Raw genomic sequence first — 114,788 nt, 5'->3', positions numbered from 1 at the left:
GCGGGATCAGGAAGATGGACAGGCTGGAGAGGCTGACAACGGTAACGGTCAACGGATCGACTTTAACCGAGCCTGTGGGCGAGCTGCCGAGGAAGCCCAATGAGAGGGCGAGGGCGGCGAGCAGGACGGAGGCGGCGAGTACCCAGCGGTTGCGCAGGCTGTCGCGGACTTCTTTGCCGGTAATAATCCAAACGGGGTTCATACGTCTTCCCTTTTTAAGAATTGTGCGTACATATCGTCAAGTGTCGGGGTATGGATATCGATATAGGCAAGGTTGCCCAAATCGCCCAATTCGCTCAAAAGTCCCATACGCTCTTCGGCTTTACATTGCGCTTTATACGACAGGCCGTCTGAAAGCGGCTGCCAACGCTCGCTCAACTGACGCGCTTCTTTCAATCGGACATTGACGGTCAACGGCAAACCACTTTGGACATGCAGCTCATCCATGCTGCCATCGGCAACTTTCACGCCGTTTTTCATGACGATAATGCGGTCGGCGTGGCCATCGAGTTCGGCAAGCGCGTGCGTGCTGAGCAATACGGTTGCACCGCGGCCATTCAGTTCGCGCACGACTTCATAAAACATTTGGCGTGAAGCCGGGTCAAGGCCAGTGGTCGGTTCGTCAAACAATAAGACTTTAGGCTCGCCCAACAAGGCTTGTGCCAAAGCGAGACGCTGGCGCATACCTTTGGAGTAAGTGCCGACACGGCGGCGTGCCGCTTGAGAAATACCGACGCGTTCCAACAACTCACGGTTTTTACTCAAGGGCTGTTTTTTCAGCTTGGCATAGAAATCCATGGTTTCAATGCCGGTCAATGAAGGATGAAGCGCGACGGTTTCAGGCAGGTAGCCGATTTGGCTGCGAAGCAGTGCGCCTGTCTTGCTGCCGGTACGCTCGCCCAGCAACATGACTTCGCCTTCGGTCGGTGTAATCAGGCCGAGTATCAGCTTCATGATGGTGGATTTGCCTGCACCGTTATGCCCTGCCATGCCGACGCTTTCGCCTGCTTTGAGGACTAAATCGACTTGGTTGACGGCTTTTTGACTGCCGAATTGTTTGGTCACGTTTCTTAATTCGACGTGGTTGGTCATGAATAATTCCTTTGTGCCGTTTCAGACGGCCTCATTCAAAAGGCCGTCTGAAAACATGTTTAATTCAAAGATCCGTTTTCGGCATTACTCCAATTGGATTGGCGCGTATTGGCTTCGTGCAACAGCTCATCCTTCATGGCTTCGTATTTGGTACTTGTTTTGTTGCTGATCGGTTTCATCAATGGCTTACTGTCGATGACGCCGCCCGGCAAAATAGCGGGGAACTGTGATTGCGCCCATTTGACAATACTGACGGCAGGACTGTTCATCAGCAAACGGGACACGGGAGCGCGCCAAATGATTTGATCGATGATGCCGTTCGGTCGATAGGCGTTGTCGCCAAAACCATCGCCATCAAGATCGAATGCGCTGTTGTCGCTCCAATAATTGCCTCGTCCGCCCTCTCCCCAATCAAGGAAACGGGTGCTGACGTATTTGACTTGGCTTTCGTTGTTGATAAACGAATTATTGAACAGGCTTGTGCCTTCAATGGCCGCGGTAAAGTGAATACCGATTTGACAGTTTTCAAAATGGTTGTCAAAAATTTTATTGAAGTTGGCGTTATAGGCGAATACGCATTTACCGGCTTTGTTGATAATATTGTCGTTAATATCGGAATAGTTGACGTAATTGAGCATGATACCTTGGTCACGGCTGCCCACGGCGATATTGCCATACACTTTAAGACGCTCTGAGAACATCAACACATAGCCCATATTGTTGCCAACGGAGATGTTGTTGCTAACCTCGCTGTCGTTGGTGTACATATAATGTACTGCAAAACGCAAATCGCTGAAACGATTGCCTTTATAGGTATTGTTTGTACTGGTATTGGAGAAAATACCGTCACGGCCTTTGGAAATATCGTTGTCGACTACTTGCGCACCCGGCGCATTCCAAACCGTTACGCCATTACCGCGCTCATTCACGCGCAATGTAGCTTCCCCGACAATCTTATTTTCGCGCACCATCGATTCTGCCGCTCCATGGATGTACACGCCGACAGAGTTGTCCAAGACATTATTGTGTTCAATCAATGCACGCGGAGCCGTTTCCTCAAGATAAATCCCTGCATCCATGGCCGGCAGGCTCAAGCCTGAATTGGAAACAGTCAGATTACGCAGGGTCACGTCAGGTGCATGAACGGCAATGGTACGCCCGCTCCTGTCGCCAATAATCTTGGCGGAGCGGTCGGCCGGGCCTTCAATGGTAATCGGTTTGTCGATATAAAGTTTGGTCTTGTATGTACCGGAGGCAAGCTTGAGCGTATCGCCGGCTTGGGCGCGCGCTAAAGCATCATTGAGATTGTCTTGTGCGGATACGTTGATGACTGCGGCAAAGGCCGTCTGAACCATACTGCCCAACAGCAATACGAATGCGGCACGTTGCCATTTGGAACGATGGGATGGTGTATGCGTCATAATCATATCTCAATTTCAGACGGCCTGTTTCCTACATGATAAACATATGCAGAAACAGGTATTTTGATGTTATAGCAAAGCTGTCTGATGATGGTTTATATTTCATTGACATATTGACTGACAAACAGCTTTGCTATAAAGGCCGTCTGAAAGAATGTCTTTTCAGACGGCCTAAAGGATTAAATCATCAAACCAAAATTATTTTGGTTTAACAATCATTTGGCCTGACATTTCCATGTGCAATGCGTGGCAGAACCATTGGCAGTAGTACCAGTGTACGCCTGGACGGACTGCTTTGAAGGTTACAGAAGATGTCGCTTGCGGGCTAATCTCCATAGCGATACCGTAGCCTTCCAAAGTGAAGCCGTGAGTCAAGTCCTCAATAGTCTCAACGTTGGTCACGTATACGGTCACTTCGTCGCCTTGGTTCACTTCAAATTGAGGGATACTGAATGCAGGCGCAACGGCAGTCATGTACACGCGTACTTTGTTGCCTTCGCGTACGACTTTAGCGGCTTTTTCCAACTCAACGCCGTCTTTTTGCGCTTGTTCCAAAGCATCTTTCCAAAACCATGGGTCTTTGCGGTCCCAAGTTTTGCTTGGGTTCACTTTGGAAGCGGAAACCAGACAGAAGTCGTGCGGTTCTGCAAAAGTCGGGTTGTCGTGAACCAGACGCATTTCATCGCCGGAGATGTCGATCAATTGGTCACACTCAGGTTTCAGAGGACCTGCGTTCAGGAAGCGGTCTTTGGAGAATTTGTTCAAAGACACCAACCATTTACCGTCGGCTTCTTTGGTTTCGCCCATGGTAGTGTGGTTGTGACCAGGTTGATAGTGAACGTCCAGTTTTTGTTTGATCGGATCGATTTTCTCGCCTTTGTAGGCTTTAATCGCATCGTCGATGTTCCATTTCACCATTTGGCTGTCGATAAACAATGTTGTATAAGCATTGCCGCGACCGTCAAATGCAGTGTGTAAAGGGCCAAGACCCAGTTGAGGCTCAGCTACGACAACATCGCGCTCTTTGATTTTGCCTGCAAACAAATCGTCCAGTTTGCTGACATCCAATACGGTAACGGTTGGAGACAGTTTACCGTTGAGCATGATGTATTTGCCGTCAGGGCTTGCGTTACAGCCGTGAGGAGAGTTAGGCACAGGGATGTAGCGGGTGTATGGAGAGTTGGCTTCTGCACGGCCGTCCAACATTTTCACGCCGTTAACTTCTTTGAAGTCGCCTTTTTTGATGCCTTCTTCGATAGCAGCCAGGTTAAATACTACACACCAGTCTTGCTCGTTAGAAGAAGCACCTTGTACAGTCAGAGCGCGCTCAGAGTTATAGCAGGTAGAGAAAGAGTATTTACCTTGGTAGTCGGCATCGCCGTTGTCCAAGTTACCGTCTACCAAAACTTGCCATGCGATCTCCATGGTTTCGCCGTCAATTGCGGTATAAACGGCATTCCAAGTTTTAGGATCATCCCATTTGCCTACGCCGTCAACAGGAACGATATGCTCGCCGTTGGCAAAAACGTAACCGGTTTTCGGATAACGTTGCGGACGCAGGCCGTGGATACCTGAAGCATTAGGAATATCAATGATTTTATCGGTTTTCATCACATCCAAGCGGATACGGCAAACACGGGTGTTTGCTTTATCGTTGGCGTAAGCATAACGGCCATCGTAAGTTTGGTCGGTGAAAGACAAGTGTGGGTGGTGCAAGTCGCCGTTAGGGTAGCAACGCAAACCGCTGTCTTGTAAGAATTTACGGGTTTCTTCGGTAATATTTCCGTTAAGGACTTTCAAGCTCTCATTGGTACGACCCCAACCGGTAGCGCTGTCCATATTGAATACAGGGATACGCATCAGTTCGCGCATAGACGGCAAACCGATCAAGCGCATTTCGCCTGATTGACCGCCTGAGAGGAAACCGTAGTATTGGTCAAGTTCACCTGGACCCACTTCGGAAGTCATTTTGCCCGGCTCGGCAGAATGAGCAGCTGCTTTTTCAGCAGGAGCTGCGCCAGAAGCGGCAGCTTTGTCACCCTCACCGTTAGAGCAACCGGCCAAGCCCAACAAACCGGCACCGGCAATACCTGCACCGGAAGCAGCGGCAGTACCTAAGAATGAACGACGGCTTAAGCCGTTTTGTTCTAATTTTTCGTCTGACATACGACACTCCTTGGATAAAATCCGGCGGCCGATTTTTTTCAGACGGCCTACCGATGAAAAAATTTCTAAGTCGGGCTGCCGATACAGCCCTCTTTTTTTTATAAATAACTACTTATCAACACTAATTGCCGATTCTTTTTTAACAAACTGAACAACTTGTTCTTGAGCATTTTTCGTTGCTGCCGCATCGTGCTGCTCAGATTTTGCCGCCGCTTGTTTTTGTTTTTTCTTATTCGTTGCCACTACTTGAGGACAACGTGTATCGTGGTGATACATTACCTGGCAATGCAGGCATTGGATACATTCGTTCGGATGAATATCGCCTTCTGGTGCAATGGCCTGAACCGGACATTCATGTGTACAAATCTGACAAGGGTTGCCACACATTTTATAGCGGCGCAGCCAGTCAAACACACGGAAGCGACCCGGCAATGCGATACCCGCACCCAAAGGACACAGATAACGACAGAAGAAACGTTCGATAAACAAACCGGCAATCAGCAAAGCTGCAGCAAACAATACAAACCACCATTCGCGCATAAACTTCAGAATAATTGCGGTTTTGAAAGGTTCAACTTCTGCAAATTTTTCAGCAGTACCCAAATCGTACAGGGAAATAGCCAGCAAACCGAAGAAGATAACGTATTTAATGGCTGTCAGGCGCGTATGCAACAAATGTGGCACAGTAATTTGTTTTACGCCCAGTTTTTTAGCAACGCGATTGGTCAACTCCTGCAATGAACCGAAAGGACACAGCCAGCCGCAGAACGTACCCCTGTTCCACAACAGCATGGTCGCCGCTGTAAAGAGCCACAGAATGAACACCAGCGGATCCATCAGGAAAAATTCCCAGTGGAACTCAGTCAAAATTGCGGAGAACAAGGTCAGCGTATTGACAACCGATAATTGTGCTTGCGCATACCAACCAATATAAACCAAGGTAAATGTCAAGAAGCATAGGCGGAAACGGTCATACCATTTTTCGTAACGTACAATCCAGTCTTGGAATAGGAATACCAACAGGAGAATTGTCAAAGCAATACCGACAACAATAATTTGGCCTTGTTTAGCTTTCCAAACCTGTTTCCAAAGTTGGTTGGAAACACCATCATCACCGGCAGTCGCATCTTCGGCAATACCCGTACTTTCAGAAGCTGAAGCTACAGCCGCAACTTGCTCAACCGGCGCGCTGATTTCAACAGGTGGTGCTTTTGGATCATCGACATAGTAGCCTTTTGGCAATTCGTAATCCAAATCTGCAGTTACGAAAGCTTTATCGTTAACGCTCAACACACGTTGAATCATCAGTTGTAAACGCCATGGCTCGGCAGCATCAAATTCCACACCTTCAGGGATAGTAAACCAAGAAACCTCTTTAAATGCAGGCGCACCTTCCGCTGCCAAAGCAACCACACGCTCATGTTGTGCATCGGTAAAACGGAAGCTGGTATCGCCCTGAATCATTTCGATACGGTCAAAGATACCGCCACGCACATAGCCTGAGCCCTTCCAAGAGTATCGGCCTTCACCGGCAACCATAATTGCCTGTTGACCTGGTTGCAAACGTTTTTGCAGATTATTCCAACCTGCCTCACCTAAAAGGCTTTTACCGATAGAAGGTTGGCTGACCAAAGCGACATATAAATCAACGAATGTATCGTTACCATCACCCTGCTCTGCATGATCTGCAACACCGGCTTTACCGCCTTTTTCAAATAATTTGTTGATATCATCAACAGAAATATGCAGATGACCAACAGCTTTTTGTTCTAACAACGCATTCCAAGACTGAATGTCTTGTTTATCAGGATTCACAGCACGACGGGGACGGGTTTGAACCGCAGGCTCATTTGCAGCCTGCTCACCAGAAGCGGTAGCAGCACCGGCTTGAGTCGCTTTATCAGTACCCAAATGATATTGATGAATAACCGATTTGACAGAACGCTGAATACTGTCGTTAATCACCATCAACGTTACAGTCGCACCACTGATGATATCCGCGGGAGCCACGCCAGGCTGCGGAGGATTTTTAATAAAATTTAAGCCAATATATTTATCAATGAATTTATCGACTCGGGATTGCGGAATACCGATCAGCATAATTGGTTCATGGTGCTCAACCAATTTTGCTCCCGCAATAGTGCCATCATTGGCCAATGCGATCATCGTATCAATCGGCTTACTCGAATAACCGCGCGTATTAACCACGTCAGTCGTGATATAAACCAGACCAAGCTGCTCTTCGCCTTTATATACACGAGCAACCAAAGGCTTACCTTCAGGTTTGCCGTAGCGATCAGCACCAGGAAAAATTTCAGAAGGCTGAATTTTTGCCAAGAAATCAGGCAAGCGCTCCGCGTAAGCAGGCAGGCTTACTATCATCATAGAAAACACAGCAAAAAGCACAAGGATTCGTTTCCAAATGCCACTTAAGCACTTCATTTCAAGACAGGACATGGCTATTCCCGATATATCGATACTCTAAACACTAATATTATATGAATCATCTATCGGCAATAATTTGATTAAAATCAAATTTACAAATCTTAAAACCAAATTCTACATGCTAATAATACTTTAGAACTATAAAAATAAATCTTTTATTAGTAGACATGAAATATAGGAAAATCAACTTAATCCAATGACCATCTTTATATCGTTAACTTATTTATAATAATACTCAAAACAATTCCTGAAATTTCATTTAGCATATATTGAATAAAATATAACCTGACTTGAATTTTCATAGGCCGTCTGAAAACGAATATCGAAGATACTTTAACCTGCCCCTGCAATGACAAAATACATTTCTTGCAAAAACAAAAAGAGCCTGTATAAAACAGGCTCTTTTTCAGACTAATCTTAAGTCAGATTAGAATTTGTGACGCAGGCCAACAGTACCAGCAGTTTTCTCGTATTTATTGTCGCCTTTACCTTCTTTCAACCAACCGGCAGACAGCAAGGCAGAAGTGCGTTTAGAGAAGTCGTAGTCGGCACCAACGATAACTTGGTTGTAAACGCTGTTCTCTTGTTTCACGCCTTCTTCTTTAGCTTTGAAACCGTGAGCGTAAGAAACACGAGGAGTTACGTTACCGAAGCGGTAAGCCGCAGTTGCACCAACTTCAACACGTTCGTTTTTCTTAGCATTTGCGACATCTTTTTTGAAGCCTTCGTATTGACCTACAACAGCAACCATCAGGTTGTCAGCATCGTAACCAGCAGTCAGACGGTGTGCTTGGTGATCTTTGTAAGTACCAGCAGTCAAGGTAGTGTTGCCGTTGAATGTATCCAAGTAGCCAGCATCCAAGACAGCATGTTTAGCGAAAGAACCAGCGTAGCGACCGAAGAAGCCAGAGTTTTCGTAGTTCAGACCCAAATCGTAAGATTCACGGCTTTTCACAGCGTGATCGTATTTATCGCTAGGATTAGCATTGTCGCGAGGTTGGTATTGTACGCTTGCGCTGAAACCACCAAACACAGGAGTATCGTAACGTACAGATACTTTGCGACCATCTACACGTTTGATTTTACCAAGTTGCAGAGTGTCTGCGTTAGCATCACTAGACTCCCAAGGGTCGAAGCTGTCGCTGCTTTCGTTCAGAGCAGTATCCAAGTTACCGACACGAACTTTACCGAAACCACCTTCCAAACCCAAGAAAGATTCACGGTTTGCGAAACCAGAGTCACCACCGGCGATAGAAGTTCTTTGTTCAACTTGCCAGATAGCATTCAGGTTGCTACCCAAGTGTTCGTGGCCTTTGAAACCGATACGAGAGCCGAAGTCAGCAATCTCAGTAGCAGTTTTAGAAGAAGTCTTACCCTCTTTTACTTTAGAAACTTCCACGCCAGCTTTGATTTGACCGTACAGAGTTACATCAGCCATAGCTGCAACAGGCAAAGCCGCCAGAGTCAGGGCAATCAGGGATTTTTTCATTGCTGTATTCCTTTTCTATTGTGAAGAAATAACTTAAGCAGACCGGATAATCCGCTTAGGCTTACTTTATCGCTGGAATCAGCGATTCCATGACTGTCACTATAATTGTTCCTCTCTAAAAAAACAAACTTTATTCAACTCCCCCCACTACCGCAGAAACCAAATAAAGGTAGAGACAACCCCAAAAGTAGAAATTTATTATTTAAAATCAATGATCAATTTATTCAAAACCAACTGTGCATTTTTACAACACTTTATTAATTTACACATCAATCACGCTATTTTGTTGCTTTTATACCAACAATCCGCAGTTAGGCCGTCTGAAAATCATTACCTAGAACGCTCATCCACTCGGGCAAAGATAGCTGCGTCACTCCAAACTCATCAGGATAGTCAACACCTGTTAAATACAGACCATCAGACATAAAAGTTGGCGGAGCCTTCAATCTACTTTTGGCATGAAAGACCGACTCAAACTCATCCACACTGATTCTGCCACTACCCACATACACCAAAGCACCCATAATATTGCGCACCATATGATGCAAGAATGCATTTCCATGCAAATCAAGGCACAGATAGCGAGAAGTTCCACTAATCTTTGTACTATATAGTGTCTTTATAGGAGACTTCGCCTGACATTCAGCCGCTCGAAAGCTAGAAAAGTCATGTTCTCCCTCCAATAAGGCAGCAGCCTGCCTCATCAGATTCAAATCTAATTTCAAATGTGTCCACCCTACTCTGCCAACCAATAATGGAGAACGAACCGGTGAAGACTCCAATAAATAACGATAATGGCGACCATAAGCATCAAATCGGGCATGAAAATGAGATGCAACTTTTTGCGCAAGTAACACAGCAACACCATCAGGCAAATGCGCATTGACACCCCGCACCCATGCTTGCTCAGGACGACTTACTGATGTATCAAAATGCACTACCTGGGCAGTTGCATGCACACCTGTATCCGTCCTTCCCGCAACAATAGTATTAATTTGCTCCCCTGCTATTGAAGACAAGGCCTGCTCTAAGGCCGTCTGAACAGTTGGCAAATCTCCAGCCTGTTTTTGCCAACCATAAAAACGGCTACCGTCATAAGAGAGGGTCAAAGCCCAACGCTGCATCAGATGCCCTGTTGTATTTGCTTGTTCAGTCATTTCTTATACTTCTTGTAAATTGATATTGTTGCCTACACTCAGGTAACCAATATTAAAAAGGCGTGATCAACACACGCCTCTCATGTATTTCAGACGGCCTTTATCTTCAACCATCATATAAAGCTGAAATCTTACCCAACCAATCATAGACTCAGACAAAATCTTGCTTTTTAATTTACCATAAAAAAGATGCCGTCTGAAACGGCATCTTCATTTGACTGGCACTTATGCGCCAAGTTCTTTCATCAATTTTTGGGCTTTATGCAGAATATCGCCTTCAGCCTCTTCAATCAGCCCTTGCAATGTTTCTCGAGCCGCTTCAGGATCACCGATTTCGATATACATCTTAGCCAAATCATATTTGGCTTCAAGCGGTGCAGTCATGCCGACTGATTCTGAAACAAAGCCTCTTTCACTATTGCTTTTATCGGCAGCCACTGAAACATCTTCAGCTCCCCATTCCAATGCACCTTCTTCAATCACAAACTCAGAAGCAGCTTCTTCTTTCTCTACTTCTTCTTTGATTTCTTGAATTTGCAAGTCTTGATCTTGCTTGACATCGAATGGCAGCACATGGCTGTCTGAAACTTCAGGGGTTTCTACCGTAAACTCGAGTGGCTCTTCATTTCTTGACTCGGAGACTTTTTTCTCTGCCGCCAAATCAAACTCAGCAAATGTATTTACCTGCTCTTCTTTACGTTCCGGCATAACAACCGATACCGGTTGATACGGATTTTCTGGTTCAGGCTCGTACACGCTTTCTGTTGATTCGATACTATCCCAATCAGCATGGCGGCGTTGCTCTGTCTCAACATCATGCGTTACTGCACCTGAAAGAATACCTGCCTGACTATTGTCAATCTTACCCAAATCAAGTTTGACATCATCGATATTGGAAGATTCTTCTACTTCATTGATAACCACATCATCTTCGAAATCATCTTCGATAAACAGACCGTCTTGAGTTTTTTCAGACGGCGTTACTTTAGTTGCAGCAACCGCAGCAGCTGAAGCAGCAACATTTTTCTGTACAACCTTCTCTTCATCCTTACGGCTTACAGGTGCTTCTTCCAGCTCGTCATTACGTTTACCGGCAGCTTTCAACAACAACCAAGCAGCAATAAGGGCTGCACCGCCTGCCAATAACCATTTCCATAAATTGCCGTCTGATTCGCTTTCTGTTTGCTCCGCGACAGAATCCGTGGTTGCAACAGGCTCAGAAGCCACTACATTCTCTTGAGCATCAGAAGCCATAGCTTCTTGACCATCAGATGCAGGAACAGTCGATGCAGCATTTTCATTGACAGCTGCAGATGCTGCTTGTTCTGTTTGTTCAGCCGAAGCTTGTTTCACTTCTTCCTGTTGCTGTGTATTTACGCCAGCATCTTTAACCTGGGCTTCAGTTTGAGCCTCAGGCTGAACAACAGGTTTTTCTGTTTTAGTTTCTGTTGCATTGGCGGTTTCATTGCCTTTCTCTGCCGCTGTATTGGTTTTAACAGGAGCAGAAGCAGCCAAGCGTTGCAATTCGCTACGGTTTGGAATATTCAGCACTTTACCTGCCAACATACGGTTGGCATTATTATCAATAAACACATCCGGATTGGCATTTACCAAAGCCTGAATGGTTTGATCCAGGGTCATACCTTGCGGACGGATGCTGGACGCGATGGCAATCAGGGTTTCACCCGTACGCACCAAATGCTGTCTGCCTGAACGTGCAGCCGTGTCGTTTTTAGCAGAGGCCGTCTGAACTTGTTTTTTCTCAGCCTTGCGCTGTACACCCTTACGCGCTTGAGCTGCCTGATTACCTGCTGCTTTATTGTTTTTAGTTGCAGGCTGTTGGGCATTGCGTGTCGGCTCGGAAGATTGAGATTCAGTGGCCGGACGGATACGAACAGATGCAGCATCTTTAGAATCATATCCGGCCGGATCGATAATAGCGGTGTACTCACGCGATTGCGCGCCAACACCTACTTGGAAAACCAAAACAGGATCTTTGATGGCTTTAGAAGAGCGGATGGTAACGACTGCCTTATCGCCTGATTTGCGTACCGCTGCGCGCAAATTGCCATTTGAAATAGTGGCCTTACCGCCATTAAGCAGAGCCTGAGCTTCCTCGCCAGTTACAGTGATACTGCCTGTAAAAGGCTCACCCAAATGAGATTGAACATTCAAGCCGCCCAAACCTGCAGAGGCACTGAGCGATGTCATTAAAGCGATAGAAGCTGTAATTAATTTAATATTGTGATGTTTTTTCAAAACTGATCCCCTGTTCGGAAATTATGGTACTAACCAATGTGCACGCATTTAACCATATATTTACTAGATATTACGTCATGATATATTTTTAACCCATTCCTGCCAAGCAATAGAGGCTATTCAGCCTAAAATTCCTTAGCAAATCTATTACTTTTGCATGCTTGTGTTTCTTTTTTACAAATTTCACCAACCCAAAACAAATATTTCATATAAATATGTGCGATATTAAAGTCATGGTAAAACGTGCAAAAAAACACATCTCCCTGTATGATTAGCATTTACTCAATTAGTTTCATCATTAATATATGAAAATTTTGAGCGACTTATTCGCCGTATTCTTATTTTTCATCACATACATCATCACCAAAGACATGATTGCCGCAACAACTGTTGCGGTTATCGTCGGTATTGCCCAAGCTGCGCTGACCTTTTGGAAACACCGTAAGCTGGACACCATGCAATGGGTCAGCCTGATTTTGATTGTCTTTTTTGGCGGTGCAACGATTCTGCTGAAAGACAACCGCTTTATCATGTGGAAACCAACCGTTCTGTTTTGGATCGGCGCGATCGTCATGCTGTTCAGCCACCTGGCCGGTAAAAACGGGCTTAAAGCCGTCATGGGCAAAGAAATGCAGCTCCCTGATTTTGTATGGACACGCCTGACTTATGCATGGATTGGCTTCCTAATTTTTATGGGTGCGGCCAACCTCTTTGTCTTTACGTATTTTCCAGACCAATGGGTCAATTACAAACTGTTCGGCACATTGGGCTTCACAATCATTTTTTCCATCGCACAGGGTATGTATCTGATGCGTTTCCAGTCTAAGGAGGATCAATAATGGAATATTTCATGCTTTTGGCCACTGATGCCGAAGATGTCCACGAAGCACGCATGGCAGCACGCCCTGCTCATTTGGCACGCTTGGAAGAATTGAAAGCGCAAGGCCGTCTGCTGACTGCCGGCCCCAATCCTCTACCAGATAATCCGGAACGTGTTTCCGGCAGCCTGATTGTGGCTCAATTTGAATCTTTGGACGCTGCACAAGAATGGGCAGAACAAGACCCTTACGTTGATGCCGGCGTATACGCAGAAGTATTGATTAAACCCTTTAAAGCCGTGTTCAAATGAGCAATATTCGTCAAATTATTGAGGAACGCCTGCGAACGCTTGAGCCTGAGTTCTTCGATTTTGAAGATGAAAGCCATCTGCATGCCGGCCATGCCGGTAATAAAGGCGGCGGGCATTACGCCATAGTGGTGGTCAGCAACGCATTTGAAAACATTGGCCGCCTCCAGCGACAACGTATGATTAAGCAGCTTTTGCAGGACTTGTTTTCAGACGGCCTGATTCATGCACTCAGTATCAAAGCGGCCACACCGGACGAATACTTCCATTAAGATTACTGCCAAACTTTGATTTCCAATCATTAATTTAAAAGAGAAATACGATGAAAAAAACCTACTTTGCTTCAGCCTTGATGCTTGCTCTGACTTCCGGCACCCTGTTTGCCCAAACTTTGGTGACCGTCAACGGTCAAGCCATTGACAGCAGCGTTATCGATGACCAAGTTGCTTCCGTACGCGCCAGCAACCCGAACGTTCAAGACACTCCTGAATTGCGTCAAATGCTGACTGAACGCCAAATTATCAGCACTGTTGTTACCCAAGAAGCCAAAAAATTAAAACTGGATCAAAGCGCTGAATTCAAAACAGCATTGGAGCAAGCGCGTGCCGATGCCGCCAAGCAAGGTGCAGATAAAAAAGCCACCTTCAAAACCGAATGGGCAGCTTTCGAAAATGATTTGCTAGGCCAAGCTTTCGCGGCGCATATCGTCCGTCAATATCCTGTTCAAGAAAAAGATGTCAAAGCCGCTTACAACGACTTCAGCAACTTCTACAAAGGTACTCAGGAAGTCCAACTGGGCGAAATCGTGACCGACAGCAGCAGCAATGCCCAAAAAGCCATTGCCGATTTGGATGCGAAAAAAAGCTTTGTTTCGGTATTGAACCAATACTCAATTGACGAAGCGGCCAAAAAAGCCGGCGGCATCCCTAAAGCTTATATTCCGCTTAAAGATTTGCAAGAATCAGCGCCTCCGCTTTACGCTGCTGTCAAAGACCTGAAAAAAGGTGCACACACTAAAACGCCACTGCAAAACGGTAATTTGTACGCCGTTTTCTATGTCAATGACCGTCGTAACGTTACCGTACCTTCTTATGAAGCATCGAAAAACGAGATTGGCAGCGACTTACAGGCAGCCCGTGTTGATGCGGCCATTCAATCATTGCTGAAAAAAGCCAGCATCAAAGTCAACAAATAATATAACGTGCCCGCCGTGATAACGGCGGGCAATAAGGAACTCACATGAACATCAAGCCCAAAACTGCCGTTTTGGCTATCCTCGCCCTATCGACCGTCGGCTTGGCAACCGCCAAAGCACCTGAAATCGATCCTGCACGTATCGACAGCATGGTCGCCGAAGTATTAAGACAGGCCGATCAACATCCCAACCAGACTGCCAAACCCGATGGTCAGGCAATCCGCAAAGATGTGGTTACACGTTTGCAGACTTTGGAAGTTTTGAAAAATGAAGCCATCAAGGCTGGTTTGGATAAAGATGCAGAAGTACAGAATCAGTTTAAAAATGTGGAAGCTGAGTTTTATGCCAACCAATACGCTGCTTATCTAGAACGTCAAACCGCGGTTGACGATGCCGAATTGCGCCGTTTCTACGACCAGCAAACACGCATCATCAAGCTGCAACAAGTCAGCTTTGCTTCAGCCGAAGAAGTCCGCGCAGCGCAAGAACTGCTGCTCAAAGGCTTGTCATTTGAAGAGCTGATGAAACGCTATCCCAACCCCGAACAAGAGTTCGACGGCTTCATCTCTCCGCAGCAGCTTTCGCCTCAACTGGCTACCGCTTTTGCCGACATGAACCGAGGTGATGTAACGCATGAGCCGATTCAGATGGGAAACCGTTTTCATCTGTTTAAACTCAGCGCCGTAGAGCGTAATCCTAATGCCGAACCTTTCGAACTGGTACGCAATCAGATTGCCCAAGCTGTCAAACGACAAAAAGTCGAGAATCAGATCGAACGTATCTTGAAAGAAAACGGCATTAATCCGTAAATTAATTCAATGGTTTCAGGCCGTCTGAAACTATATTTGAACTCAGAGGGCGTATCTTACGCCCTTTTTTACAACTCCTTTTATTCACACAAGATTATGCGCGCTGTTATCCAAAAAGTTACCCAAGCCAAAGTTGACGTTTTGTCCGAAAACTCCTGCGAAACCTGTGGCGAAATCAACAACGGATTTATGATATTGCTCGGCGTTACCCACACCGATACAGAAGCAGACGCCAAATACATTGCGGATAAAACCGCCAACCTGCGTATCTTTGAAGACGAAAACGGCAAATTAAATTTATCGCTCAAAGATGTCGGCGGCTCGATATTACTGGTTTCCCAGTTTACCCTTTACGCCGATGCGCGTAGCGGCCGCCGCCCTTCTTTCTCCAATGCTGCGCCTGCAGAACAAGCGGATAAGCTTTATCAATACACCGCACAACTTCTACGCGAACATGGATTGACTGTCGAAACCGGCAGATTCCAAACCCATATGCAGGTTTCCCTTTGCAATGACGGGCCGGTTACCTTATTGCTTGACTCGCAAAAAACATTCTAAACCCCATCAAAAAAGGCCGTCTGAAATATTTCAGACGGCCTTTCCATTTCTGATCATTACTAAATCAAGCCTTGCGCTTTCACCCAGTTCACAATATCTGCCTCAACGGCTTCAGGCGAACCCGGATTGTCGATTTTGACGCCGTACTCATCAACACCCAGCTCTTCCAAAATCTCCAGCTGCGAATCCAGCATTCCGGCTTTCATATAATGCCCCTGACGCAACAGCATACGCTCGAGATTAATTGCTTGAGGCGGAGTCAGATGGATAAAAGCCACCTTCCCTTCTGCACCACGCAGAATATCGCGGTATTGGCGTTTGAGTGCGGAACAAGTAACGATGGAATATTTTTGCCTGCTCCGTCATCCAGTCACGCAAATTGCCCAGACAGACGCATGAGGGACTGTTACGCATTACTGCTTCGATTTCGGCAAAATTCTCGATCGAAATTTTTAGTCACATCAAAAGAATCTGGGGTGATAGCGTTTTTATACGACTCCTGAACATCCATCATACTTTTTCTTAAAAACTCTGAAAGTGCCATGATACAAAGGCCGTCTGAAAAATTCTTCAGACGGCCTTAATTCTTAAACTTCTGCCGGTGGTTGCGGTGTATCTTCATCTTCCTGCTGCGTTTTCACTTTGGCAAAACGACTAAACCAAATGCCTGCTTCGTAGAGCAGAATCAGCGGAACAGCAAGCAGGGTTTGAGAAATTACGTCAGGCGGCGTGATGATTGCTGCCACGACAAACGCACCGACAATCACATACGGACGCGCATTCTTAAGCTGTGCAGTCGAAACAATGCCCATTTTTGCAAGCAACACCACAACGACGGGCACTTCAAACGTCGTACCGAATGCGACAAACATGCCCAAAATAAAGGACAGGTATTTGTCGATATCGGTCGCCATATTGACGCCGACAGGGGTTACACCGGCCAAGAATTTGAAAATCACGGGAAATACCAAAAAATAGGCAAACGCCATCCCAACGAAGAAGAGCGTCACGCTGGACAACACTAGCGGCGTAATCAAGCGTTTTTCGTTTTGGTATAAGGCAGGGGCAACAAACGCCCAAACTTGATACAGCGTGTGCGGCAACGACAGTAGAAATGCCGCCATCAGAGTAACCTTGACCGGCACAAAAAACGGCGCGATCACATCGGTTGCAATCATGCTGGTATCTTTAGGCAGATTGGCCATTAATGGTTCGGCAACAAAGGTATAGAGCTGCTGGGCAAACGGCATCATGCCCAAAAAGCAGACGACGATACCGATGACGATCCACATCATGCGGCGGCGCAGCTCGAGAAGATGCTCGATAAGCGGTTGGACGGGTTGTTCGTGTTGAGGTTCGGACACCGGTTGACTCACTTTTTACTTACGGACGCGCAGTTTGGGCTTGGCGTGGAATTTCGGGCGCATATCGCGTTTGCGGCTCATCGCCTGCTTACGCAAAGAAGTCGTATGCGGCGGAGGAACATCGGCAACAGGGGATTCGACATAGCTGACTTCTACCGCAGGAGCAGGTGAAACCGAAGCCGTCAAATACTCACGCCAAGCGCGGTCTTGCTCGGATTCGGCATTTTCAGCCTCGACAAGCTCTTGGGTTTGCACTGCCCCACCCTGCTCAGAAGCTTGGATTGCACTTTCGTTCTCAGCGCTGTTTGAAGCCAGATCAGGCAAAGGATTGCCAAACTCATCCACACCGAAATCGGCAGGCGTTTTCTGTTCGGGCAGGCGTTCCCACGGCTTGAGGCCGTCTGAAATATCGCTCAGATTTTTTTGTGCATCGTTGCCCAAGTCTTTGATACCGTCGCGAAACTCAGATGCGGCGGTTTCAAATTCCTGCTTCACCTTGCGCAATTCGTCCAACTCAGCCTGAGTGTTGAGTTCCTGCTTGACGTTATTGACGAATCCTTGCAATTTGCCGACCAAACGCCCGGCCGTGCGCGCGGCTTGCGGCAGACGTTCGGGGCCAAGCACTATCAGGGCGACAACGCCGACCAGCAGCAATTCGCCCAAACCGAAATCAAACATGGATTATGCTTTGTCTTCGTCTTTTTTGTGTTCGATGACTTCATCTTTTTTGGCATCTTTGCCGTCTGTACCTTCGTTCAGGCCTTGTTTGAAGTCATGTACCGCACCGCCGAGGTCTTTGCCGACGTTGCGCAATTTTTTGGTACCGAATACCAAAACGACGATAATCAGTACGATAATCCAGTGCCAGAGAGAGAAGCTACCCATGATAAATCCTTGAATTTGTTAAAAATAGATAATAGTTATGTAGGCATACCCATGATATGGATATGCAGGTGGAAGACTTCTTGTCCGCCACCTTTGCCTGTGTTGATCAGGGTTTTGAAACCGTCGGTCAAACCAGCCTCATGGGCGATTTGAGGAACTTTCAACATCATTTTGCCCAACAGGGTTTGATGTTCGGCAGTGGCGTGTGCCAGTGAATCGAAGTGCACTTTCGGAATCAGCAGCAGATGCACCGGCGTAGCAGGACGGATGTCTTTGAAACAAAGCATCTCGTCGTCTTCGTAAACGGTTTGTGCCGGAATATCTTTGGTTGCGATTTTGCAGAAAATACAATTATCCATAATGGCTCCAATGGCTGTCTAAAAACGGGCATAACGGGGTTCAACCAAAAAAGGGAAATCGTTTTTGCCCCAAGAGACGGATTCCGAAACAGGTCAAATACGGGATTGTAATATAAATTCAAGATTCTTTGCGAGAAGCTTTTTCCACTAATCCCGACAAACCTTGACGGCGCGCAAGCTCGTTGACCACATCTTCGGCGCGCAAGCCGTGATGCGCCAATAAAACCATGGTGTGAAACCACAAATCCGCCACTTCGTAAACCAAATGTTCGCCACCGCCATCTTTAGAGGCCATCAAGGTTTCACCTGCTTCCTCGATGACTTTTTTCAGAATCTTGTCTTCGCCTTTATGCAGCAGTTGGGCAACATAAGAGGCATCAGGATCGCCGCCTTTGCGCGAATCGATGACGTTTTGAATTTGAGTAAGGATAGTATCGGTCATGGTCGGTTTCTCTTATTTTCTTTCAGACGGCCTTAAGGATGTTTATGTCCGTAAATCGCCTCTTCATCTTTCAACACAGCATCGACTGTCTGCCATGCGCCCTCTTGCCAAACTTTGTAAAAACAGCTTTCGCGCCCAGTATGACAGGCAATGCCGCCGTTTTGTTCAATCAGCATGACCACCGCGTCGCCATCGCAATCCAGGCGCAATTCATGTACTTTTTGCGTATGTCCGGACTCTTCGCCCTTCATCCATTGTTTTTGGCGGGAACGGCTGTAATAGTGGGCAAAACCGGTTTCTACGGTTTTTTGCAGGGCCTCGGCGTTCATCCAAGCAACCATCAGCACACGGCGTGTCTGCCAATCTTGGGCAATCGCGCAAACCAAACCTTTTTCATCAAATTTTACGGCATTCAGAAGCGTTTCGTTTATGTTCGACATTCGCGTTTTTCTCCCATATTTTCAGACGGCCTTTGGATAGCAATCACAAACGCACTTCAATTCCTGCTTCGCGCATGGCCAGTTTCGCTTCGCGGATACTCGCTTCGCCAAAGTGGAAAATACTGGCGGCCAATACCGCATCTGCCTTTCCTTCTTTAATGCCGTCCACCAAGTGTTGAACCGAACCGACACCGCCGGAAGCAATGACCGGAATATCGACCGCTTCGCTGACCGCGCGTGTCAAAGGCAGGTTGAAACCTTGCTTGGTACCGTCCCGGTCCATACTGGTTAGCAAAATCTCGCCCGCACCGCGCCGCTGCATTTCGACAGCCCATTCCACCGCGTCCAAACCGGTCGGATTACGTCCGCCGTGGGTAAAGATTTCCCAACGGGTGTTTTCAGGGTTGACCGCTTTGGCATCCACGGCAACAACAATCGCTTGCGAACCAAAAAAACCGGCCGCTTCGTTTACCAAATCAGGATTGGTTACAGCGGCCGTATTGATGCTGGCCTTATCAGCACCGGCATTAAGCAGACGACGGATATCGGCAACTGTGCGCACACCGCCGCCTACCGTCAATGGAATAAAAACTTGTGAAGCGACTGCCTCAATAACGTGCAAAATAGTGTCGCGATTGTCGCTGGAAGCAGTGATGTCCAAAAAGGTCAACTCATCTGCGCCTTCATCGTTGTAGCGTTTGGCAACATCAACCGGATTGCCCGCATCGCGCAAACCCAAAAAGTTGACGCCTTTTACCACGCGACCGTCTTTTACATCCAGACAAGGAATTATTCGTTTTGACAATGCCATACTCAATACCTCTTATCCGTTATCAGGCCGTCTGAAACCGTCAGGCCAAAAATTTGCTCAACCAATCCGGCAAATGTTGCAACAGCTGAAAATAACCAATCCCCGCTATCATTGCCAAAATGCAGGAGATGATGAAATTGCTGTCGATGCGGCCGACAATGGAAAAAATCAAACCAGCAAATGCCCACACTATCCCATTGAAAATCATCCAATAGGTATCAATAATCGGCAAATCAAACGCCGTCAGCTGTCGCAGTATCACTGCAATCAGTGTAAACCACAAACTTTCGCTTAGCGGATACACTTCGCGATCAGATGACCAGATAATCCAAAAACCCAAAACAAACGCTTCAAGCATACCAATCCCTTAATAAAATAAGATATTGAGTGAGTTGTTTTTTATAATTATTTCAGACAGATTTTAAGTCTAAGGACTTTGCAAAATGCCGCTTTTGAAGGTATTTTCAGCTATACGCCAACTCCTGCGCTGTTACACCTTGCAAAGCCCTAATCTGCATAATTAAACGCACTTAGATCAAGCCAAAGAATCGGCCAGTTTTTGAGCCTGTGCGAAATCAATACTTCCCTCATAAATTGCGCGGCCGGTAATCGCACCGTTCACACCCTCTTTTTCAACGGCACACAATGCGTGGATATCGTCCAAATTCGTCAAGCCGCCGGAAGCGATAATCGGGATATTCACTGATTGGGCCAATTTGACGGTAGCTTCGATATTCACGCCGCTCATCATGCCGTCGCGACCAATATCAGTATAAATAATGCTGTTGACCCCATCGTCTTCAAAACGCTTGGCCAAATCGACGACATAATGCTCCGTTACCGTTGCCCAACCGTCTATCGCCACCATACCGTCTTTGGCATCCAAGCCGACGATAATCTGCCCCGGAAATGCCTTACATGCTTCGCGCACAAATTCAGGATTTTTCACCGCGGCCGTACCGATAATCACATCGATCAGACCCAAATCCAAATACTTTTCAATGGTGCCCAAATCACGGATACCGCCGCCAAGCTGTACCGGAATATCTTTGGCTACGGCGGCCAAAATTTCTTTAATTGCCGGAAAATTTTGAGGAACGCCTGCGAATGCGCCGTTCAAATCAACCAAATGCAAACGGCGTGCGCCTTGATTGCGCCAATGCAAAGCCATCTCTGCCGGCGAATCGGAAAACACCGTCGCCTGCTCCATCAAGCCTTGTTTTAAGCGAACACAGCGTCCTTCTTTCAAATCAATGGCAGGTATCAACAGCATTTTCTTCTCCTCTACTCAATTTCAGTATATTTTACACAAATTAGCGATTTTTAGTAGATTTATGTTAAAAAGCCTCAAATCTGCCAATTTAAAAAATTACGCAGCAGCAGCAATCCTGCCTGATGGCTTTTTTCCGTATGGAACTGTGTGGCAAACACATTGTCCTTACCGACAATGCAGGCAAATTCATTCGGATATTCGCTGACGCCTAAAACAACCTCTTCATTTTTCGGCGCAAAATAATAGCTGTGAACAAAATAAAAATACTCGTTCTGCCCAATGTCTTGAAATAAAGGGTGAGGACGGGTTTGACGCACTGTATTCCACCCCATATGCGGTACTTTCAGACGGCCTCCCTGTGCATCGGTTTGATTGGGTAAAAACCGTTTTACTTGCCCTTCAAACCAACCCAAACCATCTGTATCGCCTTCTTCGCTGTGTTCAAACAATAATTGCGCACCTACGCAAATGCCAAAAAACGGCTTGTTTTTCAGGCCGTCTGAAACCGCCTCACCCAAACCGCTTGCCTTCAGCGCCGACATACAATCCGGCATGGCACCCTGCCCCGGAAAGATTACCTTATCCGCCGCCATCACTTCTTCAGGCCAAGAAGTCAGATAAACCTCGGCATTTTGATTGGACAAGACCTGCGCAGCCTGAACAGATTTCAATACTGAGTGCAGGTTTCCCATTCCATAATCAACAATCGCTACTTTCATTGCTTCTCCTCAGGCCGTCTGAAAACATTTAATGATTAATATAATAATAAGAATGATTGTAGCAAAAGATGGTTTAAAACAAAATATTGTTGATATACAAGACAAATAATAAAAGGCCGTCTGAAATCCCGATCGGTTTCAGACGGCCTTTATTCATTCACACGATGCCTTATTCTTCAGATGCGGCTTCCGCATCTTCTTGAACAGATTCTTCGCTCAGCGTACCTTTGGTAGAAGGTGTTTGACCAACCATGCGCGGATCGTATTCAACCGCCATGCGCAAGGCGCGACCGAAAGCTTTGAAAACAGTCTCGGCTTGATGATGTGCATTACGGCCTCTCAAGTTGTCGATGTGTAAGGTCATCATGCTATGGTTCACAAGGCCGTGGAACAATTCCTCAAACAAATCGACATCAAAACGACCGATCAGGGCGCGGGTAAAGTCGATGTTGTACACTAAACCAGGGCGGCCGGAAAGGTCGATAACCACACGGCTCAACGCTTCATCCAGCGGAACATAGGCATGGCCATAACGGGTAATGCCGGCTTTATTGCCAAGCGCTTGTTTCAGGGCCTGACCCAATACGATACCGATGTCTTCAACCGTGTGATGGTCGTCAATGTGCAAATCGCCCTTGCAGGTAATATCCAAGTCAATCAAACCATGGCGCACCACTTGGGCAAGCATATGCTCAAGGAAAGGAACGCCGGTATCCAAGCGGTATTTGCCGGTACCGTCAAGATTGAGGCTGACGGTGATTTGGGTTTCGCAGGTATTGCGGGTAACGGTAACAAAACGGCCTTCGGTTGAAACGCCAGCTTCGGCTGCTTCAACAGTTTGTTTTTCCAAACGCGCCGCTTCAACCGCTGCTGCTTTTTCTTGATCTTTGCTGTGATTACGGTTCAGCCAGCCTTTGCGTTTGCGCATACCGGATTCCAACTTCGCAGCCAGGCTCGGACGAATGCCGCGTGCAGACTCATCGCCTGCTTGTTGTTCCAAACGGCGTTTGAGCTGAGACAAAGAGGCGGAATTTTCATAACCGCAAGCACGTGCAAGCTTGGTCAACGAGCCGGCTTCTTCAACCAGTAACAGAAAATTGGTCAAATGCAGTTGAGCTTTGTTCATAATAGTAGTTTCCTTGGAATTAAAGATTAGGGTAAAGGTTTTTAATAACGGCCAAGACGGCATCATTTTGCACTGCCGAGCCTATGGTTACGCGAACACACTGATCCAAAAGCGGATGGCTGCCATGCAGTTTTTTAATCAGTATGCGGTTTTGCTTCAATGTTTCAAACAGCCCGTTCGCATCAGGAACACGAACGGTAATAAAGTTGGCTTCACTCGGGAAAACTTGCAAACGGTTTAATTTCAACAATTCATTCATCACGCGCGAACGCTCATTTTTTAATGTATCAATGTTTTGCTGAATGATTTGATGATGTTTCAATGAGAATTTTGCCGCCGCCAAGCTTAATTGATTCATGTTGTAAGGCGGAAGGATTTTGGCCAGTTCACCTATAATGCTTGGACTTGCGGCCGCATATCCCATCCGCAAGCCGGCAAAGCCGATTTTACTGATGGTACGCATTACAACCAAGTTTTCAACTTCGCCCGCCCACGGAAGAAAACTGTCATGATGAAACGCACCATATGCCTCATCGACAACCACAATGCCAGTAGCCGCACGAATGACCGCCTCCACTTCTTCTCGTTTAAAGCACACGCCGGTAGGGTTATTGGGATAGGCAATAAAAATTAATGACGGCCGATGTTGCTCGATAGCGGACAAAACGGCCGGGAAATTTAAAGAGAAATCCGGATTTAAGGGAACGCCGACATATTCCATGCCATAAAGCGCGGCATTATGACGATACATAACGAAACTTGGTTCAATACCCAATACACGCGCATTTGGTTTGGCAACCAGCATAGTCAAAAATTGGATAAGCTCGTCAGAGCCGTTACCGAATGCGATTTCCGCCTTATTGGGAATACCGAAAACTTCCCTCAATTCTTCATAAATACCGCTCTTGGCAGTATGGGGATACAAATGAATCGGTGCCTGCTTTGCCAAATCCGCCCATTCCGACAATAAAGATTCATACCCGGCGAAAGGATGATGCGGACACTCCATGGCGTCCAACTTAATAAAACCTTCCGGCAAATCAGCAACCTGATAGGCTGTCATTACTTTAATATCATCACGGATAACATCAGCAACGCGATTCATGGTTTTCTATCCTCCTGAGATAAAGTATTTATAATAGTAGCACAATCTTTACTAGATATATATATTCATAAGACTATAAAACAAGATAAAGTTTCATTCGTTTGAAGAAAAAACAATAAATCCTTTCTTCAGCATCTTTAAGCAATATTCTTGGCTTACCCCACCTTTTTAGCGGTATAATTTTAAGTTTTCCAGTACGGCTTTACGCCCTCAATATTGTGAACAATACACGCTCCCCATTGCCTTATCTTGCAACTTCCATAAGCCTTATCCTGCTGATTCTGCTTTCCTTGTCATGGGAATTGTGGATCGCACCATTGCGCGAAGGCGGCTCATGGCTGGCACTGAAAGCCCTGCCCCTGTGCCTGCCGTTGACCGGCATTTTAAAAAAACGCATCTACACTTATCAATACAGTTCCATGCTGATTCTGCTTTACTTTGCCGAAGCCTGTATGCGCCTGGCAGACACAGCCGTCGCCAGCCGGACTTGCGCCGCCGTTTCCGTATTATTGTGCATCGCCTTTTTCCTCGGCTGTCTTGCATTTATCAAACAACAAAAACACACATCAAAATGACCTACCACACACTTTCAGACGGCCTGACTGAATCTTCAATGAAAACCTTTTGGCCTTTATGGCTCAGTTTTCTTTGGATTTGCGCCGTCCCTTTTCTTTCACTCTACCGAGTCGGCCCACTGCCCAGCTTTTATCTGGAAGCCATCTCACTGAGCGGCTCATTGGTACTGACATTGATTAGCGCACACAAAGGCCTGCTGAATATCCGCCTTCCTGCACTCAGTATCGGCTTGTTTGCCATGGCCGCATTTTGGTCGCTCCAAGCGCGCCTCATGCATTCCACCTACCCCGGCATGAGCGACATCACTGCCTGGACCTTTGTCATTTTGGCACTGGGCGCATGGTCGGTGCGAGGCTGGATAGCAGCTTACGGACAGGAACGTGTCGTCAGCATCTTTGCTTGGTCTTTATTGATAGGTGCAACCATACAGGCTGCCATCGTTTGGTTGCAATTTAAAGGTTGGTCCAACGTAGAGTGGTTGAACGGCATCGTCGCCCGAAGCAACGGCACCGTAAACGGCCAACTCGGCCAGCGCAATCATTTGGGACATTATTTGATGTGGGGTATTTTGGCGGCATCCTATTTATGGACGGAGCGCAAAATGTCCAATGCAGCAGGTTTTCTGTTCGTATTGGCATTAACTGCGACCCTCGGCCTTGTCAACTCGCGCACCATCTTAGGCTACATCGCCGCCCTATTCCTGATTACGCCGTTATGGTTTTGGCGTACCCGTTTCCAACACAAACGCGCACTGTGCATTTTCCTTCTGACCGCAGTCCTGGCCGCCGCTTTCCAATTCGGCATGGGCAGCCTGTTGGATTTGTTTGGCAACATCAAATACGAAACCGCTGTCGAACGCGCTGGCACCAGCGGTTTTGAAGGCTCCATGCGCCAAATCGAATGGAGCAAGGCATGGATTGCCTTTCAATCCGCACCTTGGTTCGGACATGGCTGGAACAGCTTTGCCCAGCAAACCTTCCTGATCAATGCCCAACAACAATACTTCCCCAACAATATTCTCGGCGTACTGTTTACCCATTCGCACAATATCGTCATGCAGTTATTGTCTGAAATGGGCATTGCCGGCACCTTGCTTGCAACCTTAACCCTGCTTGCAGCCGTATGGCGACTGTTGGGCCGCAATCAAACGCCGGCTTCCCTGTTTTTACTGACTGCTGCCGCCGTCAGCCTCTGCCACAGCATGCTCGAATATCCGCTTTGGTATATCTACTTCCTCACCGTATTCAGCCTGATTCTGTCACTGACACCTTCTTATCCGAAAGATGTTTCAGACGGCCCTTTATCTACCCGAATCAGGCAGTGGGCAGGCGGTATAGCCGCTTTATCGATTTTAATCGGCATGGCAAACCTCAGCTGGGAATATCAAAATCTGACCCAATATAGCCGTGTAGGGGAAACCGACAATCCGCAAACAGTTCAAAATAAAATCGACGGTTTGCAGCAGCTCTCCAAAGAAAGCCCCATGCTTGCCTATTACGCCGATTTAAGTTTGAGCAAACGTGCAGACCCGACCGATGCCTACATCCGCCCGTGGGCAGAAGAAGCCGCACTCAAAGCCCTGACCTACCGCCCCTACTCCAGCGCCTATCAAGTCGGCCTCTACCTCTACCGACAAGGCAAGAAAGAAGAAGGTGCGCAATGGATGCAGGCAGTGCAATATTATTATCCGTATATGATGTATTTCTACGCCGACAAAATACGTAGCCATCCGGTATTCGCCCCCCTGCTGCCCAAACTTTTGTCCGATTGCAAAGATTTCATCAATGCACCGAAACACCAAACTGCCAAATCATGTGACAAACCCTAAACAAAACACACTCAATTGTCAGTTTGTCCTTACAGGCCGTCTGAAAATGTAAAGAGCGACAAGTTTCTATGCAAAAAAGCGCAAAAGCACAGAAAATTACGCTATCAACAAAAGCAGATTGCATGTTAAGATTGAATACAACTCTATTTTAATCGCCGCACCGCCTATTTAGTGCCACGGCGCATACAATCACGAAAAGGAAATTCCATGAGTCGCGTATTACTCGTAGATGACGATGCCCTCTTGACCGAATTGCTGACCGAATACCTGACTGCCGAAGGCCTCAACGTTCACAGCGTTCCTGACGGCGAAGCCGGCGTTCAAGAAATTCTGACCGGACAATACGATGTCATCGTATTAGACTCCATGATGCCTAAAATGAACGGCTTGGACGTACTGAAAAACGTACGTACCCAAAGCACTGTGCCCATCATCATGCTGACCGCAAAAGGTGACGACATCGACCGCATTATCGGTTTGGAAATGGGTGCGGACGATTACGTACCGAAACCATGCACACCGCGCGAACTCTTGGCGCGTATCAACGCCATCTTGCGCCGTGCGCAACACAGCAACGAACAAAACAACGCGCCGAACAGCATTTCTGTCAGCGACGTTATCCTCTACCCTGCCAAACGCCAAGCCAGCATCAAAGACATTCCGCTTGAATTGACCAGCACCGAGTTCAATCTGCTCGAAGTTTTGATGCGCCATGCCGGACAAGTTGTCAGCAAAGAGACCCTGTCTATCGAGGCACTCGACCGCAAACTGGCTAAATTTGACCGCAGCATCGACGTACACATCTCCAGCATCCGCCACAAATTGGGCGATGCTTCCCTGATTCAAACTGTACGCGGCTTAGGCTACCTGTTTGTTAAAAATTAAAGATTAAACAGATCAATGAAACTGTTTCAACGCATCTTCGCCACATTTTGCGCAGTCATCGTCTGCGCAATCTTTGTGGCGAGTTTTTCATTTTGGCTGGTACAAAACACCCTTGCCGAAAACCAATTTAACCAACGCCGCACCATCGAAACCACATTGATGAGCAGCATCGTTTCCGCCTTCAACTCACGCGGAGACAGCGGTGCGCGCGAAATTCTTTCTGAATGGAAAAATAATCCGGTTTCCAATGCCGTTTATGTGATTACCGGCGACGATAAAAAAGATATTTTAGGCCGCGACATTGACAGCCTTTCCATTGAGCGCGCCCGTATCTTTGCCATCAACAACCCCGAATCCGATTTGGCACACATCGAATACGACCGTTTCGGCGAAGAATACCTCTTCTTCATTAAAGGCTGGGACAATCATCAAGCCCAACGCCTACCTAGCCCGCTCTTCATTCCCGGCCTGCCGCTTTCGCCTATTTGGCACGAATTTATCATTCTGTCTTTTATCATCGTTGTGGGGCTCTTGATGGCATACATCCTTGCCAACAACATCACCAAGCCCATTAAAATTCTTGGCGGCGGCATGGACAGAGTAGCCAACGGCGAACTCGAAACCCGCATTTCCCAACAAGTTGACGACCGTGACGACGAATTATCCCACCTTGCCGTACAGTTCGACAAAATGGCCGAAAAGCTTGAAAAACTTGTTGCCAAAGAGCGCCATCTACTTCACCACGTTTCTCATGAAATGCGCTCGCCTCTGGCGCGTATGCAGGCGATTGTCGGCCTGATTCAATCCCAGCCGCAAAAACAAGAGCAATACCTCAAGCGACTCGAAGGTGAACTGGTACGCATGGATACTTTGGTCGGCGAATTGTTGACCCTCTCCCGCTTGGAAACTTCCAATATTCCTTTGGAAAAAGAAAACCTCAAACTCGTTCCTTTCCTGACTAACTTGATTGAGGACAACCAAAGCATTGCACACCAAAACAACCAAAGCGTTACCCTGAGCATTGACCCAAAAATCCCTGAAAATGCCGTAGTCAGCGCCAACGAAGGCTATCTATACCGCGCCTTTGACAACGTGATCCGCAATGCCATCAATTACAGTCCGGAAGGCAGCACCATTCAAACCCATATCGGACAAGACGGCAAAAACTGGATTATCGATGTTACCGACAACGGGCCTGGCGTGGACGAAATGCAGCTTCCGCATATTTTTACTGCCTTTTATCGCGCCGACTCCAGCGCCCACAAACCCGGTACAGGTTTGGGGCTTGCCTTGACGCAGCACATTATGGAACAGCACTGCGGTAAAATCATTGCTGAAAATGTCAAACCTAACGGCCTGAGGATGCGTTTTATCCTTCCCAAAAAGAAAGCCGGAGACAAAAAAGAAGTCTAAAAATAAGGCCGTCTGAAACTTTTCAGACGGCCAAAAACACAAATAAGGAACCATCATGAGTGCAACCGTCCAAACCGGCTACTTCTTCATGCCTGAACACATCATCCTCGTCGGCGCCAGCGAACGTCCGCACAGCCTTGGCGAACGCATTTTCAGCCACCTGCTCGGTTCCTCATATCAAGGCAAAATTACCCCCGTCAATCTTCGACACAGCAGTGTCGCAGGCATTCCCTCCTACTCCAGCCTCAGCAAAATCCCGGGCCAAGCCGATTTGGTTGTTGCTGTTATCCCGCCCGACCATTACGACTCGCTATTCAAAGCCTGCCGTAAAAAAGACCTGCGCCACATTATCCTGATTCAAGATTGGGAAAACCTGCCGCCCGAATCCTGTAAAAACGCCCGCTCCATCATTCAAAAACATCACGGCGACGAATTGAACATCAGCGTGTGCAACAGCGCAGGCATCCAACTCCCCTCGCTCAACCTCAACATCAGCACCCAAGCCGACTATCCGGCCGGCCATATCGCGTTACTGACCGGCCACAGCACCGTCAGCCGCAACATCAACCACCTGCTGAACACGCTACACCAAGGCGTATCACGCCACATCAGCCTCAACTATGACCTAAGCCCTACCACATCTGCCGACTGGCTCAACCGCTTCGGCCACAACCGCCATACCAAAGTTGCCGTTATCCACTACAATCCGGCTGAAAACCAACGCGAGCTGTTCAGTGCCATCCGCCACTTTACACGCCACACTCCGCTTATCCTGTTGTCCACACACTACACCGACAACACAGACAAAGCCATCCTGCGCAGCCTCAGCCGCCATTGCAATTTCCAACCGGTATTCAATACCGCCGAACTGGAAGCAGCCCTAAAAGCCCACCTATCCGGCATTCCCGTCATTACCAACCCCACCATTCTGTCCGACACGCCGATAGAATGGCTGCGCACTACCGCCGATGCCTGCGAATTGACCCTCGACCTCCCAACCGAAGTACCATCCGTCCGACAAGGCTGCATCGGCAGCAACCCAACGCCTGCACGCATCCACCGTCTGGCACTCGAACAATTACAAAATCCGCATACTCAAGCCCTGCTCGGCATTATTTCGCCAGATACGCCGGATGCGTACAGCATTCATCAAACTCTGGATAATTTGGCACAAAAAACCAGTAAGCCCATTCTCGTCAGCTATCGTTTTTCAGACGGCCTGATACGGTTTAACACGCCGGAAGAAGCCTTACTGACACTTTATTTCCGCAATCAAACAGCCTATTTGCAACAAGTGCAAAATACCCCTGCCCAAGCCAAAACAGGCCGTCTGAAAACACCTAAAAGCAAAAATATCGATAAAGCCATTGCATCCGGCCAAACCGAACTGATGGCGGAAGCCCTATACCTGCCTCCGTGCCAAATCCAAAAACACAATGCCGTCCAATTTCGATTCAGCAGCCATGCCATTTACGGCAATATCCTTACCGCCCATTACAACGGCCAAACCGAAGCCGCATTACCTCCCTTTACCACACTCGATATCCAGCGTTTAAGCCAGTTTACAGAACTCGACAACACGTCCGTTCTCAATCAATTCCTGCATTCCCTAAACACGCTTATCCACAACAACCAGCATATCGGCGACATTATCCTCAACTACAACGGCAGCCAATACAACAGCACCATCATTCCCGAAATCGTAGAAAAACCTGTTGCACCAACAACCAAAATTCCTAAAAAAGCCGTCCAAACCTTGGAACAGGCCGCCGCCAAAATGCAAAGCGCCGCCGCCTATCTCCAACAAAAAAATCCGGCCGCAGCCGAATTCCTACGCAACACCGGCGAAGCCGCTTCCGAACTGCTGCACCCTAAAACCGAAACGCCCGAGATACAAAACGTACTCGCACCCTATCCGAGCCAAACCGATACCTTTACGCTGCCCGACGGCAACACACTGCACATCCGCGCACTAGAGCCTGAAGATGCCGAAGCCAAACAAAAATTTGTCCGCCAATTACCCGCGGCCGACCGCTATACGCGCTTCATGACCCATACCAACGAGTTGCCGCTGCCCACACTTGCACGGCTGACCCGTCCCGATTTCCATACCGAATGCGCATGGGCAGCCTTCACTTCAGACGGCCGTATCGTCGCAGTCAGCCGTTACAGCCGCATCAATCGTAATGAGTGCGAGTTCGGCATTACTTTGGCACCTGAAGCACGCAAAACCGGCTTGGCAGGCAAAATGATGAGCCTCATTATCCAAACTGCCACACAGCAAGGTTACCAAACCATGAATGCGGAAATCCTCAAAGAAAACACACCGATGCTCAAACTCGCTGAAAAATCAGGCTTTACTGTCACACCATCTGAAACCGACCGCGGCCTGTATCAAGCCAGCCTCGATTTGAACGAATGGCAAAACAGCAACAAAAACAAATAAAAACTTGCATAACCCGTGTGAAATATCCTAAAATTAGCGGTTTCTATATATCCGCATTTTTCAAAAGGACTCAAAATGGTAGTTATCCGTTTGGCTCGCGGCGGCTCAAAACACCGCCCTTTCTTCAACGTAGTCGTAACTGACTCTCGCAACCGTCGTGACGGCCGCTTCATCGAGCGCGTAGGTTTCTACAACCCCGTTGCCAATGAAAAACAAGAACGCGTACGTTTCGACGCAGATCGCATCAACCACTGGGTTGCTCAAGGCGCGAAAGTTAGCGACGCAGTTGCCAAACTGATTAAAGAGCAAAAAATCGCTGCTTAATCAGCCAAAACGACCATGACAGACACTCAAAAACGGGTAGCCATGGGCTACATCAAAGGCGTATTCGGCATTAAAGGCTGGCTTAAAATTGCCGCCAACACCGAATATACCGACAGCCTGCTGGACTACCCCGAGTGGCAGTTGTGCAAGGATGGCAAGACCCTGAATGTTGTGCTTGAGGCAGGTAAAATTGTCAATGGCGAACTTCAGGTCAAATTTGAAGGTATAGACGATCGCGACCAAGCATTTGCCTTGCGCGGCTATACCATCGAAATCCCCAGAGAGTCATTCGCCCCTACTGAGGAAGACGAATACTACTGGGCAGATTTAGTCGGCATGACCGTCATCAATAAAGAAAACATCGTCCTCGGCAAAGTCAGCAACCTGATGGAAACCGGTGCAAATAATGTTTTGATGATTAAAGGCGAACACGGGCAAATCCTGATTCCCTTTGTCTCCAACTATATCGAATCTGTCGATACCGACAGCAAAACCATTATCGCCGACTGGGGTTTGGACTACTGATGCTGATTCAAGCCATCACCATTTTCCCGGAGATGTTCGACAGCATTGTCGAATATGGCGTTACAGGCAGAGCAAGAAAACAAAATCTTTGGCAGTTTCAAGCCATCAATCCCCGAAAATTTGCCGATAACAAACTTGGCTATGTCGATGATCGCCCCTTCGGAGGCGGTCCGGGAATGATTATGATGGCGCCGCCGCTTCAAGCGGCAATTGAAGAAGCCAAAGCAAACTCGCAAAAACCTGCCAAAGTAATTTATCTCAGTCCGCAAGGTCAGCCGCTGACACATAAAAAAGCTGCAGAACTTGCCGAACTACCCCATCTTGTTCTTCTATGCGGACGCTATGAAGGCATAGATGAAAGACTGCTGCAAAGCAGTGTGGACGAAGAAATCAGCATTGGCGACTTTGTCGTCTCGGGTGGCGAATTACCCGCCATGATGTTGATGGATGCCGTCTTAAGATTGGTTCCAGGTGTATTGGGCGATATACAGTCAGCCGAACAAGACTCGTTTTCAGACGGCCTTTTAGACTGTCCTCATTACACCAAACCCGTAGAATTCCAAGGCATGATAGTTCCCGAAGTCTTACGCTCAGGAAATCATGGCTTGATTGCCGAGTGGCGATTGAAACAATCGCTGCGACGCACTTTAGAGCGCCGACCTGATTTATTGGAAAAGCGCAGTTTAATCCCAAAGGAATCCCGCCTCTTAAAAGAAATCTTGCAAGAGCAACAGGAAATCCAATCATAACTTAGGAAAAACAAATGAACTTGATTCAACAATTAGAGCAAGAAGAAATCGCTCGCTTGAACAAAGAAATCCCTGAATTCGCTCCAGGCGACACCGTTGTCGTATCTGTACGCGTGGTTGAGGGTTCTCGCAGCCGTCTGCAAGCATACGAAGGTGTTGTTATCGCTCGCCGCAACCGTGGCCTGAACAGCAACTTCATCGTTCGCAAAATCTCTAGCGGCGAAGGTGTAGAACGTACTTTCCAACTGTACTCTCCTACCGTAGAAAAAATCGAAGTTAAACGCCGTGGTGACGTACGTCGCGCCAAACTGTACTACTTGCGTGGCCTGACCGGTAAAGCAGCTCGCATTAAAGAAAAATTGCCTGCTCGCAAAGGTTAATAGCTTTCATCAAAAACCCACTTCAATGAAGTGGGTTTTTTGTTTTTTATACAAAAACTCCTTGTCTTTCTTACACAATCCTGCAAGCTAATCACAATAAACACCTCACGCATAAACTGAAATAGAATCATAATCCCCTAATTCTTTTGACCTTTATAACAAAGGCCGTCTGAAACAAAAGATTCAGACGGCCTTTAATTACATCGGACGGTTATTTAAACCATCTTGCCAATGCCGGGATACGCGACAACAACAGTGTATCCAAAATCCAAATAACAGCGATTGCGGCAATAGCAGTTGGGAAAATCACAGCCAAAATCAAAAGCGGCACAGCCATTGCCCACCATACCGGCAATTTGATTTTCTGCGCCGGAGGAACCAAACCACGTGCTTCCGAAGGACGGCGTTTCCACCACATTACACAGCCGCTGACACAAATAAAGATAATCGCCAGACAGAACAAGACATTTGCCAATACGCTCCACCAGCCCAATGTACCCATATGCAAAGCAATGCTTGCCGCCATGAATTTACCAAACCAGTTGTAATCGTCGAAATGAATATCAGCCAAAATTTTACCGCTGTATTGATCGATGTGTACCGTGCGGTCAGCAGTCGGACTAATCATATCGTAACTCATTGAGTCTTGCGACAGCGTCCATACGCCGGTCTCACCCTTAGGCAAATTAAGCTGATAACGGCCTTTAAAGCCAATTTCGCGGGCAAAGCGGTCAACCGTCTCCAAAGTCATCGGCTCACTTGGATTAATACCGTTTTCACCCATTGTCGTACCGGAAACCGGCATAGGCGTCAACTCCAAAATCCATGGCACTTCTTTAGATTTACCGTCATTCAGCACATCACCATGGGTTGGTACGGAAGATACCGGATTAGGCTCCACACCCCATTTACCGGCAGGAAATTGACTCCACGCCTGAACCACTTTACCGCCCCAAATTCCCGCCCAAGCAATACCTGACAGACAGAACAGCAACAAAATCAAAGAAACCCAAGTGCCAAATGCACCGTGCATGCTACGCCACCATGTGCGTCCTTTGCCTGCTTTCGGCACAAGCATGGATTTCAGGCTGCGCTGTTTCGCCCACCACAAATAAATCCCAGTGATTATCATCAGGATGGTCAGCGACGCGGTAGTTTCCAGCAGATAGTCACCCACCGGGCCGATCATCATATCGCCGTGGATTTCGTCCATCGTGTGATACCAGCCTTGACCACGCGGCATCGTATTCACAACTTTTGCTGTATAGGGATCAACGGCAACCATAGTGGCTTTATCATCATTGTTCACGCGGAATACGGCAACCATATCATCTGCGCGTGGCGCAATATACTGCACTACAGAAGCAGTTTCCGGATTCACAAACTGTCTGGCGGCCTCAGCCTGAGCCGACAAAGGCTGCACCACTGCCTGCGGCGTAATATGTATGCGTTCGCCTTCTTTACCGGTAATATTGGCGAATAGCAGCATTCCCAACCCTGTAACAGCCAGCAGGGTTAAAAACGGCGCAACCAAAAGTCCGGCATAAAAATGCCATCGCCAAACAGTTAAATAACGGCGGTTAGCCCGTTGTTCATTTTGGGAAGTTGGTTTTGTTTCCATATTTTCTCTTTATATAGTTAAAGCAGACTAATCACTACGGATTAGCAACAGGTATTTTAATCAAAAACATTCATTTAAGAAACCGTTTTTCCAATACAGCTTTGAAATACTTCAATATTTAGTTTTTAGGCCGTCTGAAAAAACAAAATAGACAGAAAACAACACTTTACTGAAATTCCGTTTTAATCATTGCGGTTTCGGCAGAATTTGGTAGAATACAGACATTACTTATTTATTCATCAAGCCGCCAAGCTTTGGCGGCTTGTATTTTTATTTCCAATCCGGCTAACGCGCGTGGCCGGATAAAATTTTAAAAGCATCATCATGCTTTCATGGAGAACTCAATGCAAAAAATCCCTTTGACCGTCCGTGGTGCAGAATTGTTGAAACAAGAGCTTCAACACCTCAAAAGCGTAGCACGCCCAGAAGTCATTGAAGCCATCGCCGAAGCACGTTCGCACGGCGACTTGTCTGAAAACGCAGAATACGAAGCCGCCAAAGAGCGTCAAGGCTTTATCGAAGGCCGCATCGCCGAGTTGGAACACAAACTCTCTATGGCGCATATCATCAACCCTGCCGAAATCCATGCAGAAGGTAAAATCGTGTTCGGCACAACTGTAACACTGGAAGATTTGGAAACCGAAGAGCAAGTTACCTACCAAATCGTCGGCGAAGATGAAGCAGACATCAAAGAACGCAAAATCTACGTTGGCTCCCCCATTGCCCGCGCCCTGATCGGCAAAGAAGAAGGCGACGTTGCAGAAGTTCAAGCACCCGGCGGCGTACGTGAATATGACATCATTGCCGTGCAATATATTTAAATAAACAAAAGGCCGTCTGAAAACATTTTCAGACGGCCTTTTGTTGTACCAAAACATCATAATAGAAAAAGTGAAATATTCCCAGGAGAAACATAATGAATCTACTGTACAAAATTATCCAAACCGCTGCCGCTATGTGGCTCGGTATGCAGCTAACAGCAGGTTATGTTACCGCCCCTATCCTGTTCCGCCTTCTGCCTAAAATGCAGGCGGGAGAAATTGCCGGCATTTCATTTGCCATCACAGCACTATGTGGCTTAGTTATTTTTGGCGCAGCCTATGCCTTTTTCAGACGGCAACTGGCCTCACTTTCTTGGTGGATCTTGGTACTTTGGCTACTCTTAGCCTGCAACCATCTTTTGGTTACGCCGGTTATCGAAGCACACAAATATGGGCTGGATAACTGGCTGCTGTCCCTAGTAGGTGGAACATTCGGTGTTTGGCACGGCTTATCCAGTATTATCTTTTTGATTTGTACGATACTGGCAGCCATCTGCGTATGGAAATGGCCCAAGCCAAACTAATCTGTCTTAATAAAAGGCCGTCTGAAAATAAGTCTTTCAGACGGCCTTTTATTTTGAATCATGAATTCCCCGACTCTTCAAATATAAACCATAAAAAATGCCCTGCAATATGCAGGGCATTTTTCACAAACTGATTAAGGTTTAGCGTAACCGTGAACGCCATTGTAAGGAGCTGGGATCCAACCTTCATCAGAAGCAGGCAATTCGCCTTGACCTTCGATAGTTTGGCCTGGAGCAACTTGACGAGTAACAATGCTGCGGATTTTAACGTCAACGCGGCGGTCAGGCTCGATACAAGCGATAAGAGCAGCACGTTTCTTAGCTTTAGAAACTTTTTTGCCCAGTTTAGCAACTTCAGCTTCACAAGTAGCAGTCATGCGAGCTTGAGATTCGCCCAAACCTACTGCAGAGATTTTGCTAGAAGCAACGCCACGGCCTACCAAGTAGTTAGCAACTACGTTAGCACGACGCTCAGACAGAGCTTGGTTGTATTGCTCAGAACCCATGAAGTCAGTGTGACCTTCAACACGTACAGTTTCTACGTTTTTGTTGCTCAGGCGTTGAGCCAAAGCGTCCAGGTTTTCTTGAGCTTCAGGACGCAGGTTGTCTTTGTCGAAGCCGAACAGAGTTTTAGTAGACAGAGAAACAGTTTCATCAACATACTCAGGAGCTTGTTGTACAGGAGCAACTGCTTCACGATCACCACATTCAACACGGCCTTGGGTAGCTTTGTCGAAGTAGCTGTTTTTCCAGCATTCGCCGTAGTTGTTACGGACGATTTCTTGAGATTGGCTGCTTACGGTGTAACCGTGTTTGGTGTGCGCTTCGCTGGCCATAGCGGTGCCGGAGGCAACCAAGGCAACGAACAATGCGCTTAATTTCAGCTGTTTGGTCATTTTATTCCCTCATCAAATTGTTATGCGGCGGACTAGGAAAGCAACCGCTGCAAAGTACCAATATACAGGCCGCAGTATCAAAACAGCGGCAAATCGGATATATCAGGTTGCACTATAAAGAAGCGCAAGGCAAACTGTCAATACTCGATGCCTTCAAACAATCATGAAGTGCCTGTTTCCTAGTAGTTAATCATGCCGAAAAATCAATCTTGTGTCATTAATTTAGGGCAAAATCAGACAATTCATCCACCTTAAGTTGTACAAAAACAACAAAACCCCTTTCCCTCTTCTTTCCTGAATTTCCCGTTTTCATATCGTTAAAAGATATTTCCATTAAAAACAATCGTTTTCAAAACTCGGGGCAAAACTGGGCAAAATATGTTAAATTACATGCCGTTTGTCGCACAAAATCCACATTAACAACGTATCCGGTACTGCTACCATGAAACTGCAACAATTACGTTATGCCCTTGAGGTTTACCGACACAATCTGAATGTCTCCGAAGCCGCCGATGCGCTTTTCACATCCCAGCCCGGCATTTCCAAACAAATCCGCCTGCTTGAAGAAGAATTGGGTATCCAAATTTTTATCCGCAGCGGCAAACGTGTGGTTTCCGTTTCGCAACCGGGCAAAGCCGTATTAGAGATTTCGGAACGGATTTTGCGTGATGTACAAAACATTAAAAATATCGGCAGCGAATTTACCGATCATGACAGCGGCTCCCTGACCATCGCGACAACGCATACCCAGGCGCGTTATGCTTTGCCAAAAATCGTTGCGGAGTTTGTCAAAAACTACCCTAAAGTCAATTTGACCATCAAACAAGGCAGCCCTTCTGCCATTGCGCAAATGGTCAGCAGCGGCGAAGCTGATTTGGCAATTATTACTGAACGCATTGACGATCATCCTGAGTTGGGAAAACTGCCCTGCTATGAATGGAACCATGCCGTCATTGTTCCGCACGACCACCCTCTTTTGGACTGCCGCAATCCTTTAAGCCTTGAAGATTTGGCTTCTTTTCCGCTGGTTACTTACGAATTTGCTTTTAATTCCGGCAGCAGTATCGCGCGTACATTTAATAAAGCGCATATTGAGCAACCTGATGTTGCCTTATCGGCTGCCGATACGGATGTACTGAAGACGTATGTCCGCTTAGGCTTGGGCGTTGGTTTGATGGCTAAAATGGCGTACGATCCCATTGTCGATCAAGATTTACAACTTATTGATGCGGCACACTTATTTGAACCGTCGCCTACATGGATAGCCTTACGCACTGATACCTACCTGCGCGGCTACGCGTATGACTTTATCCAGATGTTTGCACCAAAACTGACCAGAGAAGTAGTCGACCGTATTCTGTACACACCGGTTGTTGAAGATTTTTCAATTTAATATCTGACTATCACTTTCGTAACTTAACAATTATTCTTTAATTCTTGTTAAAAAGGCCGTCTGAAATATTTCAGACGGCCTAAGATTCAGATAGCGTGCGAACAACCGGAAACCATTTTCTTCAAGGTTGTCGCATCTAAGATTTTGATGTGCTTGTGTTCAACCGAAATCAAGCCTTCATGATGGAATTTAGACAAGGTGCGGCTGACTGTTTCCAGTTTCAGTCCCAAATAGCTGCCGATTTCCTCACGCGACATCCGCAAGATAAAATCATTGGCGGCGAAGCCTCGTGAATAGAGACGCTGAGACAGGTTGAGCAAGAATGCCGCCAATCGCTCTTCAGCGCGCATATTGCCCAAAAGCAACATAACGCCCTGATCTCGGACAATTTCGCGGCTCATCAAGCGGAAAAAGTGGGAGCGGAGGCTGGGAATATCCTGACCGAGTTCCTCAATATGAGTAAACGGAAGCTCGCATACCTCGCTGTCTTCCAAAGCCACAGCATCACAGCTGTGAATATGGGAACAAATCCCATCCATACCGACCAGTTCGCCCGACATAAAAAAGCCGGTTACCTGATCGCGTCCATCTTGGCTGGCGACTGTTGTCTTAAAGAAGCCTGCACGGATGGCAAACAAAGAGGTAAACGGCTCGCCGGCACGGAACAGGTATTCACCTTTTTTCAGACGGCGGCTTTGACGAATAACCGCGTCCAGTTGTGAAAATTCGTTAGGCATCAGTCCGACAGGCAAACACAGCTCGCGTAAAGAACATGTGGAACACAAGGTTTTCATTTGATGTGTTGCATTGTGTGTGGCCATAACGCACCCTTAATCTGCATAGTTCTATAAATCCCTGATGAAGCCGAATAACTATTGACCCAAGTCAAAGTCGGCATATCATTATCAGGCATTCTACCAAACTATCGAAATTTTGACTAAAATTTTCCCTAATTTCCCTACTTTATACTACAAGCCCGACCATGAAAATCATCCCCATCTCAAATAACACCAACACAAACAACGAATTACCGGAATTCGATCGTGAATTGATTGCCAGTTTGCCATCAAGCGGTCCCCGTTATACATCCTATCCGACTGCCGACCGCTTCCATGAAGGCTTTAAAGAAGCCGAATATATCCAAGCTTTAAGCCTGCGCAATACGGGAGCGCTTAACAAACCCCTTTCGCTCTACATCCACATCCCCTTCTGCAATACCATCTGCTACTACTGCGGCTGCAACAAAATCATTACCAAGGACAAAAGCCGTGCCGATGCCTATATCCAGTATCTGGAAAAAGAAATGGAATTGCTGGCACCGCATTTGGGCGGAAGACACCAGCTCGCGCAGCTCCACTTCGGCGGCGGTACGCCCACATTCCTGAGCGACGACCAACTCGAACGCGTCTTCGACATGATTCGTAAATACTTCCAGCTGATTCCCAACGGCGAATACTCCATCGAAATCGACCCGCGCAAAGTCAGCCGCGAAACCGTCCTCAAACTGGGCAAACTCGGTTTCAACCGCATGAGTGTCGGTATTCAAGACTTTGACCCTAAAGTGCAGGAAGCCGTCAACCGCATTCAAAGTTATGAAGAAACCAAAGAAGTGATTGATGCCGCGCGTGAAGCCGGTTTTAAATCGGTCAGCGTCGATTTGATTTACGGCCTGCCGCACCAAAACACCGAAAGCATCAAAACCACCATCGACACGGTCTTGTCCCTCGATCCCGACCGCCTTGCCCTTTACCACTACGCCCACCTGCCGCATATCTTCAAACCGCAACGCCGTATCGACACCAATGTCGTTCCCGGCAGCGAAGAAAAACTCGATATGCTGCAATATTGCGTTCAAACCCTGACCGAGCGCGGCTATGTCTTCATCGGTATGGACCACTTTGCCAAACCTGACGACGAACTCTCCATCGCCCTCAAAGAAGGTTTCCTGCAACGCAACTTCCAAGGCTATTCGACCTATGCCGACTGCGACTTGGTAGCGATCGGCGTCTCCTCTATCGGCAAAATCGGCAGCACCTACTCCCAAAACGAGCGCGACATCGATGCCTATTACGCCGCACTCGATGCCGGACATCTGCCGATTATGCGCGGCTACCAGCTCAATCAAGACGACATTTTGCGCCGCAACATCATTCAGGATTTAATGTGCCGCTTCTCGCTTGATTATCAAATTTACGAAAGCGTGTTCGGCATTCCGTTTAGCCGCTATTTTGCAGCCGAACTGGAAGATATGAAGCAACTAGAAACCCTCGGCCTAGTCCGTCTCAAACCGAACAGCCTGACCGTGACGCCGAAGGGCCGTTTCCTGATCCGCAACATCGCCATGGTGTTCGACTACCACTTGCGCCATAAAGAAACCAAAGCCAAATACTCGCAAACTGTGTAAACAGGAATGGACAAGGTCGTCTGAAAATTTTCAGACGACCTTTGTTTTTATTTTCAATACTTTCGGGTAACATAAAACCATATTTTCCGCTTTATCAGGATTCAAAGTTAATTTGTATAGGCGCGTATCCTATGATTACCGAGCAGCAAAACGATATCCTCAGCATCAATCAAGTGCAGCTTCTCCTTGCTGAAAAACGCACGGCACTTGCTATCATGCGTACGGGCATTGCCGTTTTCGCACTCCCTTTGTCTATTTTCAGTGCGCTGATTGCGACATCGAAATGGTACGAAGCCGTCGATGTTTGGCCTTTGCTCTCACTGGTCAGTCTGATGAACATCAGTTTGATTATTTTCTCGGTCTATCTGATTACCCGCTCACTCCGTAGAATGCATCAATACGACCGAATGATTGCCGATATCAAATACAACAACCAGTCTTTACGCAAACTGATTAAGTCATAAAGTGCAAATAGTTGGAGCTAGGCATAAGGTCGTCTGAAAATCAAAATATAGAGGAACTCCAGATTTGTATTAAAACATGATTCTGCCAAACATACCGTAATTGTTCTTGGAGACCTTACTGTACACTTTGCTCCTCCTATTTGAATCGATACGATACCATTGCAGTAATTGGGATATAAAATGAACAACTCAATTGGATACTTGGTAGGAATCCTACCGGATAGACCTGTCGTGTTTAGACGAAAGCGAAAGCAGTCTGAAATTTTGGTTTGTCCGGTCTCTTATCTCAAACGCTTTTAAAATATGGAACAACCCGATTTTTTCCCCATCCCCAGTCCCTGTATAGGTGTCTGCGAAGCCAATGCCAAAGGTTATTGCAAAGGCTGTCTGCGCAGTCGGGAAGAGCGCTTGTACTGGCTCCAGATGACCGACAGCCAAAAGCATCAAGTCATGCACCTTCTGTCCCTCAGGAAGGCCAAAATCCGCAACCGCAAACTGGAAAAACCTGAAACGGGCGAACATCCGGTTCAAAACCTGCTCGATTTCTAAATTGCCCTTACCTACCGCACACCACAATAAGGAAAAATATGAAAAAACTGCTTGCCTGCCTGCTTGTACCATTGACCGCTCTTGCCTTGGGTGCCTGCAAACCCGCCGCAACTTCAACCGACAACAAACCTGCCGAACTTAACTGGCAGCAGCCTAAACTGACCAGCAATGTTTGGAAAATCAGCAAAGAAGGCCAACCCAATTCCTACCTGCTCGGCACCATCCACATGGGGCAAACCAATCAAACCTTGTCTTCCGATGCAGTCAAACTATTGCAATCCACCGACCAATTGACCACAGAAGTTGACCCATTGCCGGACAGCAGTCCGGAAACGAAAAAAATGTATCAAAAATACTTCAAAGAAGTCATGAGTACCGAACCACTCAGTCGCAAGCTTGGAAAAACAGATTTCCGTCTTTTACAAGAAATCTATTCGCAAAATGAAGAAAGCCAACCCATCGCCCAAATGGCCGACAAACTCCATCCGTGGGCAGCATTCATTTTTGCCGGCAGTACATTTCCCAAAGGGTATAGCTCAGAAACCGGTGCAGATATGTTGCTGACTAACGCGGCAGTCGGTATCAATAAACCGCGTGGTTCATTGGAAAGCTTAGACGATGTTACCGCGATCTTCAAAGCACAGCCTGAAGAAACCATGCTCAACTTTCTGAAAGCCAGTATTAAAACCAATAAAGAAGAAACCGAAGATGTCAAAAAACTCCATCAAGCCTATTCAGACGGCCGCTTTGAAGAACTCATCCCACTTTTGGAAGAAACCGAACAACGCACCCTCAAACTTGTTGATACCAAATACGCCAAAGCCATGTCCAATTGGCTGAAAAACGACCTCCTGATCCGACGTAACTTGGCATGGCTGCCTGAAATCCGCAAGCAATCCGCCAAGCAAAGCACCCTCTTTGCCGTCGGTATTGCCCATTTACCCAGCGAAAAAGGCTTAATCGAACTATTGCGTCAAGAAGGCTATCAAGTAACGCCCGAACCCAAAGTCCTGATTTGGCAATAAACCCCAATCAAACAACAAGGCCGTCTGAAAGTCTTTCTTTCAGACGGCCTTTATTTAATCTCTATTAAATGAAGCAGTAAGCAATGTTGAGCGTAACAATCAATCGCCTAATGCCGCTACCATCACCGCTTTAATCGTATGCATCCGGTTTTCTGCCTGATCAAACACAATGCTGGCTTCGCTTTCAAAGACTTCTTCCGTTACTTCCACACCATTCAGGCCGAATGTCTCATAAATCCATTCGCCGACCTTGGTTTCGCGATTATGGAAAGCAGGCAGGCAATGCATAAACTTGACTTGCGGATTTTCCGCCACCGCCATCAATTCGGGGGTAACGCGGTAATCTTTCAGCAAATCGATACGCTCTTGCCAAGCCTCTTTAGGCTCGCCCATGCTGACCCACACATCGGTATGGATAAAATCCACGCCTTTCACGGCTTTCTGCGCATTCTCCGTCAACAGAATCCGTCCGCCGGTCTCTTTGGCAACAGCCTGCACCGTTTCGATAATGTTTTCAGACGGCCACAAACTTTTCGGTGCACCGATACGCACGTCCATGCCTAGTTTCGCAGCCAACACCAGCAACGAATTGGCCATGTTGTAACGCGCATCGCCTACATAGGCAAACGCAATTTGGTTCAAAGGCTTGTCGCTATGTTCGCGCATCGTTAGCGCATCGGCGAGCATTTGGGTCGGGTGGAACTCGTTGGTCAAACCATTGAACACAGGCACGCCTGCATACTTGGCCAGCTCTTCCACCACATCCTGCCCAAAACCGCGATACTCGATACCGTCAAACATCCGTCCTAAAACACGCGCGGTATCCTTAATGCTTTCCTTATGTCCGATTTGACTGGCAGAAGGCTCCAGATAAGTTACCCCTGCGCCTTGGTCGCGTGCGGCCACTTCAAACGCGCAACGGGTGCGGGTTGATGTTTTCTCGAAAATCAGGGCAATGTTTTTTCCCTTCATCCGCTGCACTTCGCGCCCTGCTTTTTTAGCAGCTTTCAATTCGGCGGCAAGGTCGAGATAGGTGGTAATTTCTTCCGGCGTAAAATCCAAAAGTTTTAGAAAATGGCGGTTTTTCAGGCTCATGTCTTATTTCTCTTTTTCTAGCGTGGGCGTTGCCCAACATTTTTCTCCATGCAGATTTTTCCGGGCTTCCCCGATCTCCTGCTGCTCAATTTTTCAGCGTGCGAAGCCTGCCCGAAGCGCGGCCCCTTATCCTCTATCAAAACTCAGAACAAGGCCGTCTGAACTTCGCCTCGCTCCAAGGCAAGCAACGACTGTTTGCGGTTCAAGCCGCCTGCGTAGCCGGTCAGTTTACCGTCGCTGCCAATAACGCGGTGGCAGGGAATCAGGATAGACACCTTATTCTGTCCGTTTGCAGCGGCAACGGCACGAATGGCTTTAGGATTACCCAACTGTTGCGCCTGCTCCTTGTAGCTGCGCGTTTCACCGTAAGGAATGGTCAGCAGCGCATCCCACACCTGCTGTTGAAAGGCTGTACCTATCGTTTCCAAAGGTGTCGCAAAAACTTTCAGACGGCCTTGAAAGTATAAATCCAATTCTTGGCGCAAAAGTTGCGTTTGCTCATTTTCTTGGAAAATAAACTGTCCGTGCAAAGCTTTTTGGACAGCCATGATTTCCTGTTCCATATGTTTCTGCCCGACAAATTCCAACAGACACAAACCCTTGCTGCCGAACACCGCCAACATCTCGCCCAACGGCGTGGCAACCGTGGCCGCAGTCAGTTCGTGCGGACTACCCGGATAACGCGTTTCCAACAGTCGGACAGCTCGGCGGATACGAACATATTCTTGAGGCGTACAACCGATACAATCAATAAAATCCTGCTCAAGCTGCTTGGCTTCGTGTTCCGTAAACCGCTTGTGCAGCAAGGCTTCGAGGTCGGCAGAAAAGTCGGTTTCCAACTGCTCGCGGATTTCATTCCACTTTGATGGAAGATTGTTTAAAAAAGGCAGAGTAATCATCTGCATTTACTCCCGATAATCAACAAACACCAACCAATTACTCGATGAATGATAAGTTCCACCATCCGGTACGGCGGCTTTAAAACTTATGCGCAGGTTGGCTGGAAGTTTCCGCCTACCCTCTCAATGAAATTCACTCAAAATTTTATAAAATCCAAAAATTGGAATTATAGAATTTTCTTTAAAACAACAAACTCTTTGTCTTTTTCTATCTTAAATTTTCCCAAGACCCACTCGCCACTCTTTTTAAACTCTCCGTTTTCTCCACAATAGCCTCTTTGCTCAACCTTAGTCGCTTGCAGAATCACTTCGTCATCACTTACAAATCGATAAAGACCTTCTGAATGCGGAAAACAATCATTACCGCATTCTGCTGAATAACTGCTGCTAAACCTGCCGTCCTTATCAAACTCAATGTGCGTTCCATAAATGCGATTATCAGAGCCGGCTGTTTCTACCCGACTGAGATAATATGCGTTTTGGGGCGTATCCATGGGCAATTCGTCAATATGCCACAATCCCACCAGTGTATTTTTTTTCTAAAATTTTTCCTTGACTGATTGAAACCACCGGGGGCTTTGGTTTGGACTCAAAGCAACCTGTCAAAGACAATGACAATCCCAATACAACAAGGGCAGAGATAAATTTCGGCATGGGGAAACCTTTAGTGAAGAAATCGATTAATGACAGTCAAAGCATTGCCCCAATGTATGCCAATTTTGATGGGGCAATACCCTTTCTGCCGTTTTCAGACGGCCTTTTTCACTTCAACAAACGTTTCAACATACCTTCATACACTGCCGACAGCTTCGGAATATCGTCCAAATGTACGTTTTCGTTGATTTGGTGGATGGTCGCGTTGGACGGGCCTAACTCGATGAGTTCTTTGGCAATGGCCTTGATGAAGCGTCCGTCCGAAGTACCGCCGGTGGTGGACAATTCGGCCTCAACGCCACAAATCTCGGCAATGGCTTCGCGTGCCACATCGGTCAGTTTTCCTGCCTGAGTCAGGAAAGGTTGGCCTGAACAAGACCACTGCAAATCGTATTGCACGCCGTGTTTGTCCAAAATGGCGTGGACGCGTTGTTTCAGCCCTTCTTCAGTGGACTCGGTAGAGAAACGGAAATTGAATTTGACGTTCAGCTCGCCCGGAATCACGTTGGTCGCACCTGTGCCTCCGTTGATATTGGAAATTTGGAAACTGGTCGGCGGAAAGTATTCGTTGCCCTCGTCCCAGACTTCTTGTGTCAGCTCTAACAAGGCTGGGGCAAAAGTATGCACGGGATTGATTGCCAAATGCGGATAGGCAATATGGCCTTGCTTGCCTTTGACGGTCAGGTTGCCCGACAACGAGCCTCGGCGGCCGTTTTTCAACATATCGCCCAATTTATCCACGGCAGTCGGTTCGCCGACGATACAGTAATCAATCAACTCGCCGCGCGCTTTCAACACATCGACGACTTTGGTCGTGCCGTCCAGCGCATCGCCCTCTTCGTCCGAAGTAATCAGGAGCGCGATGCTGCCTTGATGATTGGGATTTTCGGCAACGAATTGCTCGCAGGCGGTAACGAAACAGGCAATGCTGGTTTTCATATCCGCCGCGCCGCGGCCATACAGACGGCCTTCACGCTCGGTCGGTTCAAACGGAGGCGAATCCCATTTTTCAACAGGTCCTGTCGGCACGACGTCGGTATGTCCGGCAAAGCAGAACAACGGAGCCTGCGTACCGCGTCGCAACCAAACGTTTTTGGTGTCGCCAAAATGAAGCTCCTCTACGGCAAAACCGATTTTTTGCAGGCGTTCGGCCAGCAGTTGTTGGCAGTTTTGGTCATCCGGCGTAACGGACGGGCAGGAAATCAGCTCTTTGGCAAGCTCTAGGGATTGAGTTTCGGTCATATTTGTTCACTTTGAGAAACAGGCCGTCTGAAACGTTCTGAATATAATTTTCAGACGGCCTTGAGTTTATTTGAAGATACTGAATAGGCAGTCTGCCTTTCAGTATTCTGAGTTATTCTCCATGACAAGCTTCATAAAGCGGCAGTAATTCTTCCACTGTTTCCACTATCCATTTCGCGACATCCTGCTTGCCCAAATCATCGCGTTCGATGTGTTTCCCGATACAGAAGAAATCTTTGTCGTCTCGAAGCTTTCTATCGCCGTCGCTTTGTTGGGCGACGGTACGATAATCGTTATATTCGCTTTCCGCACCATGCCACATATCGAAGGAAGCGTATTTTTCAGTATCAAAATTATCCAGCCAGCGGTTGTAATCAGGCAGCGCAATGGGGGAAACATCGGCTTTATAGCAATGCCAGTCCAAGCTGACACTCAAACGGCGGCGATTCAGCAAAATCGATAAAATCGCTGCGGAATTTTTATATTGTTCATATTTGAAATAGGCAAAGAAATGAGCGCGCACCTGCCAGCCGTTACACCAGCGTTCGATATGCGGCGGCGCAAACGGCGCACCCAATTCGGCGGCAACCTGCTGGATCAGCTGCTGCCATACCTGCCAGTTTTCTTTATAGTCTGCCTTGATTTGCGGAATGCTTTCAGGCTGGTATTTTTTAAGCTGGGAAAACTGGAAAAAAGGGATATTGAACAAATCGCAACTTTTGGGGGTCAGCATAGTGTATTCCTTGAGACGATTGTTTCAGACGGCCTTATTTGCGGCGGCGTGCGGCCATAATTTCACCGATTTCGGTCAATTTTTCTTTGGGGATAAAGGTTTTGCCCATATCAAACAGCGGCTCTTCAATCGCCAGATGAACATCATATCCTGCGACAAAACGTTTGAATGCTTCGGCATCAGGGATATAGGCATTGTCCGCTTCAAGCTTGGCAAATTCAGCCGCTACGCCGTCCCAGTTGCCATGCAGGCTGACATGTTGGCGCAACAACTCGTCAACGCTTTCTTGAGCTTGCGGCGCATATTGCAACAAAAGCGGAAAGAAGTTTTCTTCTTCATCTTCATGGTGCAACGGCGCGGCAACGTTGAAATACTGGGCAATTTGGCGGATGGTTTGCAAAACAACCTGATTGCAGCCGTTTTCGGCGATATAGTCCGACAACATGGCAACCTGATTGCAGAAACGGCGCACTTTGCCGTGGCAGGCGTACAGCATTTCAATAGGTTCGGCAAAAGTAACGCTTTTGGTTTCAAACGGATTCATAGGATTTATTCTTAAATTAATGTTTCCAGATTATAACAAAACAGCCTGCGCAAGGCAGGCTGTCTGTTTTCGAGCTTTAGGCGGATTAGTCAACCAAAGTAACTTTACCGTTCATCAAAGCGCCGTGACCTGGGAAGGTGCAAGCGAATTTGTATTCGCCGCCAGCCAGTTTGGCTGGATCCAGAGTCAAAGAAGATTCTTCGCCGCCACCGATCAGTTTGGTGTGGGCAACAACACGTGCATCATCAGGTTTGACGTAGTCAGTGTCAGCTGCGCCAACGCCATCTTTGAAAATACCATCCATGTCTTCAGCTTTACCGATGACAATGTTATGACCCATGCTGGTTTTAGGTTGGGTACCGGTGTGTTTCAGGGTGATGGTGAATTCTTTACAAGCTTTGCTTACTTGGATTTCTTTAGTGTTGAACTGCATAGCGTCGTTGGCTTCAACAGTAGTCGCGCAGTTGCCGGCAGCAGGAGCAGCGGCAGCGTCGACCGGAGCGGCTTCAGAAGCAGGAGCTGCATCAGCAGGTGCAGTAGTTTCTGCGGGGGCAGCTTCGGAAGCAGCAGAAGCAGCAGGGGCTTCTGCAGGTTTTGCAGCTTCTTGAGAGCATGCAGCCAAGCCGATAACGGCAGCGGAAATCAGAGCCAGATAAGCTTTCATTGATGTATCTCCTAATGATGAGAGTTTTGTTAAGTTCTATTAATAGCACCACACGAATATATTAATAAAAGGCAAACGCCAAACTAAAATTTATCCGCATAGCGTGATGTGAAATTCAGGCGTTATTTTGCTACAAACTTCACACGAAATCAAAGTTTCAAGCCAAGTTTACATCAGTTTACCTAAAAGAAAACAGATACTTTCTAGGTCGTATTTCTTTAGTATTAGATACTATCAGCCGAACGATATAAGTTTTAACATTTATTAACTATAATCTCATTTAACATAATTTTAACGGCTATGCTTGCGTACCAATTCTGCCAATGCCGCCGCCAATTCGGGATGTTTGCCTTCCAATTTGGCTGCCGCCTCATCGAAGCTGTCTAAAGCTGCCTCACTCAATCGCAAACTATTGGTTTTCGGCTGAGCCGGAGGCTTGGGAACTACCCTGACCACCACTTCCCTTACGCCTGCATGCAATGTTTGCAACTTGGGCAACATGGCAGGCAGGATCATTTTCAAACGCGAAGCAGCCATATTGTTGGCGGCAAGCAAGACCAATCTTCCGTCTTCTACGCAGGCCGTCTGAAAATGCGGATGCAGGTTTGCCGGCAAAACCGTTTTGATTTTTGCATCCAATTTCCGCCATTGTTGCGATTGTTGCAACAAGCCCGCCAATAAATGATCGCGTTTGCCTAATTGTGCTAAATCCATAGTTTCAGACGGCCTCTCAGTGAATTAACCAAACAATTACAATTGAAATACAGCAAAACCGCCTTTATTTCAAACAGCATTACCGCGTTATACAAGCGCTTGTGTTAAAATCCCAATTTCGCCCACTATTATATCAAGGCGCAGGAATTATTCATGCTGACAAACATTGCTAAGAAAATCTTCGGCAGCCGCAACGACCGCCTGCTGAAACAATATCGTAAATCCGTTGCCAAAATCAACGCGCTTGAGAAACAAATGCAGGCCTTGAGCGATACAGAACTGCAAGCTAAAACAGCCGAATTCAAACAACGTCTCGCCGACGGACAAAGCTTGGACGACATTTTGGTCGAAGCCTTTGCTGTCTGCCGCGAAGCATCGAGCCGTGTATTGGGCATGCGCCACTTTGATGTACAGCTGATCGGCGGTATGGTCCTGCACAACGGCAAAATCGCCGAAATGCGTACCGGTGAAGGTAAAACTCTGGTGGCCACCCTTGCCGTTTACCTGAATGCATTGTCAGGAAAAGGCGTACACGTCGTTACCGTCAACGACTACCTCGCCTCCCGTGACGCAAGCATTATGGAGCCGTTGTACAATTTCTTAGGCTTGAGCGTCGGCGTGATCGTCGCCGATTTGCAACCTTTCGAACGCCAAACTGCTTACGGTGCCGACATTACTTACGGTACAAACAACGAATTCGGTTTCGACTACCTGCGCGACAATATGGTTACCGACCAATACGACAAAGTTCAGCGCGAATTGAACTTTGCCGTAGTCGACGAAGTGGACTCCATTTTGATTGACGAAGCGCGTACACCGCTGATTATTTCCGGCCAAGCGGATGACAACATCCAGCTCTACCGCGTGATGAACGCCGTTCCTGCCCTCCTTATCCGCCAAGAAACCGAAGAAGGCGAAGGCGATTACTGGGTAGATGAAAAAGCACACCAAGTTATCCTGAGCGAAGCCGGTCACGAACACGCCGAGCAAATCCTGACCCAAATGGGCTTGCTGCAAGAAAACGACTCCCTCTACTCCGCCGCCAACATCGCCCTGATGCACCACCTCATGGCAGCATTGCGCGCGCATACGCTGTTCCATAAGGACCAACACTACGTCATCCAAGACGGCGAAATCGTCATCGTAGACGAATTTACAGGCCGTCTGATGTCGGGCCGCCGCTGGTCCGAAGGTCTGCACCAAGCCGTCGAAGCCAAAGAAGGCGTGGAAATCAAACGCGAAAACCAAACGCTCGCGTCTATTACCTTCCAAAACTACTTCCGTCTGTATAGCAAACTGTCCGGCATGACCGGTACGGCCGACACCGAAGCCTTCGAGTTCCAAAGCATTTACAACCTCGAAACCGTCATCATCCCGACCAACCGCCCTGTACAACGTAAAGACTTCAACGACCAAATCTTCCGTTCAGCCGAAGAAAAATTTGAAGCCGTCGTCAAAGACATCGCCGAATGCCACAAAAACGGCCAACCGGTTTTGGTTGGTACAACCAGCATCGAAAACTCCGAACTGGTTTCCCGCTTGTTACACGAAGCAGGTCTGCCGCATAACGTTCTGAACGCCAAAGAACACGAGCGCGAGGCATTGATTGTGGCCCAAGCCGGTAAAGTCGGCGCAATTACCGTTGCCACCAACATGGCCGGCCGCGGTACCGATATTGTCTTGGGCGGCAACCTCAAACATCAAATCGAAGCCATCCGTGCCGATGAAACCTTGAGCGAACAGCAAAAACAAGCGCAAATTTCCGCCCTTGAAAGCGGTTGGCAAGCCGAACACGACCAAGTTGTGGCCGCAGGCGGTTTGCACATTATCGGTACAGAACGCCATGAAAGCCGCCGTATCGACAACCAATTACGCGGTCGTGCGGGCCGTCAGGGCGACCCCGGTTCCAGCCGTTTCTATCTGTCGTTTGAAGACCCATTGTTGCGCCTGTTTGCACTCGACCGTGCCGCCGCCATCCTCAACCGCTTGGCTCCTGAACGTGGCGTTGCCATCGAACACGGCCTTCTGACCCGTCAAATCGAAGGCGCACAACGTAAAGTCGAAGGCCGCAACTTCGATATGCGTAAACAGGTTTTGGAATACGATGACGTTGCCAACGACCAACGTAAAGTGATTTACCATCAACGCAACGAAATCCTGACCAGCAAAGACGTCAGCGATTTGACCCGCGAAATCCGCGCCGACGTTATCAGCGACTTGGTTGATTACCACATCCCGCCTGACAGCATGGAAGAGCAATGGGCCATTCCGGCACTGGAGCACCAACTTGCCGCCGATTTCCGCCTGCATGTCGATATTAAAGGCTGGCTGAAAGAAGACAGCACTTTGGACAACCAAGACATTAAAGAACGCCTCATCAAGCGCATCGAAGACGAGTATGCCGAAAAAGTCGAATTGGTCGGCAAACAGGCTATGTCAGACTTCGAACGCAATGTTATGCTGCAAGTTATCGACAACCAATGGCGCGAACACCTCGCCGCTATGGACTACTTGCGCCAAGGTATCCATCTGCGCAGCTATGCTCAGAAAAATCCAAAACAGGAATACAAACGCGAAGCTTTCGCCATGTTTGAAAACCTGTGGCGCAGTATCAAACAAAACATTGCCGCTTTGCTGACTGCCGTTCAAATCGAGCGCAACAGTGAATACGACCATACTGCCGCACAAAGCGTCAGCGATGTTCAAACCGTCCACTCCGATGCGCCTGATATGGAAGAATTGCTCGGCCAATCGCAAACCGATTTGGTTACAGAAGCGTTCGATCCTGACGGCACAGACTTCAGCCCCGAAGCGCTTGCACAAAACGGCCTGATTGTTCACCGCAACGATCCTTGCCCTTGCGGCAGCGGCCTGAAATACAAACAGTGCCACGGTAAATTGAACTAAGCAGTCATCTCAAAAGGCCGTCTGAACAAGTGTAAAAACGAAATCAAAGATTCTCGTTTCACCGTTCAGACGGCCTGAGAATTATCCAAACAAGCAAAAAATTTCCAAACCCAATTTCAAAAGAGTATCCCTATGGCAGGCAATACCTTCGGACAAATCTTTACCGTTACCACTTTCGGCGAAAGCCACGGCGCAGGCTTGGGCTGCATCATTGACGGCTGCCCGCCCGGATTAGAATTGAGCGAAGCGGATATCCAATATGACCTTGACCGCCGCAAACCCGGCACCAGCCGCCACGTTACCCAACGCCGCGAAGCCGACCAAGTCGAAATCCTCTCCGGCGTATTCGAAGGCAAAACCACCGGCACACCCATCGCCCTCCTAATCCGCAATACCGACCAACGCAGCAAAGACTATGGCAATATCGCCACCAGCTTCCGCCCTGGTCATGCCGATTACACCTACTGGCATAAATACGGTACACGCGACTATCGCGGCGGCGGTAGAAGTTCCGCCCGCGAAACCGCCGCACGTGTTGCCGCTGGAGCAGTTGCAAAAAAATGGCTGAAAGAAAAATTCGGCACGGAAATCACCGCCTACGTTACCCAAGTCGGTGAAAAAGAAATCCAGTTTGAAGGTTACGAATATATTTCCCAAAATCCTTTTTTTGCCGCCAACCAAAGCCAAATTGAGGACTTGGAAAACTATATGGACAGCGTGCGCAAATCATTGGATTCTGTCGGCGCAAAACTTCATATCGAAGCAGCCAACGTCCCTGTCGGCTTGGGAGAACCGGTTTTTGACCGCCTCGATGCAGAAATTGCCTACGCCATGATGGGCATCAATGCTGTCAAAGGCGTGGAAATCGGTGCAGGTTTTGATAGCATAACGCAACGCGGCAGCGAGCATGGCGACGAGCTCACGCCACAAGGCTTTCTATCCAACCACTCAGGCGGCATCTTGGGCGGCATCAGTACAGGACAAGATATCCATGTAAATATTGCCATCAAACCGACCAGTTCCATCGCCACACCGCGCCGCAGTATTAATATAGAGGGCAACCCTGTCGAGCTTGCCACACACGGCCGCCACGACCCCTGCGTCGGATTACGCGCCGCTCCGATTGCAGAAGCCATGCTGGCCTTGGTATTGATTGACCACGCCTTACGCCATCGTGCGCAAAATGCCGATGTTCAAGTTAATACACCGGACATTGCCAAACTGGGGAAATAACCGTTTATTTCTGAATATTCTCAGAAAAATTTAGCCAAATCACAGTCTTTATACTACAATAGCACCTTATTGCCGTATGACGAAAATACGGATTTATATTAGAGGAATACAACCGCAATGGCACAAGAAACCGCTTTGGGCGCTGCGCTGAAATCTGCCGTCCAAACCATGAGCAAGAAAAAACAGACAGACATGATTGCCGACCACATTTACGGCAAATATGATGTATTCAAACGATTCAAACCGTTGGCCGTCGGTATCGACCAAGACTTGGTTGCCGCCCTGCCCCAATACGACCCTACACTGATTGCACGCGTACTGGCCAACCACTGCCGCCGTCCGCGCTATCTGAAAGCCCTGGCTCGCGGCGGCAAACGTTTTGACTTGAACAACCGCTTCAAAGGCGAAGTCAGCGCAGAAGAACAAACCATCGCCCAACAGCACCCAGCCGTTCAACAGGCATTGGCTGCACAAGCCGAACGCCAAGCCGCTAAGGCTACCACTGAAGCAGAAGCGGCTCCTGCACAAGCTGAGATCAACGAAGCTGCTGAATAATGTTCAGACGGCCTGATAAGGCTCATACTAAATAGAAAAAACCCCAGTTCAATACGACACTTAAACGTCGATGGATTGGGGCTTTTTATTGCCTTAACCTTATAGTAGGCTGATTAAAAATAGCTTTGTTTATATCCTCACCAAGCCAAGTTTTGAAACCAAAATCTTTTCTAAGCTATTCCCAATAAGGTATTTCTCTATTACCTTGGTTATTCTTGTATCAGTTCAAACATTGAACAGCATGATTTATGCATCGTTAAAATAAACTAAAATCTACCCCTTACAAAAATAAGCAAAGGCCGTCTGAAATCGATCTTTCAGACGGCCCTTTTAAATCAAATAATCAATTAAAACACTGCTTGCAAAACCAAATAGCTGACAACAGACAAAATGGCAGCAGCAGGCAAGGTAATAACCCAAGCAAGGCCGATCGGTTTCATCAATTTCCAGTTAGCATTGCGGTTAACCAAGCCGATACCCAAAACTGCACCCACCAAGATATGGGTACTGGAAACAGGCAAACCCATAAATGATGCAGCCATCACGACGGCAGCGGCAGAAAGCTCTGCAGAAAAACCTGACGCGGGGTGCATTTCTGCCAAGCTGGTGCCTACGGTTTTAATCACTTCTTTGCCAACAAACCACAAGCCGACGATCAAAGCGATACCGAAAGTCAACATGGCAATTGGCGGCACGGCGTTTTGAGCAGTAATGCTGTTGGTACGCAACACATCCATAATTGCGGCAAACGGACCAATCGCATTGGCAATATCGTTCGCACCATGGCTAAATGCAAAACCGCAAGCGGTAAATACCTGCATCCATGAGAACATTTGGAAAGTCGATTTATCCAAATCTTTGCGTTTTAAACTTTTGGCAAATACAAACGTACCCATCCAAATAGCCGCGCCGATCATGAAAATGGTCAAGAAGCTGTTGACGTTGCTCATACCCAAATGCAGATTTTTCAGACCTTTGAAAATCAACATTGCCGCAATCATCATGCCGCCGACAGAAGCAATAAACGGCACCCAGGAATGCAGGGCTTTGTAAGAATCTACTTCACCCTTACGGCTGTCAAAGCGGTGCATACCGCGATAATACTCAGACTGCAATTCTTCAGGATCAAAGTCCGGCTCATCATAGATTTGAGCATCATGCGCCATTTTGGTGGCGTATTCGACTTTTTCAGATTCACTCAAGGCTTCAAAAAACAGGCGGTGTTCTTCTTTATAGGCTTTCTTCTCCAACTTGATGCCTTTGAGCGTATTATCGGCCCAAGAGTTGTAGTCCAAAACGTTTTTCTTAATTCGTGAAAACAACAGATAGGAAACGATGCCGCCCAAAACCGGAGACAATATCCAAGACAAGGCAATTTCGCCCAACTTGTCCCATTGAATCAACGCAACAGAATCCACACCGTTCAATACCGCCATACACAGAGCACTACCGACGATACCGCCGATAATGGCATGTGTAGTGGAAACCGGCAGACCTTTGTGCGATGCGAAAAGCAGCCACAATGCCGCAGCCAAAAGCGCAGACATCATAATGAAGACAAACTGCATCGGATCCAGATGCATGCCATTCAAATCGACAATACCCTTACGGATAGTATCTGTTACCTCGCCGCCAGCAATCACTGCGCCGCTGACTTCAAATACTGCCGCAATCAGCAAGGCTTGCGGAATGGTCAAAGTGCCGGAGCCGACACTTGTACCGAAAGAGTTGGCAATATCGTTGCCACCCACATTAAACGCCATGAAGACGCCGAAAAAGGTAGCAAGGATAAACAGGCCGGAGTGGTTGTAGTGGGTATAACCCAAGCCCCAATAAATAAAATAGCCGACCATGCTCACAAGCATAGCGGCAAAAACCGTATTAATCAGCTTCAAGTTCGCACTCGACTGAGTTTGAGCCATGGAAAGTTTCCTTTTGGAAAACATGTTGAGTCGCGTTATTTTAACCTTTTTGTAATCTTTCTTGCACCAACTATTTACATTAAATGCCGAAATTCCCGTAAAAACGTCAAAAGGCGTTAAAATGTCATTTTACCTTCTCTTTCTGTAACCGAAATGCAACCCCAATACTATATCGGCATCATGTCCGGAACCAGCATGGACGGCGCCGATGCCGTACTGATTCAAATGCAAGGCAAGCAATGGCAACGCGCCGTTGCCCACAGCTTTTTACCCTATTCAGACGGCCTGCGCCAAGAATTGTTGGCACTGCAAAATATAGGCGAAAATGAATTGCACAGAAGCAATATCCTGGCTCAAACACTCAGCCGCCTATACGCCCAAACCGTCCAACAACTATTGGCAGCACAAAACCTGTCGGCTAAAGACATTGCCGCAATCGGCTGCCACGGACAAACCATCCGCCATGCGCCTGAACACGGTTACAGCATTCAACTGGTCAACCTCCCACTATTGGCCGAACTGACCGGCATTTTCACAATCGGCGACTTCCGCAGCCGTGACCTTGCCTGCAGCGGTCAAGGTGCGCCCCTCGTCCCAGCTTTTCACGAAGCGCTGTTTCAAGATGCGAATGAAACCCGTGCCGTACTCAACATTGGCGGCATTTCCAATATCAGCATCCTCCCGCCCGACACCCCTTCTTTCGGCTTCGATACCGGCCCCGGCAATATGTTGATGGACGCATGGATGCAACATATTTGGCAGCAGCCTTACGACAAAAACGGGGAAAAAGCCGCACAAGGCGAAGTCCTCCCTGACCTGCTCGCTTCCCTGCTCGACCATCCTTACTTCAGCCGCCCTTATCCGAAAAGTACAGGTCGAGAGTTGTTTTCCCTAAGCTGGCTTCAAGGCCGTCTGAAAGGTGATGAAAAGCCAGAAGATGTGATACGCACATTGGTCTTTTATACCGCACAAACCATTTTTGATGCGACCAAACAAGCTGCTCCGGCGATTCATAATCTTTATATCTGCGGCGGCGGCATCCGCAATCCGATTTTGATGCAAGACTTGGAAACCCTGTTTTCTCCCAACACCAAATTGCACAGCACAGCCAAGCTCCATCTTGACCCGCAATGGGTCGAAGCAGCCGCTTTTGCCTGGCTTGCCGCTTGTTGGTGCAATCAAATTCCGAGCAACCCCCACCATGCAACCGGCGCACATTCACACCGAATCTTAGGCTCGGGACATTACGGCAACTAAAGTTGAACAAATAAAAAGGCCGTCTGAACATTTTCAGACGGCCTTTACTATATTAGCCTTTAGTTATTCTTCTTCCGGCAAACGGTTGATTTTCACACGGGCAATCCGTTGCCCATCCTTCTCAACCACTTCAAAACGCCAGCCATGATAATCAATGAAGTCGCCCACATCAGGAATACTTTGCAATTCTTCCATAATCAAGCCGGCAACGGTATGGAAATCCGCGTCTTCCTCTTGAGCAGGCAGATTTAGCTGAGAAGCCAATTCCACATACTCCAATGCACCATCCACAGACAGCGTTTCATCCTGACTGGCTGGAGCAGCTTCTTCTTCCTCACGCTCGAATTCCTCGGGGAATTCACCGGCAATGGTTTCCAACAAATCTTTCATGGTCACCATGCCCAACACCGCGCCAAATTCATCCACCACCAACGCATAATCCGCGCTGCTTTGACGGAACAATTCAATCGCATTCAACGCCGTCGTACTATCCGGCAAAATCAATGGTTGGCGCAAGGCCGTCTGAATATTGATTTCTCCCGATTCAAGCAGCTGGTTCAGCAAATCTTTTTTACTGATATAGCCTAAAGGCTCATCTACACCTGCCTTACCGACAACCAACAAACGGCTATACGGCGTATTTTTCAACTGCGCATTTTGCTCTTCCCGACTTTGGGAAATATCCAATTTCTCGATTTCCCGACGCGGAATCATCACGCCCATAATCGGACGCTCCGCCAAAGTTAACACGCTGCGAATCATGGATTTTTCGTTTTCTTCAAAATGCTCGTCATCGCCGCCGTTATCGCCTGCTTTTGCCAAAATGCTTTCGCGGATACCCATCATGCCCAACACATTTTCAGCGGTACGCTTACGCCAAGAAGTGCTGATGTAGTCATTTTTGCGGGCATTCTTTTGCGAAACCTGATTAAACAGTTCGATCAAAATCGAGAAACCGATCGCTGCATACAAATAGCCTTTCGGAATATGGAAATGGAAGGCTTCCGCGATCAGGCTGAAACCAATCATCAACAAGAAACCCAAACACAACATCACAACGGTCGGATGCTTATCCACAAAGGCAGTCAACGGTTTGCTGGCAGAAATCATCACCGTCATCGCCACAACAACCGCCCCCATTGCCACCACAATATGATCCACCATCGCCACTGCCGTAATAACAGAATCGATAGAGAAAACCGCATCCAAAATCAAGATTTGCGCCACAACGCCCCAAAAAGCAGAATGCTTCTTCTGCCCTTCAGCAACAGCAAATTGATTGTGTCCTTCAAGGCGTTCGTGCAACTCGGTAGTCGCTTTATAAAGCAGGAAAATACCGCCGGCAAACATAATCATGTCTTTACCGGAAATCTCCAGACCGCCCAACTCAAATAAAGGACGCGTCAGCGTCATGATGTGCGCCATAAAGCCCAGCATGAAAATCCGAATAACCACGGCCAAACCCAAGCCCGTTATTCGCGCCTTATCTCGTTGCGACGGTTTAACCTTATTTGCCAAAATCGCTACAAAAACAAGGTTATCAATACCTAAAACAACTTCCAAAACCAGAAGCGTGGCAAAGCCTATCCAAGTATGCGGCTCTGCCAACCAACTGAAATCCATAATGATTGTGTTCCTTTAAAATACAAAAAGGCAGCCGTTCCGCTTAAAACGGACAGACTGCCAAAGTTCGGACATAAATAAAGGGAAAGAAGCGGTATAACAACTACTCTGCTCTGCGTCTTTCATGAAAAATTTATGCCTCGGTCAAAAATAATGGCAAACAGTTTATCAGTTTGACGAAAGAAAGGCAAAGTCTGGCAGCATATTTTCTTTTAAAAACAGCCTATACCATCACTTACCAGCTTTCAGACGGCCTTTTCTTACTTGATAAAACCATCAATCGGCGCATAACCCAAGAAATCTGCCTGATCATTCAATATCACAACCCATTCTTTACTGCGCGCACTGGTAAATGGCAAGAAATACAATTCTTTTCCATCGTTTTCCAGCGAAGCCTGTTTAAAAATTGACTCCTCACTCATGCCACGGGCTTTTGCCAAGACAAATAACGGTTTCATTGCCTTACGAATTTTCTCACGTTCCTGCTGCGAATCTGGCAACCACCAAGAAGGCCTCATACTCGGTTCAACACCTTTCAAAGACAAATCAAGACTTTGGTTAGCTTCATCCGGACCCGTTGCTTCACGCAACCCAACACGACGCGCGCCAAACCAAGATAAATCCTGCAAATCCTTCGGGGCATGGCTCAAATCATTTACATCAATTTCTGCAGCAGTTACCACATTTATCCTATCGGTTTCAAATGCAGCAACCACTGGACGTGCCAAAGATACACTATATAAACCATAAATCAAAGCAGCCAGCTGAATCATGCCGATTAAGGAAAAATCAACAATCCTCTCTTTAAGTTTCTTGCTCGGACTGGCAAGAATCAAAGTCAGCAACGGACCACAAACAATATCTACTGAAATGACCAGTTTATATAAAGCCAATCCACCTGTCAGCTCGGCATACGGATAAGGATACCAAACTCCAAATACCAACAAAGCGGCCAATCCTGCCAAAATCAGACTAATCAACAAGTGCCATGCCGCATTTTTTAATGCGAACCGAAAGCGTGATGAAGAATGTAATGTATGTGAGTTTTCCATAAATAACAATAAGATATTATTTTTCTATAAATATTATGTATAGCTTAAAAAATAAATGAGATATTTAAATATGCTGGTAGGCCGTCTGAAAATTGAAGCATTAAGTACAACCATCTCACCACGCATTATCAATATGTTAAAAATACTAATAAATAGATAAAATAAAAACCACCATGCAACATGGTGGTTTTAAAATTTGGCTCCCCGACCTGGGCTCGAACCAGGGACCTGCGGATTAACAGTCCGTCGCTCTACCGACTGAGCTATCGGGGAATTAAAGATGGAATTATATAGAAAATATCAGAAATCTGTCAAGCAACAATCTATATAAAAACAAAAATATTTTTAGGGGCTGTACTAGATAACCAGAATAAATTCTGCTTTACTAATTGTTTTAAAATAGAAATTTGAACTTTTATTTCACCATGGTTAAAACGCCATTCACATTCCTTCAAATACAGCTCAAAATGCTCTTTGGGAATGCCGTTAAACTTACGTAAGTGGCGTTTTGCCTGATTCCAAAAGTTCTCAATTCCGTTGATGTGATTTTGTCGATCAGCAAAATGTGTGCTGTGATTAATGCGAAAGTGGCTAAACTCACTCACATCAAGTACGTCATAGCTTTTGTAACAATCAGTATAAACAATACTGTCAGGCTTTACTTGCTCACGTATTATCGGCAATAAAGTGGCAGTTTGTGTATTGGGCACAGCAACGGTGTAAACCTTGCCGTTGCGCTTCAGAAGCCCGAATACAACCACTTTGCTGGCTGCACCGCGACCGCGTTTGCCTTTGCGCTGCCCGCCAAAATAGCTTTCATCAACTTCTACTTCGCCATCAAACATTTCCAGATGCGGGCTGTTATGAAAAATTAGTACACGTAAACGATGAAAGTAATAGGCTGATGTGTTTTTATTAACACTGACTAATTGCGCTGCTGTGCGTGCGGTAACACCTGCAATAAACAGCTCAATCAGTTTGTTTTGTTTGTACTGACTTAAACGGCTTCTTCTCATAGGGATTATTCTAACCTGAAATTAGATTTCCCTAGTTATCTAGTACAGCCCCTATTTTTATATCTTTTTAATTTATAAAACTTTTATAAGATTTCAGCAATTTGTTTGGCTGCACGTTTCGCATCTAACAAAATCAAGCCCAATTTACCGCTTTCTTTTGCCATCAATGCCAACACTGCTTTTTCACCTGCTTGACTCAACAGAATATAGCCGTTTTTACCTTTAACCATTACCTGATCCAACTCACCGCAAGCCAACTCACGCACGGAACGATTGCCCAATGCCAAAAGCGTTGCCGACATCGCGCCTACACGGTCTGCATTCAGGTGGGAAGGCAGCATGGTTGCGATCGGCAGGCCGTCTGTAGAAATAACTGCAGAAGCAGTGATATCAGCAGAGGTATTGTTCAAATCGCTTAATACAGAGATTAATAGTTGTTGCATAGTCGCTCCATTCTAAAATAAATATCGGTCAGGCAAAAATCAACGGCTGCCGTATCGGTGGTACAGCACTTTAACCAAAGTAACAAAAGCCTCTTTATTTAAGTCAGGCATTCCGCCAATTACCAAAATCAGCTTGGTCATGCCAATATACAGAGGGAAAAAGGTCAATTCACTTTGGCCTGAAGGATCACAAATACCCCATGCGCTATTATTGATATGCAGGTTATTGCGAATCAAAAGACGGTGATTGTCTTCCATTTTGGCCACTTCGCTCGCCAAAAGGCCCAACTCTTCCGCAGCCTCGTGATGGAAATTGGCATTGGCAAAATACAAACCGTTTTCATCAGCCAATAAAGCTTTGCCAGAATTAGACAACTGTTCCAACAATGTAGGCAATTGCTCGTCAGTCAAATGGATATCGTCTGTGCTGATTTCCTCATCACCATACAAGAATTCCAAGCGTTGGAGACGGTACAGCAGATTCAAAGCGGTATTGATGTCGCTGGTATCCGCCCATGCCAAGATTTTTTCGCTGCTGATGGTTTCAGACGGCTCTGCACGCAACAGACCATACAATAAAGTTCTGCTGGCACTGGGCGTATCACTTGAAACAGCATAATACGCACCCGCCGGTGTAATCTTAGGATATAAATTTGCTTGTAAAGAGAGTGTCGCTTCCATCTTATACCTCTAATCCGGGGTCAATTGAGAACAACATGGCAGTAACCAATTGTCTTACATCGTCTTTTCGACGCGCATCAATCTCAAAAACCGGTACATTAAAATTATTCTGTGCTAAATATTTTTGATAAACATCCACGCTTGGTAAGGATCGGATATCCATCTTCGTTACCCCTACAACCAGAGGCGCTTTTTTCAGCAACTCCCGGAATGCATCCAAGAAGAATTGCAAGTCTTTCAATGGATTGCTTCTTGTATTATCCAAAAGAAGCACCAAGCCCATACTGCCTTGGCTCAGAATTTCCCACATGAAATTAAAACGCTCCTGACCAGGCGTACCATACAGGTGAACCTTAGTTTCCTCATCCAAATGAATGACACCGTAGTCCATCGCCACAGTCGTGTACCCCTTACGGACAAGTGTAATATCGGATGCGGATGCATCGGTTTGAACCGGAGGTTCATCAGATAAAGCTGAAATTGCAGTGGTTTTACCTACGCCAACAGGACCGGTAAAGATAATTTTATTTTCTTTCATGACGTGTCCTTTACGATTTACCCAGCAACTTACGCATCAGGCGTTGCAACAGGCCGCGAGGTTGTTCTTTCGACGGACCGGCAATTTTTTGAGCCTCTTTGCTCATTGCTGTTTCAGGTACGTCTTTGCTATTCACATCAATCTGTTCGTTCAATGAAGGCGTATTGTTCGCATCAGTTGCAAACTCTGTATCTGTCGCCAAAAAGCCTGTCATATATGTTGCCGATAAATAGTTCAAAATATCAGGCATTTCTAAAGGCATGACTTTATAGAGGATGTTCAGATTAACAGACGTTTTCGTCAGAAATGCCGACAAACGCATAGATTCTGGAACATGTGCCAAACGGGTTAAGTTTGGCCACCGCTTGAGTGTAAAGACAGTTTGCGGCGTCATCGGATAAATCAGACGGCCTGATGCAGTCCAAATAGCCATTTGCCACAAGCATGACATAATGGTAACTTTGGCTTTTTCTTTCCATTGAGGATTATCAGGAACAGCCTTACACACGACAGCCAAGTTATCGTTCTTACACAATTTCTCCAACTCGTTGGCACTGACTGTCAACAGTACTCGCTGGATGCTAGGAAACACGATTAATATCGGCTTGCCTTCATGCAAGACAGCAATATCTTGGTGTCCTTGACTGGCAAATTTTAGCGCGCCCAACAAGCCTTTATTTGGATTAAATCGGCGAATGGTTGCTTTTCTTGTGCCATCTGAATTTGATTGTCTTTTATTCTCTTCAGCCGCTTGTTGTTCAGACGGCTCAAAAACATTGCCGCCTTGAGCCAGGCTGCGCAAAACAGGAAACAAGGTATCGAATTTGACCGGCTTAGCCAAATAAGGAGTCGTTACTGTCGGCAACTCGGAAGAAAACATAGCCACAGGTACTTCCGGATAAGTTTTCTTCGACTCTTTCCAAGCTTCTAAACCTGCCGGAGTATCGGTATCAACCAATACCAAATCCGGTTTTTCATCAGAGTCAGGGGAAACGATGACGTAATTCGTCGTATTGTGCATTTTAAATGCCATACGGAATACCGCCTGCTGTTGCTCGCCCATCTCCTGTAACATAACCCGTATGGTTTTAATTTTTGGTAAATGATTATTCATCACTCGTACTTTCTACGATTATCTTATTTTTTTGAATATTGGTTCATTCGTTGCAAGAGACGGCTCATTGCCAAGACAACCTCTTCAGGCAGGCTGACAACACGCTCACGCAACAAGCGCAGAAATTGTTCTAAACGTCCCCAATCTTCAACGCGTTCGTACAAATCAAACAAGATAATGTACAACTGCGATTCTTGAGGATACTGCAAAACAGCCTGTTCCAAAGTACCGATGGCCAAATCCAATTGACCATAAGCCAACAAAGATTCCACTTCTTTCAGAGCCTCATCAGCTGGTGAAGAGCTGGCGCTGATAACTGAAGAGTCTTTTTGAACCAACTCACGATATTTGGCTTTCATCTGCAAAGAACTTGGCTGAATGTAACCGCGTTTCAAGCCAATCTCTTTAATTTGCTGTTCAGACGGCCCTTTTTCCAAATCATCAAAAATTTCGTGATAACCAAGGTTATAACCCCAACCAAGCATACGTTCTTTTACTTGACGGCCATATTGACCCAAAGAGTGGTAAAGCTTCCACAGATGCTTGGCAAACTGCCCTACTTCTTCATTCTGATAATCCAGACGCAAGGCATCGATAATGAGACCAGCGGGCTTCGCAGAAGTTTGGATTGCTTTGTTGTATTGATGCAAAGCAGTCTCGTAGCTAATCTTGTCTTTCAAGATTTTTGCACTACGCTCCGGTTTGGCAAAACCAATAACCGCGCCCATCTCTTCAGGGCTGATTTCGCCAAAATCTTTCTTGCCTAATACGATAGGCGCACGTTTGCCCATGCCTGGAACGACAATGCGCTCAACCGAGTCGTTCTCAAAGGCAATATGCTCGTCGGAAGCAACTTCCAAACCGCTTTGTTCGCCAATTTGACGGTCCACTTCCTGCATATTCCAACCAAGATGATGCTCGGCAAAAACACGCAGGCGCAGGTTAGTAGAATCCAAAGCCAGACCGGCTTTCAGGTATTCGGCTACGCTGTCTTCAGAAAGGGAGGCACTATGACGCTCAAGCGTATCCGCCAGCATGTCGATATTGCCGACACGCAGATTCAAACCGATTAATTCATGAACCAGCTTTTCCGGAGCACCGTCTTCCAAAGTATTGAGATAACCGGCCAAAGACTCCGCTGCTTTGCTCTCATAGCCGAACTGTTTATAAACCTGATATTCGGTCAACGGATCGACTTCTTGTGCGGAAACAGAAGCTGTTGCATCGTTTGAGCCGCTTCCACCCCATTCCCAGTCTTGATTATCCGCATTGGAAACTGTCTGGTTGACTTTCTCAATCCAGTCGTTTCCATCCTCAGAGGAGGCTGTATGAGCAGCAGACGTACGGCCGCTTTTTGATGCATGTGCGCTTTGTTTGTCTGAATTGTTACTTTGTTTATGACGAACAAAAACCAACACCAGCAAAAAAAGCACCAGCAAAAAAATAGTTAAAAGTTGATAGTTCAAGAACACCTCCCGGTCTTGTGCTGCAAACTGCATTTATTAACATCTGTTGCTTTACACGCAACTTCAACGTTATTAATTCCCCAAACGAATGATGATAACATGAATGCACTCATTTTTACATTAAAAACCCTACTCACATAAAGGACTTGATACCAATTTACAACTCAAACACACCGATGGATTCAACATGCGAGGTTTGCGCAAACATATTCATGATTCCTGCCGCCTTAAACTTATAGCCCTTATCAACCAAGACACCGGCATCTCGTGCAAATGTTGATGGATTACACGAAACATACACTATCTTCTGAGGCAAAAACGGCTTGTGTAGCGATTTGACAACAGCATAAGCCCCGTTTCTCGGCGGATCCAGCAACATCTTGTCAAATCGTCCCCACGACTCAACAGTCTTTTCATCGGTATCGAATAAGTCTGCAACAGAAAACGTCATATTCTCGGCACAACGATTCAGACGAGTATTTTCCCTTGCCCTATCTACCAGATAATCGGCACCTTCAATACCGACAACCGATGCGCCACTTTTTGCCAGTGGCAAACTGAAATTGCCCAAACCGCAAAACAGATCGGCAATCCGCTCCCCTTTTTGAGGGTTTAAAAGTCTGACAGCCCTTGCCACCATCACTTCGTTTAGCTGCGCATTAATCTGCGTAAAATCACCAGGCTTATAAGGCATTTCCACATCAAATTGAGCAAAAGTATAGTTCAGGGTAGGCGCGTTCTCAGGGTAAAACGGCAAGGACTCGGCATGATCCTGCAACCATATTTGCCATGCCTTTTCAGCACCCGACAATATCTTATCAAACCAATTACACAATTCGCTTAATATTTGTTCAAACGGTTGATTTACGAAACGAATGTTGAGTACCGTCACATTTTTCCCGCAATAAAACTCAACAAATTTCACTTTTACACCGTCATCATGCAGCTTTTGCAGCAAATTGCGGACATCAGGCAATCTATCGGACACATGCTTAGGCAAAATATGGCAATGGCGGATATTGACGACATCATGGCTTTTTTTGGCCTGAAAACCGAGTTTCAGACGGCCTTGCTTATCCACCGAAACACTTAAACGTGCTCTATCGCGATAATACCAGGAGTAACCATATAAGGGAGGTAAAATTATCTCCGGCTTGACCTTACCTATCCGTTCCAACTGTTCTTCCAAAATCCGTTGCTTTAATGCAACTTGCGCTCCGAAAGAAACATGTTGAAGCGAACAGCCACCACATGTATCAAAATAGCAACATGCGGGCTCGACACGTTCGGAAGAAGCCTTCAAAACCTTTTCAACTTGAGCCTCGGCAAACTGCTTTTTCTCTTTATGTATGACAAACGTTACACGCTCTCCAGGCAGCGCACCGCCGATAAATACGGCCTTCCCATCAACTCTGGCAACACCCCTGCCCTCATAATCCAAAGAAAAAACTTCCGTTTCTTGATACTGTTCTTTCACACCCATACCGTTTCCGTCACTCAGCCGCTCCCCGACCATTTAACTGTCTTCCAATACCGAAAGCGCATATTTTCTCACAAAAACACAGAGTTTCAGGTATCATGCGCCAAAAACTTTCATTTCAAACCCTACAAAAAAAGACGACATGAAAAAAATACTATTCGGCCTGACAGCCGCCCTTTTAACTTCAGCCGCTGCTGCAAACACGCTTATTCCAGACGTCTCCCCCGCCTCTTCCGGACAACACGTCGTTATCAATATTACGCAACAGCGTTTGTTCCTCTACGACAACGGCAAACTGAGCAAAATTTATCCTGTTGCCGTCGGCAAAGCCATGACCCAAACCAATCTGGGCGAACATAAAATCGGCGCAAAAGCCTACAACCCAGTTTGGCATATCCCTAAATCCATTCAAAAAGAACGCAATGACGGCGTAAAAAGCGTACCGGCTGGTCCAAATAATCCGCTGGGCCCCGTATTTGTCCGTCTTGGCGACCCTAAATTAAGCCTTGGCATTCACGGCACCAATGCCCCTGCCAGCGTACCCGGCGTCCGCAGCCATGGTTGCGTGCGCATGAAATCGCCTGACGCATTGGAATTCGCCAAAACCATTGCAACAGGTTCTCCTGCCTCCGTTATCTACCAGATGGCAAGCCTGAACGAAGATGCCAACCAAAACTTGTGGCTGGCTGCCTATCGTGACCCTTATGACAAGAAAAACCTTGATACGGCTGCCTTGAAAAAAAGCATTGCCGCCTGGGCAAAAGCACACGGTAAAACCATTCCTGCCGCGCGTGTGGATGCAATCCTGAAAGGACGCACCGGCGCAGCAAACTGTCTGACCTGCGCCAAAGGTGTGAAACTCAAATCGCCTTTGAAGTCTTTGGCATGGACCAGCGGCACGGATGCTTACAGCAAACCTAAAGTCATGCCGAAACTGGCTCCTGCTAAAGATGTGGTATTGCCTCAAGGAACTGAAATCGAAGTCGATGCTACCGACGATACAAACAAGGCAGCATCCGAACCGAAACAAAGCGTTCGTCCGACTCCGGTGAAACCGGCAAAACCTGCGGCCAAACCGGTAACTACTCCGGCGGATGCTCCTGCCTCCGCACCTAAAGCCGCTTCCGAACCGGCTACTGCCCCAGCTTCTTCTCCTGTGAAAGATGCTCCGGCAAGCAGCGAACCGACAGATTTGCTGTTCTAAGCAGAACAAAATACATAGCTAAAGGCCGTCTGAAATGAATTTTTCAGACGGCCTTTTCGCACAACTGGATATTGGAAATAGATGTACCTCTTAATTCAGACGACCTTTTTACTTTCCAAATATTCTGATAAACCGCGCTCGCGCAAAATACAGCTTGGGCATTCATGACAACCACCGACCACGCCGTTATAACAGGTATGCGTATGCTCGCAGATATAATCCAACGCACCCATTTCATCCGCCAATGCCCAAGTTTGCGCTTTGGTTAAATACATCAAGGGCGTGTGGATTTGAAAAGCGTAATCCATGGCCAGATTCAGCGTAACATTCATCGACTTGACGAATACATCGCGGCAGTCGGGATAACCGGAAAAATCGGTTTCGCACACGCCAGCAATGATATGGCGTATCCCCTGCCCTTTGGCGTAAATAGCGGCGTAAAGCAAAAACAAAGCATTGCGTCCATCTACAAATGTATTGGGCAGGCCGTCTGGAGCTGTTTCAATGTATGCCGTATCATCCATCAAGGCGTTATGCGTAATCTGTTGCATCAGGCTCAAATCGAGTATGGTCTGCTTCACACCCAAATCTTGGGCAATCCAACGCGCTCGCTCCAATTCGATAGCGTGGCGTTGTCCATATTGAAAAGTGATGACCTGCACATTTTCACGGCCATATGTTTGAATTGCCTGAATCAAGCAGGTTGTTGAATCCTGCCCGCCCGAAAAAATAACGAGTACCTGCTGTTTTTCCATAGTAAATTCCTAGTTTTGTTAACGCGGGAGGTTTGCGAACCGCGTGATTCGAAGATTGACGGATTATAACGGATTTCGTCTATAATCACGGCACTTCATTTTCTTTTATATAGCATAATTATGAGCATCTACGCCCTGAAACCAAAATTTCAAAACCTGTTGCTCCCCATGGTTAAGCGGCTGTATCAAAAAGGTATTACTGCCAATCAGGTCACCCTGTTTGCCTGCGCCGTTTCCATTTTGATCGGTTTGCTTTTAGCACTGTTTGCAGGTGTATCCACATTATTCTGGCTTTTGCCGATCTGGTTGTTTATCCGCATGGCACTGAATGCAATGGACGGCATGCTGGCACGGGAGTTCGGCCAGCAATCGGCATTAGGCGGTTATTTGAATGAAATCACCGATATTGTCGCCGATGCTGCTTTGTATCTGCCTTTTGCCTTCATCGCGCCCTTCGGCGGCGTGCAAATCGCCCTGTTTATTTGGCTGGCGGCAATGACTGAGTTTTGCGGCGTTTTGGGACAAGCTCATGGCAACGGCCGTCGTTATGACGGGCCATTCGGCAAAAGTGACCGCGCATTCTTTATCGGCGCATTGGCCGTATGGTATGCAATCGCCGGCAGCTTCCATTCGACTTTCTATATCCTTATGTGGCTGGCCTGCGCGGCATTGGTTTATACCTGTTACAAACGTGTCATCAATGGCTTGAAGGCCGTCTGAAACCTGTCCGCGTTCTTGGGTTAATCACCGTTGATTAGAATATTTAAACCCATCTCCTCGTTTTAATGAAAACAAAAAGGCCGTCTGAAACCATAAAGTTTATGGTTTCAGACGGCCTTTTATCCAGTAGCCAAGATAACTTACTGTTTACCCAGTTGACTGTAATCTACCAACATATACTTGGCAGTAATTTTCTGCGAAGCATTGCCTTCATCGCCCATCAGAATCATCTGCGGCTTGCCGTTAACGGTAATCGAATCGACGGCCTCAACGTTGGTGATGTGTTGCAGATTAGGCAGAGAGATTTTTTGCGGTTCATCGGTTGGATTGCCGCTCCAAGTCCACAGTTGTGAGAATTTCTGTCCATTCTCATCCTTCACTTCATTGGCCATCACGTAGGTTTTCAACACAGGATCATAGTTGAGGGAACGGATACCGCCGCCATCAATATCAATCACGGCTACTTCATCAAACTCAGGCTTGGCATTGCGCTCAAACACATCTTTCGGATTGCTGATAAACGCAACTAAAGCCATGTTGTTGAACTCAGGATCACGGAATCCCAAAACAAGACGTTTTTTCACCGGATCAAACGCCATACCCTCAATATTGATTTCTTCAAAAGAAACCTCTGCCTTAGTTCGCTCGCGAATCAAATCATGCAGCTTGTGATCGGTTTCCAAAACCTGCGTCAGATTGTCGTAGCTGGTCAGCCCCAACACATTGCCGTCTTGGATTTTAAAGCGCATCAGGTGTTCGCGGTCAGGCGAACGGTTGCCTTTACGGGTACGCGAATGTGAAGTCAGCGCGTAGATAAAACCTTCATCGTCACGTGCCAAAGCCTCCAAGTCGCTGAGACGGCGTTTGAAACCGGTAATCACGCGCGTATCTAATGCCTCGTCTTCCACAAACCTGCCGGTTTTATCAATGCTGATGATACTGAACGCATGGTTGGGTTCGTCTTCCGCAATCAGCAACTTACCATCCGGAAGCTGTTGTACGGCAGAAGGTTCAAATACGCCGTTAAACATATTGATACCCAGCGAACGTAGCTCTGCCGCATTATTGGCCGGAGACGTCAGCAATGACGGCAATGTTTTCACGCCGATAAATGCTACCAACGAAGCCAGTAAACCCCAGCGGAATACCGCGTAAGATAAGTTAATGTATTTGAACTGTTTATCCGCCAACAAACCGAGCCAATAAAGATGGTCGCTCATCTTTTCATAGATTTGTTTACGGTCGCCCATAATTTCCTGCATCATTTCCCAATATTGATCTTTTTGCAGTTTCACACGGTCTTCATAAATCAAAATATTGGGTTGGCTGCCGCCAAAAAAGCGGGTTTCGGTACTGCTGAGGCGGGTTTTCAAATCCCGCAGTTTCGAACGGCCACGGACAAAATCCTTAACCCATGTACGCGCTGCCTGCATTTTGCCGATACGTTCCGGCGAAGCAGAAAGCAATGCAAACACGATAGACGCGGCGGCAGTAATCATAAACGTACTGGCCGGAATCAAAAATTCGGGCGACGATGAAAAAATAAACGCACCCGAAATCATCAGTGCAGAAACAATAAAACCATTCAGCGAAATCATAATATTCGCTTTGGTTGCCGCCAGCGCCAACAATTCCATCTCCGAGCGTACGGCGTTACGAAACATGGTTTCCACGCCCTTATTCGTACCCAACAGATCAGGCGCATTCAAATCCTCGGCTTTATTTTTTTTCTTCTTCGCCTTGTCTTTTTTGTGTTTGGCTTTCTTCTCACTTTTTTCAGACGGCATCTCAGGATGTTCAACCACTTCCTGACCTTCTACTGCTTCCTGAATTTCTACCGCGTCAGCCACAACCTCAACTTCGTTTTCAACAACACCGTTTTGATTGTGATCCCAAAAATCAACATCCTGTTGGGATTCGGCAGCTGCGCCGTCGTTTAAAGGTTTTTCTTGGTCGCCCATCTGCTTCGGCTGACCATTTTCCTTCCAATTATTCAAACTCATATCATGACTCCCAACATCAAACACTTTGAATTACATGGAAAATAAAAAGCATATTTAGTTCATTTATTTTAGATAATTTACATGCTGTTTACATTCTTTAAATGCCTAAATAGCAAACTGTCGCAGGACCAAAAGCCCTGCGACAATCCACTTTATATCGAAATATTAATAATCGATGCGTTCTTTAATAATTTTCAAATCAGGGTAAGACAAAACAATGTCGTACTCACGGCCATCTTTAAAAGCCTCAATATCCAATACAGGCTGACCTCGACGGCTATCGGCTTCAACATCGTGAACTTGATAGCCGCGTTGTTCCAACATTTTTACGGCTTTAGCACGGTTTTGCTCGAAGTTTTTGTCGCTGTAGATTTTGTGTTCGATGTAATCGCTGGCACCGGCAGTAGCAGCAGACAAAGCAACGATGGCAGTCAATAAGAATTTTTTCATGTTTGATTTCCTTTTTAAATGTGTATTCGGGTTTCGATGGATGTATTAAAACATGACAAAATTAGCAGTTAATTAGTACTTGGTTAAACGCAGTAAAGGCCGTCTGAAAACTGTTCAGACGGCCTTGATCCTTAGTCATCAAATTTCAAACGTATTGCCCAAGTGTAAATCCTGAAGGTTAGAAACGATGAAAAGCCTGCAGCGAATATTCACCCAACAAATGGACAAATCATGAACAAATTTTGCGAAATCACCTTTTGCCAACAAATCGGCAGCAACCAACAACACAACCAAGATGCCCTTTTTAACGGCGAACAAGTGTTTCAATATAAACTCAAAACCGCTGAAACACGCCTTGAAACCCGTCCACGCTTTATCATCGGGATAGCCGACGGCATTTCCAATAGCAATCATCCCGAAAAAGCCAGCAAATCAGCCATGCACCTATTAAGCCGTACAGCCAAACTCAGCCGTCAAACCATCAATCATGTACAAGCCGCTTTATCTCAAGAGTTGGCAGAGGATTATTTTGGTTCATCAACCACTTTCGTTGCCGCAGAAATCGACCAAACCACCGGCAAAACCAAAATCATCAGCGTAGGCGACAGCCGCGCCTATTTGATTGATACACAAGGAAAATGGAAGCAACTGACCCAAGATCACTCGATACTCTCCGAATTGCTGGATGGTTTGTCGGATAAAAAAGAAGAAGAGTTCGCCACCATATATGGCGGCGTTTCTTCTTATCTAGCAGCAGATTATTCCGAATTCCAAGACAAAATGTGTCATATCGAACTTACGCTTAAAGCAGGAGAAAGCCTGCTGCTTTGTTCAGACGGCCTAAGTGATGCTCTTTCAGAAGAAATAAGAGAAAAAATTTGGCAACAATATGATAACGATAAGTCCCGTCTGACTGTGTTTCGTAAATTAATTGCGAAACAAAGAGTTTATGATGATATGTCGGTAGTAGTTTGTAAGATTATCCAAACACCTTCTATCCAACCTTTTAACAATCACTGTCATCCGTTTTAAGTGAAATTTGAAACCATCTTTTACCATTTCTCTCCATCATTGCATTCGTCCGATATGTCATGATACTGTTCAAAAAACATGACTATTAGGAGTTTCTCATGTCCGAACAGCAAAAATACTTTTCTACCCAAGACGGTACTTCGCTTTTCTACCGCTATCGCCCTGCTGCCGATGGTTCTTCCGACAAAGCCATTGTGCTGTTCCATCGCGGGCATGAGCACTCAGGCCGGATGATGTTTGTGGCGGATGAGCTAGGTTTTGATGATTTTGCCTATTTTGCTTGGGATGCGCGTGGTCATGGTTACAGCCCCGGTGAACGCGGCGATAGTCCGAGTATCGGCACTTCGGTTGCAGACGTAGATGATTTTATCCGACACATTCAAAACGAATACGGCATCAAACCTGAAAACATATGCGTGATTGCGCAAAGTGTCGGTGCGGTATTGGTTTCTACTTGGTTGCACGATTACGCGCCGAAAATCCGTTGTGCCGTATTGGCTTCGCCTGCGTTCAAAGTCAAACTCTATGTTCCATTTGCCCGTACCGGTTTGAAAATGATGCAAAAATGGCGTGGCAATTTCTTTGTCAACAGCTACGTCAAAGCCCACTATCTGACCCACAATGTCGAACGTCAAAAAAGCTACGACAATGATCCGCTGATTGCCCGCGCTATTTCTGTGCGCATCCTGCTGGGTTTATATGAAGCGGCTGAACGTGTGGTTGCCGATGCACAAGCGATTACTACGCCTGTACAACTGTTGATTTCAGGCAGCGATTGGGTCGTTCATCACAAACCGCAACACGATTTCTACAACCGTTTGGGCAGCCATATTAAAGAACGCCATATCCTGCCCGGTTTCTACCACGACACCTTAGGCGAGCAAAACCGTGAAATCGCGTTTATCGAAATGCGCCGTTTTATCCGCGAGCGTTTCAATCAGCCTTTGCAACAAGTCGATCTGACTCAAGCACACTTATTTGGAGACAGCCGTCGCGAAGCTGACGAACTGGCTACACCTTTGCCTGTTTGTACGCCTCGCGGCGCATTTTGGGCGACATATCGCGCCTCGCTCAAACTGGGTTCGCGCTGGAGTGAAGGCTTGAGAATCGGTCAAGAAACAGGTTTTGATTCAGGCAGCACGCTGGATTACGTCTACCACAATCAACCGCAAGGCAGCAATGCTTTCGGTGTATGGGTGGATAAATACTATCTCAACGCCATTGGCTGGCGCGGCATTCGCCAACGCAAAGTCAATATCGGCAAAGCCATTCAGACGGCCTCAGCCAAACTGCGTGAAGCAGGCAAACCTGTACACGTTTTGGATATCGCGTCTGGTCATGGCCGCTATGTATTGGACGCACTGACTGCCGACACATTGCCTGATTCCGTACGCTTGCGCGATTACAGTCCGATTAATGTCGAAGCCGGACGCAAGCTGATTGCCGAGCGCGGCTTGCAAGAGACGGTAACCTTCAATGAAGTCAATGCCTACGACCGCGCCAATTATCACGATTTACAGCCACGTCCAACGCTGGGCATCGTCTCCGGCCTACATGAATTGTTTGCCGACAACGATTTGATTTTGAACTCGCTCTACGGTTTCGGCGAAGCTATTGAAACCGGCGGCTACCTGATCTACACCGGCCAGCCGTGGCATCCGCAACTGGAAATGATTGCCCGCGCCCTGACCAGCCACAAAGCAGGCAGCCCAAACTGGGTAATGCGCCGCCGCAGTCAGCAGGAAATGGATCAGTTGGTTGAAAAAGCCGGTTTTGAAAAAATCCATCAATGGATAGACGAAGACGGTATTTTCACCGTGAGCTTGGCAGTGAAGAAATAAAAATAAAGGCCGTCTGAACAATTTTTTAACTTTCAGACGGCCTTATTTAAACCATGTACCTATCCATGAAACCCTCTCTCAAAACCTCCCTGCTCAAGCTGATCTTAGTCGGTATCCTGTTTTACACCAGCTACGGCCTCTCCAACCATTACGCGGCATCGCTGGACTATGTGCCTGAAATCGCTTTTGCATGGGAGAGCAATATTCCGTTTTGGGCATGGACGATTGTGCCTTATTGGTCGCTGAACCTGATGTATGCCACGGCATTTTTTCTTTGTCGTGATACACATGAACAAAACCGATATGTAGCGCACCTTGTAGCCGCCCAACTGATTGCGACTGTTTGCTTTGTGCTGTTTCCGCTGCGTTTCAGGGGGCCCAAACCGCCTGCCGATGGGCTGTCAGGCTGGCTGTTTGATTCATTGGCTGCATTTGATTTGCCGTACAACCAAGCGCCATCTTTGCATATCGCATTGGCAATTATCGTGGGTGCATTTTATTGGACGCGCTTTCCAAAAATCCGCCTGCCACTTTTCTTATGGCAAAGCCTGATTGCCTTGTCGGTACTGACGACTTATCAACATCATTTTATTGACATGCCGACCGGAGCATTGCTTGGCTGGCTGGTGTTGTGGGCTTTCCCGCGTCAGATGACTTTGCCGTTAAGACTGGACTCAAGTGATGTACGCTCAAGAAAGATTGCGCTGCTGTATTTGCTTGGCGCGTGTTTAATGGCTTTACCTGCGCTGCTGGGTGGCGCGTGGCTGTGGTTGATATGGATTAGCGTGTCTTTGCTGATGGTGGCCTTTGCCTATTTGACTGGAAATGCAAACGTATTCCAAAAACAGGCTAACGGTAAATTATCGACGGCAGCGACGGTTTTGCTGTTGCCTTATCTGGTGGGCGTACGGCTAAACATGGCGTATTGGTTACGCGGTAAAGCGAAAACGGCACAAGTCCGCAATGATGTATGGATTGGCAGCGTTTTGAGGATTTCAAACCATCTGCCTGCCGTATTGGATGTATGCGCCGAATATCCCTGCCGTAGCTATCAGGGAGAATATCGCGCCCTGCCTTTACTGGATATGGTAACGCCGTCTGAAAACGATTTGGTTCAGACGGCCTTGATATTGGAAACCTTACGCCAAAAACACGGCAAAGTGCTGGCATGTTGCGCTTTAGGTTATGGAAGAAGTGCCGCAGTGGTGCTGACGTGGCTGCTGGTCTATGGTGGCTGCAAAGACTTGGCGCAAGCGAAGGCCGAACTCCAACAGGCTCGGCCGCAAATGGTATTATCGCCGGCCACTGCTCAAGCAGTCGAAGCTGCGGCCAACCGTTTAAAACAAGGATAATGATGGACAACGCAACCGATAGCCGTATTACTGACCACCTGCTCTCTACCGCACATTATGTTGCCGCCTGCAACGCCTTACTGCTCGCCTTGTCGGTAAAATATGGCGGCGCATAGTTTGCGGTGCAACTTGTCTTGGCAGCAGTTTTGTTGTACTGCCATATCCGTATTCACTTCGATCGTCGCGTGTTCCAAGACTTTGCCGACAACCGCTACTCTCCTGAAGACTTCGACCAATCCTTACAACAAAACGGTTTACGTCAAATTTCAGGCAGCCGTACGTTGACCCAACGAATAAACGGCACACTTTCCCTATGGCGTAAAAGCTTATACCTGACCGCTGCACAATTTTTAATTTTGCTTATCCAAAGCATTTGATTATTTTGGCTGATTTACCCAAACCAAATCCTTAGCGGTATCTCACTCCCAAAGGCAGAAACAATGAAAAACTTCCTCAAAAAACAACTTGCCTGGCTGACCGACCAAGCCTTGTGCCTGTCGGTCTCTTTTCTTACGGGCGTGCGCCCCAAAAGCCCGCGCGAGCTGACATTCAATCAGCACCAAAAAGTCTATTACGCCAATCACGGCAGCCATGGCGATTTTGTGCTGGTGTGGATTTCCCTGCCCCGCCGCTGGCGCTTGTCCACGCGCCCTGTCGCCGGTTCGGATTACTGGCTGACAAGCAAACTCAAACGCTTCATCATTCAAAACGTTTTCAACGCCTTGCTGATTCCGCGCCATAGCGATAATCCGCAAGCAATTACCGAACAGATGAAAGACGCGCTAAACGCAGGCGACTCTTTGATTATTTTCCCTGAAGGTACGCGTAACACTGACGACAACACTATCCTGCTGCCGTTCAAGTCCGGCATTTATCATCTGGCAAAAAGCAAACCCAATACCGAATTTGTGCCGATTTGGATAGACAACATCAGCCGCGTACTGCCCAAAGGCAAAATCCTGCCTATCCCGCTTTTGTGTGAAGTCCATATCGGACAACCGCTTACCTTGCAGGAAAACGAAGACAAAGATAGTTTTTTGACACGCAGCCGTGAGGCGCTACTGGCACTCAGGCCGTCTGAAAACGACCGCAGCGAGCTTCGCCAAAATGAATCTGAAGTTCAGCAAAACAAAGGAGGACAAGCATGAGCCTTTCTACGACTTCCCAACAAATCATTGTCGAACAAGCTGCCGCTCATCTGACTCCTCAAGCCAGCTATATTTTTGTCGGCGTATTTGCCGTATTGTGTTTTGCCAGCATCATCGGACAATGGCTTAAGCGCAAAAACGGCGCAGATAATGCCACCATCGCCAACCTCAACGCCCGTATTTACGCATGGTGGCTGATGACGCTGGTGTTGCTGGGCGCGTTTTGGTTCGGCAAAATCGGGACGGTTGTACTGTTTTTCCTGATTTCATTTGCCGCACTGCGCGAATTTATGACCCTCGTCTATCGCCGCCGCAGCGACTATTACAGCATGGTGGTCTGCTTTTACCTGCTGCTGCCGGTGCAATACTATTTCGTCTATGACGGCTGGTATGGCATGTTCAGCATTTTTATTCCGGTTTACGGCTTTTTGATACTGCCGATTATTGCCAGCCTCAGCGGCCAAACCGCGCACTTTTTGGAACGCGCCGCCAAAACGCAATGGATGGCGATGATTTGCATCTTCTGTCTGTCCCATGTTCCGGCGCTGATGTTTCTAGATTTGGACGGCTTCGATAACAGCAATAATATCCTGTTGCTGATCTTCCTGATTGGCGTGGTGCAAGTATCAGATGTGTTGCAATACGTTTGGGGCAAACTGATTGGCGGTGCAAAAATCATGCCTTCGCTTTCCCCGTCTAAAACCATTTCCGGCACAGTCGGCGGCATTTTGTCGGCTACAGCCATTGCCGCGCTGATGGCGCCGATTACGCCGTTCTCCCACGGCCAAGCAGCCGTTATCGGCTTTATCGTCTGCCTGATGGGTTTCTTTGGCGGCCTGGTTATGTCTGCCATCAAACGCGATTACGGTGTCAAAGACTGGGGCAATATGATACGCGGCCACGGCGGCATGCTTGACCGCGTGGATTCGATTTGTTTTGCCGCACCCGTGTTTTTCCACATCACCCGTTATTTCTGGAACGGCTAAACTTCAGGCCGTCTGAAAGCTGTTTTTCAGACGGCCTTGAATGTCTAAAACTACCAGCCCTGCCGATTCGTTATACAATACGCAACCATTATTACTACATACACACAACATGAACAAACCCTCTCCAATCTTTCCCATTTTTCTTGCGACGATTATCTTCGCCCTCATTGTTTGGTCAGGCATCAATCCCCATGACCGCGCAGTCTGGTACGCCGAAATCGTTCCCGTAGCATCCGTATTCTTCCTTTTGGTTGCCACCTACCGCATTTTCCGCTTCAGCAACCTGGCCTACTTATTCATGAGTTTTTGGCTGATCATGCATTCCATCGGTGCATACTACACTTTTGCCGATGTACCGTTTGAATCCATCAACCGCTTTGTCGAGCCAATTTTGGGCGAAAACCGCAATCATTACGACCGTATTGCCCATTACATCATCGGCTTTTATGCCTACCCGATGGCTGAATGGCTGCTGCGCCGCAAGCTGTGCAATTTGCCGTTGGCCTTATTTTTCTCCCTGTTCTTCATTATGAGTGTGGCCGCCGCCTATGAAATCATCGAATGGCAATATGCCGTCATCGATGGTGGAGAGGCCGGACTGGAATTCTTGGGTTCTCAAGGCGATATTTGGGACGCGCAAAAAGACATGCTTGCCGATACTTTGGGCGCGTTAACTGCTCTGTTTATTTTTGTATTTACCCGACCCGATAAACGCTTGGGTTTCTCTTAAATCTACCCCTTTACAGCAAAAGGCCGTCTGAAACCAGATTTTCAGACGGCCTTTTTCATTTTTCTATTGGTATGTTGGAACATTGGTTGACAATAATTGGAGCAGGTTGTCGGTCACCCATTTGAATGTAATGGTTTAGATACCAATATCAAAGTGCGGCTACTGCCAATATAGAAAGCTTCATTAGAAACAATTTTGTCGGCCAGCCTGATCTAAGATTTGCCGACAACGGTATAGATTCTATGCGTATGATGATGCGTATAGAAGAAGATCATGACACCTTTTTTAACCACAAATTGAAAGTAATACGAAATTGGGAACAATCACCCAAAACTACTCGACAGCATCGAATAATCTTTCGGTGAGTAGTTCCTGAACCGTAGTACATCTATTTTAAATTGAATAATCTAGGTTTAAAACAAAAGGCCGTCTGAATGTTTCAGACGGCCTTTTGTATGTTTTTTCCATACGGTTTTATCAAATATAAAAAAGCGTACCTTTCTAGGTACGCTTTTTTTCAATCTGACTCAAAATTAGAATTTCGCGCCAGACTCGTTTGCCATAAAGTCTACAGCTGCTTTAACTTCATCATCACTCAGGCTGCCATTACCGCCTTTAGCCGGCATAGAATTAAAGCCTTCAATAGCATGTTTGTGCAAAGTGTCTTTACCTTGCTTAATTCGAGGAGCCCAGTCTTCTTTTTTACCTACGACAGGAGCGCCTGGAATCATACCGCCATGACATGTTTTACAGTTGGCTTCAAAAACAGCTTTGCCATCTACCTTAACCGGAGCCGCTTCTGCTTTTTCAGCAGGTTTGGCTTCAGCAGCCGGAGCAGCTTTAGCATCTGAAGCAGGAGCGGCAGATGCTGCGCTGTCAGCTGCAGGGGCTGATGCTTCGGCTGCTGGAGCAGCTTGAGCAGGCTCAGCTTTTTTAGCAGGAGCTTTTTTACCGTCTTTGTTAGACATACCCCAAACGTAAGCAGTCATGATGTGCAGCTTGTCTTTGTCGAGGAAGTGACCCCAAGCAGGCATTTGGCTGCTGCGGCCGTTGGTAATGGTTTCGGTAATCGCTTTTTGAGTACCGCCCCACAACCATACATCGTCAGTCAGGTTCGGACCAAGACCTTGGATACCTTGACCTTTGTCGCCGTGACAAGTGAAACAGTTGGCAGGTGGGCCGCTAAACAGGGCTTTACCGCGTTCTGCACGTTCTTCGTCGTATTGACCTTTAGGTTTAGAAAGAGACATAACATACTGTGTTACGTTTTTCACGCCTTCTTCACCCAAAGCAGGACCCCATGCAGGCATGGCGGCAGTACGGCCTTTTTCAATAGTTTCCTGAATTTTTTCAGGTTCACCACCCCACAACCAGTCGTCGTCAGTCAGATTTGGAAAGCCTTTAGAGCCTTTGGCATCTGAACCGTGACATTGGATACAGTAGGTATTGAAAAGGTTTTGACCGATAGCTTGTGCTTCAGGATTTTTAGCCACTTGATCAATCGGCATTTTGGCAAACTTAGCATACACTTGGCTGTATTTCTGTACGGCTTTGGCAACCTCTTCTTCATACTGACCGTGGCTAGTCCAGCCCCAGATACCTTTAAAGTCACCGACACCCGGATACATGACCAGATAGCCGATACCGAAGGTCCAAGTGCAGACATACAGCCAAAACCACCAACGCGGCAGCGGGTTGTTGTATTCTTCAATACCGTCCCATTCATGACCTGTCGTTTTGACTTCTTCGCCCTTTTTAGGACGCTTCACAACGTTTTGGGAAAGCAGCAGCCATGCCAAGCCGATAAAGCTGAGCACGACAATAACTGCAATGTATATATTCCAGAAATTGCTGGTAAATTGGGATGTTGTGTTCATTCTTTTGCTCCGTGATCACGGACTAAACTGTTATCGCCCGTCTTTTTCAGACGACCCTTTATCATCATTGTCAAAAATACTGTTGGCAGCATCATCGTAGTTCTTTTTATTACGTCGATTAAAAACAATATAAAGCACTAAGATGAAACTGATAAAAACCCAAACAGTAAAGAGCGAGCGAGCCCAGTTCACGTCCATGATGTTACCTTACGTTTTTCAATGCCAAGCCTAAGCCTTGCAGGTATGCAATCACCGCATCCAGCTCTGATTTGTTTGCCAAAGCTTCAGGAGCTTTTTCAATTTCTTCATCGCTGTAAGGCGTACCGACTTTACGCAGGGCTTTCATATGTGCCACTGTTGCTTCGGCATCGACTTTGTTGCGGGCAAGCCATGGGAAAGCAGGCATATTGGACTCTGGCACAACGTCGCGCGGATTCAGCAAGTGGATGCGGTGCCATTCGTCGGAATAGCGGCCGCCTACACGAGCCAAGTCCGGACCGGTACGTTTGGAACCCCATTGGAACGGATGGTCATAAACAGACTCACCGGCAACGGAGTAGTGGCCGTAACGTTCGGTTTCTGCACGGAACGGACGAATCATTTGAGAGTGGCAGTTATAGCAGCCTTCGCGTACGTAAATATCACGACCAGCCACTTGCAAAGCGTTATAAGGTTTCACACCTTCAATAGGTTGGGTTACAGCCTTGGAGAAGAACAGCGGCACGGCTTCAATCAACAGACCTACGCTGACTACAAGCAGGGTAAATACAATCAGGACGCCGACTTTTTCTTCAGCTAATTGTTGTAATTTCATTTTGGTAGCCTTTTCTTATGTTTTTAGTGGTGCTGGGTTTGAGACACCGCGGGAATCTCGGCATCAACCGCTTTGCCACTGATGGCTGTACGGTAAACGTTGTATGCCATGATACACATACCGCTCAGGTACAGCAGGCCGCCGGTGAAACGAATCATGTAGTAAGGCATGGTACGTTTAACTGACTCTACAAACGAATAAGTCAAAGTACCGTCAGCATTCAGAGAACCCCACATCAGGCCTTGCATCACACCGGCAATCCACATCGCGGCGATATACAGAACCACACCGATGGTTGCAATCCAGAAATGCGCTTCAACCAATTTGGTGCTGTACATTTCGTTTTTACCGAAGAGGCGTGGGATCATATAGTAAACGGAACCGATGGTTACGAAGCCTACCCAACCCAATGCACCGGCGTGAACGTGTGCAACAGTCCAGTCAGTGTAGTGGCTCAGAGCGTTAACAGTTTTGATAGACATCATCGGACCTTCGAAGGTAGACATACCGTAGAAGGACAGAGATACGATCAAGAATTTCAAAATCGGGTCGGTACGCAGTTTGTCCCATGCACCAGACAGAGTCATGATGCCGTTGATCATACCGCCCCAGGAAGGTGCGAACAGGATCAAAGACAATACCATACCTAAAGATTGAGTCCAGTCAGGCAATGCGGTGTAGTGCAAGTGGTGAGAACCTGCCCACATATAAGTGAAAATCAAAGCCCAGAAGTGAACAACGGACAAGCGGTAAGAGTAAATAGGACGGCCTGCTTGTTTTGGTACGAAGTAGTACATCATACCCAAGAAACCGGCTGTCAGGAAAAAGCCCACCGCATTATGGCCGTACCACCATTGAACCATCGCATCAATCGCACCAGAGTAAACTGGGTAAGATTTCATCAAACCGGCAGGGATGCTGATATTATTGACGATGTGCAACAGCGCAACAGCCAAGATAAAGCCGCCGTAGAACCAGTTGGCAACGTAGATGTGTTTGATTTTACGTTTGGCAATCGTACCGAAGAATACGATGGCGTAAGCAATCCAAACTAAAGCGATCAGGATGTCGATAGGCCATTCCAATTCAGCATATTCTTTAGCTTGGGTATAACCCATAGGCAAGCTGATAGCCGCAGCCACGATGACAGCCTGCCAACCCCAGAAGGTAAATGCAGGCAACCAACCGCCAAACAGACGGGTATTACATGTACGTTGAACAACGTAGTATGATGTACCGATCAGACCGCAACCACCAAATGCAAAAATAACCGCATTGGTATGCAGCGGACGCAGGCGGCCAAAGTGGAACCAAGGTCCAATTTCAGATAAATCAAGGGATGGAGCAAATAATTGGGCGGCTACAATTACACCGACCAACATGCCCACAATACCCCAAACTACAGTCATGATGGCGAACTGGCGCACCACTTTGTAGTTATAAGTTTGTGTGTCCATGGAAGTCTCCATAAATTATGGGTATAAAAAATTTTTATCTCGCCCCAACCCTTACGTTTATGAAAAGCGCAATACGGCTAAGGCTCAAATTTTTCTAAATTTAACATAGACACCACAACATGCCAAGCAAAATTACATTCCATATTGCATAAAACCTTTAGCGAGACATCATCTCATTTCTTTTATAATCAATAATTTATTTAAACATATTCAATAAATAGGGCACGGCATTTTTTCAAGCCTCCTTTTTCGTACAGATTTATTGATATAGATTAAACCCAACCTTTTAAAACACTTATTCTTAATAAACTTTAGCAAACTATACGATAGCTATGATTAATTACGAAATTACCCCTAACTTTCTGTCTCATGAATGGCACATCACCTTATCATTCACCCAACCCAATGATTATGAAACAGAAATCAGCCTACCAAACTGGGTTCCCGGCAGCTACCTCATCCGTGACTTTGCCCGCCACATCACACACATCAGCGCGCGTTGCAACGGCAAAACCCAGCCACTGACGCAAACCAGCAAAAACCATTGGCAAACCCCGGCCCTCAGCGGAGCGTGGGAAATTTACTACACCGTCTACGCATTCGACTTATCAGTTCGCGGCTCGTTCCTCAGCACCGAGCGTGGCTTTTTCGATGGCGCATGCCTCTTCTTAAAAGTACACGGACAAGAGGAACAACCGCACCAAGTCGAATTTTCTACCCTGCCACACACATGGCAAATAGCCACAACCCTGCCCCAAATTTCAGCGACCACTTTTCAGACGGCCTCATATACCGAGCTTATTGATCACCCCGTTGAAACAGGCATCATCGAATTCCTCGACTTTGAAGCACAAGGCATCCCCCACCGTATTGCATTAAGTGGTATTTACCCCGATTTCGACCGCGCCCGCTTCCTCGCCGATATTCAAAAAATCTGCGAAACCGAGTTGGCGATGTTCCCCACCCCTGCCCCGTTTACCGAATACCTTTTCCTACTACATCTGGGCGACAACCTCTACGGCGGACTGGAACACATCAGCAGCACCGCCCTACTCGCCAACCGCCACAGTCTGCCATCTTACGATATGGGCGAAGCCGACAAAGCCTATACCGAACTGCTCGGCCTCTTCTCCCACGAATACTTCCACGCATGGAACGTCAAATCCATCAAACCGGCCGTCTTCGCACCTTACAATCTCGACCAAGAAAACTACACCGAGCAACTTTGGGCATTTGAAGGCATTACTTCCTACTACGACGACCTCTTTCTAGCCCGAAGCAAAACCATCAGCCCCGAAGCCTACCTTACCCTGCTTGCACAAGGCATCACACGCGTACAGCAGACACAAGGCCGTCTGAAACAAACACTTGCCCAATCCAGTTTCAGCGCGTGGGACAAGTTCTACAAACAAGACGAAAACAGCCCCAACGCCATCGTCAGCTACTATCAAAAAGGCGCACTGGCCGCACTTTGCCTCGACCTCATCATCTGTGAAAAAAGCCAAGGCAAATACACCCTCGACAGCGTGATGCAGCAACACTATCGCGACTGGTGCAACACCCATCAAGGCATACCCGAAAAACACTGGCAAACCCGTTGCCAAGAAATAACCGGTTTAGATTTAGAAGCCTTCTTTCAGACGGCCTTATACAGCACCGAAGACCTTCCGCTCGCAGAATGTCTGCAAAGCGTAGGTGTCAAACTCGACTTCATCCCCCTGCCACGCCAGCACGGCGGAGCATTTGCAAGCGAACCCCAATCGGTTGCCCCCGCCAATGATTTGGGCGCACGTTTCAAACAAAACGGCGACCACGCTATCCTGACTCATGTATTTAATGGCGGCAGCGCAGAAAATGCCGGACTCTGCCCGCAAGACAAAATCATCGCCTTAGGCGGATATGCCTGCAACGACCTTGCAGCGCAGTGGAGCAAACTGCCTATCGGCACGCGCACCACCATCCATTTCTTCCGTCAAGGCCTGTTGCGCGAAACCAGCATCACAGTTCAAGCAGCAGAAGCCAATACCGCCCTGCTGCACATTACCGATCGCCAAAAACTCGAAAACTGGTTGTACAATCATTAAATAAAACTTCAAACGGCCTGCCACTTCCTAGGCCGTCTGAAATCAACATATCCGCTCAATATAAAGAAAGGAAAAACTATGCCCATCCGTAAACTGACCGACACCCTCTATATCGCCCCCCAACTGACCGAAGCCGATGTCCAAGAAGCCGTACGCCTCGGCATCCAAACCGTCATCTGCAACCGCCCGGATGGCGAAGAAGAAAACCAACCGGCTTTTGCCGAAGTGCAAAACTGGTTTAAAGAGGCCGGCATCAACCAATTCTCACACCAGCCCGTCGTTGCGCCTCAAATCAACGCAGCTGATGTTGCAGCCTTCCAAAATCTGTTGCAACAATCTCCGGCTCCTATCCTTGCCTTCTGCCGTACCGGCACTCGCTGCTCTCTGCTTTGGGGTTATCATCAAGTGCAACACGGCGTATCCGTAGCCGAAGTAGTTGCCGCAGCCGAGCAGGCGGGCGTCAACCTCAGCAACTTTGAAGCCCGCCTGCAAGAAGCCAAAGATAAAGGTTTGGCTTAATACTTAATTTATACATAAGTAGCAGCCTTTAAACCAATCAGGCCGTCTGAAACCCATTTTTCAGACGGCCTAATGATTTTTATTCACAATCAAACCTTATTTTTAATTTATTTCCACTATCCTAAAAATATATTTTCTAAATCAAGTCCAAATTGACCTGTATCAATACCCCAACCCTATTTTCATTTATAATGCCTTTCAATACTTCAAGATCAAGCCCGAATCATCCAGTTTTCCTCTATAAGAGCCAGCTCTCTTAATTAAATGATTTTTCTTTCCTCTTGATGTGTGTGTGTTTGGGTGTGGCTGAAAGCCACCCCCTTTTTTTTATACCTACCCTCTTTAAGGCCGTCTGAAAACTTTCAGACGGCCTTTCCTTTCCCCTCACAAAAATAGTATAAAATCCCCTTATCGTTCAAACCACAAACTCAAAATACCATGGTCAACAAACTCACTCCCCCTCCAAGCCTACCCGATCCGCAAGACCTCCGCGCCGTTATCGCTTACAACATGCGCCTCTACCGTGTCAATCACGGCTGGTCGCAAGAAGAACTGGCACGCCAATGCGGACTTGACCGTACTTACGTCTCCGCCGTCGAGCGCAAACGCTGGAATATCGCCCTTTCCAACATCGAAAAAATCGCATCCGCACTTAAAATCGCCCCTTACAAACTCCTCCTTCCGCCGCAAGAAATGCTCCGCCAAATGACCGAACCTGCGGATACCCAAGCCTAATTCACAACCAGATACCATCATGACCGCCGCCCAACAAGCCATCCAAACTTACCAGCAGCAAAAAGTCGCAGCAGAAACTGCCTACCGCCAAAACAACCGCCCTACCGCTTACTTCCGCGACCATATCGCTGCTGCCGAAACCCTGCTGCAAACCCTCTGGCAAATCCACTTCCCCGACAGCAACGACATCAGCCTGATTGCCATCGGCGGCTTTGGGCGTTGCGAACTCTATCCCCATTCCGACTGGGACTTAGCAATTATTTCCTCCACTCCTTTTTCAGACGGCCTGCAACAGCAAACCGCCCAATTTATCCAAACCCTTTGGGACGCACGCCTCAATCCGGCCATCAAAAGCGGCAGCATAGAAGAAATCCTCCAAAGCACCCAAAACGACATTACCGGCGAAACCGCCTTTCTAGAAGCACGCCACCTACAAGGCAATGCCAACCTTACCGCCCAACTTCTAAACAAACTCAACACACGCCGCGACACAGCCACCTTTATCGAAGCCAAACTCCTCGAAATGGAGCAACGCCATACCAAATCCCAAGGTACAGGCGCACAACTCGAACCCAACATCAAAACCTGCCCCGGCGGCCTGCGCGACATCCACACCCTGATTTGGACAGCCAAAGCACAAGGCATAGACAGCAACCCCACCGCCCTTGTTACTGCCGGCGTCCTCACACGCACCGAAGCCGGTATGTTGGCCCATGGCTACCGCCGGCTCGCCAACATCCGCATTCATCTCCACCTTACTGCCGACCGCCCCGAAGACAGGCTGCTTTTCGACTACCAGTCCCAAGTTGCCGAAAGCTTAGGCTATACCCAACCCGACATCCGCGGCCGAAGCGAAGCCCTAATGCACACCTTCTACCGTGCCACTAAAGCCATCAAACAACTCAACGGCATCCTCATTCCGGTTCTCAAAAACCATCAAACCTCCAGCCGTCCCCAACATATCCACCCCATCGACAGCCACTACAAACGCATCGGCCACCAAATCGCCGCCAACGACCTTGCCCTGTTCGAGCAAAATCCCGAACACATCTTCACCATCATTCAAACCATGCAGGAGCAAAACATCACCACCATCGAGCCGCAAACCCTGCGTGCATGGTGGGCGGCCACACGAAAAATCAACACCCGTTTCACCCAAAATCCAGAAAACCGCCGCCGCTTTATCCAATTCTTCAAACACGGCACCGGCCTTACCCAAACCCTCCGTTTTCTCAACCTCTACGGCGTACTTGGCCGCTATCTCCCCGCATGGGAAAAAATCACCGGCCTGCTCCAACACGACCTCTTCCATATTTACCCCGTAGACGACCACATCCTGACCGTCGTCCGCAATATGCGCCGTCTCGCCATCGAAACCCACAGCCACGAAATGCCCGAGGCCAGCGCCATCATGCAGGCCTACCCAAGACCGCATGTCCTCTACACCGCCGCCCTGCTGCACGACATCGCCAAAGGCCGTGGCGGCGATCACGCCAAAGAAGGCATCAAAGACGCACAACAATTCGCCGCCAACCACTACTACACCGAAGAAGAAAGCCACCTCCTCGCATGGCTGGTTGAAAACCACCTGCTCATGTCCACCGTTGCCCAAAAAGAAGACATCCAAGATCCCCATGTCCTCCAAGCCTTTTGCCGCCGTATTCCCACGCGCGAATACCTCGACGCACTCTACCTGCTTACCATTGCCGACATCCGCGGCACCAACCCCAAACTTTGGAACACATGGCGCGCCAGTCTGCTCCAAACCCTCTACCACAGCACCGCCGCCGTTTTAAACAGCAAACACCACGATCCCGAACGCCTCCCCAACCGACGCGAACAAGCCTCGACCGATCAGCTCACACGCGCGGCCGTTCCCCTCAAAAACCAACAAAAACTCCGCCGCATCCTCGGCAGCGCATACTACGTCCGCCATCAGACGCGGGAAATCCTCTGGCACACCGCAAACCTCGCCTACGACACCCAAAGTCCGGCCGTCCGCAGCCGTATCCTCCCCCAAAGCAACAGCCTTCAAGTCATGGTATTCATGCCCAATGGCGACCGCCTCTTCGCACGCCTCTGCCGCATCTTCAGCAGCCACCGCTTCGACATCCAAGCCGCCCGTGCCTTTATTACCGAGCACGACTACATCCTTGACACCTTTATCCTGCAACTTCCCGACAATCTCCCGCCCGAAGAATATCCCGACCGTCAAAGCGCACTCGAAGCCGAACTCAACAGCTTCATCCACGGCAATACCACCGTCCAAAAACAAAGCGGCCGCCCGCACATCAGCCGCCGCATCCGCCACATTCCCATTCCGCCTACCGTAATCATTACCCCCGAAGAAGATTATCCCGGCTGGCACACCATAGACATCACCGCCGTCAACCGCCCCCATCTCCTCGCCGATATCGCCGAGACCTTCTTTGCACACAACATCAGCCTGCGCTACGCCAAAATCACCACCTTGGATCAGCGCATTGAGGACAGCTTCATTACCTACAGCCCATCCCTACAAGACCCGCAAACCCAAAACACCCTAAAACAGGCATTGATCGAAGTCTTGACCCCATAAAGGCCGTCTGAACATCTTAAAAACATAGGGTGAGCATTTTTTGCTCACCCTAATCTCATTCAAACATATAAACATCCTGAATATACCCTTCTAAAACACTCAAGAAATCCAAAGCCTTAAAATTTAAAACCAGAACTTCCTTCTGACATAAAACTACATTCTAAAATCATAATACAAATGGATATAATTCCAATAACAAATTTTCATTCACCTATTACACCAAACCTTCTTCAAAAATCCTTCCTTCCAAATTTTCTCCTTATCCGTATTCAAACAAAATACGCATACAAAATAAAACCCATAAAAAACAAAAAAATAAAATCACAAAATATTAAACTCACCGATTAATCCATAAAAATACCGTCTATCTAAATCAATTAACATATTATTGAGTCAAGCTTAATTTCTGACGAAAAACGTCACATGCCCAAACTTGCACACACTCCCTGTCACAAAAAACACAAAACTGACAAAAAACGTCAACCCCCTATTTCCCAAAAATCCTGAAACTTTCAAACAAAACCTCACAAAATTTAAAATTAAAAAATAATCCCAATAAAAACAATAAACAAAAAATAAAAAATAAATTTTTTAATCAGTTTTGAACACTTGGCACACCGACTGCTTGAAACAACACGTCCGATAAGGCCCAAGCCTCAAAGCAGCAAGCCCGACGGAAGCTGTATATTCCTTCTTACTTTATGGTTTACTCATAATACATAGTGCCAAGTAATACATAGTGCCAAACACATTACGGACTTTTTACTTAAACACAATTATTCACACTTTAAAACTGGAATTTTAAACAATGAAAGCAATCCAAAAAGGTTTCTCCCTGATCGAATTGATGATCGTCATCGCCATCTTGGGCATCTTGGCCGTAATCGCCCTGCCTGCATACCAAGACTACACTGCACGCGCCCAAGTTTCTGAAGCCATCTTATTGATGGAAGGTCAAAAGTCTGCTGTTGTTGAATACTATGCAGATAAAGGCAAATGGCCTACTAGCAATACCGAAGCAGGTATTGCAACTAATACAAGCATTCAGGGTAAATATGTTGCACAAGTAGATGTTGGTGGTGCCGGTGTTATTACTGCAACAATGAAAAAAGCTGACGTAAATAAGGAAATTGAAGGCAAAACTGTATCCCTTACTCCTACTGCCACTACTGCCACTACTGCCACTACCGGTTCTACTCCTGGTGCAACTGGTAACGGCTCCTTTACTTGGACTTGTACTCCAGGTGCAAAAGATGGCGTAGCTACAAAATTCTTGCCTTCCTCTTGCCGTCCTGCTACTACCGCTACTACAGGTGGTTCTGGAACAGGTGGTTCTGGAACAGGTAGTTAATTTAAATATCTAACAAAAGATATTCGACTCAAAGCAAATCCCATAAGAATTATGGGATTTGTTTTATAAAATAAAAATAAGAAAACGACATACTCAAAAAAATGAAAAAACTACGCAACGCCCAAACCGGCTTTAGCCTGATTGAGTTGATGATTGTTATCGGCATTATCGGCATTTTGGCAGTAGCGGCTCTTCCTGCATACCAAAACTATGTTGCCAGAGCACAAGTAGCAGAAGGCATCATGCTGGCAGCCAGTATGAAAAGCTACGTCGAAGAAGCCTATGCAGATAAAGGTAGCTTACCGCTTGACCTAAATATCAAGCAACTCGCTTCAGACGACAATAAAGTCGGTAACTATGTCAAGATTGTCCGTATTGAAGATAACGGCACTATTGTTGTCGCCATCGGTAATCAAGCTGCTGTTCCTGTGAAGAATACCGAAATCCGCCTGACACCAAGTTTTGCAAAAACAGGTGCTACTAAAGGCACAACAGTTTGGTCTTGCGGTGGCACCATGGATACACACTTCCTTCCTGTATCCTGCAAACAGAGCCTGTAAGCTTATTTCCCAAAACACAAAAATACATTGCGAAGAAAACACCCCAAACAAAGCCAAATACAAACGCGGAAAACGAATAAAAGCAAAAGAACAAAACTCTCCAAAACAAGGTCATTAAGAGCCTGAATGATCACATTACTAAAATAAATGCCGTCTGAAATTCATTTTCAGACGGCCTCTTTATATCCAATCCTAATATGACATAAAACTTTGATCTTGATTAGTTTCAGACGGCCTTCATCTTTTCACCACTACATAAAACAAATTCGCAACACTCCTTATAAGACAATTTGTCGCCTATCTGAACTCAATATATAATTTAACCATACAAGTCTTTATTTTTAAGCATTTTTCATTTTTAAAACATACATTACCTACATTGGGAGAACCATCATGCCTCATCTAAACTTGGATAAAACGGATTTAAAGATTCTGCAGGTTTTGCAGGAAAATGGGCGGTTGAGCAATGTTGAGCTTTCTGAAAAGGTGGCGCTCTCCCCTTCTCCCTGCCTGCGCCGTCTCAAACAGCTTGAAGATGCGGGCATTATTCAAAAATACGCTGCCCAGCTTTCTCCCGTATCTTTGGGCTTGGGTTTGCAGGCTTTTATCCGTGTTTCAATTAGCAAGGCAAAAGATGCGCGCGAGGATTTTTCCGAATCTGTCCGCGCCTGGCCGGAAGTATTAAGCTGCTTTGCTTTAACAGGCGAAACCGACTATCTGCTCCATGCGTTTTTTACCGATATGAACGCGTTTTCCCATTTTGTTTTAGACACGTTGCTTTCGCACCACGGCGTGCAAGATGCGCAATCAAGTTTTGTGTTGAAAGAAATTAAAAACACGACCGCTCTGCCTTTGGTTCATTTGGTTCAGGATTGATGATTTGAAACTGATAAAGGCCGTCTGTTATTCAGACGGCCTTTTGAATTCCAATGGTTTGCTTTAACATCCATACACTTGTATACTTTTTAAGAATAATTCACATAAGCTTTTGCTATGACTGACACCGCCCATCTCGATATCGATACTGTTTCAGAACATACCAAACAATGGCTGGAAAAAGCCGTTATCGGCCTGAATCTCTGCCCGTTTGCCAAAGCGCCGCACGTTAAAAACCTGGTTCGCATCATTGTCAGCGAATCCCGTCATTTGGACGGCTTCCTTGAAGACTTGGATCGTGAATTGCAGCTTCTGGGCAATACACCCGCTTCGGAATTGGAAACCACTTTACTGGTTCATCCGACACTGTTCCCTGATTTTGAAACCTTCAACCAAATGCTGGAAATTGCCGATGATGCCGTTTTAGAAAACGAATTGGAAGGCATTGTCCAAATTGCGCCGTTCCATCCCGATTTCCAATTTGAAGGCACTGAAACCGACGACATCAGCAACTACACCAATCGCTCACCCTACCCGACCTTGCATCTGATTCGTGAAGACAGTATTGCTAAAGCGGCTGAAGCATTTCCTGACGCCTCGGCAATTTTCGACCGCAATATCGCGCTGCTGGAAAAAATGGGGCATGAGGGCTGGGATGAATTAGACATTCCGCGTTGTCCATTTCCGCATCACAAGCCGTCTGAAAACAAATAATTGGTGACGGGAAGATGGTTCGCTATTTGTTGATTTTTTGCGGCGCATTGTCGCTTGTCTTAGGCATTATCGGCATTTTCCTGCCATTACTGCCGACTACGCCTTTCATTTTATTGACCGCCGCCTGCTGGGCAAAGGCTTCGCCGCGCTTTCACAATTGGCTCTATCATCACCGCTATTTCGGCCCGATCATACAAAACTGGGAAAACAACGGCGCCGTGCCGCGCAAGGCAAAGTTCTTCGCTATCGGCATGATGGCTCTTTCTTGCCTGTTTATGTTTTGGCAATTTCCAGAACGCTGGTGGATTGGTGCCGTTTCATCAGTCTTCTGTAGCTGCGTGGCTGTGTGGATGTGGTTACGGCCGGAGGCATAAAATAAAACAGGTGGGCATTTTCGCTTACCTATTTTTTTTGTTTTCATACCCAATTTATCCATTAAAACAATCAGTAAGAACTAAAACACCCTATTCATCCTCATTTTTCAGACGGCCTCCATTTATTCAATCAAATGTAAATTTTAGCTAAAATTAATTCAAAATATTTTTTCGATAGCATTATTTTTAAAGTTTCAAGCTCCTGTTTCAAAAACATTTTTTTACTACTTCCAACTACTCCCATCGCTTTTATTCCTTTATTTGTATCAACATTTCTTTTGATTCCAACACTCTAAACCGTCCCTTAACACTTGCTTTGCGTTATACTTTCCCCTGACACAACCGCGCAGTTCGTCTGGATATTTTCAGACGGCCTGAATATTTCACCGCCGTGCTCTCTCAACGAAGTTCCTCACGGCGCAACAGAATAAAAAGGAAATACCATGCGCTATCTCTCATTTTCACTGCTTCTTGCCGCCCTTCCTGCTGCGGCATCCGATTTTAACGGCTCATCCGCAAGCCTGCTTTGGGGTCTGCCGTTTGCACTGATTCTCTTGTCTATTGCACTCGGGCCTCTGTTTTTCTCCCATATTTGGCACCATCACTTCGGCAAAATTACAGCGTTTTGGACGCTGCTGTTTTTAACGCCGTTTATCGTAACCTTTGGTTTCGGAGCCGGCGTACATACCGTTGCCCATGCGTTGGTTGAAGAATATATCCCCTTTATCCTGTTGCTTTTGGCACTCTATACCATTTCAGGCGGTATTTTTGTCAGCGGCGACTTGCACGGCTCGCCCAAATTGAACACGACCCTGTTGGCAGTCGGCACGGCTTTGTCGTCCATCATGGGGACGACAGGCGCGGCGATGTTGATGATTCGTCCGCTTTTGAAAGCCAACCATAATCGCTACTACCGCGTTCACATCGTGATTTTCTTCATTTTCTTGGTGGCGAATATCGGCGGCGGTCTGACTCCTTTAGGCGATCCTCCTCTGTTCTTAGGCTTTCTGAAAGGCGTAGATTTCATGTGGACGGTCAAACACATGCTGATGCCTGTATTGATCAGTTCTGTGGTTTTACTGACTGTTTTCTACATCATCGACAGCCGACACTTCAACCGTGAACAAAGCGAACACCTTGCTCCTGCTCCTTCCGATAAAGAAGAAAAAGTCAAAATTTACGGCAAATGGAATTTCCTGTTACTGGCCGGTGTTGTCGGCGCGGTTTTGCTGTCCGGTTTGTGGAAACCAAATCATCCGGGCTTTGAAATCTTGGGCAGCCATTATGCCTTGCAAAACCTGATACGCGATGGCATTTTGCTGGCTTTGACCGCCGTATCTTGGATTATTACGCCCAAACAGGTACGCGCAGGCAATGAGTTCAACTTTGAGCCAATTGCCGAAGTGGGCAAACTGTTTTTGGGTATTTTCATTACCATTTCGCCTGTTTTGGCAATTTTGAAAGCCGGCGAAACAGGCGCATTGGCTTCCGTTGTTTCTTTGGTTCATGACGCGGCAGGCAATCCGATTAATGTGATGTATTTCTGGATGAGCGGCATTTTGTCGGCATTCTTGGATAACGCGCCGACTTATTTGGTATTCTTCAATATGGCCGGTGGCGATGCACAAGCCTTGATGACAGGCCATCTGTTCCATTCGTTGCTGGCAGTATCCATGGGCTCTGTATTTATGGGTGCGCTCACTTATATCGGTAATGCGCCGAACTTCATGGTCAAAGCTATTGCCGAACAACGCGGCGTACCGATGCCTTCTTTCTTCGGCTACATGGCATGGTCGGTGATTGTATTGGTACCGCTGTTTGCCCTGCATACGATGATTTTCTTCGTTTGGCAGATCTTTTAAATTAGAGGCCGTCTGAAAATTCAGACGGCCTTTTATTTTCAGCTATATCATCAAATATAGCGTTTAAATATCAATCAGTTAAAAATTGTTTCCCTTAACACTCGATTACACATTCCTACTTTTTTCCCACTTTTCCCGTAAAAATAAGCGTAAAACTGACATAAAGCAGCCTATACCTGATAAAATCTAAAGCTTTGTTGTTTGCGTTTATTCGTTGTTTTTATAGCAAACCTCTGCTTTTTCAGACGGCCCATCCGTTGTTTCAAAACATTACATGCCGTCTGAAAAAAACAATCCGACATCCGAATCTCAACCCACCAAAAAGTAACGCATCCTTATGATTAAGATAAAAAAAGGCTTAGACCTGCCTATCGCAGGCAGACCGGAGCAAGCCATTTATGACGGCCCGGCCATTACCGAAGTCGCGTTGCTTGGCGAAGAATATGTCGGCATGCGCCCCTCGATGAAAATCAAGGAAGGCGAAGCCGTCAAAAAAGGCCAAGTGCTGTTTGAAGACAAAAAGAATCCGGGCGTAGTATTTACTGCTCCGGCTTCAGGCAAAATCGCCGCTATTCACCGTGGCGAAAAGCGCGTACTTCAGTCAGTCGTGATTGCCGTTGAAGGCAACGACGAAATCGAATTCGAACGCTACGCACCTGAAGCGCTGGCAAAATTGAGCAGTGAAGAAGTGCGCCGCAACCTGATCCAATCCGGTTTGTGGACTGCGCTGCGCACCCGTCCGTTCAGCAAAATCCCTGCCGTCGATGCCGAGCCGTTCGCCATCTTCGTCAATGCAATGGACACCAATCCGCTGGCTGCCGATCCTACGGTCATCATCAAAGAAGCTGCCGAAGACTTCAAACGCGGCCTGTTGGTATTGAGCCGTCTGACCGAGCGTAAAATCCATGTGTGTAAAGCAGCAGGCGCAGACGTGCCGTCTGAAAATGCTGCCAACATCGAAACACATGAATTTGGCGGCCCGCATCCTGCCGGTTTGAGTGGCACGCACATTCATTTCATCGAGCCAGTCGGTGCGAACAAAACCGTTTGGACCATCAATTATCAAGATGTGATTGCCATTGGCCGTTTGTTTGCAACAGGCCGTCTGAACACCGAGCGCGTTGTTGCCTTGGGCGGCTCTCAAGTCAACAAAACACGCCTCTTGCGTACCGTTTTGGGTGCGAAAGTATCGCAAATTACTGCGGGCGAATTGGTTGACGCAGACAACCGCGTGATTTCCGGCTCGGTATTGAACGGCGCGATTGCACAAGGCGCGCACGATTACCTCGGCCGCTACCACAATCAGATTTCCGTTATCGAAGAAGGCCGCAGCAAAGAGCTATTTGGCTGGGTTGCGCCGCAGCCGGACAAATACTCGATTACGCGTACGACCCTCGGTCATTTCCTGAAAAACAAACTCTTCAAGTTCACGACAGCCGTCAACGGCGGCGACCGCGCCATGGTGCCGATTGGTACTTACGAGCGCGTGATGCCGCTGGACATCCTGCCTACCTTGCTTTTGCGCGATTTAATCGTCGGCGATACCGACAGTGCGCAGGCTTTGGGTTGCTTGGAATTGGACGAAGAAGACCTCGCTTTGTGCAGCTTCGTCTGCCCGGGTAAATACGAATACGGCCCGCTGTTGCGCAAAGTGCTGGAAACCATTGAGAAGGAAGGCTGATTATGGGCTTGAAACATTTTCTGGAAAAAATCGAACCGCACTTCCTGCCGGGCGGCAAACATGAAAAATGGTATGCCCTCTATGAAGCTGCGGCGACGATTTTCTACACATCCGGTGCGGTAACGCGCAAAGCGGCGCACGTCCGCGACGCGCTGGACTCCAAACGCATGATGATTTTGGTGTGGCTGGCTTTGTTCCCCGCCATGTTTTACGGCATGTACAACGTCGGCGCGCAGGCATTCGGTGCGTTAACGCCCGATTTGCTGCAACAAAGCATCGCCAACGACTGGCATTACGCCCTTGCCAACGCTTTGGGCATCAATATGTCGTCTGAAGCGGGCGTGTTGGGCAAAATGCTGTTCGGCGCGATTTACTTCCTGCCGATTTACGCGACCGTATTTGCCGTCGGCGGTTTCTGGGAAGTTTTGTTCGCCACCGTGCGCAAACACGAAATCAACGAAGGTTTCTTCGTGACTTCGATTCTGTTTGCTTTAATCGTTCCTCCTACCCTGCCTTTATGGCAAGCGGCTTTGGGTATTTCTTTCGGCGTTGTGGTTGCGAAAGAAGTATTCGGCGGTACGGGTAAAAACTTTATGAATCCTGCTCTTGCAGGCCGTGCGTTCCTGTTCTTCGCCTACCCTGCCAACATTACCGGCGACACCGTTTGGACTGCGGTTGACGGCTATTCCGGCGCAACTGCGTTGGCTCAATGGGCAGCACACGGTTCGGAAGGTCTGAAAAATGCCGTTACCAATCAATCCATCACTTGGATGGATGCGTTTATCGGTAACGTGCCCGGTTCTATCGGTGAAGTATCCACTTTGGCGCTTTTAATCGGCGGCGCGTTTATCGTGTTTGCCCGCATCGCTTCTTGGCGCATTATTGCCGGCGTGATGATCGGTATGATTGCCATGTCTTCGCTGTTTAATGTTATCGGTTCGGACACCAATCCGATGTTTAGCATGCCTTGGTACTGGCATCTGGTCGTCGGCGGCTTCGCCATCGGTATGCTGTTTATGGCGACCGACCCGGTTTCCGCTTCCTTTACCAATATCGGCAAATGGTGGTACGGCGCGCTAATCGGCGTGATGTGCGTGTTAATCCGTGTGGTCAATCCGGCTTACCCCGAAGGCATGATGTTGGCGATTCTGTTTGCCAACCTGTTTGCCCCGATTTTCGACTATTTCGTCGCACAAGCGAACATCAAACGCAGAAAGGCGCGCAGCAATGGCTAAGAAATTCGATAAAGACAGCTTCAGCGGCACGCTGATTGTGGTATTGGTTGTCAGCCTGATTTGTTCCATCATCGTTGCTGGTGCGGTCGTCGGCTTGAAACCCATCCAAGAGAAACAAAAACTCCAAGACAAACAAGGCTATATCTTGAGCGTAGCCGGTTTGATGGATAAAAACACCGACATCAGTAAAACCTTTGCCGAGCGTATCGAGCAACGTGTCGTGGACTTGGCAACCGGCGAATACGTCGCCGATGCACCTAAAGACTTCAGCGCACGCGTTGCCGGCAAAGACCCTGCCCAAAGCATCCAAATCAAACCTGAAGACGATTTGGCAGGCATCAAAAGCCGTGCCAAATACACTGAGGTTTACTTGGTAAAAGGCGAAGACGGTAAAGTCAGCCAAATCATCCTGCCTATGCACGGCAACGGCTTGTGGTCTGTCATGTACGGTTTTGTCGCCATTCAACCTGACGGTAACACCATCAACGGCATTACCTACTATGACCAAGGTGAAACTCCGGGTTTGGGCGGCGAAATCGGCAACCCTCTGTGGCAAAAAAAATTCGTCGGCAAAAAACTGTTTGACGAACAAGGTAAATTTGCCCTGCACGTCGGCAAAGGCGCAAGCTCAGACAAAGAACACGGCGTAGATGCCCTCTCCGGCGCGTCGCTGACGTCTAAAGGTGTGCAAGGTTCGTTCGACTACTGGTTCGGCGAAAACGGCTATATCCCCTACCTGAACAAATTGAAATCAGCAGGAGCACAATAATGGCTGACATGAAACGCTTGAAATATTTGATGTTTTCACCCTTTATCGACAACAACCCGATTGCCTTGCAGGTTTTGGGTATTTGTTCGGCTTTGGCGGTTACCACCAAGCTTCAGACGGCCATCGTGATGGGTATTTCTGTGAGTTTGGTAACCGGTTTTTCCAGCTTTTTCATCTCATTGGTACGCAACTATATCCCCAACAGCATCCGTATTATTGTGCAAATGGCGATTGTTGCCTCTTTGGTAACGCTGGTTGACCAACTGCTTCAGGCCTTTGCCTATGAACTGTCCAAACAGCTCTCCGTATTTGTCGGCCTGATTATTACCAACTGTATCGTGATGGGCCGTGCCGAAGCATTCGCCATGAAAGAGCCGCCGCTGGAAAGCTTGGTTGACGGCATCGGTAACGGCGCAGGTTACGGCATGATGTTGATCATCATCGCAACCATCCGCGAATTGATCGGCTCAGGCAAGCTCTTTGGCTACACCATTTTCCAAACCGTACAAGATGGCGGCTGGTATCAAACCAACGGCTTGTTCCTGCTCGCTCCCAGCGCGTTCTTCATCATCGGCTTCTTGGTATGGGGTCTGCGCACTTGGAAACCTGAACAGGCGGAGAAATAACACATGGAACATTACTTAAGCCTCTTTGTAAAATCCGTCTTTCTGGAAAACATGGCACTGTCCTTTTTCTTGGGGATGTGTACGTTTTTGGCGGTATCTAAAAAAGTATCCACTGCATTCGGTTTGGGCGTTGCCGTTACTTTCGTACTCGGCCTGTCTGTCCCTGCCAACCAACTCGTTTACTCGCTGCTGAAAGACGGTGCGCTGGTTGAAGGCGTGGACCTGACCTTCCTGAAATTCATCACCTTCATCGGCGTAATTGCCGCTTTGGTGCAGATTTTGGAAATGTTCTTGGACAAATTCGTCCCTGCCCTCTACAACGCATTGGGTATCTACCTGCCTCTGATTACCGTAAACTGCGCGATTTTCGGTGCCGTATCGTTTATGGCGCAACGCGAATATAACTTCGGCGAGTCCGTTGTATATGGTTTCGGTGCAGGTCTGGGCTGGCTTTTGGCTATTGTCGCTTTGGCGGGCATTACCGAAAAAATGAAATATTCGGATGTCCCTAAAGGCCTCAAAGGCTTGGGCATTACCTTTATCGCCGCTGGCCTGATGGCAATGGCGTTTATGTCGTTCTCCGGCATCCAGTTATAAGAAAGGAATCGGCATGGAGATTATTTTAGGTATCGTGATGTTTACCCTCATCGTCTTGGTTTTGGCACTGATGATTCTGTTTGCCAAATCCAAGTTGGTGAGCGAGGGCGACATCACCATCAAAGTCAATAACGAAAAAGAGCTGATGATGCCTGCCGGCGGCAAACTGCTGGGTGCGCTTGCCAGCCAAGGTATCTTCGTTCCTTCCGCCTGCGGTGGCGGCGGCTCATGCGGTCAGTGCCGCGTTGTCGTGAAAAGCGGCGGCGGCGACATTCTGCCGACCGAGTTGTCCCACATCAGCAAACGCGAAGCACGCGAAGGCTGCCGTCTGTCCTGCCAAGTCAACGTTAAAACCGACATGGACATCGAAGTACCGGAAGAAGTGTTCGGCGTGAAAAAATGGGAATGCACCGTCATCTCCAACGACAACAAAGCCACGTTCATTAAAGAACTTAAGCTTGCCATTCCCGAAGGCGAAGAAGTCCCCTTCCGCGCCGGTGGCTACATCCAAATCGAAGCCCCGCCGCACACCGTTGCTTACAAAGACTTCGACATTCCTAAGAAATATCACGAAGACTGGGACAAATACAATCTGTGGCAATACGTTTCCAAAGTGGACGAGCCGATTTTGCGCGCCTACTCCATGGCTTCATATCCTGAAGAAAAAGGCATCATCATGCTGAACGTGCGTATCGCCACGCCGCCTCCGCGCATACCCGATGCGCCTCCGGGACAAATGTCGTCTTACATCTGGTCACTCAAACCCGGCGACAAAGTAACCATCTCCGGCCCGTTCGGCGAATTCTTCGCCAAAGATACCGATGCCGAAATGGTATTCATCGGCGGCGGTGCAGGTATGGCGCCGATGCGCTCCCACATTTTCGACCAGTTGAAACGTTTGAACTCCAAACGCAAAATCACCTTCTGGTACGGCGCACGCTCCAAACGTGAAATGTTCTATGTTGAAGACTTCGACCAACTCGCAGCAGAGTTCCCGAACTTCACATGGCACGTCGCCTTGTCCGATCCGCTGCCGGAAGACAACTGGGACGGCTACACAGGCTTCATCCACAACGTGGTTTACGAAAACCACCTGAAAAACCACGAAGCACCGGAAGACTGCGAATTCTACATGTGCGGCCCTCCGATCATGAACCAATCCGTCATTAAAATGCTCAAAGACTTGGGCGTGGAAGACGAAAATATCCTCTTGGACGATTTCGGCGGCTAACAGACAAAAAGGAAGAAACTACGGTTTCTTCCTTTTTTTATTTCTAGGCCGTCTGAAAACTATACTTTCAGACGGCCTTACCCTTTCTTTTACGATACAATAAAGGCTTCAAAAAATAATCCGCAAATCCCTTATGCCGTTTCTTTCAAATTCGTTTTACCGTCTGATAATCGGTTGCACCGTTGCCATCCTTTCCGCGCTCACACTCTCTGCCTGCCAACCTGAAAAACAACAAACCATTACCCTGCAAGGCGAGACCATGGGCACGACCTATACCGTCAAATATCTTTCAGACGGCCAAGACAAACTCCCCCCCCCTGCCGAAATACAAAAACGCATTGATGACGCACTTAAAGAAGTCAACCGGCAAATGTCTACCTACCAGACCGATTCCGAAATCAGCCAATTCAACCAGCTGCGCACTGTCAATCAAGCCATGCCCATTTCCCAAGACTTTGCCTATGTAACCGGCGAAGCCTTGCGTTTAAACAAACTGACGCACGGCGCACTGGACGTAACCGTCGGTCCTTTGGTCAACCTTTGGGGATTCGGCCCGCAAAAAGAAATCACGCACGAACCGACTGCGCAAGAAATCCAACATGCTTCAGAAATGGTCGGCACAGACAAAATCAAACTTTCCCAAGACGGACAGCAGCCTACACTGGCGAAAACCCATCCCGAAGTCTATTTAGACCTATCTTCTATCGCCAAAGGCTTTGGCGTGGATAAAACCGCCGCCGAACTTGAAAAACTCAATATCGGCAATTATTTGGTAGAAATCGGGGGTGAGTTGCATGGCGAAGGCCACAATGCGCAAGGCAACCCTTGGCGTATCGGCATCGAGCAGCCCAATATCATTCAAGGCGGAGCAACCCAAATCACCATTCCATTGGACAATAAATCACTGGCTACGTCCGGCGACTACCGCATTTTCCATGTTGATAAGTCAGGCCGCCGCCTTTCCCATATCATCAACCCCAAAACCAAACAACCCATCAGCCACAACCTTGCTTCCATCAGCGTAGTAGCTGAAAACGCCACACTTGCAGACGGCCTTTCAACCGGATTGTTCGTCCTCGGAGAAACCGAAGCGCTTAAACTTGCCGAGCAAGAAAATCTCGCCGTTTTCCTTATCATCCGAACCCCGCAAGGTGGCTACCATACTAAAATGTCCAGCGCATTCAAGAAATTATTAAACTAACCTTCAGGAATACACACATGAAAACCCTCCTCCTTACTTTCGGTATTTTTATCATTGTCATCCTCGGTATGGCAGTCGGCTATATTTTCTCCAAACGCACCATTAAAGGCAGCTGCGGCGGCATTTCCTCTCTCGGCATGAAAAAAATGTGCGATTGCGACACTCCATGCGATACCTTGCAAAAAGAGCTGGATAAAAAACAACATTCCGACAATCAAGGCATCAAAGTTGATCATTAAGTCGTTGTTGAATGTTTATTCATGATTTAAGGCTGCTTATCCCCTATCAGGCCGTCTGAAAAATAAAAGAGCGTAATCCCAATGGATACACGCTCTTTTATTTTGCTTCTTCCAAAAAAATCTAAAAATATCTTGCATACACATTTGAAACAAGCCCCCCAAAAAAACCAGTCATGAAACAAAAAGAAAAGCTCCTGTAAAACAGGAGCTTTTTCTTGGAAGAAACCGGATTATTTCAATTTAGTTTCTTTGTAAATAACGTGTTTACGGGCTACTGGGTCAAATTTTTTGATTTCCAGTTTGCCAGGCATAGTACGTTTGTTTTTAGTAGTTGTGTAGAAGTGACCAGTACCAGCGCTGGACTCCAGTTTGATTTTATCGCGCATTGCAGTAATCCTTAATTAATGGTGTTTAAATTAAGCTTCGCCGCGAGCACGCAAATCAGCCAATACGACATCAATGCCTACTTTATCGATGGTGCGCAATGCAGCGTTAGAAACGCGCAGGCGAACCCAGCGGTTTTCACTTTCTACCCAGAAACGACGTGATTGCAAGTTAGGCAAAAAACGACGTTTGGTTTTGTTGTTGGCGTGTGATACGTTATTGCCAGACATCGGGCGCTTACCGGTCACTTTGCAAACTCGTGCCATGGTTAGTCTCCAAACTTCTAAAATAGTAAAACGCGATTTATACCACGAAATCCGCCTTCAGTTCAAGTCGTTTGCTGAAAAAACGGGATTTGTGGAAATAAATCTTCTCAATATGTTGCATCTGCGAAACGGTATTTCGCAAAGCCTTAACTTTTCAATTATAACGGATTTCTTTAAAAAAATCATCTGTCGTTTGCGTAGTTGGCGAAATAAACAGGCCGTCTGAACATTTCAGACGGCCTGTTTGTCATCATGCTTTTTTCTTCAACGCCGCATTCAAAATGCAGCCGAGTATAAAGCAGGCTAAAGAGGGAACAACCCACCCTAAACCGATATTGTAAAACGGCAATGCGCGCTCGATGGCAGCAGCGGTGTCGGCATTAAATCCAAACGCGGCCTTATAGGCATCGAGCAAACCGACCAAAAGGGCCGCCATCATGGTGCAGAAATAAACAATACGGCCGCCGCCAAACAATTTATCCGTCAAAGCCAGCAGAATGATGACGATGGTCAGCGGATACAACAGCATCAACATAGGGATGGAAAACTGCAAAATCGCTGACAGGCCTTTGTTGGCCAGCAGGATAGACACCACAGTATTCAGTATCACAAAGGCTTTATAAGAAATACCCGGGCAGAGACGGTTGAAATATTCGGCGCATGAAGTAATCAAGCCAACCGCCGTGCTCAGACAGGCAAGCAGCACCATAACGCCCAGCAGCACAATACCGGCCGTACCGAAATAGTGTTGTGCAGTTTTAGACAAAACCGACGCGCCGTTTTCCTGCAAGCCGATACCGGCCACACCTGTCGCGCCCATATAGCCGATAAACAGGTAAACCACTGCCAAACAAGAAGCCGCCAACACGCCCGAAATCGTCGTGGTCTTCAGCAAGTCCGCGCGGTTGTCCACGCCCATGGCGCGAACGGCATCAATGACGATAATGGCAAACACCAGCGAAGCCAGCGCGTCCATGGTGCCGTAGCCTTCCAAAATGCCTTTAACCAACGGATAAGAAGCAAAATCGCCTTGCGCCGCCTGCGGCACACCCATCGGATTAATGGCGGCATAGCCGACCAATATCGCAATTGATAACAACAAAACAGGCGTGAGGATTTTACCGATACGGTCAACCAGCTTCCCCGGAGAAATCGACAGCCAATAAGTCATGCCGAAAAACACCAAGCTGAATACGGCCAATGCGATGTTTTTCCAAGATTCGTCAATGAAAGGGGAAATCGCGGTTTCAAAAGACACTGTCGCCGTACGCGGCATGGCAAACAAAGGGCCGATTGCCAGATAAAGCGCAGTGGCAAAAGTCACGCCGTACCAAGGCGCAACACGGGAAGCCAATGCCTCCACATCGCGCGAGCCGGAATAGCCGACGGCAATCACGCCTAATAATGGCAAACCCGCCCCTGTCAGCAAAAAGCCAAACATGGCCGAAAGCCAGTTTTCACCGGCCTGCTGTCCCAAAAAAGCAGGAAAAATCAGGTTCCCCGCCCCAAAAAACAGGGCAAACAACATTAAGCCCACCGCCCATAAAGAAGCTTTGTTATGACTTGTCGTCGAATCCATTTTAGTTCTCTTTATTCAAATTCTCGTTATCGGTTTCATCGGCTTCAAGGCCGTCTGAAAGCATTTCAGCTTCGTTTGTTTCCAAACCGTCTTTCAGGCTGATTTCGATTTCACCATAATTTTCAGGCTGCACGATACGCACCAAGCCTTCTTTAGCCAATTCCAGCAATGCAATAAAATTGACCACCACATATGTCGCACCCTGCTCCGGCTTAAATAAATCGCTAAACTTGCTGATACCGCTTTCGTTCAAGCGACGCAAAATCGCCGTCATCTGCGCGCGCACGGAAATGGTTTCCCGCACCACTTCATGACTGCGCGTATGCTTGGCACGCGACAAAATACCCAACCAAGCCTGCGTCAAATCGGCAACGTACACTTCCGGCAACTTCGCTTCGACCGCAATTTCCAACGGCAAATACGCCCAAGCAAAATCACGCCCGGCACGCGGCAACGCATCCAAGCCCTGAGCCGCCAGTTTCATCTGTTCGTAAGCCAACAGACGGCGCACCAACTCGGCACGCGGATCCACCTCTTCATCCTCAACTTCTTCAGGACGCGGCAACAGCAGGCGCGATTTAATTTCAATCAACATCGCCGCCATCAGCAGATATTCCGCCGCCAAATCAAACTGGTACGCTTCCATTTGGGCAATATAGTGCAGATACTGCTCGGTAATCTTCACCATCGGAATATCGAGGACATCGATATTTTGCTTGCGGATGAGGTACAGCAACAAATCCAACGGCCCTTGGAAGCTGCTCAATACCACCTTCAACGCATCAGGCGGAATAAACAAATCCTGCGGCACATCGGTGACAGGCTGACCGAACACCCACGCAACGGTATGTTCAGACGGCGTTGCGGCAGTGGAAGAAATAAGGTGTTCTGAAGGCATGGTTAAAGGGTCTTTTTCTTTTTAAGTTTAATAAGAAGTTTCATCAACAAAAGGCCGTCTGAAACAAGGACAACCCGTTTTAAATATAAAAATCAACGTTTTTTACGATTGATTTGCAAAGAAACAATAGCGACAGCAAAGGTCTGGGCCAAGGACATACCCAACAGCGGCAGGCTGGCGAAAACTGTACCTGTCAGTACTGAGCCGATATCGCGGGAAAACATAAAACCATCCCTCGCAAGCATCGCCACGATCAAAGCCAACAGCAGCAAACTTTCGCAGCCGACCAAAAACCAAATCATTTTAACCGAACGGCGGTTGAGCCATTTCATAATACCGGCGTGCAAAAGACTGAATATCACGACGGACAGAAACGGATAAAGAAAAGTGGTGAATGGGCGGTCATAACCGCTTTGCACACATAAATAATCGCCCGGCAGCGTATTGCATTCCATCACATCGAGAAACATCGGATCGACACCGTACATCAGCAAACCGAAGACAACCGCATAAATCAGGCTACTGATAAAATAGGCTTTAAAAAATCGGCTCTTAACCATCTTCCCCTACCCCTCACTTCCGCCCCGCGATATGCTCCACCGCCGCCTGCGCACAATACAGCCCAAACGAAGCCGTCACCAGCATACTCGCGCCATAGCCCGCGCAAGACAAACCTTGCGGCGCAGCATCGGTCGAACACGCTTCGCCGGATTGCGGCGGCGTAATATTCTCGGTTGAATAAACGCAAGGCACGCGCATTTTTTCTTTGGTATCGCGGCTGAAGCCGTAGCGTTTACGCAAGGTGTAGCGCAAGTTGGAAAGCAGCGGATCGTGGGTAACGCGGCTCAAATCGGCGGTTTGGATTAAAGCCGGATTTTTCTGTCCGCCCGCGCCGCCGCTGATAATAAACGGTTGTTTATGTTGCACGAAATACGCCGCCATCGCCGCTTTGACACGGATTTGGTCGATGGCGTCGATAACGAAGTCAAAAGGCCGTCTGAAAAACTCGTCCAGATTGTCTTCGGTAACAAAATCTTCGATTTCCGTCACTTCGCATTGCGGATTGATTTGGGCAATGCGTTCGCGCAAAGCGGTAACTTTTGCCTTACCGAAATCATCGGTCAAAGCGTGCAACTGGCGGTTGATATTGGACTCGGCAACGTTGTCCAAATCAATCAGCGTTAAACGACCGATACCGCTCCTCGCTAAAGCCTCCACCGCCCACGAGCCGACGCCGCCGACGCCGACCACGCACACATGCGCACGCGAAAAGCGCGCCAGTGCTTCATCTCCGTAAAGTCTGGCAATGCCGCCAAAGCGGCGCGAAGAAAGAAAAGCGGCGTCCTGCATAAGTAACCTTGTGATATATCAATAAATTAATGAAAAACGCCACAGGCGAATCGGACCGATATTATACTTGAAAGCAGATGGGCTGTTGTACCCGCCCGAAAGAGTTTATAATCGTTTCACATTCAGACAAGTTCTGATTTCATATTAAACGAAAGTGCCGCTACTCGGCGCAAAAGGAGAATAAATATGTACAAACATCTGGTTGTAGCCGTTGACGGTAGCGAGACTTCCCTCAATGCATTGAAACACGCCGCCGAACTGGCAAGCCTCAACAAAGCTCAACTGACTTTGGTTCACGTTGCCAACCCTGCCGAATATATGGCTTTGGCTCCTGAATTCCTGCAACACGAAAGCTATGAAGCCGCCGCAGTGGCTCAAGGTAACGAAGTTTTGGATTTCGCAGAAAAAACAGCGCGTGAATGCGGCGTTGAAAACATCGTGAAACACCTGTTGGTTGCCAACAAAGGCGCGCGCGAAATGGCGCAAGACTTGGTTGACTACGCCGACAACAACGGCGCAGACCTTTTGGTACTCGGCACACACGGCCGTACCGGCCTGATGCACCTGCTGATGGGCAGCTTCGCCGAAACCGTCATGCGTCAAAGCCACCTGCCTCTGCTGATTATCCGCAGCAAAGCCGAAGAAGCATAATCAAGCATTTATTTAAAATAGCGAAAGGCCGTCTGAATATTTTTCAGACGGCCTTTTTTCACATGACAGCTTCAGCTTTTATTTTGCCATTTCTTTGAACACTTCGTGTGCCACAGCAATGGTTTCGTCAATCAGCTCAGGCGTATGCGCGGCGGAAACAAAACCGGCTTCATAAGCTGACGGGCCGAATGTGACATTGCGGTCGAGCATACCGTGGAAAAAATGTTTGAAACCGTCGATATTGGAACGCGCCATATCGGCATAGTTTTGCGGCGTATGGCTGGCAAAATACAAACCAAACATGCCGCCCACGCTGTCCGCCGTAAATTCAATACCATGTGCTTTAGCCGCGTCGGCAATACCGTTGGCAAGGCGTTGGGTCAAGGCAGTCAGGTTTTCATAGAAGCCTTCGCGCTGAATGATTTCCAGCGTTTTCAAACCGGCCGCAACCGCAATCGGATTGCCGGACAATGTACCTGCCTGATACACGCCGCCCAACGGGGAAATACATTCCATAATATCTTTACGGCCGCCGAACGCCGCCAAAGGCATACCGCCGCCGATCACTTTGCCCATGGTGGTCAAATCAGGTTTGATGCCGTGCAAAGATTGCGCGCCGCCCAGCGCCACGCGGAAGCCGGTCATCACTTCGTCGTAAATCAATACGGCACCGTGTTTTTCAGTCAATTCGCGTAAGGCTTTGACAAAGGCTTCAGACGGCCTAACCAGATTCATATTGCCGACAAAAGGCTCCAAAATCACGCAGGCAATGTCATTGCCGCTTTGGGCAAAGGCTTCTTCCAGTTGGGCGATATTGTTGTATTCGAGTACCAAAGTGTGTTTGGTAAAGTCGGCAGGCACGCCTGCAGAAGAAGGGTTGCCAAACGTCAGCAGACCGCTGCCTGCTTTAACCAGCAAACTGTCGGAATGACCATGGTAGCAGCCTTCAAACTTGATTATTTTGTCGCGGCCGGTAAAACCGCGTGCCAAACGGATGGCGGTCATCGTTGCTTCCGTACCGGAGCTGACAAGTCGCAGCTGCTCAACGGACGGCATGATTTTGGCGATTTCTTCGGCGATGACGATTTCACCTTCAGTTGGCGCACCGAACGACAAACCGCCCAATGCTGCTTCGCACACGGCTTCAATGACTTCAGGATGGGCATGGCCGACAATCGCAGGGCCCCAAGAGCCGACATAGTCGGTATAACGCGTGCCATTTTCGTCCCAAACATACGCGCCTTCTGCCTTTTTGATGAAGCGCGGCACGCCGCCGACGCTGCCGAATGCGCGTACAGGAGAGTTCACGCCGCCGGGAATAATGGCTTTAGCGCGGTTGAACAAGCTTTCATTACGGTTCATGGTCAATTCTTTCGTAAGAGGTCGTCTGAAAATCGAATCGGTGCCATTTTAACACCAAATCCTTTTCAGACGGCCCAAGCTTCAAAATAAGAATCGGGCGCAAAATCAAAATTATTCTTTAAAAACAAACACTCTATCCACATTTTTCCTGCTTGTGCTATAATCCGCGACCTATTGAAACAATAAAAGAAAAGCATCATGTTACGCGGATTCATACTTAGCCTCGCCCTTTTGGTGTCCTCCCTCGTCCATGCACAACGCAGCCTGCCCGACGATATGGATGTGGCCGTTTTAAAGACTGTCGATTTGCCTTATCTGAAAGTCAGCAAAGGCGGTTTTTCTTGGACGCGCCTGCTGACCTTGGGCATTGTGGACGGCAATGCAGCCAAACTGCAAATCACCCGCTTCACCAAAATCCACGATGAAAACGACCGTTTTATTCCGATGGGCCGCCTGCTGAATCAAACCGGCAAAGCCGTTGCATTCAAATACAACGAAGAAAGCCGCCTCGTCCGCGAAATCTGGATTCTGACCGACGCCGAAGCCGACAGGTTCATCGAACACGCTAAAAAGCAGAAAAAGGCGGAAGAATAATTTTTCAGACGGCCCGAGTATTTCACAGGCCGTCTGAACCCTTTTACAACAAGCAAGCCAATCAAAACAAACCATGAAAAAAGTATTTATCCGCACCTTCGGGTGCCAAATGAACGAGTACGACAGCGAAAAAATGCTGTCCGTCCTCGCCGAAGAACACGGCGGCATCGAACAGGTCACCCAACCTGACGACGCCGACATCATCTTGTTCAACACCTGCTCCGTGCGTGAAAAAGCGCAAGAGAAAGTCTTCTCCGACTTGGGCCGCGTACGTCCGCTCAAAGAAAAAAATCCCGACCTCATCATCGGCGTTGCCGGCTGCGTTGCCTCTCAAGAAGGCGAAAACATCGTCAAACGCGCTCCGTATGTGGATGTGGTTTTCGGCCCACAAACGCTGCACCGCCTGCCCAAACTCATCGTCGATAAAGAAACCACCGGTCTCTCGCAAATCGATATTTCCTTCCCTGAAATCGAGAAATTCGACCACCTGCCGCCTGCGCGCGTAGAAGGCGGCTCGGCTTTCATTTCCATTATGGAAGGCTGTTCCAAATACTGCTCTTACTGCGTCGTCCCTTACACCCGCGGTGAAGAATTCTCCCGCCCGCTCAACGACGTATTGACCGAGATTGCCGGTTTGGCGCAACAAGGCGTTAAAGAAATCAACCTCTTAGGCCAAAACGTCAATGCCTATCGCGGCGAAATGGAAAACGGCGAAATTTGCGACTTTGCCACTTTGTTGCGCATCGTCCACGAAATCCCCGGCATCGAACGCCTGCGCTTTACCACCAGCCATCCGCGCGAATTTACCGACGCGATTATCGAGTGCTACCGCGACCTGCCGAAGCTAGTTTCCCACCTGCACCTGCCGATTCAAAGTGGTTCCGACCGCGTATTGAGCGCGATGAAACGCGGCTACACCGCCTTGGAATACAAATCCATCATCCGCAAACTGCGTGCCATCCGTCCTGATTTGTGCCTCAGCTCCGACTTTATCGTCGGCTTCCCGGGCGAGACCGAGCGCGAGTTCGAGCAAACCTTGAAACTGGTCAAAGACATCGCCTTCGACTTGAGCTTCGTCTTTATTTACAGTCCGCGCCCTGGCACGCCTGCCGCCAACTTGCACGACGACACGCCGCATGAAGAAAAAGTGCGCCGCCTCGAAGCTTTGAACGAAGTCATCGAAGCCGAAACCGCGCGCATCAACCAAACCATGATCGGCACGGTTCAACGCTGCTTGGTTGAAGGTATCTCCAAAAAAGACCCTGACCAACTGCAAGCACGTACCGCCAACAACCGCGTGGTCAACTTTACCGGCACACCCGACATGATCAACCAAATGATCGATTTGGAAATCACCGAAGCCTACACCTTCTCCTTGAAAGGCAAACCGGTATAAGCACACACAAACAAAGGCCGTCTGAAACTGTTCAGACGGCCTTTATCTTGGTTCGGCCCGGCATTATCTGATTCATGTATTTTTATTACCCGAACAAAAGGCTTTTCAGTATAATACCGCCCGAAAATTCCCTTATCTGTTGAGAAGTTAAGGCCAAAATCCGAGCTTCCGGCAATTAAACCCGATGATGCCGTCCTTAAACGGCTTTCCCCAAAGGAATATCTCGAATGAGTTCTTCAAATCAAAGCGTTTTGGAAAGATTGTTCAACCTCAACGCCAATCAGACCAACGTCCGCACGGAAATTATGGCCGGCGTGACAACCTTCCTTGCCATGTGCTACATCATCATCGTCAATCCCCTGATTTTGGGCGAAACCGGAATGGATATGGGCGCAGTATTTGTTGCCACCTGTATCGCCTCTGCCATCGGCTGCTTCGTGATGGGTTTTGTCGGCAACTACCCGATCGCCCTCGCTCCGGGCATGGGTTTGAACGCTTACTTTACTTTTGCCGTCGTCAAAGGCATGGGCGTGGACTGGCGTGTGGCTTTGAGTGCCGTTTTCATCTCCGGTATTATTTTCATCCTTTTCAGCTTCTTTAAAGTGCGCGAAATGCTGGTCAACGCCCTGCCTATGGGCTTGAAAATGTCGATTGCCGCAGGCATCGGCCTCTTCTTGGCATTGATTGCGCTCAAAGGAGCAGGCGTGATTGTGGCCAATCCTGCCACATTAGTCGGATTGGGCGACATCCACCAGCCTACCGCCCTGCTGGCAATGGCAGGCTTTGTCATGGTGGTTGCACTTGGCCACTTCCGCGTTAAAGGCTCCATCATCATTACCATTCTGACGCTGACCGCCATCTCCACCATCTTGGGCTTGAGCGAGTTCAAAGGTGTGGTCGGCGAAGTTCCGAGCATTGCGCCAACCTTCATGCAGATGGACTTTAAAGGCTTGTTCACCGTCAGCATGGTCAGCGTGATTTTTGTATTCTTCCTGGTTGACCTGTTTGACTCTACCGGCACATTGGTCGGTGTTTCCCACCGCGCAGGCCTGTTGCAAGACGGCAAACTGCCGCGTTTGAAACGCGCCCTGCTTGCCGACTCTACCGCCATTATCGCAGGCGCCGCCTTGGGTACTTCTTCCACTACCCCTTACGTTGAAAGCGCGGCAGGCGTTTCTGCCGGCGGCCGTACCGGCCTGACTGCCGTTACTGTCGGCGTACTGATGCTGGCCTGTCTGATTTTCTCCCCGCTGGTTCAAAGCATTCCTGCATTCGCTACCGCACCCGCCCTGCTCTATGTTGGCGCACAAATGTTGCGCAGCGCGCGCGAAATCGATTGGGACGACATGACCGAAGCCGCGCCGGCATTCCTGACCATCGTCTTCATGCCGTTTACCTACTCGATTGCCGACGGTATTGCGTTCGGCTTTATCAGCTACGCACTCATCAAACTCTTGTGCAACCGCACCCAAGACGTACCACCTATGGTATGGATTGTTGCCGTGTTGTGGGCATTGAAATTCTGGTTCTTAGGTTAAACCGCTCAAAAGAACAGGCCGTCTGAAAACTTTTCAGACGGCCTGTTTTATTTTACCCAGCGTTTAAAGCTGTCGGTAAAAGATTATTTTTTCACTTTTTTAGCAGCAGGTTTAGCGGCAGCTTTCGCGCCTTTGTCCAATGCGCAGAAGCGGGTAACGATTTGATCAACTACTTCTTGTTTGCCGTTTACTTCGGTAGTACCACGGATAGTCAGCATGTTGCCGTCAACTTTGTCTACGTTGGCTGCAGTGGCTGCTTCAGCAACCCAAGCAACATTACCGCCCCAGAATGCGTTTACATCTTTGCTGCTGTCAGTGATACGGAACAGGTTTTCAGTTAATTGACCTTTGTATTTTACTTGAGCGGCAACAACTTCGTTGCCTTTGAAGCCGTACATTACGCTCAGAGGCTCTTTGCCGTCTTTACCGCATTTGTAGTGAACTTCTTTAGTACCGTCGATAGAGTCTACTTTCAAAGTATTAGGTACTGGAGCTTGAGCTTGTTGAGCTTGGGCTTGAGTTTGTTGTTGCGCAGTAGGCGCAGCTTTGGTTTCAGGTTTGGCTTTAGAACCGCTGCTACATGCAGTCAGGGCAACAGCCGCCAAAACGGCAGGAACGATTAATTTAACATTCATATTCATAATTGACTCCCAAATGGTTTCAATAAAAAACCGGCAAACGCCGGCTGACATTTACACATTAACAGAGATATTCCGTCTTGTCTTTATCTCAGACGGCATTTTTTAAGAAAAGTTCAAATAAATATTTTTATTTCCTAAAATCAATAAATTATAAATATGAAATCATGTAAATTCAGGTTTGGGAATTTTTAAGATGAATACTGTTGTCAATAAATTGGGTTTTGACAATGGTAAAATGAGATTGAAAAGCGCATATAGACAACAAAAAGCCTGAGCAATTTATTTTACACACTTCTGCCTTTGGATTTACTGAGCGTTTCAGACGGCCATAAAACATACACAGCAAATACAATAAAAAAACGCAATCCGAAACAGATTGCGTTTTTTTGAAAACTGGCACGCCCACGGGGAATCGAACCCCGGTTACCGCCGTGAAAGGGCGATGTCCTAACCGCTAGACGATGGGCGCGGATAAATCTTGTGGCGCACCCGGAGCGATTCGAACGCCCGACCCTCTGGTTCGTAGCCAGATACTCTATCCAACTGAGCTACGGGTGCATCCTTATCACTTCGCTAGTGCGTTGTGAATCAAGAAGATCGAATAATATAGGCTTTGCCGAAACCTGTCTACTCTTTTCGCAGATATTTTTTATATTTTCAATTAACTGATTGAAATTAAAAAATATAAAATTAACGTAAAATCCCTACTCCTGACAAATCCTGCGCCATTTTAGCGGCGGAGTTATCGGTCATACCGCCGACAAAATCCAAAATTTTCATATAGGCCTGATACAGACTGTCTTCAGGAAGAATCGGATTGTACTTTTTCAATAATTCCAACGCCAAAGACTGACGTGTTGCCAACTGTTTTTCAGCAATCAGGGCATACGAGGCAGGGACGAGTAAATCCAAGATGGAGCCTAAGCACGGGAAAGTGGCGATCTCGGTCAAGAGCTTGGTGTGATGGCGGAAAATCCGTGTTTGCGCCAATTCTTTCGCTTTCGCCAAAGTGTTTTGCACTTGTGGGCTACACAGGGCAAGCAAGTCTTTGCCTTTGAATGTTCCGTCCAACAAATCGGACTGATGCAGCATAAAAGTTTGCGCGACATCATCAATCGCCTTACCAATCGCAATGCCGCGCAACATGGCGCAACGCTGACGGCTGGAGCTGGCGTGCCATGCGCTTTCGGCAAAGGTCAGCTCGGACAAGATACTCTCCACTTCCGTATCCGTGAGCAAATCCAATTCGACGGCATCTTCCAAGTCCAGCAAGGCATAGCAAATATCATCGGCAGCCTCCATCAAATAAGACAAAGGATGGCGCGCCCAGCTGTCTACTCCTGCGGAAACCAGCCCCAATTCGTCGGCAACTTGACGGATAAATGGCAACTCTGTTTGATAAATATTGAATTTCTTTCTGCCGTTCGGATGTTGCGTTGTCCACGGATACTTCAATAATGCGCCGATGGCTGCCGCAGTCAGGCGCATTCCGCCCGCTTCCGGATACATTTCAAGGCTGGCAACGATACGCAGGCTATGCGCATTGCCTTCATAAGTTTGAATATCGTTGCGTTCCGCTTCGTTTAATGCGTTCAGATAAATTTGATGTTCAGGCCGTCTGAACCAATCACG

At 47.5% G+C, this 114,788-nt stretch carries 113 protein-coding genes, 3 tRNA genes, 2 pseudogenes and 1 riboswitch (2 of these 119 running past the window's edge); of the genes and pseudogenes, 57 read left to right on the top strand and 61 right to left on the bottom strand.

The window, feature by feature from the left end; all coding sequences use genetic code 11:
* The 8 genes from ACTHSQ_RS02690 to ACTHSQ_RS02655 all read right to left on the bottom strand — a co-directional run.
* Positions 1–202, bottom strand: the 5' portion of a protein-coding gene (locus ACTHSQ_RS02690; RefSeq protein ID WP_070749332.1) for an ABC transporter permease. The gene continues 629 nt to the left of window position 1, outside the view; the window shows 202 of its 831 coding nt (coding positions 1–202); its start codon is at positions 200–202; its stop codon lies beyond the left edge, outside the window.
* A complete protein-coding gene (locus ACTHSQ_RS02685; RefSeq protein WP_440371250.1) occupies positions 199–1,092 on the bottom strand; it encodes an ATP-binding cassette domain-containing protein in 894 nt (297 codons plus the stop codon). Before ACTHSQ_RS02685 ends, ACTHSQ_RS02690 begins: the two co-directional genes overlap by 4 nt.
* A 59-nt stretch (positions 1,093–1,151) precedes the next feature.
* Positions 1,152–2,513 carry a nitrous oxide reductase family maturation protein NosD gene (locus tag ACTHSQ_RS02680; RefSeq protein WP_440371278.1) on the bottom strand — a complete coding sequence of 454 codons (1,362 nt, stop codon included), beginning with the start codon at positions 2,511–2,513 and terminating at the stop codon, positions 1,152–1,154.
* A 198-nt stretch (positions 2,514–2,711) separates the two neighbouring features.
* Positions 2,712–4,679, bottom strand: coding sequence for a TAT-dependent nitrous-oxide reductase (gene nosZ, locus ACTHSQ_RS02675; protein ID WP_049350970.1), 1,968 nt, complete (start codon positions 4,677–4,679; stop codon positions 2,712–2,714).
* Positions 4,680–4,787: 108 nt separating this feature from the next.
* On the bottom strand, positions 4,788–7,064 hold the full coding sequence (locus ACTHSQ_RS02670; protein ID WP_440371249.1) for a 4Fe-4S binding protein: 2,277 nt from the start codon (positions 7,062–7,064) through the stop codon (positions 4,788–4,790).
* Between the two features lie 487 nt (positions 7,065–7,551).
* Entirely contained in the window at positions 7,552–8,613 is a 1,062-nt protein-coding gene (gene porB, locus ACTHSQ_RS02665) for a trimeric porin PorB (RefSeq protein ID WP_049329546.1), read from the bottom strand.
* Positions 8,614–8,924: 311 nt separating this feature from the next.
* A complete protein-coding gene (gene truA, locus ACTHSQ_RS02660; protein WP_049329545.1) occupies positions 8,925–9,770 on the bottom strand; it encodes a tRNA pseudouridine(38-40) synthase TruA in 846 nt (281 codons plus the stop codon).
* A 225-nt stretch (positions 9,771–9,995) separates the two neighbouring features.
* Positions 9,996–11,981 carry a FimV/HubP family polar landmark protein gene (locus tag ACTHSQ_RS02655; protein WP_440371248.1) on the bottom strand — a complete coding sequence of 662 codons (1,986 nt, stop codon included), beginning with the start codon at positions 11,979–11,981 and terminating at the stop codon, positions 9,996–9,998.
* A 353-nt stretch (positions 11,982–12,334) separates the two neighbouring features.
* Here ACTHSQ_RS02655 and ACTHSQ_RS02650 point away from each other — a divergent pair, with 353 nt between their 5' ends.
* From ACTHSQ_RS02650 to dtd, 6 genes are all read left to right on the top strand, one after another.
* Positions 12,335–12,868 carry a septation protein A gene (locus ACTHSQ_RS02650; protein WP_049329543.1) on the top strand — a complete coding sequence of 178 codons (534 nt, stop codon included), beginning with the start codon at positions 12,335–12,337 and terminating at the stop codon, positions 12,866–12,868.
* Positions 12,868–13,158: a YciI family protein gene (locus ACTHSQ_RS02645; RefSeq protein ID WP_004519663.1), complete on the top strand. Its 291-nt coding sequence runs from the start codon at positions 12,868–12,870 to the stop codon at positions 13,156–13,158. The genes ACTHSQ_RS02650 and ACTHSQ_RS02645 overlap by 1 nt, the downstream gene beginning before the upstream one ends.
* Entirely contained in the window at positions 13,155–13,427 is a 273-nt protein-coding gene (locus tag ACTHSQ_RS02640) for a BolA family protein (protein WP_049329542.1), read from the top strand. Before ACTHSQ_RS02645 ends, ACTHSQ_RS02640 begins: the two co-directional genes overlap by 4 nt.
* Positions 13,428–13,477: 50 nt before the next feature.
* A complete protein-coding gene (locus ACTHSQ_RS02635) occupies positions 13,478–14,350 on the top strand; it encodes a peptidyl-prolyl cis-trans isomerase (RefSeq protein ID WP_440371247.1) in 873 nt (290 codons plus the stop codon).
* Between the two features lie 44 nt (positions 14,351–14,394).
* Complete coding sequence (locus ACTHSQ_RS02630) at positions 14,395–15,159, top strand: peptidyl-prolyl cis-trans isomerase (protein ID WP_440371246.1); 765 nt, start codon at positions 14,395–14,397, stop codon at positions 15,157–15,159.
* A 96-nt stretch (positions 15,160–15,255) separates the two neighbouring features.
* Positions 15,256–15,717: a D-aminoacyl-tRNA deacylase gene (gene dtd, locus ACTHSQ_RS02625; RefSeq protein ID WP_039862115.1), complete on the top strand. Its 462-nt coding sequence runs from the start codon at positions 15,256–15,258 to the stop codon at positions 15,715–15,717.
* A 59-nt stretch (positions 15,718–15,776) separates the two neighbouring features.
* Here dtd and ACTHSQ_RS02620 read toward each other — a convergent pair.
* The 13 genes and pseudogenes from ACTHSQ_RS02620 to hisC all read right to left on the bottom strand — a co-directional run.
* A pseudogene (locus ACTHSQ_RS02620) lies at positions 15,777–16,104 on the bottom strand (gluconokinase); the annotation flags it as partial.
* Positions 16,105–16,304: 200 nt separating this feature from the next.
* Entirely contained in the window at positions 16,305–17,081 is a 777-nt protein-coding gene (gene tatC / locus ACTHSQ_RS02615) for a twin-arginine translocase subunit TatC (RefSeq protein ID WP_049350975.1), read from the bottom strand.
* Between the two features lie 15 nt (positions 17,082–17,096).
* A complete protein-coding gene (gene tatB / locus ACTHSQ_RS02610; RefSeq protein WP_440371245.1) occupies positions 17,097–17,759 on the bottom strand; it encodes a Sec-independent protein translocase protein TatB in 663 nt (220 codons plus the stop codon).
* Positions 17,760–17,762: 3 nt separating this feature from the next.
* Entirely contained in the window at positions 17,763–17,966 is a 204-nt protein-coding gene (gene tatA / locus ACTHSQ_RS02605) for a Sec-independent protein translocase subunit TatA (protein ID WP_003679438.1), read from the bottom strand.
* A 35-nt stretch (positions 17,967–18,001) separates the two neighbouring features.
* Positions 18,002–18,325 carry a histidine triad nucleotide-binding protein gene (locus ACTHSQ_RS02600; protein WP_440371244.1) on the bottom strand — a complete coding sequence of 108 codons (324 nt, stop codon included), beginning with the start codon at positions 18,323–18,325 and terminating at the stop codon, positions 18,002–18,004.
* Between the two features lie 118 nt (positions 18,326–18,443).
* A complete protein-coding gene (locus tag ACTHSQ_RS02595) occupies positions 18,444–18,767 on the bottom strand; it encodes a phosphoribosyl-ATP diphosphatase (RefSeq protein ID WP_003679440.1) in 324 nt (107 codons plus the stop codon).
* Positions 18,768–18,799: 32 nt separating this feature from the next.
* Positions 18,800–19,207, bottom strand: coding sequence for a phosphoribosyl-AMP cyclohydrolase (hisI, locus tag ACTHSQ_RS02590; protein ID WP_440370550.1), 408 nt, complete (start codon positions 19,205–19,207; stop codon positions 18,800–18,802).
* Positions 19,208–19,250: 43 nt separating this feature from the next.
* On the bottom strand, positions 19,251–20,018 hold the full coding sequence (gene hisF / locus ACTHSQ_RS02585) for an imidazole glycerol phosphate synthase subunit HisF (RefSeq protein WP_036472644.1): 768 nt from the start codon (positions 20,016–20,018) through the stop codon (positions 19,251–19,253).
* A gap of 40 nt (positions 20,019–20,058) precedes the next feature.
* A complete protein-coding gene (locus tag ACTHSQ_RS02580; protein WP_003684447.1) occupies positions 20,059–20,376 on the bottom strand; it encodes a hypothetical protein in 318 nt (105 codons plus the stop codon).
* Between the two features lie 177 nt (positions 20,377–20,553).
* Positions 20,554–21,291, bottom strand: coding sequence for a 1-(5-phosphoribosyl)-5-[(5-phosphoribosylamino)methylideneamino]imidazole-4-carboxamide isomerase (gene hisA, locus ACTHSQ_RS02575; RefSeq protein WP_440371243.1), 738 nt, complete (start codon positions 21,289–21,291; stop codon positions 20,554–20,556).
* A gap of 74 nt (positions 21,292–21,365) precedes the next feature.
* The gene (gene hisH / locus ACTHSQ_RS02570) at positions 21,366–22,010 is read right to left on the bottom strand and encodes an imidazole glycerol phosphate synthase subunit HisH (RefSeq protein ID WP_003684405.1); all 645 of its coding nucleotides are present in this window, start codon (positions 22,008–22,010) and stop codon (positions 21,366–21,368) included.
* Between the two features lie 169 nt (positions 22,011–22,179).
* Positions 22,180–23,136 carry an imidazoleglycerol-phosphate dehydratase HisB gene (gene hisB / locus ACTHSQ_RS02565; RefSeq protein WP_440371242.1) on the bottom strand — a complete coding sequence of 319 codons (957 nt, stop codon included), beginning with the start codon at positions 23,134–23,136 and terminating at the stop codon, positions 22,180–22,182.
* 19 nt (positions 23,137–23,155) lie between these two features.
* Positions 23,156–24,241, bottom strand: a complete 1,086-nt coding sequence (gene hisC, locus ACTHSQ_RS02560; RefSeq protein ID WP_440371241.1) for a histidinol-phosphate transaminase — start codon at positions 24,239–24,241, stop codon at positions 23,156–23,158.
* Positions 24,242–24,459: 218 nt separating this feature from the next.
* Here hisC and ACTHSQ_RS02555 point away from each other — a divergent pair, with 218 nt between their 5' ends.
* The 9 genes from ACTHSQ_RS02555 (at position 24,460) to rplS (ending at position 33,367) form a co-directional block, all read left to right on the top strand.
* Positions 24,460–24,816 carry a DUF2069 domain-containing protein gene (locus tag ACTHSQ_RS02555; RefSeq protein WP_440371240.1) on the top strand — a complete coding sequence of 119 codons (357 nt, stop codon included), beginning with the start codon at positions 24,460–24,462 and terminating at the stop codon, positions 24,814–24,816.
* Positions 24,813–26,645: a Wzy polymerase domain-containing protein gene (locus tag ACTHSQ_RS02550; RefSeq protein WP_440371239.1), complete on the top strand. Its 1,833-nt coding sequence runs from the start codon at positions 24,813–24,815 to the stop codon at positions 26,643–26,645. Before ACTHSQ_RS02555 ends, ACTHSQ_RS02550 begins: the two co-directional genes overlap by 4 nt.
* A 207-nt stretch (positions 26,646–26,852) precedes the next feature.
* Positions 26,853–27,530, top strand: coding sequence for a two-component system response regulator MisR (misR, locus tag ACTHSQ_RS02545; protein WP_440371238.1), 678 nt, complete (start codon positions 26,853–26,855; stop codon positions 27,528–27,530).
* Between the two features lie 15 nt (positions 27,531–27,545).
* On the top strand, positions 27,546–28,943 hold the full coding sequence (locus ACTHSQ_RS02540; protein WP_440371237.1) for an ATP-binding protein: 1,398 nt from the start codon (positions 27,546–27,548) through the stop codon (positions 28,941–28,943).
* A 55-nt stretch (positions 28,944–28,998) separates the two neighbouring features.
* Entirely contained in the window at positions 28,999–31,389 is a 2,391-nt protein-coding gene (locus ACTHSQ_RS02535; RefSeq protein WP_440371236.1) for a GNAT family N-acetyltransferase, read from the top strand.
* Between the two features lie 75 nt (positions 31,390–31,464).
* Positions 31,465–31,713: a 30S ribosomal protein S16 gene (gene rpsP, locus ACTHSQ_RS02530; RefSeq protein ID WP_003684452.1), complete on the top strand. Its 249-nt coding sequence runs from the start codon at positions 31,465–31,467 to the stop codon at positions 31,711–31,713.
* Positions 31,714–31,728: 15 nt separating this feature from the next.
* Positions 31,729–32,238 (top strand): ribosome maturation factor RimM, encoded by a 510-nt coding sequence (gene rimM / locus ACTHSQ_RS02525; protein WP_440371235.1) that lies wholly within the window; start codon positions 31,729–31,731, stop codon positions 32,236–32,238.
* The gene (trmD, locus tag ACTHSQ_RS02520) at positions 32,238–32,987 is read left to right on the top strand and encodes a tRNA (guanosine(37)-N1)-methyltransferase TrmD (RefSeq protein WP_440371234.1); all 750 of its coding nucleotides are present in this window, start codon (positions 32,238–32,240) and stop codon (positions 32,985–32,987) included. The genes rimM and trmD overlap by 1 nt, the downstream gene beginning before the upstream one ends.
* A gap of 14 nt (positions 32,988–33,001) precedes the next feature.
* A complete protein-coding gene (gene rplS / locus ACTHSQ_RS02515) occupies positions 33,002–33,367 on the top strand; it encodes a 50S ribosomal protein L19 (RefSeq protein ID WP_003679470.1) in 366 nt (121 codons plus the stop codon).
* 211 nt (positions 33,368–33,578) lie between these two features.
* Here rplS and ACTHSQ_RS02510 read toward each other — a convergent pair whose 3' ends face one another.
* Positions 33,579–34,988, bottom strand: a complete 1,410-nt coding sequence (locus ACTHSQ_RS02510; RefSeq protein WP_003684437.1) for a PepSY-associated TM helix domain-containing protein — start codon at positions 34,986–34,988, stop codon at positions 33,579–33,581.
* A 344-nt stretch (positions 34,989–35,332) separates the two neighbouring features.
* Between ACTHSQ_RS02510 and greA the strand changes: the two genes are divergently transcribed.
* Together greA and ACTHSQ_RS02500 are read left to right on the top strand one after the other, a co-directional pair.
* Complete coding sequence (gene greA, locus ACTHSQ_RS02505; protein ID WP_003684304.1) at positions 35,333–35,809, top strand: transcription elongation factor GreA; 477 nt, start codon at positions 35,333–35,335, stop codon at positions 35,807–35,809.
* Between the two features lie 95 nt (positions 35,810–35,904).
* Positions 35,905–36,333, top strand: a complete 429-nt coding sequence (locus ACTHSQ_RS02500; protein WP_003684397.1) for a DUF4149 domain-containing protein — start codon at positions 35,905–35,907, stop codon at positions 36,331–36,333.
* 134 nt (positions 36,334–36,467) lie between these two features.
* Here the strand turns inward: ACTHSQ_RS02500 and ACTHSQ_RS02495 are convergent, their stop codons facing one another.
* Positions 36,468–37,229: an OmpA family protein gene (locus ACTHSQ_RS02495; RefSeq protein WP_003684290.1), complete on the bottom strand. Its 762-nt coding sequence runs from the start codon at positions 37,227–37,229 to the stop codon at positions 36,468–36,470.
* A 442-nt stretch (positions 37,230–37,671) separates the two neighbouring features.
* Between ACTHSQ_RS02495 and ACTHSQ_RS02490 the strand changes: the two genes are divergently transcribed.
* Entirely contained in the window at positions 37,672–38,622 is a 951-nt protein-coding gene (locus tag ACTHSQ_RS02490) for a CysB family HTH-type transcriptional regulator (RefSeq protein WP_036472646.1), read from the top strand.
* Positions 38,623–38,708: 86 nt separating this feature from the next.
* Here ACTHSQ_RS02490 and fnr read toward each other — a convergent pair whose 3' ends face one another.
* Positions 38,709–39,443 (bottom strand): fumarate/nitrate reduction transcriptional regulator Fnr, encoded by a 735-nt coding sequence (gene fnr / locus ACTHSQ_RS02485; protein WP_003684408.1) that lies wholly within the window; start codon positions 39,441–39,443, stop codon positions 38,709–38,711.
* A gap of 161 nt (positions 39,444–39,604) precedes the next feature.
* On the opposite strand from fnr, the gene hemN reads away from it, so the two are divergent.
* The 4 genes from hemN (at position 39,605) to ACTHSQ_RS02465 (ending at position 43,064) form a co-directional block, all read left to right on the top strand.
* Positions 39,605–41,026 (top strand): oxygen-independent coproporphyrinogen III oxidase, encoded by a 1,422-nt coding sequence (gene hemN, locus ACTHSQ_RS02480; protein WP_440371233.1) that lies wholly within the window; start codon positions 39,605–39,607, stop codon positions 41,024–41,026.
* Positions 41,027–41,157: 131 nt separating this feature from the next.
* Positions 41,158–41,490 carry a hypothetical protein gene (locus ACTHSQ_RS02475; protein ID WP_070749357.1) on the top strand — a complete coding sequence of 111 codons (333 nt, stop codon included), beginning with the start codon at positions 41,158–41,160 and terminating at the stop codon, positions 41,488–41,490.
* Between the two features lie 303 nt (positions 41,491–41,793).
* Positions 41,794–42,039, top strand: a complete 246-nt coding sequence (locus ACTHSQ_RS02470; protein WP_036472649.1) for a DUF1289 domain-containing protein — start codon at positions 41,794–41,796, stop codon at positions 42,037–42,039.
* Positions 42,040–42,077: 38 nt separating this feature from the next.
* Positions 42,078–43,064 carry a TraB/GumN family protein gene (locus ACTHSQ_RS02465; RefSeq protein WP_440371232.1) on the top strand — a complete coding sequence of 329 codons (987 nt, stop codon included), beginning with the start codon at positions 42,078–42,080 and terminating at the stop codon, positions 43,062–43,064.
* A 99-nt stretch (positions 43,065–43,163) separates the two neighbouring features.
* Here the strand turns inward: ACTHSQ_RS02465 and ACTHSQ_RS02460 are convergent, their stop codons facing one another.
* The 8 genes from ACTHSQ_RS02460 to ACTHSQ_RS02425 form a co-directional block, all read right to left on the bottom strand.
* Positions 43,164–44,159 (bottom strand): ornithine carbamoyltransferase, encoded by a 996-nt coding sequence (locus ACTHSQ_RS02460; protein WP_440371231.1) that lies wholly within the window; start codon positions 44,157–44,159, stop codon positions 43,164–43,166.
* Between the two features lie 143 nt (positions 44,160–44,302).
* Positions 44,303–45,058: a methylated-DNA--[protein]-cysteine S-methyltransferase gene (locus tag ACTHSQ_RS02455; RefSeq protein ID WP_440371277.1), complete on the bottom strand. Its 756-nt coding sequence runs from the start codon at positions 45,056–45,058 to the stop codon at positions 44,303–44,305.
* A 167-nt stretch (positions 45,059–45,225) separates the two neighbouring features.
* The gene (locus ACTHSQ_RS02450; RefSeq protein ID WP_440371230.1) at positions 45,226–45,552 is read right to left on the bottom strand and encodes a hypothetical protein; all 327 of its coding nucleotides are present in this window, start codon (positions 45,550–45,552) and stop codon (positions 45,226–45,228) included.
* A 268-nt stretch (positions 45,553–45,820) separates the two neighbouring features.
* Positions 45,821–46,954 (bottom strand): succinyl-diaminopimelate desuccinylase, encoded by a 1,134-nt coding sequence (gene dapE / locus ACTHSQ_RS02445; protein WP_440371229.1) that lies wholly within the window; start codon positions 46,952–46,954, stop codon positions 45,821–45,823.
* Between the two features lie 112 nt (positions 46,955–47,066).
* Positions 47,067–47,687 (bottom strand): glucose-6-phosphate 1-dehydrogenase family protein, encoded by a 621-nt coding sequence (locus ACTHSQ_RS02440; RefSeq protein WP_440371228.1) that lies wholly within the window; start codon positions 47,685–47,687, stop codon positions 47,067–47,069.
* 34 nt (positions 47,688–47,721) lie between these two features.
* Entirely contained in the window at positions 47,722–48,231 is a 510-nt protein-coding gene (locus ACTHSQ_RS02435; protein ID WP_063075615.1) for a hemerythrin domain-containing protein, read from the bottom strand.
* Between the two features lie 85 nt (positions 48,232–48,316).
* Positions 48,317–48,895, bottom strand: coding sequence for an azurin (azu, locus tag ACTHSQ_RS02430; protein ID WP_440371227.1), 579 nt, complete (start codon positions 48,893–48,895; stop codon positions 48,317–48,319).
* Between the two features lie 291 nt (positions 48,896–49,186).
* On the bottom strand, positions 49,187–49,609 hold the full coding sequence (locus ACTHSQ_RS02425) for a DciA family protein (RefSeq protein WP_154953194.1): 423 nt from the start codon (positions 49,607–49,609) through the stop codon (positions 49,187–49,189).
* A 153-nt stretch (positions 49,610–49,762) separates the two neighbouring features.
* On the opposite strand from ACTHSQ_RS02425, the gene secA reads away from it, so the two are divergent.
* From secA to ACTHSQ_RS02410, 3 genes are all read left to right on the top strand, one after another.
* Complete coding sequence (gene secA, locus ACTHSQ_RS02420; protein ID WP_440371226.1) at positions 49,763–52,516, top strand: preprotein translocase subunit SecA; 2,754 nt, start codon at positions 49,763–49,765, stop codon at positions 52,514–52,516.
* A 132-nt stretch (positions 52,517–52,648) separates the two neighbouring features.
* Entirely contained in the window at positions 52,649–53,749 is a 1,101-nt protein-coding gene (aroC, locus tag ACTHSQ_RS02415) for a chorismate synthase (protein ID WP_003684369.1), read from the top strand.
* A 117-nt stretch (positions 53,750–53,866) separates the two neighbouring features.
* Complete coding sequence (locus tag ACTHSQ_RS02410; RefSeq protein ID WP_003684418.1) at positions 53,867–54,304, top strand: ProQ/FINO family protein; 438 nt, start codon at positions 53,867–53,869, stop codon at positions 54,302–54,304.
* Between the two features lie 347 nt (positions 54,305–54,651).
* On the opposite strand, the gene ACTHSQ_RS02405 is transcribed toward ACTHSQ_RS02410, so the two are convergent.
* Positions 54,652–56,226 carry an inorganic phosphate transporter gene (locus tag ACTHSQ_RS02405; RefSeq protein ID WP_440371225.1) on the bottom strand — a complete coding sequence of 525 codons (1,575 nt, stop codon included), beginning with the start codon at positions 56,224–56,226 and terminating at the stop codon, positions 54,652–54,654.
* Positions 56,227–56,379: 153 nt separating this feature from the next.
* Between ACTHSQ_RS02405 and ACTHSQ_RS02400 the strand changes: the two genes are divergently transcribed.
* On the top strand, positions 56,380–57,483 hold the full coding sequence (locus tag ACTHSQ_RS02400) for an anhydro-N-acetylmuramic acid kinase (RefSeq protein ID WP_440371224.1): 1,104 nt from the start codon (positions 56,380–56,382) through the stop codon (positions 57,481–57,483).
* A gap of 63 nt (positions 57,484–57,546) precedes the next feature.
* Here the strand turns inward: ACTHSQ_RS02400 and ACTHSQ_RS02395 are convergent, their stop codons facing one another.
* The 10 genes from ACTHSQ_RS02395 to rlmD form a co-directional block, all read right to left on the bottom strand.
* Positions 57,547–59,106, bottom strand: a complete 1,560-nt coding sequence (locus ACTHSQ_RS02395; RefSeq protein ID WP_003684289.1) for a TerC family protein — start codon at positions 59,104–59,106, stop codon at positions 57,547–57,549.
* A 260-nt stretch (positions 59,107–59,366) separates the two neighbouring features.
* Positions 59,367–60,158 carry a hypothetical protein gene (locus ACTHSQ_RS02390; RefSeq protein WP_036472651.1) on the bottom strand — a complete coding sequence of 264 codons (792 nt, stop codon included), beginning with the start codon at positions 60,156–60,158 and terminating at the stop codon, positions 59,367–59,369.
* Positions 60,159–60,355: 197 nt separating this feature from the next.
* Positions 60,356–60,431: transfer RNA gene (locus ACTHSQ_RS02385), tRNA-Asn, on the bottom strand.
* Between the two features lie 50 nt (positions 60,432–60,481).
* Complete coding sequence (locus tag ACTHSQ_RS02380) at positions 60,482–61,174, bottom strand: IS1595-like element ISNesp1 family transposase (RefSeq protein WP_137040148.1); 693 nt, start codon at positions 61,172–61,174, stop codon at positions 60,482–60,484.
* Positions 61,175–61,257: 83 nt separating this feature from the next.
* On the bottom strand, positions 61,258–61,617 hold the full coding sequence (locus ACTHSQ_RS02375) for a roadblock/LC7 domain-containing protein (protein ID WP_003684442.1): 360 nt from the start codon (positions 61,615–61,617) through the stop codon (positions 61,258–61,260).
* Positions 61,618–61,656: 39 nt separating this feature from the next.
* A complete protein-coding gene (locus ACTHSQ_RS02370; RefSeq protein WP_003679679.1) occupies positions 61,657–62,298 on the bottom strand; it encodes a hypothetical protein in 642 nt (213 codons plus the stop codon).
* Between the two features lies 1 nt (position 62,299).
* Positions 62,300–62,836 (bottom strand): GTP-binding protein, encoded by a 537-nt coding sequence (locus tag ACTHSQ_RS02365; RefSeq protein WP_003684400.1) that lies wholly within the window; start codon positions 62,834–62,836, stop codon positions 62,300–62,302.
* Positions 62,837–62,846: 10 nt separating this feature from the next.
* Positions 62,847–63,950: a response regulator transcription factor gene (locus ACTHSQ_RS02360; protein WP_003684312.1), complete on the bottom strand. Its 1,104-nt coding sequence runs from the start codon at positions 63,948–63,950 to the stop codon at positions 62,847–62,849.
* A 23-nt stretch (positions 63,951–63,973) separates the two neighbouring features.
* The gene (locus ACTHSQ_RS02355) at positions 63,974–65,449 is read right to left on the bottom strand and encodes a hypothetical protein (protein WP_003684409.1); all 1,476 of its coding nucleotides are present in this window, start codon (positions 65,447–65,449) and stop codon (positions 63,974–63,976) included.
* Positions 65,450–65,573: 124 nt separating this feature from the next.
* Complete coding sequence (rlmD, locus tag ACTHSQ_RS02350) at positions 65,574–66,899, bottom strand: 23S rRNA (uracil(1939)-C(5))-methyltransferase RlmD (RefSeq protein ID WP_440371223.1); 1,326 nt, start codon at positions 66,897–66,899, stop codon at positions 65,574–65,576.
* Between the two features lie 139 nt (positions 66,900–67,038).
* Here rlmD and ACTHSQ_RS02345 point away from each other — a divergent pair, with 139 nt between their 5' ends.
* Positions 67,039–68,100 (top strand): L,D-transpeptidase, encoded by a 1,062-nt coding sequence (locus ACTHSQ_RS02345; protein ID WP_440371222.1) that lies wholly within the window; start codon positions 67,039–67,041, stop codon positions 68,098–68,100.
* A 95-nt stretch (positions 68,101–68,195) separates the two neighbouring features.
* Here ACTHSQ_RS02345 and queC read toward each other — a convergent pair whose 3' ends face one another.
* A complete protein-coding gene (queC, locus tag ACTHSQ_RS02340) occupies positions 68,196–68,855 on the bottom strand; it encodes a 7-cyano-7-deazaguanine synthase QueC (protein WP_440371221.1) in 660 nt (219 codons plus the stop codon).
* 3 nt (positions 68,856–68,858) lie between these two features.
* A riboswitch (PreQ1 riboswitch) is annotated at positions 68,859–68,904 on the bottom strand.
* Between the two features lie 71 nt (positions 68,905–68,975).
* Here queC and ACTHSQ_RS02335 point away from each other — a divergent pair.
* Complete coding sequence (locus ACTHSQ_RS02335) at positions 68,976–69,575, top strand: CDP-alcohol phosphatidyltransferase family protein (RefSeq protein WP_440371220.1); 600 nt, start codon at positions 68,976–68,978, stop codon at positions 69,573–69,575.
* A 140-nt stretch (positions 69,576–69,715) separates the two neighbouring features.
* Here ACTHSQ_RS02335 and ACTHSQ_RS02330 read toward each other — a convergent pair whose 3' ends face one another.
* Entirely contained in the window at positions 69,716–71,362 is a 1,647-nt protein-coding gene (locus ACTHSQ_RS02330) for a Pycsar system effector family protein (RefSeq protein ID WP_440371276.1), read from the bottom strand.
* Positions 71,363–71,743: 381 nt separating this feature from the next.
* Positions 71,744–72,028: a PepSY domain-containing protein gene (locus ACTHSQ_RS02325; protein WP_003684382.1), complete on the bottom strand. Its 285-nt coding sequence runs from the start codon at positions 72,026–72,028 to the stop codon at positions 71,744–71,746.
* 231 nt (positions 72,029–72,259) lie between these two features.
* On the opposite strand from ACTHSQ_RS02325, the gene ACTHSQ_RS02320 reads away from it, so the two are divergent.
* The 7 genes and pseudogenes from ACTHSQ_RS02320 to ACTHSQ_RS02290 all read left to right on the top strand — a co-directional run bounded on the left by ACTHSQ_RS02320 (position 72,260) and on the right by ACTHSQ_RS02290 (position 79,117).
* On the top strand, positions 72,260–73,060 hold the full coding sequence (locus ACTHSQ_RS02320; protein ID WP_440371219.1) for a PP2C family protein-serine/threonine phosphatase: 801 nt from the start codon (positions 72,260–72,262) through the stop codon (positions 73,058–73,060).
* 98 nt (positions 73,061–73,158) lie between these two features.
* Positions 73,159–74,901 (top strand): bifunctional alpha/beta hydrolase/class I SAM-dependent methyltransferase, encoded by a 1,743-nt coding sequence (locus ACTHSQ_RS02315; RefSeq protein WP_440371218.1) that lies wholly within the window; start codon positions 73,159–73,161, stop codon positions 74,899–74,901.
* A 65-nt stretch (positions 74,902–74,966) separates the two neighbouring features.
* Positions 74,967–76,253 (top strand): phosphatase PAP2/dual specificity phosphatase family protein, encoded by a 1,287-nt coding sequence (locus ACTHSQ_RS02310; RefSeq protein WP_440371217.1) that lies wholly within the window; start codon positions 74,967–74,969, stop codon positions 76,251–76,253.
* 2 nt (positions 76,254–76,255) lie between these two features.
* Positions 76,256–76,630, top strand: a pseudogene (locus ACTHSQ_RS02305) (hypothetical protein).
* 63 nt (positions 76,631–76,693) lie between these two features.
* Positions 76,694–77,401 (top strand): lysophospholipid acyltransferase family protein, encoded by a 708-nt coding sequence (locus ACTHSQ_RS02300; RefSeq protein WP_049329007.1) that lies wholly within the window; start codon positions 76,694–76,696, stop codon positions 77,399–77,401.
* Positions 77,398–78,387 carry a phosphatidate cytidylyltransferase gene (locus ACTHSQ_RS02295; protein ID WP_070584867.1) on the top strand — a complete coding sequence of 330 codons (990 nt, stop codon included), beginning with the start codon at positions 77,398–77,400 and terminating at the stop codon, positions 78,385–78,387. Before ACTHSQ_RS02300 ends, ACTHSQ_RS02295 begins: the two co-directional genes overlap by 4 nt.
* A gap of 109 nt (positions 78,388–78,496) precedes the next feature.
* Positions 78,497–79,117 (top strand): DUF2238 domain-containing protein, encoded by a 621-nt coding sequence (locus ACTHSQ_RS02290; protein ID WP_440371275.1) that lies wholly within the window; start codon positions 78,497–78,499, stop codon positions 79,115–79,117.
* Between the two features lie 533 nt (positions 79,118–79,650).
* Here the strand turns inward: ACTHSQ_RS02290 and ccoP are convergent.
* The 4 genes from ccoP to ccoN are packed head-to-tail and all read right to left on the bottom strand — an operon-like array spanning position 79,651 to position 83,265.
* Positions 79,651–80,994: a cytochrome-c oxidase, cbb3-type subunit III gene (gene ccoP, locus ACTHSQ_RS02285; protein WP_440371216.1), complete on the bottom strand. Its 1,344-nt coding sequence runs from the start codon at positions 80,992–80,994 to the stop codon at positions 79,651–79,653.
* Positions 80,995–81,024: 30 nt separating this feature from the next.
* The gene (locus tag ACTHSQ_RS02280) at positions 81,025–81,192 is read right to left on the bottom strand and encodes a cbb3-type cytochrome oxidase subunit 3 (RefSeq protein WP_003684417.1); all 168 of its coding nucleotides are present in this window, start codon (positions 81,190–81,192) and stop codon (positions 81,025–81,027) included.
* A gap of 4 nt (positions 81,193–81,196) precedes the next feature.
* Complete coding sequence (ccoO, locus tag ACTHSQ_RS02275; RefSeq protein WP_003680866.1) at positions 81,197–81,808, bottom strand: cytochrome-c oxidase, cbb3-type subunit II; 612 nt, start codon at positions 81,806–81,808, stop codon at positions 81,197–81,199.
* Positions 81,809–81,831: 23 nt separating this feature from the next.
* Positions 81,832–83,265 carry a cytochrome-c oxidase, cbb3-type subunit I gene (gene ccoN / locus ACTHSQ_RS02270; protein WP_440371215.1) on the bottom strand — a complete coding sequence of 478 codons (1,434 nt, stop codon included), beginning with the start codon at positions 83,263–83,265 and terminating at the stop codon, positions 81,832–81,834.
* Positions 83,266–83,597: 332 nt separating this feature from the next.
* On the opposite strand from ccoN, the gene ACTHSQ_RS02265 reads away from it, so the two are divergent.
* The 18 genes from ACTHSQ_RS02265 to nqrM all read left to right on the top strand — a co-directional run bounded on the left by ACTHSQ_RS02265 (position 83,598) and on the right by nqrM (position 102,497).
* Positions 83,598–85,349: a M61 family metallopeptidase gene (locus ACTHSQ_RS02265; RefSeq protein WP_440371214.1), complete on the top strand. Its 1,752-nt coding sequence runs from the start codon at positions 83,598–83,600 to the stop codon at positions 85,347–85,349.
* 78 nt (positions 85,350–85,427) lie between these two features.
* Complete coding sequence (locus ACTHSQ_RS02260) at positions 85,428–85,868, top strand: TIGR01244 family sulfur transferase (RefSeq protein ID WP_300483391.1); 441 nt, start codon at positions 85,428–85,430, stop codon at positions 85,866–85,868.
* Positions 85,869–86,306: 438 nt separating this feature from the next.
* Positions 86,307–86,603: a helix-turn-helix domain-containing protein gene (locus ACTHSQ_RS02255; protein ID WP_003680870.1), complete on the top strand. Its 297-nt coding sequence runs from the start codon at positions 86,307–86,309 to the stop codon at positions 86,601–86,603.
* Between the two features lie 19 nt (positions 86,604–86,622).
* Positions 86,623–89,181 (top strand): [protein-PII] uridylyltransferase, encoded by a 2,559-nt coding sequence (gene glnD / locus ACTHSQ_RS02250; protein WP_440371213.1) that lies wholly within the window; start codon positions 86,623–86,625, stop codon positions 89,179–89,181.
* 808 nt (positions 89,182–89,989) lie between these two features.
* Complete coding sequence (locus ACTHSQ_RS02245) at positions 89,990–90,532, top strand: pilin (protein WP_440371212.1); 543 nt, start codon at positions 89,990–89,992, stop codon at positions 90,530–90,532.
* Between the two features lie 101 nt (positions 90,533–90,633).
* On the top strand, positions 90,634–91,092 hold the full coding sequence (locus ACTHSQ_RS02240) for a pilin (protein WP_440371211.1): 459 nt from the start codon (positions 90,634–90,636) through the stop codon (positions 91,090–91,092).
* Between the two features lie 393 nt (positions 91,093–91,485).
* Entirely contained in the window at positions 91,486–91,968 is a 483-nt protein-coding gene (locus tag ACTHSQ_RS02235) for an Lrp/AsnC family transcriptional regulator (RefSeq protein WP_003684427.1), read from the top strand.
* A gap of 117 nt (positions 91,969–92,085) precedes the next feature.
* Entirely contained in the window at positions 92,086–92,682 is a 597-nt protein-coding gene (locus ACTHSQ_RS02230) for a DUF1415 domain-containing protein (RefSeq protein WP_440371210.1), read from the top strand.
* Between the two features lie 14 nt (positions 92,683–92,696).
* Positions 92,697–93,056, top strand: coding sequence for a YbaN family protein (locus tag ACTHSQ_RS02225; RefSeq protein ID WP_107792321.1), 360 nt, complete (start codon positions 92,697–92,699; stop codon positions 93,054–93,056).
* Between the two features lie 443 nt (positions 93,057–93,499).
* Positions 93,500–94,918, top strand: a complete 1,419-nt coding sequence (locus ACTHSQ_RS02220; protein WP_440371209.1) for a sodium:proton antiporter — start codon at positions 93,500–93,502, stop codon at positions 94,916–94,918.
* Between the two features lie 337 nt (positions 94,919–95,255).
* The gene (locus tag ACTHSQ_RS02215) at positions 95,256–96,599 is read left to right on the top strand and encodes a Na(+)-translocating NADH-quinone reductase subunit A (protein ID WP_440371208.1); all 1,344 of its coding nucleotides are present in this window, start codon (positions 95,256–95,258) and stop codon (positions 96,597–96,599) included.
* Positions 96,600–96,601: 2 nt separating this feature from the next.
* Complete coding sequence (locus ACTHSQ_RS02210) at positions 96,602–97,834, top strand: NADH:ubiquinone reductase (Na(+)-transporting) subunit B (RefSeq protein WP_440371207.1); 1,233 nt, start codon at positions 96,602–96,604, stop codon at positions 97,832–97,834.
* Positions 97,827–98,603 carry a Na(+)-translocating NADH-quinone reductase subunit C gene (locus ACTHSQ_RS02205; RefSeq protein ID WP_070615830.1) on the top strand — a complete coding sequence of 259 codons (777 nt, stop codon included), beginning with the start codon at positions 97,827–97,829 and terminating at the stop codon, positions 98,601–98,603. The genes ACTHSQ_RS02210 and ACTHSQ_RS02205 overlap by 8 nt, the downstream gene beginning before the upstream one ends.
* A complete protein-coding gene (locus ACTHSQ_RS02200; protein WP_036493003.1) occupies positions 98,603–99,229 on the top strand; it encodes an NADH:ubiquinone reductase (Na(+)-transporting) subunit D in 627 nt (208 codons plus the stop codon). Before ACTHSQ_RS02205 ends, ACTHSQ_RS02200 begins: the two co-directional genes overlap by 1 nt.
* 3 nt (positions 99,230–99,232) lie before the next feature.
* On the top strand, positions 99,233–99,826 hold the full coding sequence (nqrE, locus tag ACTHSQ_RS02195) for an NADH:ubiquinone reductase (Na(+)-transporting) subunit E (RefSeq protein WP_003684365.1): 594 nt from the start codon (positions 99,233–99,235) through the stop codon (positions 99,824–99,826).
* Between the two features lie 13 nt (positions 99,827–99,839).
* Positions 99,840–101,057: an NADH:ubiquinone reductase (Na(+)-transporting) subunit F gene (gene nqrF, locus ACTHSQ_RS02190; RefSeq protein WP_440371206.1), complete on the top strand. Its 1,218-nt coding sequence runs from the start codon at positions 99,840–99,842 to the stop codon at positions 101,055–101,057.
* 133 nt (positions 101,058–101,190) lie between these two features.
* On the top strand, positions 101,191–102,258 hold the full coding sequence (locus ACTHSQ_RS02185) for an FAD:protein FMN transferase (protein WP_440371205.1): 1,068 nt from the start codon (positions 101,191–101,193) through the stop codon (positions 102,256–102,258).
* A gap of 17 nt (positions 102,259–102,275) precedes the next feature.
* The gene (gene nqrM, locus ACTHSQ_RS02180) at positions 102,276–102,497 is read left to right on the top strand and encodes a (Na+)-NQR maturation NqrM (protein WP_003680888.1); all 222 of its coding nucleotides are present in this window, start codon (positions 102,276–102,278) and stop codon (positions 102,495–102,497) included.
* 230 nt (positions 102,498–102,727) lie between these two features.
* Here nqrM and rpmG read toward each other — a convergent pair whose 3' ends face one another.
* The 6 genes from rpmG to ACTHSQ_RS02150 form a co-directional block, all read right to left on the bottom strand.
* Positions 102,728–102,883: a 50S ribosomal protein L33 gene (rpmG, locus tag ACTHSQ_RS02175; protein ID WP_003684373.1), complete on the bottom strand. Its 156-nt coding sequence runs from the start codon at positions 102,881–102,883 to the stop codon at positions 102,728–102,730.
* A gap of 30 nt (positions 102,884–102,913) precedes the next feature.
* The gene (gene rpmB / locus ACTHSQ_RS02170; protein WP_002216391.1) at positions 102,914–103,147 is read right to left on the bottom strand and encodes a 50S ribosomal protein L28; all 234 of its coding nucleotides are present in this window, start codon (positions 103,145–103,147) and stop codon (positions 102,914–102,916) included.
* A gap of 250 nt (positions 103,148–103,397) precedes the next feature.
* On the bottom strand, positions 103,398–104,726 hold the full coding sequence (gene brnQ / locus ACTHSQ_RS02165) for a branched-chain amino acid transport system II carrier protein (protein WP_440371204.1): 1,329 nt from the start codon (positions 104,724–104,726) through the stop codon (positions 103,398–103,400).
* 1 nt (position 104,727) lies between these two features.
* Positions 104,728–105,624 (bottom strand): segregation and condensation protein A, encoded by an 897-nt coding sequence (locus ACTHSQ_RS02160; RefSeq protein WP_440371203.1) that lies wholly within the window; start codon positions 105,622–105,624, stop codon positions 104,728–104,730.
* Between the two features lie 92 nt (positions 105,625–105,716).
* Complete coding sequence (locus ACTHSQ_RS02155) at positions 105,717–106,184, bottom strand: hypothetical protein (RefSeq protein WP_440371202.1); 468 nt, start codon at positions 106,182–106,184, stop codon at positions 105,717–105,719.
* Positions 106,185–106,197: 13 nt separating this feature from the next.
* Positions 106,198–106,974 (bottom strand): tRNA threonylcarbamoyladenosine dehydratase, encoded by a 777-nt coding sequence (locus ACTHSQ_RS02150; protein ID WP_440371201.1) that lies wholly within the window; start codon positions 106,972–106,974, stop codon positions 106,198–106,200.
* A 186-nt stretch (positions 106,975–107,160) separates the two neighbouring features.
* Between ACTHSQ_RS02150 and ACTHSQ_RS02145 the strand changes: the two genes are divergently transcribed.
* A complete protein-coding gene (locus ACTHSQ_RS02145) occupies positions 107,161–107,625 on the top strand; it encodes a universal stress protein (RefSeq protein ID WP_254321038.1) in 465 nt (154 codons plus the stop codon).
* Between the two features lie 78 nt (positions 107,626–107,703).
* On the opposite strand, the gene hemL is transcribed toward ACTHSQ_RS02145, so the two are convergent.
* On the bottom strand, positions 107,704–108,987 hold the full coding sequence (hemL, locus tag ACTHSQ_RS02140) for a glutamate-1-semialdehyde 2,1-aminomutase (RefSeq protein ID WP_440371200.1): 1,284 nt from the start codon (positions 108,985–108,987) through the stop codon (positions 107,704–107,706).
* Positions 108,988–109,185: 198 nt separating this feature from the next.
* Between hemL and ACTHSQ_RS02135 the strand changes: the two genes are divergently transcribed.
* From ACTHSQ_RS02135 to ACTHSQ_RS02125, 3 genes are all read left to right on the top strand, one after another.
* Positions 109,186–109,581, top strand: a complete 396-nt coding sequence (locus tag ACTHSQ_RS02135) for a hypothetical protein (protein ID WP_440371199.1) — start codon at positions 109,186–109,188, stop codon at positions 109,579–109,581.
* Positions 109,582–109,654: 73 nt separating this feature from the next.
* Positions 109,655–110,977 carry a tRNA (N6-isopentenyl adenosine(37)-C2)-methylthiotransferase MiaB gene (gene miaB, locus ACTHSQ_RS02130; protein ID WP_003684389.1) on the top strand — a complete coding sequence of 441 codons (1,323 nt, stop codon included), beginning with the start codon at positions 109,655–109,657 and terminating at the stop codon, positions 110,975–110,977.
* Between the two features lie 227 nt (positions 110,978–111,204).
* Positions 111,205–112,515 carry an NCS2 family permease gene (locus ACTHSQ_RS02125; protein WP_049329030.1) on the top strand — a complete coding sequence of 437 codons (1,311 nt, stop codon included), beginning with the start codon at positions 111,205–111,207 and terminating at the stop codon, positions 112,513–112,515.
* A gap of 83 nt (positions 112,516–112,598) precedes the next feature.
* On the opposite strand, the gene ACTHSQ_RS02120 is transcribed toward ACTHSQ_RS02125, so the two are convergent.
* From ACTHSQ_RS02120 to ACTHSQ_RS02105, 4 genes are all read right to left on the bottom strand, one after another.
* Positions 112,599–113,156 carry a hypothetical protein gene (locus tag ACTHSQ_RS02120; protein WP_036472682.1) on the bottom strand — a complete coding sequence of 186 codons (558 nt, stop codon included), beginning with the start codon at positions 113,154–113,156 and terminating at the stop codon, positions 112,599–112,601.
* Positions 113,157–113,550: 394 nt separating this feature from the next.
* Positions 113,551–113,625 (bottom strand) — tRNA-Glu (locus ACTHSQ_RS02115).
* 12 nt (positions 113,626–113,637) lie between these two features.
* Positions 113,638–113,714: transfer RNA gene (locus ACTHSQ_RS02110), tRNA-Arg, on the bottom strand.
* Between the two features lie 132 nt (positions 113,715–113,846).
* Positions 113,847–114,788: the 3' portion of a deoxyguanosinetriphosphate triphosphohydrolase gene (locus ACTHSQ_RS02105; RefSeq protein WP_440371198.1), read on the bottom strand. It continues 417 nt past the right edge of the window; only the last 942 of its 1,359 coding nucleotides appear in the window; its start codon lies beyond the right edge, outside the window — the gene reads right to left on this strand; its stop codon occupies positions 113,847–113,849.

It is taken from the genome of Neisseria sp. P0009.S008 (assembly GCF_051958615.1).
GTDB classification, from domain to species: Bacteria; Pseudomonadota; Gammaproteobacteria; order Burkholderiales; family Neisseriaceae; genus Neisseria; species Neisseria subflava.
Note: the sequence above shows the minus strand (reverse complement) of the source record. Positions and strands in the feature narration are given on the sequence as shown.

What these genes read in the sequence shown, in the direction of transcription:
- nqrF (WP_440371206.1), top strand. Translation starts at nt 99,840, where the DNA reads ATGGAGATTATTTTAGGTATCGTGATGTTTACCCTCATCGTCTTGGTT.
- hemN (WP_440371233.1), top strand. Translation starts at nt 39,605, where the DNA reads ATGAAAATCATCCCCATCTCAAATAACACCAACACAAACAACGAATTA.
- ACTHSQ_RS02185 (WP_440371205.1), top strand. Translation starts at nt 101,191, where the DNA reads ATGCCGTTTCTTTCAAATTCGTTTTACCGTCTGATAATCGGTTGCACC.
- ACTHSQ_RS02670 (WP_440371249.1), bottom strand. Translation starts at nt 7,064, where the DNA reads ATGATGATAGTAAGCCTGCCTGCTTACGCGGAGCGCTTGCCTGATTTC.
- ACTHSQ_RS02265 (WP_440371214.1), top strand. Translation starts at nt 83,598, where the DNA reads ATGATTAATTACGAAATTACCCCTAACTTTCTGTCTCATGAATGGCAC.
- ACTHSQ_RS02550 (WP_440371239.1), top strand. Translation starts at nt 24,813, where the DNA reads ATGACCTACCACACACTTTCAGACGGCCTGACTGAATCTTCAATGAAA.
- dtd (WP_039862115.1), top strand. Translation starts at nt 15,256, where the DNA reads ATGCGCGCTGTTATCCAAAAAGTTACCCAAGCCAAAGTTGACGTTTTG.
- queC (WP_440371221.1), bottom strand. Translation starts at nt 68,855, where the DNA reads ATGGAAAAACAGCAGGTACTCGTTATTTTTTCGGGCGGGCAGGATTCA.
- ACTHSQ_RS02310 (WP_440371217.1), top strand. Translation starts at nt 74,967, where the DNA reads ATGAAACCCTCTCTCAAAACCTCCCTGCTCAAGCTGATCTTAGTCGGT.
- ACTHSQ_RS02260 (WP_300483391.1), top strand. Translation starts at nt 85,428, where the DNA reads ATGCCCATCCGTAAACTGACCGACACCCTCTATATCGCCCCCCAACTG.
- ACTHSQ_RS02500 (WP_003684397.1), top strand. Translation starts at nt 35,905, where the DNA reads ATGAATCTACTGTACAAAATTATCCAAACCGCTGCCGCTATGTGGCTC.
- ACTHSQ_RS02580 (WP_003684447.1), bottom strand. Translation starts at nt 20,376, where the DNA reads ATGCTTGAAGCGTTTGTTTTGGGTTTTTGGATTATCTGGTCATCTGAT.
- ACTHSQ_RS02490 (WP_036472646.1), top strand. Translation starts at nt 37,672, where the DNA reads ATGAAACTGCAACAATTACGTTATGCCCTTGAGGTTTACCGACACAAT.
- dapE (WP_440371229.1), bottom strand. Translation starts at nt 46,954, where the DNA reads ATGACCGAAACTCAATCCCTAGAGCTTGCCAAAGAGCTGATTTCCTGC.
- ACTHSQ_RS02380 (WP_137040148.1), bottom strand. Translation starts at nt 61,174, where the DNA reads ATGAGAAGAAGCCGTTTAAGTCAGTACAAACAAAACAAACTGATTGAG.
- ccoP (WP_440371216.1), bottom strand. Translation starts at nt 80,994, where the DNA reads ATGAACACAACATCCCAATTTACCAGCAATTTCTGGAATATATACATT.
- hisC (WP_440371241.1), bottom strand. Translation starts at nt 24,241, where the DNA reads ATGAATCGCGTTGCTGATGTTATCCGTGATGATATTAAAGTAATGACA.
- ACTHSQ_RS02375 (WP_003684442.1), bottom strand. Translation starts at nt 61,617, where the DNA reads ATGCAACAACTATTAATCTCTGTATTAAGCGATTTGAACAATACCTCT.
- ACTHSQ_RS02685 (WP_440371250.1), bottom strand. Translation starts at nt 1,092, where the DNA reads ATGACCAACCACGTCGAATTAAGAAACGTGACCAAACAATTCGGCAGT.
- ACTHSQ_RS02600 (WP_440371244.1), bottom strand. Translation starts at nt 18,325, where the DNA reads ATGGATAATTGTATTTTCTGCAAAATCGCAACCAAAGATATTCCGGCA.
- ACTHSQ_RS02470 (WP_036472649.1), top strand. Translation starts at nt 41,794, where the DNA reads ATGGAACAACCCGATTTTTTCCCCATCCCCAGTCCCTGTATAGGTGTC.
- hisH (WP_003684405.1), bottom strand. Translation starts at nt 22,010, where the DNA reads ATGAAAGTAGCGATTGTTGATTATGGAATGGGAAACCTGCACTCAGTA.
- ACTHSQ_RS02465 (WP_440371232.1), top strand. Translation starts at nt 42,078, where the DNA reads ATGAAAAAACTGCTTGCCTGCCTGCTTGTACCATTGACCGCTCTTGCC.
- ACTHSQ_RS02360 (WP_003684312.1), bottom strand. Translation starts at nt 63,950, where the DNA reads ATGAATAATCATTTACCAAAAATTAAAACCATACGGGTTATGTTACAG.
- ACTHSQ_RS02240 (WP_440371211.1), top strand. Translation starts at nt 90,634, where the DNA reads ATGAAAAAACTACGCAACGCCCAAACCGGCTTTAGCCTGATTGAGTTG.
- ACTHSQ_RS02390 (WP_036472651.1), bottom strand. Translation starts at nt 60,158, where the DNA reads ATGGAAAACTCACATACATTACATTCTTCATCACGCTTTCGGTTCGCA.
- azu (WP_440371227.1), bottom strand. Translation starts at nt 48,895, where the DNA reads ATGAAAGCTTATCTGGCTCTGATTTCCGCTGCCGTTATCGGCTTGGCT.
- ccoO (WP_003680866.1), bottom strand. Translation starts at nt 81,808, where the DNA reads ATGAAATTACAACAATTAGCTGAAGAAAAAGTCGGCGTCCTGATTGTA.
- ACTHSQ_RS02215 (WP_440371208.1), top strand. Translation starts at nt 95,256, where the DNA reads ATGATTAAGATAAAAAAAGGCTTAGACCTGCCTATCGCAGGCAGACCG.
- ACTHSQ_RS02220 (WP_440371209.1), top strand. Translation starts at nt 93,500, where the DNA reads ATGCGCTATCTCTCATTTTCACTGCTTCTTGCCGCCCTTCCTGCTGCG.
- aroC (WP_003684369.1), top strand. Translation starts at nt 52,649, where the DNA reads ATGGCAGGCAATACCTTCGGACAAATCTTTACCGTTACCACTTTCGGC.
- greA (WP_003684304.1), top strand. Translation starts at nt 35,333, where the DNA reads ATGCAAAAAATCCCTTTGACCGTCCGTGGTGCAGAATTGTTGAAACAA.
- porB (WP_049329546.1), bottom strand. Translation starts at nt 8,613, where the DNA reads ATGAAAAAATCCCTGATTGCCCTGACTCTGGCGGCTTTGCCTGTTGCA.
- ACTHSQ_RS02290 (WP_440371275.1), top strand. Translation starts at nt 78,497, where the DNA reads ATGAACAAACCCTCTCCAATCTTTCCCATTTTTCTTGCGACGATTATC.
- ACTHSQ_RS02210 (WP_440371207.1), top strand. Translation starts at nt 96,602, where the DNA reads ATGGGCTTGAAACATTTTCTGGAAAAAATCGAACCGCACTTCCTGCCG.
- rplS (WP_003679470.1), top strand. Translation starts at nt 33,002, where the DNA reads ATGAACTTGATTCAACAATTAGAGCAAGAAGAAATCGCTCGCTTGAAC.
- fnr (WP_003684408.1), bottom strand. Translation starts at nt 39,443, where the DNA reads ATGGCCACACACAATGCAACACATCAAATGAAAACCTTGTGTTCCACA.
- ACTHSQ_RS02160 (WP_440371203.1), bottom strand. Translation starts at nt 105,624, where the DNA reads ATGCCTTCAGAACACCTTATTTCTTCCACTGCCGCAACGCCGTCTGAA.
- tatA (WP_003679438.1), bottom strand. Translation starts at nt 17,966, where the DNA reads ATGGGTAGCTTCTCTCTCTGGCACTGGATTATCGTACTGATTATCGTC.
- ACTHSQ_RS02295 (WP_070584867.1), top strand. Translation starts at nt 77,398, where the DNA reads ATGAGCCTTTCTACGACTTCCCAACAAATCATTGTCGAACAAGCTGCC.
- ACTHSQ_RS02635 (WP_440371247.1), top strand. Translation starts at nt 13,478, where the DNA reads ATGAAAAAAACCTACTTTGCTTCAGCCTTGATGCTTGCTCTGACTTCC.
- hisF (WP_036472644.1), bottom strand. Translation starts at nt 20,018, where the DNA reads ATGGCATTGTCAAAACGAATAATTCCTTGTCTGGATGTAAAAGACGGT.
- ACTHSQ_RS02595 (WP_003679440.1), bottom strand. Translation starts at nt 18,767, where the DNA reads ATGACCGATACTATCCTTACTCAAATTCAAAACGTCATCGATTCGCGC.
- ACTHSQ_RS02120 (WP_036472682.1), bottom strand. Translation starts at nt 113,156, where the DNA reads ATGAATATGAATGTTAAATTAATCGTTCCTGCCGTTTTGGCGGCTGTT.
- ccoN (WP_440371215.1), bottom strand. Translation starts at nt 83,265, where the DNA reads ATGGACACACAAACTTATAACTACAAAGTGGTGCGCCAGTTCGCCATC.
- ACTHSQ_RS02245 (WP_440371212.1), top strand. Translation starts at nt 89,990, where the DNA reads ATGAAAGCAATCCAAAAAGGTTTCTCCCTGATCGAATTGATGATCGTC.
- ACTHSQ_RS02200 (WP_036493003.1), top strand. Translation starts at nt 98,603, where the DNA reads ATGGCTGACATGAAACGCTTGAAATATTTGATGTTTTCACCCTTTATC.
- ACTHSQ_RS02370 (WP_003679679.1), bottom strand. Translation starts at nt 62,298, where the DNA reads ATGGAAGCGACACTCTCTTTACAAGCAAATTTATATCCTAAGATTACA.
- trmD (WP_440371234.1), top strand. Translation starts at nt 32,238, where the DNA reads ATGCTGATTCAAGCCATCACCATTTTCCCGGAGATGTTCGACAGCATT.
- ACTHSQ_RS02425 (WP_154953194.1), bottom strand. Translation starts at nt 49,609, where the DNA reads ATGGATTTAGCACAATTAGGCAAACGCGATCATTTATTGGCGGGCTTG.
- hisB (WP_440371242.1), bottom strand. Translation starts at nt 23,136, where the DNA reads ATGAACAAAGCTCAACTGCATTTGACCAATTTTCTGTTACTGGTTGAA.
- ACTHSQ_RS02455 (WP_440371277.1), bottom strand. Translation starts at nt 45,058, where the DNA reads ATGATTACTCTGCCTTTTTTAAACAATCTTCCATCAAAGTGGAATGAA.
- ACTHSQ_RS02395 (WP_003684289.1), bottom strand. Translation starts at nt 59,106, where the DNA reads ATGGATTTCAGTTGGTTGGCAGAGCCGCATACTTGGATAGGCTTTGCC.
- ACTHSQ_RS02640 (WP_049329542.1), top strand. Translation starts at nt 13,155, where the DNA reads ATGAGCAATATTCGTCAAATTATTGAGGAACGCCTGCGAACGCTTGAG.
- ACTHSQ_RS02325 (WP_003684382.1), bottom strand. Translation starts at nt 72,028, where the DNA reads ATGAAAAAATTCTTATTGACTGCCATCGTTGCTTTGTCTGCTGCTACT.
- ACTHSQ_RS02205 (WP_070615830.1), top strand. Translation starts at nt 97,827, where the DNA reads ATGGCTAAGAAATTCGATAAAGACAGCTTCAGCGGCACGCTGATTGTG.
- ACTHSQ_RS02645 (WP_004519663.1), top strand. Translation starts at nt 12,868, where the DNA reads ATGGAATATTTCATGCTTTTGGCCACTGATGCCGAAGATGTCCACGAA.
- ACTHSQ_RS02540 (WP_440371237.1), top strand. Translation starts at nt 27,546, where the DNA reads ATGAAACTGTTTCAACGCATCTTCGCCACATTTTGCGCAGTCATCGTC.
- ACTHSQ_RS02150 (WP_440371201.1), bottom strand. Translation starts at nt 106,974, where the DNA reads ATGCAGGACGCCGCTTTTCTTTCTTCGCGCCGCTTTGGCGGCATTGCC.
- misR (WP_440371238.1), top strand. Translation starts at nt 26,853, where the DNA reads ATGAGTCGCGTATTACTCGTAGATGACGATGCCCTCTTGACCGAATTG.
- tatB (WP_440371245.1), bottom strand. Translation starts at nt 17,759, where the DNA reads ATGTTTGATTTCGGTTTGGGCGAATTGCTGCTGGTCGGCGTTGTCGCC.
- rpmG (WP_003684373.1), bottom strand. Translation starts at nt 102,883, where the DNA reads ATGCGCGATAAAATCAAACTGGAGTCCAGCGCTGGTACTGGTCACTTC.
- nqrE (WP_003684365.1), top strand. Translation starts at nt 99,233, where the DNA reads ATGGAACATTACTTAAGCCTCTTTGTAAAATCCGTCTTTCTGGAAAAC.
- ACTHSQ_RS02280 (WP_003684417.1), bottom strand. Translation starts at nt 81,192, where the DNA reads ATGGACGTGAACTGGGCTCGCTCGCTCTTTACTGTTTGGGTTTTTATC.
- ACTHSQ_RS02450 (WP_440371230.1), bottom strand. Translation starts at nt 45,552, where the DNA reads ATGGATACGCCCCAAAACGCATATTATCTCAGTCGGGTAGAAACAGCC.
- ACTHSQ_RS02400 (WP_440371224.1), top strand. Translation starts at nt 56,380, where the DNA reads ATGCAACCCCAATACTATATCGGCATCATGTCCGGAACCAGCATGGAC.
- ACTHSQ_RS02355 (WP_003684409.1), bottom strand. Translation starts at nt 65,449, where the DNA reads ATGCAGTTTGCAGCACAAGACCGGGAGGTGTTCTTGAACTATCAACTT.
- rpsP (WP_003684452.1), top strand. Translation starts at nt 31,465, where the DNA reads ATGGTAGTTATCCGTTTGGCTCGCGGCGGCTCAAAACACCGCCCTTTC.
- ACTHSQ_RS02345 (WP_440371222.1), top strand. Translation starts at nt 67,039, where the DNA reads ATGAAAAAAATACTATTCGGCCTGACAGCCGCCCTTTTAACTTCAGCC.
- ACTHSQ_RS02655 (WP_440371248.1), bottom strand. Translation starts at nt 11,981, where the DNA reads ATGACATCGCTCAGTGCCTCTGCAGGTTTGGGCGGCTTGAATGTTCAA.
- rpmB (WP_002216391.1), bottom strand. Translation starts at nt 103,147, where the DNA reads ATGGCACGAGTTTGCAAAGTGACCGGTAAGCGCCCGATGTCTGGCAAT.
- hisA (WP_440371243.1), bottom strand. Translation starts at nt 21,291, where the DNA reads ATGCTGTTGATACCTGCCATTGATTTGAAAGAAGGACGCTGTGTTCGC.
- miaB (WP_003684389.1), top strand. Translation starts at nt 109,655, where the DNA reads ATGAAAAAAGTATTTATCCGCACCTTCGGGTGCCAAATGAACGAGTAC.
- ACTHSQ_RS02320 (WP_440371219.1), top strand. Translation starts at nt 72,260, where the DNA reads ATGAACAAATTTTGCGAAATCACCTTTTGCCAACAAATCGGCAGCAAC.
- ACTHSQ_RS02650 (WP_049329543.1), top strand. Translation starts at nt 12,335, where the DNA reads ATGAAAATTTTGAGCGACTTATTCGCCGTATTCTTATTTTTCATCACA.
- rimM (WP_440371235.1), top strand. Translation starts at nt 31,729, where the DNA reads ATGACAGACACTCAAAAACGGGTAGCCATGGGCTACATCAAAGGCGTA.
- ACTHSQ_RS02235 (WP_003684427.1), top strand. Translation starts at nt 91,486, where the DNA reads ATGCCTCATCTAAACTTGGATAAAACGGATTTAAAGATTCTGCAGGTT.
- ACTHSQ_RS02145 (WP_254321038.1), top strand. Translation starts at nt 107,161, where the DNA reads ATGTACAAACATCTGGTTGTAGCCGTTGACGGTAGCGAGACTTCCCTC.
- brnQ (WP_440371204.1), bottom strand. Translation starts at nt 104,726, where the DNA reads ATGGATTCGACGACAAGTCATAACAAAGCTTCTTTATGGGCGGTGGGC.
- ACTHSQ_RS02255 (WP_003680870.1), top strand. Translation starts at nt 86,307, where the DNA reads ATGGTCAACAAACTCACTCCCCCTCCAAGCCTACCCGATCCGCAAGAC.
- ACTHSQ_RS02155 (WP_440371202.1), bottom strand. Translation starts at nt 106,184, where the DNA reads ATGGTTAAGAGCCGATTTTTTAAAGCCTATTTTATCAGTAGCCTGATT.
- ACTHSQ_RS02410 (WP_003684418.1), top strand. Translation starts at nt 53,867, where the DNA reads ATGGCACAAGAAACCGCTTTGGGCGCTGCGCTGAAATCTGCCGTCCAA.
- ACTHSQ_RS02335 (WP_440371220.1), top strand. Translation starts at nt 68,976, where the DNA reads ATGAGCATCTACGCCCTGAAACCAAAATTTCAAAACCTGTTGCTCCCC.
- truA (WP_049329545.1), bottom strand. Translation starts at nt 9,770, where the DNA reads ATGACTGAACAAGCAAATACAACAGGGCATCTGATGCAGCGTTGGGCT.
- ACTHSQ_RS02475 (WP_070749357.1), top strand. Translation starts at nt 41,158, where the DNA reads ATGATTACCGAGCAGCAAAACGATATCCTCAGCATCAATCAAGTGCAG.
- ACTHSQ_RS02495 (WP_003684290.1), bottom strand. Translation starts at nt 37,229, where the DNA reads ATGACCAAACAGCTGAAATTAAGCGCATTGTTCGTTGCCTTGGTTGCC.
- ACTHSQ_RS02330 (WP_440371276.1), bottom strand. Translation starts at nt 71,362, where the DNA reads ATGCCGTCTGAAAAAAGTGAGAAGAAAGCCAAACACAAAAAAGACAAG.
- ACTHSQ_RS02435 (WP_063075615.1), bottom strand. Translation starts at nt 48,231, where the DNA reads ATGAATCCGTTTGAAACCAAAAGCGTTACTTTTGCCGAACCTATTGAA.
- hisI (WP_440370550.1), bottom strand. Translation starts at nt 19,207, where the DNA reads ATGTCGAACATAAACGAAACGCTTCTGAATGCCGTAAAATTTGATGAA.
- ACTHSQ_RS02365 (WP_003684400.1), bottom strand. Translation starts at nt 62,836, where the DNA reads ATGAAAGAAAATAAAATTATCTTTACCGGTCCTGTTGGCGTAGGTAAA.
- ACTHSQ_RS02225 (WP_107792321.1), top strand. Translation starts at nt 92,697, where the DNA reads ATGGTTCGCTATTTGTTGATTTTTTGCGGCGCATTGTCGCTTGTCTTA.
- ACTHSQ_RS02300 (WP_049329007.1), top strand. Translation starts at nt 76,694, where the DNA reads ATGAAAAACTTCCTCAAAAAACAACTTGCCTGGCTGACCGACCAAGCC.
- ACTHSQ_RS02460 (WP_440371231.1), bottom strand. Translation starts at nt 44,159, where the DNA reads ATGAGCCTGAAAAACCGCCATTTTCTAAAACTTTTGGATTTTACGCCG.
- ACTHSQ_RS02680 (WP_440371278.1), bottom strand. Translation starts at nt 2,513, where the DNA reads ATGACGCATACACCATCCCATCGTTCCAAATGGCAACGTGCCGCATTC.
- glnD (WP_440371213.1), top strand. Translation starts at nt 86,623, where the DNA reads ATGACCGCCGCCCAACAAGCCATCCAAACTTACCAGCAGCAAAAAGTC.
- nosZ (WP_049350970.1), bottom strand. Translation starts at nt 4,679, where the DNA reads ATGTCAGACGAAAAATTAGAACAAAACGGCTTAAGCCGTCGTTCATTC.
- ACTHSQ_RS02405 (WP_440371225.1), bottom strand. Translation starts at nt 56,226, where the DNA reads ATGGCTCAAACTCAGTCGAGTGCGAACTTGAAGCTGATTAATACGGTT.
- ACTHSQ_RS02630 (WP_440371246.1), top strand. Translation starts at nt 14,395, where the DNA reads ATGAACATCAAGCCCAAAACTGCCGTTTTGGCTATCCTCGCCCTATCG.
- ACTHSQ_RS02510 (WP_003684437.1), bottom strand. Translation starts at nt 34,988, where the DNA reads ATGGAAACAAAACCAACTTCCCAAAATGAACAACGGGCTAACCGCCGT.
- rlmD (WP_440371223.1), bottom strand. Translation starts at nt 66,899, where the DNA reads ATGGGTGTGAAAGAACAGTATCAAGAAACGGAAGTTTTTTCTTTGGAT.
- nqrM (WP_003680888.1), top strand. Translation starts at nt 102,276, where the DNA reads ATGAAAACCCTCCTCCTTACTTTCGGTATTTTTATCATTGTCATCCTC.
- ACTHSQ_RS02230 (WP_440371210.1), top strand. Translation starts at nt 92,086, where the DNA reads ATGACTGACACCGCCCATCTCGATATCGATACTGTTTCAGAACATACC.
- ACTHSQ_RS02535 (WP_440371236.1), top strand. Translation starts at nt 28,999, where the DNA reads ATGAGTGCAACCGTCCAAACCGGCTACTTCTTCATGCCTGAACACATC.
- secA (WP_440371226.1), top strand. Translation starts at nt 49,763, where the DNA reads ATGCTGACAAACATTGCTAAGAAAATCTTCGGCAGCCGCAACGACCGC.
- ACTHSQ_RS02135 (WP_440371199.1), top strand. Translation starts at nt 109,186, where the DNA reads ATGTTACGCGGATTCATACTTAGCCTCGCCCTTTTGGTGTCCTCCCTC.
- ACTHSQ_RS02125 (WP_049329030.1), top strand. Translation starts at nt 111,205, where the DNA reads ATGAGTTCTTCAAATCAAAGCGTTTTGGAAAGATTGTTCAACCTCAAC.
- ACTHSQ_RS02440 (WP_440371228.1), bottom strand. Translation starts at nt 47,687, where the DNA reads ATGCTGACCCCCAAAAGTTGCGATTTGTTCAATATCCCTTTTTTCCAG.
- ACTHSQ_RS02315 (WP_440371218.1), top strand. Translation starts at nt 73,159, where the DNA reads ATGTCCGAACAGCAAAAATACTTTTCTACCCAAGACGGTACTTCGCTT.
- hemL (WP_440371200.1), bottom strand. Translation starts at nt 108,987, where the DNA reads ATGAACCGTAATGAAAGCTTGTTCAACCGCGCTAAAGCCATTATTCCC.